104 protein-coding genes (1 of these 104 running past the window's edge) are annotated in these 115343 nt (G+C 33.3%); 58 read left to right on the forward strand and 46 right to left on the reverse strand.

What is annotated here, in order from left to right; all coding sequences use genetic code 11:
* The 9 genes from BD847_RS02755 to BD847_RS02795 form a co-directional block, all read left to right on the forward strand.
* Nucleotides 1–175, forward strand: partial view of a helix-turn-helix and ligand-binding sensor domain-containing protein gene (locus tag BD847_RS02755; protein ID WP_115887329.1) — the 3' portion only. Its footprint begins 2570 nt before the window's first position; only the last 175 of its 2745 coding nucleotides appear in the window; the start codon falls outside the window, past its left edge; it ends in the stop codon at nucleotides 173–175.
* A gap of 244 nt (nucleotides 176–419) precedes the next feature.
* Entirely contained in the window at nucleotides 420–3428 is a 3009-nt protein-coding gene (locus BD847_RS02760) for a SusC/RagA family TonB-linked outer membrane protein (RefSeq protein ID WP_115886728.1), read from the forward strand.
* Between the two features lie 4 nt (nucleotides 3429–3432).
* Nucleotides 3433–4896, forward strand: a complete 1464-nt coding sequence (locus BD847_RS02765; RefSeq protein WP_115886729.1) for a RagB/SusD family nutrient uptake outer membrane protein — start codon at nucleotides 3433–3435, stop codon at nucleotides 4894–4896.
* Nucleotides 4897–4968: 72 nt separating this feature from the next.
* Nucleotides 4969–6345 (forward strand): glucoamylase family protein, encoded by a 1377-nt coding sequence (locus BD847_RS02770; protein WP_115886730.1) that lies wholly within the window; start codon nucleotides 4969–4971, stop codon nucleotides 6343–6345.
* 8 nt (nucleotides 6346–6353) lie between these two features.
* Nucleotides 6354–7067 (forward strand): carboxylesterase family protein, encoded by a 714-nt coding sequence (locus BD847_RS02775; RefSeq protein ID WP_115886731.1) that lies wholly within the window; start codon nucleotides 6354–6356, stop codon nucleotides 7065–7067.
* A gap of 10 nt (nucleotides 7068–7077) precedes the next feature.
* A complete protein-coding gene (bglX, locus tag BD847_RS02780) occupies nucleotides 7078–9378 on the forward strand; it encodes a beta-glucosidase BglX (RefSeq protein ID WP_115886732.1) in 2301 nt (766 codons plus the stop codon).
* Between the two features lie 90 nt (nucleotides 9379–9468).
* Nucleotides 9469–10245, forward strand: coding sequence for a glycerophosphodiester phosphodiesterase family protein (locus BD847_RS02785; RefSeq protein WP_115886733.1), 777 nt, complete (start codon nucleotides 9469–9471; stop codon nucleotides 10243–10245).
* Nucleotides 10246–10273: 28 nt separating this feature from the next.
* Nucleotides 10274–12193: a discoidin domain-containing protein gene (locus tag BD847_RS02790; protein ID WP_115886734.1), complete on the forward strand. Its 1920-nt coding sequence runs from the start codon at nucleotides 10274–10276 to the stop codon at nucleotides 12191–12193.
* A 167-nt stretch (nucleotides 12194–12360) separates the two neighbouring features.
* Nucleotides 12361–13752, forward strand: a complete 1392-nt coding sequence (locus BD847_RS02795; RefSeq protein WP_115886735.1) for a M20/M25/M40 family metallo-hydrolase — start codon at nucleotides 12361–12363, stop codon at nucleotides 13750–13752.
* An 80-nt stretch (nucleotides 13753–13832) separates the two neighbouring features.
* On the opposite strand, the gene BD847_RS02800 is transcribed toward BD847_RS02795, so the two are convergent.
* The 20 genes from BD847_RS02800 to BD847_RS02895 all read right to left on the reverse strand — a co-directional run bounded on the left by BD847_RS02800 (nucleotide 13833) and on the right by BD847_RS02895 (nucleotide 28333).
* Complete coding sequence (locus BD847_RS02800; RefSeq protein ID WP_115886736.1) at nucleotides 13833–14135, reverse strand: hypothetical protein; 303 nt, start codon at nucleotides 14133–14135, stop codon at nucleotides 13833–13835.
* A gap of 4 nt (nucleotides 14136–14139) precedes the next feature.
* Entirely contained in the window at nucleotides 14140–14592 is a 453-nt protein-coding gene (locus BD847_RS02805; protein WP_115886737.1) for a hypothetical protein, read from the reverse strand.
* 88 nt (nucleotides 14593–14680) lie between these two features.
* Nucleotides 14681–15355: a YiiX family permuted papain-like enzyme gene (locus tag BD847_RS02810; protein WP_115886738.1), complete on the reverse strand. Its 675-nt coding sequence runs from the start codon at nucleotides 15353–15355 to the stop codon at nucleotides 14681–14683.
* A 98-nt stretch (nucleotides 15356–15453) separates the two neighbouring features.
* Nucleotides 15454–16359, reverse strand: coding sequence for a hypothetical protein (locus BD847_RS02815; protein ID WP_115886739.1), 906 nt, complete (start codon nucleotides 16357–16359; stop codon nucleotides 15454–15456).
* Between the two features lie 19 nt (nucleotides 16360–16378).
* The gene (gene kdsA / locus BD847_RS02820; protein ID WP_115886740.1) at nucleotides 16379–17197 is read right to left on the reverse strand and encodes a 3-deoxy-8-phosphooctulonate synthase; all 819 of its coding nucleotides are present in this window, start codon (nucleotides 17195–17197) and stop codon (nucleotides 16379–16381) included.
* A 278-nt stretch (nucleotides 17198–17475) separates the two neighbouring features.
* Complete coding sequence (locus BD847_RS02825; RefSeq protein ID WP_115886741.1) at nucleotides 17476–18267, reverse strand: arylamine N-acetyltransferase family protein; 792 nt, start codon at nucleotides 18265–18267, stop codon at nucleotides 17476–17478.
* 603 nt (nucleotides 18268–18870) lie between these two features.
* On the reverse strand, nucleotides 18871–19185 hold the full coding sequence (locus tag BD847_RS02835; RefSeq protein WP_115886743.1) for a hypothetical protein: 315 nt from the start codon (nucleotides 19183–19185) through the stop codon (nucleotides 18871–18873).
* 3 nt (nucleotides 19186–19188) lie between these two features.
* Nucleotides 19189–19569 (reverse strand): hypothetical protein, encoded by a 381-nt coding sequence (locus BD847_RS02840; protein WP_115886744.1) that lies wholly within the window; start codon nucleotides 19567–19569, stop codon nucleotides 19189–19191.
* Nucleotides 19570–19580: 11 nt separating this feature from the next.
* On the reverse strand, nucleotides 19581–20033 hold the full coding sequence (locus BD847_RS02845) for a 2-dehydro-3-deoxyphosphooctonate aldolase (RefSeq protein ID WP_115886745.1): 453 nt from the start codon (nucleotides 20031–20033) through the stop codon (nucleotides 19581–19583).
* 111 nt (nucleotides 20034–20144) lie between these two features.
* The gene (locus BD847_RS02850) at nucleotides 20145–20822 is read right to left on the reverse strand and encodes a lysoplasmalogenase (RefSeq protein ID WP_115886746.1); all 678 of its coding nucleotides are present in this window, start codon (nucleotides 20820–20822) and stop codon (nucleotides 20145–20147) included.
* Between the two features lie 7 nt (nucleotides 20823–20829).
* Nucleotides 20830–22101, reverse strand: coding sequence for a sterol desaturase family protein (locus BD847_RS02855; protein WP_115886747.1), 1272 nt, complete (start codon nucleotides 22099–22101; stop codon nucleotides 20830–20832).
* Nucleotides 22102–22165: 64 nt separating this feature from the next.
* Nucleotides 22166–22441: an ATP-dependent Clp protease adaptor ClpS gene (locus BD847_RS02860; RefSeq protein WP_115886748.1), complete on the reverse strand. Its 276-nt coding sequence runs from the start codon at nucleotides 22439–22441 to the stop codon at nucleotides 22166–22168.
* 35 nt (nucleotides 22442–22476) lie between these two features.
* Nucleotides 22477–23310: a 50S ribosomal protein L11 methyltransferase gene (gene prmA / locus BD847_RS02865; protein WP_111424285.1), complete on the reverse strand. Its 834-nt coding sequence runs from the start codon at nucleotides 23308–23310 to the stop codon at nucleotides 22477–22479.
* 211 nt (nucleotides 23311–23521) lie between these two features.
* Nucleotides 23522–24274, reverse strand: coding sequence for a triose-phosphate isomerase (tpiA, locus tag BD847_RS02870; RefSeq protein ID WP_115886749.1), 753 nt, complete (start codon nucleotides 24272–24274; stop codon nucleotides 23522–23524).
* 52 nt (nucleotides 24275–24326) lie between these two features.
* Nucleotides 24327–24824: a TlpA family protein disulfide reductase gene (locus BD847_RS02875; RefSeq protein ID WP_115886750.1), complete on the reverse strand. Its 498-nt coding sequence runs from the start codon at nucleotides 24822–24824 to the stop codon at nucleotides 24327–24329.
* A 391-nt stretch (nucleotides 24825–25215) separates the two neighbouring features.
* Nucleotides 25216–25809, reverse strand: coding sequence for an alpha/beta hydrolase (locus BD847_RS02880; protein WP_244201550.1), 594 nt, complete (start codon nucleotides 25807–25809; stop codon nucleotides 25216–25218).
* Between the two features lie 70 nt (nucleotides 25810–25879).
* Nucleotides 25880–26032 (reverse strand): hypothetical protein, encoded by a 153-nt coding sequence (locus BD847_RS20775; protein WP_167443812.1) that lies wholly within the window; start codon nucleotides 26030–26032, stop codon nucleotides 25880–25882.
* The gene (locus BD847_RS02885; RefSeq protein WP_115886751.1) at nucleotides 26029–26502 is read right to left on the reverse strand and encodes a DUF6934 family protein; all 474 of its coding nucleotides are present in this window, start codon (nucleotides 26500–26502) and stop codon (nucleotides 26029–26031) included. Before BD847_RS02885 ends, BD847_RS20775 begins: the two co-directional genes overlap by 4 nt.
* A gap of 95 nt (nucleotides 26503–26597) precedes the next feature.
* Entirely contained in the window at nucleotides 26598–27698 is a 1101-nt protein-coding gene (locus BD847_RS02890; RefSeq protein WP_115886752.1) for a BT_3928 family protein, read from the reverse strand.
* 95 nt (nucleotides 27699–27793) lie between these two features.
* Complete coding sequence (locus tag BD847_RS02895) at nucleotides 27794–28333, reverse strand: DUF1599 domain-containing protein (protein WP_115886753.1); 540 nt, start codon at nucleotides 28331–28333, stop codon at nucleotides 27794–27796.
* Between the two features lie 150 nt (nucleotides 28334–28483).
* Between BD847_RS02895 and folP the strand changes: the two genes are divergently transcribed.
* Both folP and BD847_RS02905 read left to right on the forward strand, forming a co-directional pair.
* Nucleotides 28484–29308: a dihydropteroate synthase gene (gene folP / locus BD847_RS02900; RefSeq protein WP_115886754.1), complete on the forward strand. Its 825-nt coding sequence runs from the start codon at nucleotides 28484–28486 to the stop codon at nucleotides 29306–29308.
* A gap of 147 nt (nucleotides 29309–29455) precedes the next feature.
* The gene (locus BD847_RS02905) at nucleotides 29456–30088 is read left to right on the forward strand and encodes a hypothetical protein (protein ID WP_115886755.1); all 633 of its coding nucleotides are present in this window, start codon (nucleotides 29456–29458) and stop codon (nucleotides 30086–30088) included.
* A 40-nt stretch (nucleotides 30089–30128) separates the two neighbouring features.
* On the opposite strand, the gene rlmH is transcribed toward BD847_RS02905, so the two are convergent.
* The 7 genes from rlmH to BD847_RS02940 all read right to left on the reverse strand — a co-directional run bounded on the left by rlmH (nucleotide 30129) and on the right by BD847_RS02940 (nucleotide 35769).
* Nucleotides 30129–30602 carry a 23S rRNA (pseudouridine(1915)-N(3))-methyltransferase RlmH gene (gene rlmH, locus BD847_RS02910; protein WP_115886756.1) on the reverse strand — a complete coding sequence of 158 codons (474 nt, stop codon included), beginning with the start codon at nucleotides 30600–30602 and terminating at the stop codon, nucleotides 30129–30131.
* 203 nt (nucleotides 30603–30805) lie between these two features.
* Complete coding sequence (locus BD847_RS02915) at nucleotides 30806–31111, reverse strand: antibiotic biosynthesis monooxygenase family protein (RefSeq protein WP_115886757.1); 306 nt, start codon at nucleotides 31109–31111, stop codon at nucleotides 30806–30808.
* Nucleotides 31112–31202: 91 nt separating this feature from the next.
* Nucleotides 31203–32618: an amidohydrolase family protein gene (locus tag BD847_RS02920; protein ID WP_115886758.1), complete on the reverse strand. Its 1416-nt coding sequence runs from the start codon at nucleotides 32616–32618 to the stop codon at nucleotides 31203–31205.
* A gap of 211 nt (nucleotides 32619–32829) precedes the next feature.
* Nucleotides 32830–33114, reverse strand: coding sequence for a GNAT family N-acetyltransferase (locus tag BD847_RS02925; protein WP_115886759.1), 285 nt, complete (start codon nucleotides 33112–33114; stop codon nucleotides 32830–32832).
* Nucleotides 33115–33119: 5 nt separating this feature from the next.
* Complete coding sequence (locus BD847_RS02930; protein WP_115886760.1) at nucleotides 33120–33515, reverse strand: OsmC family protein; 396 nt, start codon at nucleotides 33513–33515, stop codon at nucleotides 33120–33122.
* Between the two features lie 2 nt (nucleotides 33516–33517).
* The gene (locus BD847_RS02935; protein ID WP_115886761.1) at nucleotides 33518–34399 is read right to left on the reverse strand and encodes a pirin family protein; all 882 of its coding nucleotides are present in this window, start codon (nucleotides 34397–34399) and stop codon (nucleotides 33518–33520) included.
* A 269-nt stretch (nucleotides 34400–34668) separates the two neighbouring features.
* On the reverse strand, nucleotides 34669–35769 hold the full coding sequence (locus tag BD847_RS02940) for a DNA alkylation repair protein (RefSeq protein ID WP_115886762.1): 1101 nt from the start codon (nucleotides 35767–35769) through the stop codon (nucleotides 34669–34671).
* A 203-nt stretch (nucleotides 35770–35972) separates the two neighbouring features.
* Between BD847_RS02940 and nadC the strand changes: the two genes are divergently transcribed.
* The 7 genes from nadC (at nucleotide 35973) to priA (ending at nucleotide 42756) form a co-directional block, all read left to right on the forward strand.
* Nucleotides 35973–36830, forward strand: a complete 858-nt coding sequence (gene nadC, locus BD847_RS02945) for a carboxylating nicotinate-nucleotide diphosphorylase (protein WP_115886763.1) — start codon at nucleotides 35973–35975, stop codon at nucleotides 36828–36830.
* 39 nt (nucleotides 36831–36869) lie between these two features.
* Nucleotides 36870–37649, forward strand: a complete 780-nt coding sequence (locus BD847_RS02950) for a hypothetical protein (RefSeq protein ID WP_115886764.1) — start codon at nucleotides 36870–36872, stop codon at nucleotides 37647–37649.
* A 99-nt stretch (nucleotides 37650–37748) separates the two neighbouring features.
* A complete protein-coding gene (locus BD847_RS02955) occupies nucleotides 37749–38672 on the forward strand; it encodes a YihY/virulence factor BrkB family protein (RefSeq protein WP_115886765.1) in 924 nt (307 codons plus the stop codon).
* 2 nt (nucleotides 38673–38674) lie between these two features.
* A complete protein-coding gene (locus BD847_RS02960) occupies nucleotides 38675–39100 on the forward strand; it encodes a DUF2147 domain-containing protein (RefSeq protein WP_115886766.1) in 426 nt (141 codons plus the stop codon).
* A 14-nt stretch (nucleotides 39101–39114) separates the two neighbouring features.
* Nucleotides 39115–39861 (forward strand): subclass B1 metallo-beta-lactamase, encoded by a 747-nt coding sequence (gene bla-B1-FLAV / locus BD847_RS02965; protein ID WP_115886767.1) that lies wholly within the window; start codon nucleotides 39115–39117, stop codon nucleotides 39859–39861.
* 18 nt (nucleotides 39862–39879) lie between these two features.
* Nucleotides 39880–40269: a hypothetical protein gene (locus BD847_RS02970; RefSeq protein ID WP_115886768.1), complete on the forward strand. Its 390-nt coding sequence runs from the start codon at nucleotides 39880–39882 to the stop codon at nucleotides 40267–40269.
* 36 nt (nucleotides 40270–40305) lie between these two features.
* Nucleotides 40306–42756 (forward strand): replication restart helicase PriA, encoded by a 2451-nt coding sequence (priA, locus tag BD847_RS02975; protein WP_115886769.1) that lies wholly within the window; start codon nucleotides 40306–40308, stop codon nucleotides 42754–42756.
* Here priA and BD847_RS02980 read toward each other — a convergent pair.
* Nucleotides 42753–43451 carry a LytR/AlgR family response regulator transcription factor gene (locus BD847_RS02980; RefSeq protein WP_026729423.1) on the reverse strand — a complete coding sequence of 233 codons (699 nt, stop codon included), beginning with the start codon at nucleotides 43449–43451 and terminating at the stop codon, nucleotides 42753–42755. The two genes, priA and BD847_RS02980, sit on opposite strands and share 4 nt — an antisense overlap.
* A 177-nt stretch (nucleotides 43452–43628) precedes the next feature.
* On the opposite strand from BD847_RS02980, the gene rpsF reads away from it, so the two are divergent.
* The 10 genes from rpsF (at nucleotide 43629) to BD847_RS03030 (ending at nucleotide 66352) form a co-directional block, all read left to right on the forward strand.
* Nucleotides 43629–43970, forward strand: coding sequence for a 30S ribosomal protein S6 (gene rpsF / locus BD847_RS02985; RefSeq protein WP_007810575.1), 342 nt, complete (start codon nucleotides 43629–43631; stop codon nucleotides 43968–43970).
* 5 nt (nucleotides 43971–43975) lie between these two features.
* Nucleotides 43976–44272 carry a 30S ribosomal protein S18 gene (rpsR, locus tag BD847_RS02990; RefSeq protein WP_002987043.1) on the forward strand — a complete coding sequence of 99 codons (297 nt, stop codon included), beginning with the start codon at nucleotides 43976–43978 and terminating at the stop codon, nucleotides 44270–44272.
* Nucleotides 44273–44341: 69 nt separating this feature from the next.
* Nucleotides 44342–44782 carry a 50S ribosomal protein L9 gene (gene rplI, locus BD847_RS02995; RefSeq protein ID WP_115886770.1) on the forward strand — a complete coding sequence of 147 codons (441 nt, stop codon included), beginning with the start codon at nucleotides 44342–44344 and terminating at the stop codon, nucleotides 44780–44782.
* 100 nt (nucleotides 44783–44882) lie between these two features.
* Nucleotides 44883–48053: a TonB-dependent receptor gene (locus tag BD847_RS03000; RefSeq protein WP_115886771.1), complete on the forward strand. Its 3171-nt coding sequence runs from the start codon at nucleotides 44883–44885 to the stop codon at nucleotides 48051–48053.
* A 94-nt stretch (nucleotides 48054–48147) separates the two neighbouring features.
* Nucleotides 48148–48621: a DUF6495 family protein gene (locus tag BD847_RS03005; RefSeq protein WP_115887330.1), complete on the forward strand. Its 474-nt coding sequence runs from the start codon at nucleotides 48148–48150 to the stop codon at nucleotides 48619–48621.
* Nucleotides 48622–49846: 1225 nt separating this feature from the next.
* Complete coding sequence (locus BD847_RS03010; protein WP_115886772.1) at nucleotides 49847–60490, forward strand: Ig-like domain-containing protein; 10644 nt, start codon at nucleotides 49847–49849, stop codon at nucleotides 60488–60490.
* Nucleotides 60491–60536: 46 nt separating this feature from the next.
* Nucleotides 60537–61469: a PorP/SprF family type IX secretion system membrane protein gene (locus tag BD847_RS03015; protein ID WP_115886773.1), complete on the forward strand. Its 933-nt coding sequence runs from the start codon at nucleotides 60537–60539 to the stop codon at nucleotides 61467–61469.
* Nucleotides 61470–61480: 11 nt separating this feature from the next.
* Entirely contained in the window at nucleotides 61481–63418 is a 1938-nt protein-coding gene (locus BD847_RS03020) for an OmpA family protein (protein WP_115886774.1), read from the forward strand.
* Nucleotides 63419–63663: 245 nt separating this feature from the next.
* The gene (ligA, locus tag BD847_RS03025; protein ID WP_115886775.1) at nucleotides 63664–65670 is read left to right on the forward strand and encodes an NAD-dependent DNA ligase LigA; all 2007 of its coding nucleotides are present in this window, start codon (nucleotides 63664–63666) and stop codon (nucleotides 65668–65670) included.
* On the forward strand, nucleotides 65657–66352 hold the full coding sequence (locus BD847_RS03030; protein WP_115886776.1) for a lysoplasmalogenase family protein: 696 nt from the start codon (nucleotides 65657–65659) through the stop codon (nucleotides 66350–66352). Before ligA ends, BD847_RS03030 begins: the two co-directional genes overlap by 14 nt.
* Here BD847_RS03030 and BD847_RS03035 read toward each other — a convergent pair.
* Complete coding sequence (locus BD847_RS03035; protein ID WP_115886777.1) at nucleotides 66338–67249, reverse strand: bifunctional metallophosphatase/5'-nucleotidase; 912 nt, start codon at nucleotides 67247–67249, stop codon at nucleotides 66338–66340. The two genes, BD847_RS03030 and BD847_RS03035, sit on opposite strands and share 15 nt — an antisense overlap.
* A 51-nt stretch (nucleotides 67250–67300) precedes the next feature.
* Nucleotides 67301–68080, reverse strand: a complete 780-nt coding sequence (locus BD847_RS03040) for a 5'-nucleotidase C-terminal domain-containing protein (protein ID WP_115886778.1) — start codon at nucleotides 68078–68080, stop codon at nucleotides 67301–67303.
* Nucleotides 68081–68127: 47 nt separating this feature from the next.
* Between BD847_RS03040 and BD847_RS03045 the strand changes: the two genes are divergently transcribed.
* The 12 genes from BD847_RS03045 to BD847_RS03100 all read left to right on the forward strand — a co-directional run bounded on the left by BD847_RS03045 (nucleotide 68128) and on the right by BD847_RS03100 (nucleotide 80046).
* A complete protein-coding gene (locus tag BD847_RS03045) occupies nucleotides 68128–68640 on the forward strand; it encodes a DUF6913 domain-containing protein (RefSeq protein WP_115886779.1) in 513 nt (170 codons plus the stop codon).
* 13 nt (nucleotides 68641–68653) lie between these two features.
* The gene (gene dapA, locus BD847_RS03050) at nucleotides 68654–69535 is read left to right on the forward strand and encodes a 4-hydroxy-tetrahydrodipicolinate synthase (RefSeq protein WP_115886780.1); all 882 of its coding nucleotides are present in this window, start codon (nucleotides 68654–68656) and stop codon (nucleotides 69533–69535) included.
* A gap of 136 nt (nucleotides 69536–69671) precedes the next feature.
* Nucleotides 69672–70466: an outer membrane protein assembly factor BamD gene (locus tag BD847_RS03055; protein WP_115886781.1), complete on the forward strand. Its 795-nt coding sequence runs from the start codon at nucleotides 69672–69674 to the stop codon at nucleotides 70464–70466.
* 9 nt (nucleotides 70467–70475) lie between these two features.
* Nucleotides 70476–70793, forward strand: a complete 318-nt coding sequence (locus BD847_RS03060; RefSeq protein WP_012025451.1) for a DNA-directed RNA polymerase subunit omega — start codon at nucleotides 70476–70478, stop codon at nucleotides 70791–70793.
* A gap of 9 nt (nucleotides 70794–70802) precedes the next feature.
* Entirely contained in the window at nucleotides 70803–72014 is a 1212-nt protein-coding gene (gene coaBC, locus BD847_RS03065; RefSeq protein WP_115886782.1) for a bifunctional phosphopantothenoylcysteine decarboxylase/phosphopantothenate--cysteine ligase CoaBC, read from the forward strand.
* 65 nt (nucleotides 72015–72079) lie between these two features.
* Entirely contained in the window at nucleotides 72080–72964 is an 885-nt protein-coding gene (gene porD / locus BD847_RS03070; protein ID WP_115886783.1) for a type IX secretion system protein PorD, read from the forward strand.
* Nucleotides 72965–73008: 44 nt separating this feature from the next.
* Nucleotides 73009–74661 (forward strand): DNA repair protein RecN, encoded by a 1653-nt coding sequence (recN, locus tag BD847_RS03075; RefSeq protein WP_115886784.1) that lies wholly within the window; start codon nucleotides 73009–73011, stop codon nucleotides 74659–74661.
* A gap of 105 nt (nucleotides 74662–74766) precedes the next feature.
* Entirely contained in the window at nucleotides 74767–75957 is a 1191-nt protein-coding gene (gene fabV / locus BD847_RS03080; protein ID WP_115886785.1) for an enoyl-ACP reductase FabV, read from the forward strand.
* 126 nt (nucleotides 75958–76083) lie between these two features.
* Nucleotides 76084–77082: a glycosyltransferase gene (locus tag BD847_RS03085; protein WP_115886786.1), complete on the forward strand. Its 999-nt coding sequence runs from the start codon at nucleotides 76084–76086 to the stop codon at nucleotides 77080–77082.
* Nucleotide 77083: 1 nt separating this feature from the next.
* Entirely contained in the window at nucleotides 77084–77680 is a 597-nt protein-coding gene (gene coaE, locus BD847_RS03090; protein ID WP_115886787.1) for a dephospho-CoA kinase, read from the forward strand.
* A 59-nt stretch (nucleotides 77681–77739) separates the two neighbouring features.
* A complete protein-coding gene (locus BD847_RS03095; RefSeq protein ID WP_115886788.1) occupies nucleotides 77740–79326 on the forward strand; it encodes a sensor histidine kinase in 1587 nt (528 codons plus the stop codon).
* A 3-nt stretch (nucleotides 79327–79329) separates the two neighbouring features.
* Nucleotides 79330–80046 carry a response regulator transcription factor gene (locus tag BD847_RS03100; protein WP_057118447.1) on the forward strand — a complete coding sequence of 239 codons (717 nt, stop codon included), beginning with the start codon at nucleotides 79330–79332 and terminating at the stop codon, nucleotides 80044–80046.
* A gap of 104 nt (nucleotides 80047–80150) precedes the next feature.
* Here BD847_RS03100 and BD847_RS03105 read toward each other — a convergent pair whose 3' ends face one another.
* The 8 genes from BD847_RS03105 to BD847_RS03140 all read right to left on the reverse strand — a co-directional run bounded on the left by BD847_RS03105 (nucleotide 80151) and on the right by BD847_RS03140 (nucleotide 87834).
* Entirely contained in the window at nucleotides 80151–80897 is a 747-nt protein-coding gene (locus tag BD847_RS03105) for an acyl-[acyl-carrier-protein] thioesterase (protein WP_115886789.1), read from the reverse strand.
* Between the two features lie 78 nt (nucleotides 80898–80975).
* On the reverse strand, nucleotides 80976–81896 hold the full coding sequence (gene miaA, locus BD847_RS03110) for a tRNA (adenosine(37)-N6)-dimethylallyltransferase MiaA (protein ID WP_115886790.1): 921 nt from the start codon (nucleotides 81894–81896) through the stop codon (nucleotides 80976–80978).
* Between the two features lie 163 nt (nucleotides 81897–82059).
* Nucleotides 82060–82899 (reverse strand): ion transporter, encoded by an 840-nt coding sequence (locus BD847_RS03115; protein ID WP_115886791.1) that lies wholly within the window; start codon nucleotides 82897–82899, stop codon nucleotides 82060–82062.
* A gap of 30 nt (nucleotides 82900–82929) precedes the next feature.
* Nucleotides 82930–84291, reverse strand: a complete 1362-nt coding sequence (locus BD847_RS03120) for an exonuclease domain-containing protein (RefSeq protein WP_115886792.1) — start codon at nucleotides 84289–84291, stop codon at nucleotides 82930–82932.
* Nucleotides 84292–84380: 89 nt separating this feature from the next.
* Nucleotides 84381–85040 carry a YggS family pyridoxal phosphate-dependent enzyme gene (locus tag BD847_RS03125; RefSeq protein WP_115886793.1) on the reverse strand — a complete coding sequence of 220 codons (660 nt, stop codon included), beginning with the start codon at nucleotides 85038–85040 and terminating at the stop codon, nucleotides 84381–84383.
* A 7-nt stretch (nucleotides 85041–85047) separates the two neighbouring features.
* Entirely contained in the window at nucleotides 85048–85860 is an 813-nt protein-coding gene (locus tag BD847_RS03130; RefSeq protein WP_115886794.1) for a hypothetical protein, read from the reverse strand.
* Between the two features lie 23 nt (nucleotides 85861–85883).
* Nucleotides 85884–86774 (reverse strand): 3-hydroxyacyl-CoA dehydrogenase family protein, encoded by an 891-nt coding sequence (locus BD847_RS03135; RefSeq protein ID WP_115887331.1) that lies wholly within the window; start codon nucleotides 86772–86774, stop codon nucleotides 85884–85886.
* Between the two features lie 94 nt (nucleotides 86775–86868).
* Nucleotides 86869–87834: a Gfo/Idh/MocA family protein gene (locus tag BD847_RS03140; protein ID WP_115886795.1), complete on the reverse strand. Its 966-nt coding sequence runs from the start codon at nucleotides 87832–87834 to the stop codon at nucleotides 86869–86871.
* A 303-nt stretch (nucleotides 87835–88137) separates the two neighbouring features.
* Between BD847_RS03140 and BD847_RS03145 the strand changes: the two genes are divergently transcribed.
* Nucleotides 88138–88779, forward strand: coding sequence for a protein-L-isoaspartate(D-aspartate) O-methyltransferase (locus BD847_RS03145; RefSeq protein ID WP_115886796.1), 642 nt, complete (start codon nucleotides 88138–88140; stop codon nucleotides 88777–88779).
* A 28-nt stretch (nucleotides 88780–88807) separates the two neighbouring features.
* Here the strand turns inward: BD847_RS03145 and BD847_RS03150 are convergent, their stop codons facing one another.
* The 3 genes from BD847_RS03150 to smpB form a co-directional block, all read right to left on the reverse strand.
* Nucleotides 88808–89857: a Fic family protein gene (locus BD847_RS03150; protein ID WP_115886797.1), complete on the reverse strand. Its 1050-nt coding sequence runs from the start codon at nucleotides 89855–89857 to the stop codon at nucleotides 88808–88810.
* A gap of 84 nt (nucleotides 89858–89941) precedes the next feature.
* Nucleotides 89942–90580, reverse strand: a complete 639-nt coding sequence (locus tag BD847_RS03155) for a putative periplasmic lipoprotein (protein ID WP_115886798.1) — start codon at nucleotides 90578–90580, stop codon at nucleotides 89942–89944.
* Between the two features lie 80 nt (nucleotides 90581–90660).
* Nucleotides 90661–91116: an SsrA-binding protein SmpB gene (gene smpB, locus BD847_RS03160; protein WP_026729458.1), complete on the reverse strand. Its 456-nt coding sequence runs from the start codon at nucleotides 91114–91116 to the stop codon at nucleotides 90661–90663.
* A gap of 141 nt (nucleotides 91117–91257) precedes the next feature.
* Here smpB and BD847_RS03165 point away from each other — a divergent pair, with 141 nt between their 5' ends.
* Both BD847_RS03165 and BD847_RS03170 read left to right on the forward strand, forming a co-directional pair.
* Nucleotides 91258–91902 (forward strand): outer membrane beta-barrel protein, encoded by a 645-nt coding sequence (locus BD847_RS03165; RefSeq protein WP_115886799.1) that lies wholly within the window; start codon nucleotides 91258–91260, stop codon nucleotides 91900–91902.
* Between the two features lie 92 nt (nucleotides 91903–91994).
* Nucleotides 91995–92222, forward strand: a complete 228-nt coding sequence (locus BD847_RS03170) for a VF530 family protein (RefSeq protein ID WP_115886800.1) — start codon at nucleotides 91995–91997, stop codon at nucleotides 92220–92222.
* Here the strand turns inward: BD847_RS03170 and BD847_RS03175 are convergent.
* From BD847_RS03175 to BD847_RS03185, 3 genes are all read right to left on the reverse strand, one after another.
* Nucleotides 92219–92776 carry a DUF3575 domain-containing protein gene (locus tag BD847_RS03175; protein WP_115886801.1) on the reverse strand — a complete coding sequence of 186 codons (558 nt, stop codon included), beginning with the start codon at nucleotides 92774–92776 and terminating at the stop codon, nucleotides 92219–92221. The genes BD847_RS03170 and BD847_RS03175 overlap by 4 nt on opposite strands.
* 119 nt (nucleotides 92777–92895) lie before the next feature.
* A complete protein-coding gene (locus BD847_RS03180; RefSeq protein WP_115886802.1) occupies nucleotides 92896–93444 on the reverse strand; it encodes a GNAT family N-acetyltransferase in 549 nt (182 codons plus the stop codon).
* 5 nt (nucleotides 93445–93449) lie between these two features.
* Nucleotides 93450–94298 (reverse strand): aldose 1-epimerase family protein, encoded by an 849-nt coding sequence (locus tag BD847_RS03185; protein ID WP_115886803.1) that lies wholly within the window; start codon nucleotides 94296–94298, stop codon nucleotides 93450–93452.
* Between the two features lie 187 nt (nucleotides 94299–94485).
* Between BD847_RS03185 and BD847_RS03190 the strand changes: the two genes are divergently transcribed.
* A complete protein-coding gene (locus BD847_RS03190; protein ID WP_115886804.1) occupies nucleotides 94486–96756 on the forward strand; it encodes a M1 family metallopeptidase in 2271 nt (756 codons plus the stop codon).
* 101 nt (nucleotides 96757–96857) lie between these two features.
* Here the strand turns inward: BD847_RS03190 and BD847_RS20780 are convergent, their stop codons facing one another.
* Nucleotides 96858–97025, reverse strand: a complete 168-nt coding sequence (locus tag BD847_RS20780) for a hypothetical protein (protein WP_159436632.1) — start codon at nucleotides 97023–97025, stop codon at nucleotides 96858–96860.
* 201 nt (nucleotides 97026–97226) lie between these two features.
* Between BD847_RS20780 and BD847_RS03200 the strand changes: the two genes are divergently transcribed.
* The 12 genes from BD847_RS03200 (at nucleotide 97227) to BD847_RS03255 (ending at nucleotide 110591) form a co-directional block, all read left to right on the forward strand.
* Nucleotides 97227–97874: a GNAT family N-acetyltransferase gene (locus BD847_RS03200; protein WP_115886806.1), complete on the forward strand. Its 648-nt coding sequence runs from the start codon at nucleotides 97227–97229 to the stop codon at nucleotides 97872–97874.
* Nucleotides 97875–97928: 54 nt separating this feature from the next.
* A complete protein-coding gene (locus tag BD847_RS03205; protein WP_115886807.1) occupies nucleotides 97929–99122 on the forward strand; it encodes an argininosuccinate synthase in 1194 nt (397 codons plus the stop codon).
* Entirely contained in the window at nucleotides 99115–100092 is a 978-nt protein-coding gene (argC, locus tag BD847_RS03210; protein WP_115886808.1) for an N-acetyl-gamma-glutamyl-phosphate reductase, read from the forward strand. The genes BD847_RS03205 and argC overlap by 8 nt, the downstream gene beginning before the upstream one ends.
* 81 nt (nucleotides 100093–100173) lie before the next feature.
* Entirely contained in the window at nucleotides 100174–101307 is a 1134-nt protein-coding gene (locus BD847_RS03215) for an aspartate aminotransferase family protein (RefSeq protein WP_115886809.1), read from the forward strand.
* An 89-nt stretch (nucleotides 101308–101396) separates the two neighbouring features.
* Entirely contained in the window at nucleotides 101397–102590 is a 1194-nt protein-coding gene (locus BD847_RS03220; protein WP_115886810.1) for a glutamate-5-semialdehyde dehydrogenase, read from the forward strand.
* A 99-nt stretch (nucleotides 102591–102689) separates the two neighbouring features.
* Complete coding sequence (gene proB / locus BD847_RS03225; RefSeq protein WP_115886811.1) at nucleotides 102690–103451, forward strand: glutamate 5-kinase; 762 nt, start codon at nucleotides 102690–102692, stop codon at nucleotides 103449–103451.
* Nucleotides 103452–103591: 140 nt separating this feature from the next.
* Nucleotides 103592–104539 carry an N-acetylornithine carbamoyltransferase gene (locus BD847_RS03230; protein ID WP_115886812.1) on the forward strand — a complete coding sequence of 316 codons (948 nt, stop codon included), beginning with the start codon at nucleotides 103592–103594 and terminating at the stop codon, nucleotides 104537–104539.
* Between the two features lie 103 nt (nucleotides 104540–104642).
* Nucleotides 104643–105416 carry an acetylglutamate kinase gene (gene argB / locus BD847_RS03235; protein WP_115886813.1) on the forward strand — a complete coding sequence of 258 codons (774 nt, stop codon included), beginning with the start codon at nucleotides 104643–104645 and terminating at the stop codon, nucleotides 105414–105416.
* Between the two features lie 290 nt (nucleotides 105417–105706).
* Entirely contained in the window at nucleotides 105707–106777 is a 1071-nt protein-coding gene (locus tag BD847_RS03240) for a M20 family metallo-hydrolase (protein ID WP_115886814.1), read from the forward strand.
* 228 nt (nucleotides 106778–107005) lie between these two features.
* The gene (gene argH / locus BD847_RS03245; RefSeq protein ID WP_115886815.1) at nucleotides 107006–108286 is read left to right on the forward strand and encodes an argininosuccinate lyase; all 1281 of its coding nucleotides are present in this window, start codon (nucleotides 107006–107008) and stop codon (nucleotides 108284–108286) included.
* A 143-nt stretch (nucleotides 108287–108429) separates the two neighbouring features.
* The gene (locus BD847_RS03250) at nucleotides 108430–109431 is read left to right on the forward strand and encodes a DUF2157 domain-containing protein (RefSeq protein ID WP_115886816.1); all 1002 of its coding nucleotides are present in this window, start codon (nucleotides 108430–108432) and stop codon (nucleotides 109429–109431) included.
* On the forward strand, nucleotides 109428–110591 hold the full coding sequence (locus tag BD847_RS03255) for a hypothetical protein (RefSeq protein ID WP_115886817.1): 1164 nt from the start codon (nucleotides 109428–109430) through the stop codon (nucleotides 110589–110591). Before BD847_RS03250 ends, BD847_RS03255 begins: the two co-directional genes overlap by 4 nt.
* 167 nt (nucleotides 110592–110758) lie before the next feature.
* On the opposite strand, the gene ytxJ is transcribed toward BD847_RS03255, so the two are convergent.
* On the reverse strand, nucleotides 110759–111148 hold the full coding sequence (ytxJ, locus tag BD847_RS03260; RefSeq protein WP_115886818.1) for a bacillithiol system redox-active protein YtxJ: 390 nt from the start codon (nucleotides 111146–111148) through the stop codon (nucleotides 110759–110761).
* A 206-nt stretch (nucleotides 111149–111354) separates the two neighbouring features.
* On the opposite strand from ytxJ, the gene clpB reads away from it, so the two are divergent.
* Together clpB and BD847_RS03270 are read left to right on the forward strand one after the other, a co-directional pair.
* Nucleotides 111355–113964, forward strand: coding sequence for an ATP-dependent chaperone ClpB (gene clpB, locus BD847_RS03265; RefSeq protein ID WP_115886819.1), 2610 nt, complete (start codon nucleotides 111355–111357; stop codon nucleotides 113962–113964).
* 357 nt (nucleotides 113965–114321) lie between these two features.
* Complete coding sequence (locus tag BD847_RS03270) at nucleotides 114322–115197, forward strand: DUF808 domain-containing protein (protein ID WP_115886820.1); 876 nt, start codon at nucleotides 114322–114324, stop codon at nucleotides 115195–115197.
* Nucleotides 115198–115343: the final 146 nt, after the last annotated feature.

Consider the following 115343-nt stretch of genomic DNA (forward strand, 5'->3'; position numbering starts at 1 on the left):
TACTCCAAAGGATATAAAACTGTGTGTTTATCTTAAAATGAACCTTTCTTCAAAGGAAATTGCGCCTATGATGAACATCTCTTTCAGAGGTGTAGAATTACACAGATATCGATTAAGAAAGAAGCTAAACCTTTCGCAAGAAGAAAACCTATCAAAATTTTTATTAACTGTGTAAGATTTGCTTTTGAATTTTATACATATTCTATTTTTTTACTTCTTTTTTTATATAATTCTAATACATCATTACTACATCATAAGGTAATGTTAACGAAAATAAATTAACAAATAGGGTATTGATTTTTAGTACTATACGAATGTTTTTTAACACAATGATGTAGCTATGTAGTAGTGCAAACTGATGTACTACAACGTTGTAATTGTTTAATTTGGCTCTACTAACTTAAACGATTACGTACTGTATGAAAAATTTTATTTTTAGCTTTTTAGCACTCTTGTTGCTGCCTACCTACATGATGGGGCAAGCACAAGCAATTAAAGGAAAAGTAGTGGACAGCAGCGGAATGGGTATTCCTGGAGCAATAATTGCTTCATCTGATGCGAGGGCGACTGCTGACGCAGATTTCGACGGAAACTTCACAATTAATGCAAAACCTGGAGACATCTTAAAAGTTTCTATGTTAGGTTTTGATGCAGTTTCTGTACCGGCAACTGCCGCACCAATGACAATTACTTTAAAGGAGGCAGGTGATACTGCTTTAAAAGAAGTACTGGTAATTGGTTACGGTACAAGAAAGAAAATTGATAATACTTCGGCTGTAAGCTCAATTAAGTCAGAAGAAATTACCAAAATGAAGGTTTTAAACGCTTCGCAAGCTATACAAGGTAAAGCTGCCGGAGTTCAGGTTTCTACTTCAGATGCACCAGGAAGCACGCCTTCAGTTGTAATTAGGGGAGCAGGTACTGCATTAGGAGGAAGAAATCCTTTATATGTTGTAGATGGTATGCCTACTGAAAATATCAATAATATTAATACTAATGATATTACGTCTTATGAAATTTTAAAAGACGCTTCGTCATTAGCTATTTATGGTACAAGAGGTGCAAATGGTGTAATTATGATTACAACCAAAGCTGGTAAAGGAAAACTTACTGTAGATGTAGAAAGCTTTGCAGGGGTTAGAAGTCCTTTAAAAACTGTAAAAATGGCAAATGCTGATGAGTATGTTCGTTACAGCAACGCCGCTTACATCAACGATTTTCCTCAAGGAAGATTTTCTGCAAATCAGCCATACAATACTGATTGGCTAGATGCAATCACAAGAACAGGATCTTATACTCAGAATAATATTGCGATTTCAGGATCTTCAGAAAATGTAAAATATTTTTTTAGTGTTGGAAATTATGAAGAAAAAGGAATTTTAAACGGATCTGATTACGGTCGTACAACGATTAGAAATAATAATGAGTTTAAACTTTCTGATAAGGTAAAAATAACTCAAAATTTAAGCGTAAGTAGTATAAAAAATACACCAATGCCTTTAAGTGCATTTACTAATGCTTACAGACAATCTCCTCTAGTTCCTGTTCGTTATGCTGATGGTAAATACGGTGTGCCATTTGTTTCTAATGGAATTGTTGCTGAAAGTGGTACATCTTTTAACAATGTTGGAAATCCTGTAGCTCAATTAGATTATACAAATGAACAGCAGCAAACTGTTATGTTGCAAGGTGGATTGAAATTAGATTATGATATTATTAAATCTTTAAAATTTACTTCACAATTTAACGGAGAATATTATAACTACAAGCAATATAATTATGTAGATAATCAGGCTCTTTGGTTGTCAGCAGATCCTACTCGTGTAGTATCAAAGTATCCTGGCGATTTGAACATAAACACTTTGACAAGAGGTAGAGACGAATATTTTAATTGGAATTTATCTAACTATCTTACATACAATAAACTTTTTGCAGAAATTCACGACGTTGAAGTTACAGCAGGTATTGAAGCAAATGTTCAAGGAACCAGAGAGAAGTTAACTATTGACAGAAAGAATGTAAATGCGAACTCAAATTACTGGTCTTTAAAAGATGTTAATGTTGCAGGTACTGTTACAGGTTTTAAAGACGAGGCTCTTAATCAAAGAAGATTAGCATCTTATTTTGCACGTTTTCAATATAAATTGCTAGACAGATATTTGGTAACAGGTACTGTAAGACGTGATGGTTCATCTCAATTTGCTGAAGACAAACGTTGGGGAACATTTCCATCTGTTGGTTTAGGATGGATAGTTTCAAAAGAAAGTTTTTTGAGTAATGTAGAGCCAATTAATCTATTAAAAATTAGAGGTTCTTGGGGTAGATTAGGAAATCAAAATGTACCTCTTAATACTCAGCTATTAACTTCAGGACTTGATTATTCTGGATTAGGTTCTGGTACTACAATTAATTCGCAAGTAGATCCTAATTTATCTTGGGAAATTGTTGAAGAACTTTCAGGAGGTTTTGATTTTGAAGTGCTGGATAGCAGATTAAAAGGATCATTTGATGTGTATGATAAAAATACAACAAATACAATTTTGAATGTTAAACCATATTCAACTTCTGGAATTACGGTAGCTACACCAGCACATGTTGGAGAAGTATCTAATAAAGGTTATGAAATTGCTTTACGTTGGGATGATAAAATAACTGACAATTTAAGTTACTGGGTGGGAGGAAATTTTTCTCACAATAAAAATGAACTTACAAGTCTTAAAAACGTTCAGTTAAATCCAATTATTGGAGGAAGTTTAGGAAATGGTCAAAACACTAAAATTCTTGATAATACTTCTGTAGGACAACCGTTAGGTAGTTTTTTCATGTATGAATATGCAGGAGTTGATCCAACAAATGGTCAAATGTTATACTACAAAGCAGATGGGTCTAAGGTTGCTCAATCAGGATTAGACGAACTTAAAGATAAAAAATACGTAGGTTCTCTTTTACCAACGTCTAATTATGGAGTTACTTTAGGATTAACTTACAAAAACATTGATTTCTCTGTTGATGGTTATGGAACAGGAGGAGCAAAAGTTTATAATGGAAAAAAAGCACAAAGATTTGGAGGAGAAAATGTAGAAGCTTCTATGGCTAATGGTTTTTGGACACCAACGAATACTACATCTTCAATTCCAGCACCTTCTAATTTAGTTCCTTATGCTTCAACATATTATTTAGAATCTGCGGACTTCTTTAGAATCAATAACATCACTTTAGGATATAAACTTCCATTAAGAGAAAACAACTTTATTAGCTATTGTAGATTATATGTAAATGCAATTAACCCATTTATTACACAAAAATTCTCTGGATTCTCACCAGATGTAGTTTCTGATGGTAAGTTAGTTGAAGGTACTCAGGGTGTTGAGCTAGATGCTTACCCTTCATTGAGATCATTTGTTGTAGGTGCAAATTTAAAATTTTAATATCATGAAAAGAATATATATATCAATGTTTGTACTTTCTGGATTATTCTTATCTGGATGTTCAAATGATTTTTTAGATGTAGAACCAACAGAAGCTATTCCAGCTGATCCAAATTTGGTAAATAGTGATGATGGAGCTAAAGGCTTTGTTACTGCAATTTACAATCAATTTTTAGGATGGGAAATGTCTTCTTTTGGATGGAATGCAGTCTCAAGTATAATCTCAGATGATGCTGATAAAGGATCAGATCCAGGAGATACAGGGGGAGATAAAGATATTGTTGATGCATTGACATATAATGCTTCAACAGCATCATTTGAATCTACTTGGAATGCAAATTATGCAGGAATTAACAGATGTAATCAAGCATTAGCAATGTTCCCTAAATTAGATAAAGCATCACCTGATTTAAAAGCAAGATTAGTTGGAGAAACAAAATTCATGAGAGCTTTCATGTATTTTACTTTAGTAAAAGGGTATGGCGGAGTTCCAATCATAGATCATTTGGCTACCGTTCCAATTTCTGAAGAAGATAGAAAAATGCAATTGACACGTAAGTCAGTGGCTGAAGTTTATGCCTTTATAGAACAAGATTTAAATGATGCTATTGCGGCTCTACCTGTAAAATCAGCATATACTGGAGCAGATGTTGTAAGAGCTTCTAAAGGAGCTGCATATGCTTTATTAGCAAAAGTAAATCTATACCAAAAAAACTGGCAAAAAGTAATTGACAATTGTGATAAAGTAACAGGTTATTCTTTAGTTTCTGATTATGCTTTACAGTATAAAAAAGAAGGAGAATTTGGTCCAGAATCTATTTTCGAAATAAACGGAGTAGGTTCAACTTCTAGCCCTGGATTCGGAATTGGAAATTATACTGTTTCTCAAGCACCTCGTGGAGCTGGAGGTTGGGGTTGGGGATTCAATACACCAACTAAAGGTTTAGCAGATGCATATGAGGCAGGAGATGTTAGAAGAGCTGCTACAATTATTTTCAGAGGTTCAACATTGTATGATGGTAGAGAAGTAGCATCAACTGTAGCAAACCCAAGATATAATTATAAAGCATATTCATCATCTTTTTATAATCAAGAATTTACAGATACAAATCTTAGATATTTAAGATATGCCGAAGTTATCTTAATGAAAGCTGAAGCCTTAAATGAATTAGGAGACACATCAGCAGCGATTCCTTTAGTAAATCAGATTCGTAAAAGAGCAGGTTTAGGAAATACTCCTTTCACTTCGCAAAGTGATATTAGAAAAGCAATCTATAAAGAAAGAAGATTAGAATTTGCTTTTGAGCATGACAGATGGTTTGATATTGTTAGAACAGGACAAGCTGAAGCAGCAATGGCAGCAGATGGCAAAACTTTTATTGTTGGAAAACATGAGTTATGGCCTATACCAACTTCATTCTTAAGAGAAGCGAATGGACTTTCTGACCAAAATCCAGGTGGATATTAATCAAAATCTTAAAAATCACTTCCTTCAGGAAACTGAAGGAAGTGATTATTTTCAAAATCTTAAATTTTTATAATGGTTAGAATTTCAGTTTTATTTTTAGCTTTTACTTTCTTTAGTTGTGGATCTAGTGCTGATAAGTTAAAAGGAAATACGGTAGAAAATAGTTCTGGCGTTGCTACATTAACTGATGAACAGCTTTTAGATGCTGTTCAAAAACAAACGTTTAAATATTTCTGGGATTACGCAGAACCTAATTCTGGATTGGCGAGGGAACGTTATCATCCAGACGGAAATTATCCAGAAAATGATTCCAATATTGTAACTACAGGTGGTTCAGGTTTTGGATTAATGGCTCTTGTTTCAGGAATGTCTCAAGGATATATTACTAAAGAACAAGGAGTAGATAGACTTAACAAAATTGCATATTTTTTAGGTAAAGCAGATCGTTTTCACGGTGCATGGTCACATTGGATTGATGGAAATACAGGAAAAGTAAAGCCTTTTGGAACCAAAGATAATGGTGGAGATTTAGTTGAAACTTCATTTTTGGTTGCAGGAATGATTACCGTTCGTGAATATCTAAAAGACGGTTCTGAAAAAGAAAAAGCAGTAGCTCAAAAATATGATGCACTATGGCAAGGTGTGGACTGGCAATGGTACACTAACAATAAAAACGTTTTGTATTGGCACTGGTCACCAACTTATGATTGGCAAATGAACTTTGCTTTACAGGGATATAATGAATGTTTGATTACTTATGTAATGGCAGCATCTTCGCCAACGCATACAATTGACGCTAAAGTATATCATGAGGGCTGGGCTAGAAATGGTGGAATTGTTTCTTCAAAAACAAAATATAATATTCCACTTATTTTAAAGCATAATGGAGCAGAAGAATTTGGTGGGCCTTTATTTTGGGCGCATTATTCTTATGTCGGTTTAGATCCAAATCAATTGAGTGATAAATACGCTAATTATTGGGATTTGAATGTAAATCAAACCAAAATCAATTATGATTATTGTGTAGAAAATCCAAATAAAAATGCAGGATATGGTCCTGAATATTGGGGTTTAACAGCATCATATTCAAGAAATCCTGATGGTTCAATTGGTTATAACGCACACATGCCAAGCAATGATCAAGGTGTAGTTTCTCCAACCGCTGCAATCAGTTCAATTGTCTATACTCCAAAAGAATCGATGGCTTTTATCCGCAATTTATATGAAAATCATAACGAAGAAACTTGGGGAGATGCAGGTTTTTATGATGCATTAAGTTTAGGAAATAAATGGGTAGCAAAACGATATTTAGCAATAGATCAAGGTCCTGAAGTTGTAATGATCGAAAATTATAGAACAGGATTATTGTGGAAATTGTTTATGAATGCACCAGAAGTAAAACAAGGTCTAACAAAACTTGGATTTAAATCTGGAAAATACGGGATCTAAAAAATAACATGAAATATAAATTAGCTTTTTTATCTCTTTTAGTTTCCTTTTTAGGCTTTAGCCAAAGTGAAACAACCGGAAAAATTAATACCGTTATAATGTCGAAGTATGAACTTGGTTATGTACTGCATAAACCGGCAAATACAAAAGAGAAAAAACCTTTAATAGTTTTTCTTTCTGGAGATGGTGAAAAAGGAACTGATATTGAAAAAGTAAAAATTCATGGTCCCTTACAGTATTTAAAAACACATCAATTAGATGCTTACGTTCTGGCTCCACAGTGTAAAGAGAATGAAAATTGGGATATTGAATCGATTTATCAGCTCATTGTAAAAATTCAGAAAGAAAACAAAATCGATTCAGAAAGAATATATGTTACTGGTTTGAGCTCAGGAGGTTGGGCTTCTTGGAATTTGGCTTTTGCACATCCGGATCTATTTGCAGCTAACGTACCTGTCGCTGGTTTTGTAGATTTAATTCAGTTAGAGCACGCTTGTGAAATAGCCAATATTCCAACCAGAATTTACCACGGGTTATTAGATGATATAGTAAACGTGAACTATGCGATCACGATTTACAAAGAATTAAAAAAATGCAATGCAAAAGATGTAAAGCTGACCATTTTTGACGATGCAAACCACAACAGCTGGACAAGAGTTTATGATAATCAGGAAATCTATGACTGGATGTTTCAGCAGAAAAAAACGAATACAAACAAATAAATAAATTAGAATGAAAAACAAATTAGTCTTGCTTTTTTTAGGATGTGCTGTTTTGGGTTACGCTCAAAAGAAGCCTGCTAAAAATACAGTAAAAATTAAACCAAAGTCTGAATTTGTAGCAGAGTTAATGTCAAAAATGACTTTAGACGAGAAATTGGGTCAGTTAAACTTGCCGACATCTGGTGATATTACCACAGGGCAGGCAAACAGCTCAAATGTGGCAAAAAATATTGCTGAAGGTAAAGTGGGCGGTTTGTTCAACATTAAATCAGTTCAAAAAATTAAAGAAGTACAGAAAATTGCTGTTGAAAAAAGCCGTTTAAAGATTCCGTTGCTTTTTGGTATGGACGTTATTCATGGTTACGAAACAACATTCCCAATTCCATTAGGATTATCTTGTACTTGGGATATGGCTTTAATTGAAAGAAGTGCTCAAATTGCTGCTAAAGAAGCAAGTGCAGATGGAATCAACTGGACATTTTCTCCAATGGTTGATATTTCTCGTGATCCTCGTTGGGGAAGAGTTTCTGAAGGTTCAGGAGAAGATCCGTACTTAGGAAGCCAAATTGCAAAAGCAATGGTAAACGGTTACCAGCAGCATGATCTTTCAAAAAACAACTCAATTTTAGCTTGCGTAAAACACTTCGCATTATATGGAGCTCCAGAAGGCGGACGTGATTACAACACCGTAGATATGAGCCACATTAGAATGTTTAATGACTATTTTCCTCCATACAAAGCGGCAGTTGACGCTGGCGTAGGTTCGGTTATGGCATCTTTTAACGAAGTTGACGGAATTCCAGCAACGGGAAACAAATGGTTAATGACAGATGTTTTAAGAAAACAATGGGGTTTCAAAGGATTTGTAGTAACCGATTTTACTGGAATTCCTGAAATGATTCCGCACGGAATGGGAGATTTACAACAAGTTTCTGCTTTAGCATTAAATGCAGGAGTTGAAATGGATATGGTTGGAGAAGGTTTCTTAGGAACTTTGAAAAAATCTTTAGACGAAGGAAAAGTAAAAATCGAAACAATCGATAATGCTGTAAAACTTATTTTAGAAGCAAAATACGATTTAGGATTATTCCAGGATCCATACAAATATTGTGATGAGAAAAGAGCTAAAACTGAAATCTTCACAACAGACAGCAGAAAAGAAGCACGTCAAATCGCATCACAATCATTGGTATTGTTGAAAAACCAAAACCAATTATTACCACTTAAAAAATCAGGTACAATTGGTTTAATCGGACCATTGGCAGATGCTAAAGAAAACATGCCAGGAACTTGGAGTGTGGCTACAAAAATGGAAAATGCTGTTTCATTATTAAGAGGAATTAAAGAAGTTGCTGGAGCTGGAACGAAAGTTTTATATGCAAAAGGAAGCAATTTAGATTACGATGAAACTTTTGAAACTAATGCTACAATGTTCGGTAAAACGTTACACCGTGATGCTCGTACAAAAGAAGAATTATTAGCAGAAGCTTTGAAAGTGGCTGAGCAGTCAGATGTAATTGTGGCGGCTTTAGGAGAATCTGCAGAAATGAGTGGTGAATCAAGCAGCCGTACAAACTTGGAAATTCCACAAGCTCAAAAAGATTTATTGAATGCTTTATTGAAAACAGGAAAACCAGTTGTTTTGGTTTTATTTGACGGACGTCCATTAGTAATTACTGATGAAGAAAAAACAGTGCCTGCCATTTTAAATGCTTGGTTTGCGGGTACAGAAGCGGGTTATGCTATTGCTGATGTACTATTTGGAGATGTAAACCCTTCTGGAAAATTGACTTCAACTTTCCCAAGAAGTGTTGGTCAATTGCCAATTTACTACGCACACAAAAATACAGGAAGACCACTTTCTAATACAGAAGGAAAATTCGAAAAATTCAGATCAAACTATATTGACGAAAGAAACGAGCCTTTATTTCCATTCGGATTTGGTTTAAGCTATACAACTTTCGATTATTCAAATATTAAAATTTCTTCGGATAAAATGAACGCGACTGGAAAAGTAAAAGTAACAGTTGATGTAGCGAACACAGGAAATTTTGACGGAAAAGAAACGGTTCAATTATATATTAGAGATTTAGTTGGTTCTGTAACAAGACCAGTTAGAGAATTGAAAGGTTTTCATAAAATAACACTTAAAAAAGGTGAAAAACAAACAGTAAGTTTTGACATTACTGTTGAAGATTTAAAATTTTATAATTCTGACTTACAATTTGTAGCAGAACCTGGACAGTTTGAAGTTTTCGTTGGAGGAAATTCAGCTGCCGACAAGAAAGTTAGTTTTGAGTTAACTAATTAAGTTGGTTTATTGATTAGTAATTAGCCCTTCGTGTTTGGTTAGCGAAGGGCTTTTTTTCTAAAATAAAAATCAATTTTAAAATTAAACGAAATGAAAAATTTTAGAGTATGGAGTTCAGCTGTACTACTGGTTGTTTTTTCTTCCTGCACTGCACAGAAAAATGCAATTGTAGCACATCGTGGCGCATGGAAAAAGAATAATCTTCCTGAAAACTCTCTCGCGTCGTTAAGACATGCAATCGATTTAAAATTACCGGGTTCAGAATTTGATGTTTGGAGAACGGCAGACGATTCACTTGTCATCAATCATGATGCACATTATAATAAACTACTTATTGAAGAAACTAAATATGCTGATTTAATAGCTTTTAAACTTTCTAACGGAGAAAAACTTCCAACGTTGCACGAATATATTTCGGAAGGAAAAAGAAACAATAAACACACGCTTTTGGTGTGCGAAATAAAACCTTCAGAAATCAGTAAAGAAAGAGGGCAAAAAACCGCTTTAATGTCGGTTGAAGTCATTAAAAAACTAAAGGCAGACAAAAACACTTGTTACATCAGTTTTGATTACGAGATTCTAAAAGCAATAAGAAAAGCAGATCCTAAAACTTCTTTGCAATATTTGGAAGGAAATAAATCTCCTAAAGAAGTTAAAGCAGATAAAATTAACGGAGTTGATTATCATTATTCAGTCTTTAAAAAACATCCGGAATGGATTCAGGAAGCAAAGGATAATAAAATTATTCTAAACGCTTGGACGGTAAATGAAGCTTCAGATATGGATTGGATTATAGAGCATAAATTCAATTACATCACCACAAACGAACCAGAACTTTTAAGTGAGCGATTAAAAATCAAAAAATAATCCTGAGCTTACTAACATCAATCAAACAATGAAAAAAAGATATAAACTGTTTGCGTTGCCAATTTTATTTGTGATCCTTTTTAATCACAATCTTTTGGCCCAAAAAGTAGGTAAAACCGAATGGTTTGATCCTAATAAACCTGCCACTACTTATTGTAACCCAATTAATATTGGTTACAATTATACAACTTACAATCATAACGGAATTCCATATTCCCGTCGTTCTAGCGCAGATCCCGTTATTATAACTTATAAAGGCGAATATTATTTGTTTGCGACGAATCAGGCTGGTTTCTTTTGGAGTAAAGACATGTCAGATTGGAATTTCGTTTACGGAAGTTTTCAAAGACAGCCAGGTGATGATGACCAATGTGCGCCGGCTGCTTGGGTTGTAAATGACACTTTGTTTTATGTAGGTTCAACATGGAAAAGAGATCATCCAATATGGAAAACGGCTGATCCAAAATCAGGAAGATGGACACGTCACGTAGATAAAGCAATGCTTCCAACCTGGGATCCTGCTATTTTTCAGGACGATGACAAAAAAGTGTACATGTATTACGGTTCAAGTGGAAAATTACCGCTTGTTGGTGTAGAAGTAGATTATAATACCTGGCTTCCAAAAGGAAATCAGGCTGATTACGCAGAATTGTATAAAGCGACTGAAGTTGAGGATATTCAGAAAGTGTACGGAAAAGTGAAAGAAGTGGCAATTTTAGATCCGTCAGCTCACGGTTGGGAACGTTTTGGACCCAATAATGATATGGAACCAGCACCTTGGGGCAATTTTATAGAAGGAGCTTGGATGACGAAACACAACGGAAAATATTACATGCAATATGGAGCTCCCGCTACTGAATTTAAAGGTTATGCAAATGGTGTTCATGTTGGTGATAATCCGTTAGGGCCATTTGTGTATCAAAAACATAATCCAATGTCTTATAAACCAGGCGGATTTGTAATTGGAGCAGGACATGGAAATACTTTCGCAGATAACTATGGAAATTATTGGAACACAGGAACGTGCAAAATATCTATAAAAGATCGTTTTGAACGTCGTATCGATATGTTTCCTGCCGGATTCGATAAAGATGATGTAATGTATTCTATTACTTCGTATGGAGATTTTCCAATCGTATTGCCAACAGGTAACCGAGATCAGACAAAAGGTGCTTCATCAGGTTGGATGTTACTTTCGTATAAAAAACCTGTAACAGTTTCTTCTTCTGAAGAATGTATGGAAGTTGAAACGCACAGAATGGATAATGGCGGTAAAAAAGTGTATGAGAAATTCTGTTATGGTCCTGAGAATTTGACCGATGAAAATATTCAGACTTATTGGTCTGCCAAAACAAGTAACCCGGGTGAATGGCTTCAAATGGATTTAGGAAGACAAATGGAAATTAATGCATTGCAGATTAATTATGCAGATCATAAAGCAACGCAGTATAATAAAGCAATGGATATTTATTATCAGTATAAAATATTCATGTCTGATGATGCTGTAAATTGGACTTTGGTTGTCGATAAATCTAAAAATGATAAAGATGTGCCACACGATTATGTTGAATTGAGTAAATCTATAAAAGCGCGTTACATCAAAATGGAGAATATTCATAATGCTTCTGGATTATTTGCTATTTCAGATTTCAGAGTTTTTGGAAAAGGATTGGCAGTAGAACCAAAAACAGTTTCTTCTTTTAAAGTAGACAGAAATAAAAAAGATTCCCGAAATGCTATGATTTCCTGGAAAAAACAAAGTGACGCAATTGGCTATACGATTTACTACGGAATTAGTCCGGAAAAATTGTATAATAACATAATGGTTTACGACCAGAATTCATACGATTTTAGAGGTTTGGATAAAGGGACAAATTATTATTTTACAATTGAAGCTTTTAATGAAAATGGTATTGGTCAAAAAAGTAAAATTTTGGAAGTGAAGTAATTTTAGGTATAAGATTTTTTTTAAAGCTCAGATTGTAAAGAATGAATTTGCAATCTGAGCTTTTTTTGTTAAAAGACTAAAGAAAAGCTTCTGAAATGTAAAGAATTTTGTTCCTTTGTGAATATGTCACAGGCATACCAAAGAACTCCAAAATTACTATAACAACTATGAAAAAAACGATTCTTTTAACTGCATTAGTTTTAAGCGGATTAACATCTGTTGCTCAGTCAACAGATCAAAACAACATCAAATTATTTTACAAAAAAGCATTAACCGAAGCTAAATGTTATTCTTGGCTAGAATATTTATCGAATGATATCGGAAGCCGTTTGTCTGGTTCTAAAGGTGCGGCAGAGGGTGTAGAATACACTAAAAGACAATTAGAAAGTCTTGGGTTAGACAAAGTGTATCTTCAGGAAGTAATGGTGCCACATTGGGTTAGAGGAGAAAAAGAAACCGCTTACGTTTTAGACGGAAAAGTAAAAACAGTCGTGCCAATTTGCGCATTGGGAGGTTCTGTTGCAACTCCAAAAACAGGAATTACCGCTGAGGTGATTGAAGTACAGGGTATTAAAGAATTAAACGAGTTAGGGACAGATAAAGTAAAAGGTAAAATTGTGTTTTTCAATAGACCAATGAATCCGGAAAACATTGAAACTTTTACATCTTATGGTGCATGCGTTGATCAAAGATACGCAGGTGCTAAAGAAGCAGCAAAACTGGGTGCTGTAGGATCAATTGTTCGTTCTATGAATTTACGTTTAGACGACTTTCCTCATACAGGAGCTCAAAGTTATGGAGATCTTCCAAAGGAGCAATATATTCCTACGGCTGCCATCAGTACAAATGGAGCGGAATTATTAAGTAAATCATTAAAAGTAAATCCAGCTTTGAAATTTTATTTCAAACAATCTTGTGAAACATTACCGGATGTATTATCATACAATGTAATTGGAGAATTAACAGGTACTGTAACTCCTCAAAACATTATGGTTGTTGGAGGACATTTAGATTCTTGGGATTTAGCCGATGGTTCTCATGATGATGGAGCAGGAGTAGTGCAAAGTATGGAAGTATTAAGAATATTGAAAAACTTAAATTACAAACCTAAAAATACGATTCGTGTTGTTTTATTCATGAATGAAGAAAATGGCGGAAAAGGAGGAGCTAAATATGAAGAAGTTTCTAAACAAAAGAAAGAGAATCATATTTTTGCTTTAGAAAGTGATTCAGGCGGATTTTCTCCAAGAGGATTTTCTATTGAAGCTGACGATGCTAATTTGAAAAAAATTCAGGGATATAAAGATCTTTTCGAGCCATATTTAGTACATAGTTTTACAATTGGGCACGCAGGTTCAGATATTGGTCACTTAACTTCACAAGCAATTGTTAAAGCTGGTTTAAAACCGGATTCACAACGTTACTTTGATTATCATCACGCTGCAAATGATAAATTTGATGCTATTAATAAAAGAGAATTAGAACTTGGAGCTGCAACAATGACTTCTTTGATGTATTTGTTAGATCAAAACGGAATCGAATTACCGAAAGCGAACTAAGATTCTAAAAATCGATATATAAAAAAGGCTGTCATTTTTTTTGACAGCCTTTTTTTTTTGTTATAAAATCTAGTTTGTATTTAAAGCCTCATCACAATCAAATAATACAAAAAGGTTATCGGAATATTAGAAAGTAAAATCAGTAGTTTAATCCCAATTTCTTTGCGTTGCTGTGGCAAGTGAACAAGTTTTTCTATTAAATGAAAAAGCATAATCGAGTTGACCACAATACCTGCTAAAGCGAACGGCCACGCCACAACAAAAATTATAGAATTTTCATTTGAAAGAACATAAAGAATAAATAAAAGTGTACTGATTATAAATGTTCCAACGGCTAATTCAATAGATTGTTTTTCTTCAAATGGTTTATCAATTGTTTTCATGACTTTAAATTTTAAAAGTTTGTCGAATAGTTTGAACAGGCAAAAAGAGCATTTTTGAAAAATCTAAATAATGAAACGGAAGCGCATTTTTTCCTTTTTTATATTCCCGAATGAAGTAAGGTATTCGTTTGGGATAAAATATAGTTCCCGATAAAATAACCATATACAAATACAAACTTCTCTTTCCGTTTCCAAGCAGATAATACTGCATTCCGATTTCTTCGTAAACAGAAACTCCCGTGCAAGTTAGAACATGAATAATATCATGATCCTCCAGTTTTTCCTGAATATCAAAATGATTTAAGTAAAGAAAACTTCCTAAACCATAACCTAAACTTTCTTCGGGATAGTCCATTAGTTTGCTTTTTTCAATTTTCCAAGGATCGTTTTTCTTATAGTATTTTTGATACGGCTTTTTAGAACATTCATACAATTTCTCAATTAGATAATCTCTCATAAATATATTTTTAAAAGTTCTTTGAATTTCAAAGTAAAATAGTAAATAAAAAAGCCAGAAATAGTAACTTAACTAGCTTTTTATTATATTAGTAAGTGTCGATAACCGTTTTTAATAACATAGAATCGGCAAGATCAGAAGGAGCAACGACTTTTTCTTCGAGTGGAATTTCGTTTCCATAACGTTCTGCTAGTATTTTTTGAACCCTAGGATCTTTTAAATTAAAATCCTTCAATTCTCTAAGTTTTGATAATTCGATTCCTGCAGCATTTTTGTAAATTTTCCAAACCAATTCCGAACAATAGATTCGGTTGTCTGTCCATTCAAAATAAGCATCATATTCTTTGCCATCAAATTGCTGACTATAGGCTTTCATTTTTTCTAAAAGATGCGAATTTAAAGCACTTTCATTTTTTAATCTTTTAACAACATATTTGTCATCTTTTCCGTGTTGAATCCAGTCTTCCAACGGAGTTAATTTTACAGGCTGAACAGCTTCAAATACAAACCATTTTCCGTTAATGTTGTAAATAATACCACAATGTGAAAACTTTGAATTTGTTGCAATACGAACTGCTTCACACTGTTTAGATTCCGAAGTCTGAAAGATAATATCACCGTCCTTATATTTTTCCGACTTCGTTTTTTCTGATTGATTTCCTGTAAAGGGATTATTAGGAAAAACTTTTATCGCCACAAACAGCGCGCATCCAAAACTTAGAAGAAAAGTGAGTAGGAGAAACAGGTATTTATTCTTTTTCATAAAGCATAATTTAAAGTACTTTGAGTTATAAAGTAAATAATAAAAAAAATAGCTGCCAAATAAAATGACAGCTATTTTTCTAAATATATTTTATGCGATTAGATTCTGAAAATCCCTCCAACAGCAATAATTCTCTGGAAGAAGAAGAAGTCCTGCGAAGCTTTGTCTTCATTGCTAACAGTAGTTCTGATATCCTGCATATTGATGTAGCCTCCTTTTAACTCTCCTTGAACATAGAAATGTTTGAAAAAAGTAATGTTAAGACCTGCTTTTGCAGAAACACCATAACCGGAAACATGAAAATCATCATGACGTTCTTTACCTAAAAGAGTAGTATTTGTTTTTGGATACAAAAGACCAGCTCCTAAACCTTCGGTTAAGTTAATCTGAACTTTATCAATATTTGGTAAACCAAACCATTTAGAAACATCATCAAATCTGGCAACCTCAGTATTAATATAGTTTAAGCCATCTGTATGTTCATACATTAAAAAAGCCGGGCCGTTTACATTTATTTCCCCATTGCCATAACCACCTTCTTTAGCTCCTCCCTGAGACATGTCAACAGGAGTATTATTGTAATTACCATTGTAAATTGATGCGGGATCGTCTGCAGGTAAATTGATATTTCCTGTTACATTCGCGATTTGATTCTGTGTCATTACATATTTCATGTGGTCTACGCCAATTGTTACACTGTAATGATCGCTGAAAAAATAACCTAATCTCAAATTAGTTTGCGGAATAGTCATATTTACAGGATTAACATAATCAACATGCCATCCCTTTGGTTTGTCATGAGCCGCCATATTATCGACAGTAAAGTTGTAATCTTTCCCTCTAAAAGTCACATCAGATTTTGAGTAACTTTCTCTATTTCCTCCCCACATTACAAAGAATTTTCCTTTATTGTGGGCAGCATATTTTTGTACCGGAATTTCGTCCTGAGCAAATGTGCTTAATGAAACACAAGTCAGAAGGAAAAATAAAAATTTTGTTTTCAAAGAACTTAAGTATTATAAATTAAAAGGCATTTACTGTTTTTCTAATGGCAACTAACTTGTTCATTAAACCTTCAAAATAGTCTAAATGAAGCATATTTGCACCATCACTTTTAGCATTAGCAGGATCAAAATGTGTTTCGATAAAAATACCATCTACACCAACTGCGATACCAGCTTTTGCAACAGTTTCGATCATGTCTGGTCTTCCGCCTGTAACTCCTGCCGTTTGGTTTGGCTGTTGTAAAGAGTGTGTTACGTCTAGAACAGTAGATGCATATTGTTGCATAGTAGGGATTCCTCTAAAATCAACAATCATATCCTGATAGCCAAACATAGTACCACGATCAGTAACCATTACATTTTCGTTATTGCAATCTAATACTTTTTGAACTGCGTGTTTCATGCTTTCCGGACTCATAAATTGTCCTTTTTTCAAGTTTACCACTTTTCCTGTATTTGCTGCAGCAACAACAAGATCAGTCTGGCGTACTAAGAAAGCTGGAATTTGTAGAACATCTACATATTGTGCAGCCATATCGGCATCTTCATTGGTATGAATGTCGGTAACAGTTGGAACGTGAAAAGTTTCTGAAACTTTTCTTAAGATTTTTAAAGCTTTTTCGTCACCAATTCCTGAAAAACTATCAATTCTAGAACGGTTTGCTTTTTTAAAAGATCCTTTAAATACATAAGGAATCTGAAGTTTGTCGGTAATACCAACTAATTTTTCAGCAATTCTAAGAGCCATTTCTTCTCCTTCAATAGCGCAAGGTCCTGCTAATAAAAAGAAATTTCCGCTGTCAGTATGCTTAATTTGTGGAATATTGTGTATGTTCATAGTATGAATTTTTTGACAGTGCAAAGGTAGTTATGATTTATGAGTTTGAGATGAAGATTTAAGATTATTTTATGAAGCTATTCCTGCTATTCGCTACAATATTTTTCTCTAAAACTTTTTTTTCCAAAGTCTGTTCAGGAGCTTCCTCCGGTCGCTCTGTCCAGCCAGGAAAAAATAAGTTTTAGAGAAAAATGATTTCCGCTTCTATCAGGGCTAGGAGTTTAGTGGAATTTTGGGTTTTTCGGAGTAAAATTCCCAAACAAAATAAAAAATGAACTTTAAAATTTCAAATTAAAATCAGTTTCAAGAATACTTTTCAAGTCTTCATCTTCAAATGAAGTTATTTCTGTTTTACCATTAAGAACCGATTTTATAGAATTTTTAAAAAGTATTTTTTTGCCCAATGGATTTTGTAAAACAACAATTAAATTCTGCACAAAAAAAGAATCCGGATGTGAGTAATTATAATAATTGGCAGGTTTAAAATCAATCCATCTTTGAGGCGTCAGATCAAAAGAATATAAATTCGACCATTCTTTTCCAATTAAAACTTGCAATAAATATTCATCATTTTCAGTTTTAAGTAAAGTAAAAGTATCAGAATCTTGTTGGATTTCCTTTCCAGTTTTACTTAGTTTTAAAGGCTCCCGAATACTATTTCCGCCAAAACCCAAATCAATTAGATAATCTTCATTTTCGATTGTAGCAATAATGCCAAAATGAGTTTTGGCATTTTCTCCGGGATTTACCATTGGCCGCGCCGCAATATAGTAATGCGGAATCCCGATTTCCTGCAGCATCAAAGAAAATATACCGTTTATTTGATAACAATATCCGCCACGCTTTTTAGTAACGATTTGATCTACAATATCATCTCCATTCAAAGAAATAATTTTTCCGGCCTGAACATCAATATCTTCAAAAGGAACTGTAAATAACTGAGATTGCATAAGTTTTTTGATTCCGGCAAGAGTCAGTTCAATTTCTCCTGAAAATTTTACTCGATCTAAGTATTGTTGTAAATTGAAATTTGAAGCTTCAATTTTATAGTGATTTTTCAATTGTGTCATTGTAACGTAATTTTGTTAGTTTCAAAATGAAACTTAAATTCATAAAATTCAAATTAATTGAACTTATGTAAAGTTACAAATTCTCTTGCAGTAAGAAAATTTTCCTTTTGACAGCAAAATTATTTTGCAATAGATTTTTTATTTTGGATATAAAATTTCCAAAAAAATACTTGTCCAACAAGAAACAAAAAGGAGATAAAAATATTCAGAACAACAATAATCTTAATGTTATTTATAAAGTCATCAAGTTCTAAAGTTTCAGGATTGCTAAATCCTTAAAGACTAAATTTTCCAACAACAATTGCGGGTAGTGTAAGCAAAAGGTGGATTAAAAAGGATTTACTGTCTATTTTAGTTGTTGTTTTTGAAAGTTTCCAATAACAGATTGTGACGATTAAAAGAATTAAAAATTTGATTCCATTCGAAATAATTTGGCCTGGAATAAATGTAGAGTGCCAACCCGGAACTATTGAATACAATAAATCAGAATTGAATAAGAAAAGAATAATGTTATATGGAAAGATGATCAAACACAAAATTGCGAAAGTTAAAAATGATAATTTAGTGCTAATCATAAAATTAAATTTTTACTTTTTTGTGGTTTTATTTTTCGTAAGATCTCTTTATAAAATATTGAACTATAATAACAATGAAAAGGATTAAAGTAAACAAAAAAGAAAAGAAAAATATTCCAATTACTCCCATTCCACATCTAAAAGTATCTCCTTTAAGGCTTTCATTGAAATTATATGAAGCAACAGAATAGGCTAATATTGTTAATACAAATTGTAATATCAAGCTGAATAATGAAATAGTTCCAAATTGAAATGGTATGCTTTCGGCGATAGCTTTTCTTCCAAAAATAAGTTGAAAAAATAGAGGTAAAAGGATTAAAATAAATGGAGATATTCCGTACATAAATTAGTTTTTAGCAACTGTTTCTAACATTTTTTTATTCTTTAAATCTATTATTTTTTGATAACTCAATTCGCTAATTTTTAATTCATCTTTTGTTTTGAAAACCTCATATTTGTTTTCAATTCCATTTATATAAATTAACTCGTATAAATCTAAAGTATCATTTTCTTTTGTGAGCACGTCGGCTCTTTTCCAGGTTTTTGTAATTATACCAAACTTTTGAGTTTGTTTATTTATAATAATATCTCCATTTTTAGCATCAAAATAAACTTCTTGCAAATCGCCGTAATGATCTTCAATTTCAATTAAGTATAATCCCCAAGTTATAAAACAAAAAAATATAAGAGATACGCTCAATACTCTTAGAATAATTTTCTTTTTCATAATCAATTAAATTACTCCTTCTTCAATCCCAATCCCATCGGAACCATTAAAATTCCTTTTTCATAAATATTCAAATATAGCGTAATTGGTTTTTTCTGACCTTCCCATGTCAATTCATAAACATTTAAAAATCCAGCTCCCATGTCGCTTCTTTTTGTTGGGAAAGGACAGCAGGTTTCTAATCGTTTGTACTTGATTTTTTCACCATTCGGGCCAGTAAGCGCATTTAGAAAACGAGTTTCGTTTAAAGCTTCGTCTCTTGTATTTCTGAAAAAAAGATTTACAGGGTAATCAGGGTCATAACCATATTTCTTGTCTTTGCTAAAAAGGGTTATGGCAAACATATCCTCTTTCTTCAAAACTAAATCCGGTGCATTATCATCAACATTTTTCAAAGTCGATTTTGTGCTCACGCACGAAGTGGCCGAAATTAGAACAGCAAAAAAAAGTATTATTTTTTTCATGGTTTAAGAGTATTTATAGGATAAAAGTAAAAAATTCCGTTTGTAAATTAAAAGGACTTTGATGTTATTTCTAAAATTCAATAACAGTTATGTTAATCCAGTTCTACTTACTTATTCCTTTTGCTTTGGATTTAGTTTTAGTATACCTACAACAATCAGATATTGTGCCATAAGATACGTCAGCATGATAAAAAATGAACTTTTCTCAATTGAAAAGTAGAATTTGTTAATAGCCAGAATACTGTCCGAAATAACAAATATAATAGCTCCAGCCACGACATACAGATTACCTGGTTTTTTCCAAACCAAATAGCCATTAAAAGCAAATAAAAGCATGATTGAAATTACAGTAGCATAAACAATTACAGGGATTTTTAAATCCCCTAAACTTGGCAAAAGCAAAGTGAGCATTCCAACCAGATATAAGGCAATTGCGATACTGCCAATCCCAAATAAAGTTACGTTTCTCTTGATTTCTCCTTTAGTTTGTTTGTTAAAAAGTACACAATAAAGAATATGCGAAATTAGAAAGGAGACCAATCCTAATATGAAATAAATCTCACCTAAATCTGCAAAAAGCAATATAACATCTCCAATCCAGGAAAAAAGTAACGTAAACAAAAGTAAATTTTGCGAAGGAAATTTTCTGTAAAAATAAGCGCCTAAACTTAAGAGCGGAATTAAGGCCGGCTTTAGAAAACAATCTAAATTTTCATATCCAAGAAATAAAACAAGGAGATAAAAAATGCTAAAAATAATGTAGACTTTAAAAAATGTTGCGTTTCTCATTTTGGGGTTACAAATTTATTGGTTGGTTTTGGGGTGTTTTAAAGTGGGTGGTTACAAAGAAAATCGTTGTTAAAAGCGAGATACTTAAATAACCCAATATAATATAATTACTAAACGGAATGGTGTTGCTTAATCCAAACCAATCGCCATAGTAAGCTATAATTCCGGCTGCAATTAAAAATCGGAATCCTTCCCATAGTATAGCGTATTTACTCTTGTCCATCAATTCAGTATAACTGTAAATGGTTATAAGAATAAAGAAACCATAGATGAAAATATTGGGCAAGCCAATTTTTGCAATATTATCAAATAAATAAGTAACAAATAAAAGTGTTATCAAAACTTGTGTCACAGACCAGTAAATAAGTTGTGGCGAATTTTGCGTTCCGTATTTGTCGAAATCAAAAACGTTTTCAATTTTGTTAACCGGATATTTTTCTTCAAAATTTTCTGGTCGCCAGCCTGTAGGTTTAAACCAGATTGTAAACTTATCTTGCCATCTTTCTGCTCGCCATGCATCGCTAATTAATAAAGCTAAATGCTGAAAATTTATCCGAATCGGATTCCAAGTATTTGCTGGTCTTGTTATACCAAAAACAGGTGGAACATCATCTAATTCGGCCTGAAAAGTACCGAAAAGTTTGTCCCAGAAAATAAAGATCTGAGAATGATTTTTGTCTAAATATTCAGGATTAATGGCATGATGTACACGATGATGAGAAGGCGTAACCAAAATATGTTCAAGAAATCCCATTTTCTTGATATGTTTGGTGTGATACCAGAACTGTAAAAACAAATGCAATGGTAAAGTAATGGCAATAACGGTTGCTGGAACGCCTAAAAGTGCGGCAGGAATCAATAAAAAAGTAAACAAATTTACCAAACTTGCAATTGGCTGACGAAGTGCACAAGCAAGATTGAATTCTTCACTGCTGTGATGAATGGCGTGTTTGTTCCAGAAAAGATTGATTTGATGTGCCCATCGATGACTCCAATAGCCATAAAAATCAATTACAAAAAAAGCAATACAGTAGGAGAGAACATTAGCTTCTTGATGAAAAATGGCAATTTTAGAAACCATCCATTCATAAGATATAAAAGTCAGGCTCAATCCCAAAACATCTTTTACAGAGTTTGTTATTCCTGAGCTAATGCTGGAAACGCTATCGATTAAAGGTGCAGTGTCGTCCTTTTTATAAATACCGTATATTTTTTCAATTATAATTAAAACTAAAAAAACAGGTGTAGCAATAATTAATATCTTTCCGTATTCTTCCATAAAAAAACATTCTATTTTATTTCAAATATAGAATAAAATAGAATGTTTTTTAAATTATTTGTATTTAAACAATTTCGGCGCTAAGTCCAGCTTCCAAAAGTTGTGTACATTGAGGTTTTAGTTTGTCTATCGGACCCGTTTTTACGGTGCATTTTCCGTTGTAATGTACAATTAAGGAACATTGTTCTGCTTGTTCAGCCGTGTGGTTGCAAACGCGCATCAAAGTATCAATAACGTGGTCAAATGTATTTACATCGTCGTTGTACATAATGATTTCGTTATTAAAACCTGTCGCTTCTTTTTCCCGAACTCTTTCTCTTACTTTTTCTTTAGTACTCATCTTGTCTAGTTTTTGTACTTTGTAATTACTAATAACTAATTTACGTATTTTAATGAAACCCAGTTGTTTCTTTGAAGCTTTTTAACATACGTTAACCCTTTTTCAACGCAAGAAGCATCAATAAAAGGAATGTCTTCTTCATAAAAACCACTGAAAAGAATAATTCCTTTTGGGTTTAAAGCATCAACGTAAGCCTGCATATCGTTCAACAAAATATTTCTGTTGATATTCGCAATAATTAAATCGTATTTTTTTCCTGCCAACAAAGCAGCATCACCTTCGTAAACGCTAATATGCTTGCAATTATTACGCTCAGCATTTTCAATAGAATTCAGATAACACCAGTTGTCAATATCAATGGCATCGATTGGTTCAGCGCCTTTCATTTCGGCTAAAATGGCCAAAATTGCAGTACCGCAACCCATATCTAAAGTTTTAAGACCTTTCACATCCATTTCAAGTAAATGCTGAATCATCATGTGTGTTGTTTCATGATGTCCGGTTCCAAAACTCATTTTTGGTTCAATTAAGATATCAAATTCAGCATCAGTTTTTGGGTGAAAAGGAGCGCGAACATGACATTTTCCATCAACATCAATTGGTTCAAAGTTTTTCTCCCATTCTTCATTCCAGTTTACCTGATCAATTTCTTCAATGGTATATTCAATTTTAAATTCTTCCGATTGTAAAATATAAATATCATCCAGAATATTCTCATCCCATAAATCTTTCTTCACAAAAGCTGAAATTCCGTTTTCTGTTTCAGTAAAACTTTCAAACGCTTTTTCTCCCAATTCTGCAACTAAAATTTCTGAACCAAGTTCTTTCGGTTCAATTGTAAAATGATATCCTAAATATATATTCGACATAAATAATTTTTTTGCAAAGGTAAGAATAGAAAGCAGAAGTAACTTATAAATCTAGAAGAACATTGATAATTTAAGAATTATTTAAAACAAAAAAGTGTTTGCATCAGCAAACACTTTTTTTTATAATGTAAGATTTCAAAATCTAAAATCTAAAATCTAAAATCTAAAATCTAAAATCTAAAATCTAAAATCTAAAATCTAAAATCTAAAATTAGATAGCAGTTACAATTGCTAAGAAATCATCAGCTTTTAAAGCAGCACCTCCAATTAAACCACCATCTACGTCTGGTTTAGAGAAAATTTCTTTTGCATTGTCTGGTTTTACAGAACCACCATACAAAATAGAAACTTCATCAGCGATTTCAGCTCCAAAAGCTTTACGAATAGTTTCTCTGATGAATTCGTGCATTTCCTGCGCTTGTTCTGGTGAAGCTGTTTCTCCGGTTCCGATAGCCCAAACTGGCTCGTAAGCTAAAACAACTTTAGACCAAGATTCTTTTGCAATGTGGAATAATCCGTCACGTAATTGGTTTTCAACAATATTGAAATGATTTCCTGATTGACGGTCTTTTAATTCTTCTCCAAAACAGAAAATAACAGTCATGTCATGTTTCAAAGCAGTGTCAACTTTGTTTGCGATCAATGCATCTGTTTCGTGGAAAATAGCTCTGCGCTCTGAGTGACCTAGAATTACAGTATTAACACCAATGCTTGTCAACATATCAGCAGAAATTTCTCCTGTAAAAGCACCACCTTCAGCTTGGTGAACGTTTTGTGCAGAAACACTGATTGTAGTGTTTTTTACTTTTGCAGCAGCAGCTTGTAAGTTTACAAATGTTGGTGCTACAATTACCTGTGCAGTAGTTTGTGCTGGTATTTTAGTGATTAATTCGCTTAATAATTCTTCAGTCTGTGCTGCGTTTTTATGCATTTTCCAGTTTCCTGCAACAATCTTTTTTCTCATTTTGGTAGTTTTTATTATTCTTTTAATTTTTTGTTTTTGTGGTAATTACAGATTATTTTAAACCTTGTAATGTTGCGTTTATTTTATCGAAATCAGTTTCGATTGCGCGGTACAATACAATTTTTCCGGTTTTGTCAACAATGATATATCTTGGAATCCAATCTAAATCGATCGCTTTTCCAAAAACACCTTTCATTCCGTCATTCATCATATAATGATCACCTTTGTTTAATTCGTGTTTTTCGATTCCGGCTTTCCATTTATCAGCAGTTTTGTCAGCTGAAAGAAATAGGTACGAAACATCAGGATTATTTGCTTGTAATTCTTTTACTTTTGGCATTGCTTTTACGCAGTCGCCACACCATGAAGCCCAAACCTCAATAACTAAAGTTTTTCCTTTGTATTTTTTTAAAATGTTTTTGAAAGAAACCTGACTTCCATCTGAAGCTAATAATTTTTCAGACAATGCCTCTTTTGAAAACTCAGTTTTTTGAGCCTGAGAACATGAAAATGTAATAAACGCAATAACGACTAGGGCTAACTGTTTCATATTTTATTTTAATTATTTTTTATTAAGTACTGAATTCACAAAGTTAATCAAACAAATGGAATGCCAAATGGAGATTAACAAAATTTGAAGAGTCGTTTATTTTATCACAAAACTGCAGTTTTGGGTTAGAAAAAGCGGAATGAAATCGTAATAGTAGACGCAAAATCCATTCGTTTTTTAGAATGTTATTTTGAAAAGGCTATTAAATATTTAAAATTTCTGACTTGATAGAGCTTTTAGATTAAAAAAAACGTCAGCGGTTAATCAAAAAAAGCTTCAATAAATATATTTTACTGAAGCTTTTTAAAGTATTTAATTTCGATGTTTAATTCAAATCATAATTGCCGTTTGCCCATTTTTTGCTTGGAGCAATCCAATTGTCGGCAGCTTTTTATAAAAATCCGTGTTTTAGACCTGTATTCAGTTCAATTTCTTTGAAATGATTGACTTTAAGTTTTGAAGTTTCTTTTCTTTTAATTGCCGAAACGCCATAAATATCTGATTTTTCGTAAATGGTTAAAATGTTTCCACAAAAGTTGATTTCCGGAAATTTTTCTATGTCCGTATCCATAAAACAACCTATAAAAACAAAATTCATATCTGGATTAGCAACAAAAGTCGAAACAAATTGTGCAATATAACCACCTTTTGAAGTTCCAATTACGGTAATATGGTTTGGAGGAACACCTTGCTTAAGAAGTTTTTTAACCTGTTTTGCTATTTTTTCAGCATAGTCGTACGCATCTGTATTGTTCTTTCTAATTTCACTGTAAACAATAAAGTTGTCCTTTCTAAAAGAAGCTAAAATCTCGTTGTATTCAGCTTTTCCATATTCCGGATGAGGTACATTTAAAGGATTTTGTTCTATGTAGGCATTGTGTAGAAAGAAAATGTAACGTTGGTCTTTATTGGTTTGACTAAAAGTAGTAATTGAAAAAAAAGAAATAAGTAAAAATGAGAAATATAATTTTTGAAATTGTCGCATATAGTATATAATTTTTGGCCATAAAAAAAGTCCAGTTGATGTCGGACTTTAATAAGTTACAATTTTGATTTTATAAATTTATATTAAAGGTAAGCTTATTAATCTCTTCTTGTTTACCTGATTCTATAATTTTTAAATTGTCTAATTTTCTATCAATTTTTATTTTAGAATTAGTAGAAGCATTTTTAATTTCAGCTGAAACTTTCTTGACTGTAGTTTTCATAATTCTTTTCTTTTAATGATAAAACCAAAAAAATCTCCATTTACTTGGAAAGGAGCACTAATAACATTTCCAAACTCATTCTTTATTGCTCCAAAGATAATGAAAGTTTCGGATAATTCTTCTAAATTAATTGAGATGGCTCTTCTATATAAACGTGTTCTTCCTAGTGTACTGCCTTTAAAAAAGACAATCTTTTCGGGATATTTTTCTGTGAAAATATAAACCGATTTAGCAACTGTTGCTAAAATCATATTTCTATCCCCATTGTTTGTAATTATCGAATCGTCTATGGCATATTTTTTATTAACTGCATTATAAATTAAATCTCCAAATGCTAAATTGTAGATTTCTTTAGATTGAGTTGGACTAAAAATTATGACTTTCTTTATTTCTCCGTTTGGACCATTACTTTTAAATTCAAAAATAGATGTTTCAGTATTTCTGTAGAGTTCATATTGCGAATGTTTCATTATCTTGATGTGATTCGCGAAAATACGAAATTTAAGTAAAAAAAAAGCTACAAATACATTTATAGCTTTTAGTTTATTATTACGTTATTGTTATCTTACAATTTCAAATCATCAACATCATTATAATGTACTTTCTGAACAATAGTTCCGTTGTGAAGTACTACAATACTTGGATTTGCTCTTTCAACTGTTTTTAAAGCGGTTGCATCACAGAAATAGAAATCGGTATCCAAACCATATTGTTTTTTTGCTTTTGCAATTTCGTCAGCGCCCGAAGCAGTCATTGCAACCACTTTATAGCCTTTTGCTTTAGCATCAGCGGAAACTTTAGCCAGTTTTTTCATTCCGGCTGCTTCAGATAAAGCTAAATCGTATGTAACAAAAATCACTAATTTTGGTTCTTTTAATAATTCTTCTTTATAATCGGAATCATCTTTTGTCATGGTAAAATCATGAATTGGAGGAATATAGCCTTCTGTAATAACTTTGTCCTTACGGTCAACAAAAGTTGCGCCTTCAGGAATATTCATTAAATCTTTCTCGGTAAATTCTTTGTCGACACCGTTTACTTTGTAAATAAAAATCATTTCAACCACCGATTTTGGTGCACCTTCCGGAATTTCCATTCCTTTCTCAATATTTGTTCCAACTTTATAAGGACGGAAATCTTTTATCGGATTATGATTTAATACCCAAACAGCCATTAAAGCACATAAAACAACACTTACATACACCGCAAAGTTTGTTTTTGGAGTGTCGAATAATGGTTTTATTAGTTTTTGATTGAAGAATAAAATCAAAATAAAGAATAATAAAACAACATCTTTTGTGAATGATTGCCAAGGTGTTAAGTGTAATGCATCACCAAAACAACCACAATCTTTTACAACATCAAAATAAGCAGAGTAGAAGGTAAGGAAAGTGAAGAAAACAATTAAAAGTAATAAAGCCCAAATCGTTAGTTTTGATTTGTAGCCAACCAATAACATTACACCTAAAACTACTTCCAGAATTACTAAAAATACTGCTAATCCTAAAGCCAAAGGTTCTAAAAATGGCATATTGAAAACCGGTTCGCTAAAATATTCAGCCAGTTTATAAGAGAAACCAACGGGATCGTTCAGTTTGATTAATCCAGAAATGATAAATAAAACGCCGACAAATAATCGGGAAAATTGAGTAATGATGTTTTTCATGAGAATTTATTTGGGATTTTTTTTGCCACGAATTTTACGAATTGATTTGTGAAATTGCTTCGCCTGTTCGCTATCGCTCGGGTCGTGGCAGACTTTTATTTGATCGGATTTAAGATTAAAGCAAAAACAGCGTAATTAATCATATCCTGATAATTAGCATCGATTCCTTCAGAAACTAAAGTTGCGCCTTTGTTGTCTTCAATTTGCTTAACGCGAAGGAGTTTCTGCAAAATCAAATCGGTTAATGAACTCACTCGCATATCACGCCATGCTTCACCGTAATCGTGATTTTTAGCTTCCATTAAGTCTTTTGTAAGTTTAACTTTAGCATCATACAATTCAGTTGCTTTTTCAACATCAAGATCGGGTTGATCAACAACGCCCAGTTCCAACTGAATTAAAGCCATAATCGAATAATTGATGATTCCGATAAATTCTCCTTTTTCATCTTCATCTACTTTACGGACATCATTTTCCTGTAAACTTCTGATTCGTTGCGCTTTTATGAAAATTTGATCGGTCAATGATGGAAGTCTTAAAATTCTCCACGCACTGCCGTAATCTTTCATTTTATTGATAAACAAGGTTCGGCAAACCGTGATTACATTATCAAATTCAAGGGAAGTATTCTTCATTTATTGCTGTATATTTGCTTAAATTTTTTCAAAAATAGGGATTAAATTAAAGAGTTTCAAGTTTCAGGTTTTCTTTGTTTCAAGTTTTTTCTTAACAAAGTGTTAATGCGGGATAACTTGAAACCTGAAACAAATAAAACTTGAAACAAAATGCTGATTAACTGCAAAGGCGAACTTATAGATTTAGCGATTCCAAAAGTAATGGGAATTCTAAATGTTACGCCAAATTCTTTCTTTGACGGAGGAAAATATAAAAACGAAGACGAGATTATTTCTCAAGTTGATAAAATGCTTTCTGAAGGCGCAACATTTATCGACATTGGTGCATATTCGAGTAAACCGAGTGCCGAATTTGTTTCGGAACAAGAAGAAATCAACCGAATAGTTCCAGCGATTGAATTGATTTTAAAGCATTTTCCAAACGCACTATTATCAATCGACACTTTTAGAGCCGAAGTTGCAAAAGCAAGCATTGAAAGTGGCGCAGCTATTATAAATGATATTGCAGCCGGAGAACTTGACGACAAAATGTTTGAGATTATTGCAAAATATAACGTTCCGTACATTATGATGCACATGCGCGGAAATCCTCAAACAATGCAGAGTTTGACGCAGTACGATGATATTGTAAAAGAAATGCTTTTCTATTTCTCAGAAAAAGTGAAAAAGGCAAGAAGTTTAGGAATAAATGATTTGATTTTAGATCCAGGTTTTGGATTCGCCAAAACAACTGATCAGAATTATGAAGTCATGCAAAAAATGGAACTTTTTAATTTGTTAGAATTACCCGTTTTAGCTGGAATTTCCAGAAAATCGATGATTTATAAAACGCTTGATATTACGCCACAAGAAGCTTTAAACGGTACAACTTTTTTAAATACGATTGCTTTAATGAAAGGTGCGAAAATACTTCGTGTACATGATGTGAAAGAAGCTGTGGAATGTGTGGCTTTATATAATAAATTGAGTTTATAATAGAATTATTCGCTTGGTTTTGTCATTTCGACGAAGGAGAAATCTTCGTTGCTAGATCGGCAAAGATTGGATTCTCGTTGTCGAGCTACTTGCGAAGATTTCTCCTTCGTCGAAATGACATACTTTGTGTAAAATGAATTAAAAAATATGAAATACTTTACTCTAATCATTGTTTTCCTTCTTTTCTCCTGCGGAAAAAAAGAAGACGTTTTACTTCCAAAATCAAATATTACAATTGTAAAAGACGTACAAGATCTTTCACCAATCTACATCTTTTTTAAAGTTGATGGAAAAGATACGATAGCCGATCTAAATAGAAAAAGTGCTATTATTTCAACCAATTGGATTTTTAATATAGATAAACGTCTGCCTTTGAAATTGGTAGTTCCGCAGGTTATCAAAATGCAAGAAAAGAAAAGAGCTGACAGCGCACATAAAAACGAAAATGCCCAAGATTATTATTCCTACGCAGATTCAATCGGAAAGAATTTAGCCTTTTTACCTTTCACGAAAGTATATTATAAAATGGAAAAGCCTGCTAAAGTGAATTTTGTAGTTTATTTTAGAAAAGGGAAAAAGCAGGTTTTTATGGGAAATAAGGAAATAAAAATAGCAGAAATATTAAAGTATTTCTACAGTATAAAATTTGAAAAAGTACCAGATTTAGTTTTCGTATTTGATAAAAACATGAGTTATGAAGAATATATTCAATACAAAATTGAACTTCAAAAACATGTTACTCATAATCTTGATAGACTTCCAGTAGAATTCATTTTTTAGAAACTGCGATTAAACAATTAAACAAATCAAGGATTAACCATTATTGATGATGATAAGGTTCATTTCGTAAAATTGTAAATCCGCGGTACAATTGTTCGATGAAAAATAAACGAACCATTTGATGTGAAAACGTCATCAGCGAAAGTGAAACTTTGCCTTGAGCTTTTTTGTAAACCGTTTCAGAAAATCCGTAAGGTCCGCCAATTACGAAAACTAATGTTTTTACTCCAGAATTCATTTTCTTTTGCAATTCTTCAGAAAAACCTACACTGGAGAAGTTTTTTCCGTTTTCATCCAATAAAATTAATTGATCCGTTGCAGAAAGTTTTGCCAGAATCAATTCGCCTTCTTTTTCTTTTTGCTGACTTTCAGATAAGTTTTTTACGTTTTTGATATCGGGAATAATTTCCAAATCAAATTTGATATAAAACGACAAACGTTTGGTGTAATCGTCAATCAAAGTCTGAAGCGATTTATTATCTGTTTTGCCAATGGCGATGAGTTTGATGTTCATTTGTTAAGTTTTTTTGCCACGAATTCCTCGAATTATCACAAATTTATTTTAAACATATAGAGACATAGTTTCTCTTTGTTTGTAGAAGGCGTTTCACTAATTGCATGCATATAGCTATGTGTTAAAGCTTGCTTTTTCTTTAATCTTAAACAGAAACAATTAAATCTATGTTTCTATGTGTTTAATTGTTTGTGCAAAGCAATTTATTGTTTTTTATTCTCAAAAACGGTTTCAAAATGTTCTACAACAGGAAACGGTTCATAATAATGATGTAAAATCTTTTTCCATTCCAAATACGCTTCAGAAGTTCTAAAACCAATGGTATGATCTTCAAGTGTGTTCCAATCTACCAATAAAAGATATTTATTTTCGACTTCAATGCATTTCTCTAAGCGATGACCTAAATAACCTTCAATTGATGAAATGTATTGACTTGCTTTTGCAAAATCAGCTTCAAATTTTGATGCTAATTCTGGTTTTATGAAAAGATAAACGGCTTCTAAAATCATTTTAAAGGCAATTTTATTTGCTTGATCTGCTAAATCTGCGGGAAAAAATATACTCTCGCAGATTTAGCGGATTTGACAGATTTTTATTTTATTAATTTTTGGAGAACTTAGATTCAAAAGCTTTAAATCTATTATCAAGATCTTTAATCAATTGCTTTTTAACCGATTCATCCTGGATAAAACTATAATTAATACTGTTGTAAACGTATTGTTTTATTGTTGCATACGAAACGTCCTGATATCTTTTGGCTAATAAAACATATTGTTCCGTCATATTACTTCTTAAAATCCCGGCATCATCTGTACTGATAACAATTGGCACATTAAATTCTTTGTAAAGTGTAAACGGATGTCTGTTTTCTTTCACTTTTAAAATGAATTCGTTGCTCGTTAAATTAATCTCAATCGGAATATTTTTTTTTGACATATATTTTAGTAAATCATACGAGTTGGCTTCGTAGGCAATATCAACTCCGTGACCAATTCGGTTTGCTCCGGCAATATAAATGGCATCGTTAATATGCCACGTTAAATCTTCCGGCTGAACCAATCCTAAAGTCAATTCTCCTGCGTGAAGCGTATATTTTACATTCGGAAATTTATCGTGACAGTATTTAAACATTATCATGTGAAGCCAATAATCTTTCATGGAAGTTTGTCCGTGTTCAGGAGAAACGATGTTTACGCCGGCAGTTAATTTGCTTTCGCTTGACGAAATAAAAGCGATAACCAGATTTTTAAACAAATCTACAGGTTCCATAAAGCGAAGCACAAAGTTTTGATAACGCATTGTAAATTTTTCGTCATCTATTTTTAAGTCTTTATGAAGTTTAGCTAAGAAATTGGTATTGAAATCCTCAGCATATTTTTTAGCCTCTTTTTTCTGAAGCGATTTATACAATTCATCTAAAAGTTTTAGAACTGCTTTCTCATCTTTTTGAGTAGAAGCCTGACGTAATTTTGTATTGAAATCAGTTAAATCTGAAACATTCATATCACACGGAATGGTAGATAATTGTGTTTCGATATAACTTACATTTTCGGCAATGGCGCGCTTTTTTAATTCGAGCATTCCTTCCGCAAAATGCCCAGGAATTGTCGGCTCAAATTTCATAAATGAATCAAAAAACTGATCGTCAGACGGCACAGATCCATTATAATCTTTGATCGACCAAGTCTGCATAATTTGCTGTTCGTAATAATCTAATTTCCCTTTTTCTTTAATAGAGGAGAAGTTTTCCCAATTTCCTTTTGCAGGTTTTGTTTTCGAAACTTCCAAAGTTTCTAAATTCAGATAAAAGTCTTCGGATATTGCTCTTTCTAAAAGTGGTTCTGCGTAAATTGATCCTGAAAAATGGTGGTGTAAATCGCCTCCTTTTGGCATTTGTTGAAAAAAAGCTGTTAAGAGAGCTTCATTATTTCTGATTTTTTCTAAATAACTCTCAGCCGATTGAGAAAAGCCGATTTGTGTTATAAAAATACAGAAAAGCGTAATTATCCTTGTCATACTCTAAGTTTAAATTACGCGCAAATATACGAGTTTTCGGAGAAATTTGAAAACAAAGTTTTCAAAGTGACAAAGGTACAGAGGTGCAAAGTGACAAAGTTTTAAAGAAATGTGTATTATAAAAAATAAAAAAGACGCACAAAAGTGCGTCTCAGTATTAAAAAATATTAGGTATAAAGAGAAACCTCTGACCCTTTGTTACTTTGTTCCTTCAAGAAAAAAGCACATCACGAATTTCTTCAACTTTATCAAAAACGCTTTTAGCAAAAGGACAAAGTGGAATAATTTTCAAATTATTAGCTCTTGCATATTCTACTGAAGCCATAACTAACTTTTTACCAACACCTTTTCCGTTAAAATCAGGACTTACTTCAGTGTGATCAATTATAAATTTTGAATCTCCTGCCCAAGTGTAGGTCATTTTTCCAGCTTGTTTTCCGTCTTCTACAGCTTCAAAATAGCCTCTTCTTGTATCGTTTATTTGTTGAATTTCCATTGTAATTATATTAATGTGGTTTTAATTTCGATTGAGTGTGTCAGTGTTTTGTGAATTGGACAGCTGTTTGCAATCGTTTCCAATCTTTGTCTTTGCGTTTCGTCTACTTCGCCAATTACTTCAATTCTTCTGGTAAATGAGGTACAATTTCGTTCTGAATCTCTTTCAAAATCAATTTTGATATTGATTTCTTCGACATTCCATTGCTTGCGATTGATGTACATTCGTAAAGTAATTAATGTGCAAGAAGCCAATGATGAAGCCAAAAGTTCAGTAGGGTTTAATCCTAAATTTTTTCCACCCAATTCCTGTGGTTCGTCTGAAATTAAAATATTTCCGCTTGCAGAAGTAATTTCCGTTCGATACAAACGCGTATCTATTTTTGCTGAAAGTGTATTCATAATTATTTGATTCTTGGTTCAGGTAATGGAACAAATTCGGTTTCGCCCGGAACTTTTGGGAAAGTTTGTTCGGTCCAATCTTTTTTTGCTTTTTCGAGTAATTCTTTATCCGAAGAAACGAAGTTCCAAAAGATAAAATGTTCTTCAGGAAACGGCTGTCCGCCAAAGATATAAACCGTAGAGTTCTCAGAAATTTCAAACTCACAAAGAGAAGCTTCAGTGGTAATTAAAATTTGTTTCGGATCATAAACGTGTTCACCATTTTTGATGCTTCCTTCTAAAATATATAAACCGCTTTCGCCGAATAAATGATGTCCAATATTGATTTTCTTAGCTTCTTTGCTTTTAATTTCAATAAAATAAAGCGGACTGTAAACAGGAACTGGCGATTTTTTTCCGAAAGCTTCACCAGCAATCAATTTGTATGAAACACCATCTTCTTCCCAAGCCGGAATATCTTCTGCTTCAACGTGTGTAAAATTCGGTTCCATTTGTTCCAATTCTTTTGGAAGCGCAACCCAAATCTGTAATCCGTGAAGCATTTTGTCTGAATGTCTTAAGTATTCTGGAGTTCTTTCAGAATGTACTATTCCTTTTCCGGCCGTCATCCAGTTTACTGCGCCGGGTTTTATTTCTAATTCGGTTCCTAAACTATCGCGGTGCATAATGCTTCCTTCAAACAAAAAAGTCAATGTAGAAAGTCCGATATGCGGATGCGGAGGAACATCCATATTTTCATGATCACTTAAATGCGCAGGTCCCATATGATCGATAAATACAAATGGTCCAACGGCACGCTTTTCGCGGAAAGGCAATAAACGCCCGACCATAAAATTGCCAATATTGGCTGAGCGTTCTTCGATAATTAAACTGATATTTGACATGTGGTATTTTGATTTGATTTGATTTGAAAACAAAATTACAGTTGTGATAGAAATCTGTAACTTAATTTAGATTAAGAAAAGTTGTTTTTTTGTATTAACTATAAAAGTAAGGAAAATGTAGAATAATTCAAATTCTTCTTTTTTGTTAATGTGAAGCAAGGTTTGTTTTTTTGTTAGACTGAGCGGAGTCGAAGTCCCGCATGCTGAATCACTTTGCGGCACTTCGACTCCGCTCAGTCTGACAATATTGATGAAGATTTTGTCTCTGTTTAATCAATCAATTCAAATTCCAAAACTTCACTTTCTGTTCCATTAATAATAATCGACAATTGATGCATTCCAGTATGAAAAACTCTCGTCGTAATTAACTTAAAAGACTGATTTCTTTCAACTTTAGTCAATTGATTCGGATGGTAAATTTTCTCACTGATTTTAAAGACTTTTTTAGCCAAATGTCCTTTTGCTTTTTTATAATGAACCGCATATTCTAAACGAATCGTTTTAGCTTCTTCATTTTTATTATTTAAATGAAATTGAAACTGAAGATAATCTCCAATTTTCACAATCGGCGTTTTGATTTCAAAAGAAGAAAGTTCAATATTGGTGCTTTCTAAACCATAATGGTTTAAAATTTCAGGATGACCTTGTTTTAATAAAGTTCTGCATCCGTGTTTTATAATTCCGTCTGTTTCTTTGCTATGACCTTTCCATCTATTCGCAATTTCTAATACAATTTCTGGATTATCTTTTACAATATCATTTAGGTTATTAGCAACGCTTCTGCGAACATATTCTGAAGGATCGTTTTTTAGGTTTTCCAAAATAGGAAGAATAGAAGAAGGGTCTTTTTTAAGAAACGGAATCGCCATTGCCCACGGTAATCTCGGGCGTGAACCTTCGCTGGCTAAACGACGAACATGATGATTTTCGTGCAAAGACCATTTAATCATTTCGTCAATCATTTTTTCTTTATACTTTAAAATAAAAGGACGAACGGCAAACTCACAACTTATAAATTGGGTTATTGATACAAAGGCTTTCGCCGAAGTTTTAAAATCATCTAAACCATATATTTCGATATAATCAGCAAAGAAAATGAAAGCCAAATTACTATCTGCAAAGTTGTTTTTCTTTAGATTTTTAATGATTTTATCGATTAAAGAAACGGCTTCAGGAAAATTTTGAGGTATAAATTGATGAAAGACAACAGTTGTATGTTTCATTCTTTCTTTCCATTCTTTTTGCGCAAAATTGCCTTCGTAAATGGCTTCAATAAATTTTTGTTTGTTGAATGTTGGATGCACTTCGGCGACAGCCTGACCAAATTTTTCGTAAAAAGAAACCGAATAAATATCTTTAATTAATCCCATGATTTTGTTTGAATGAACCTCAAAGATATTTAATTGAACGCTTATTAAGGGAGTAAGTTTTGTTAAGAATTGTAACTTTTTTTTCTGAATATCTTAAAGGTTAAAAAAGAGATATTTAATGTTTTATGTAATTTTTCATGTTGTTGGAACTTTCAAATCGATAAAATATATCCTAATTTAGCATTATTATTAAAAATAGAAAAATGATAAGCGAAGCTCAATTTCAAGCAGAATTACAACTTTTAATCAGTAATGCCATTAGAGAAGATGTGGGACCAGGCGATTACAGTTCGCTGGCGTGCATTCCTGACACTGCTCATGGTCAGGCGAAACTATTGGTAAAAGATCAGGGAATCATTGCCGGAGTTGAACTTGCTAAAATGATATTTGAACATGTAGATCCAAAACTAAAAGTAAAAAAATTTATTGAAGACGGTACGCGTGTAGAATATGGCGAAATTGTTTTTGAAGTTTCCGGAAGTTCTCAATCTATTTTAAAAGCCGAAAGAGTGGTTTTGAATACCATGCAGAGAATGTCGGCGATTGCAACAAAAACAAATCATTTGATGCAACTTTTAGAAGGAACAAACGCTAAAATATTAGATACACGTAAAACAACGCCAAATTTTAGAGTGGCAGAAAAATGGGCTGTAAAAATTGGCGGAGGCGAAAATCATCGTTATGCTTTGTATGATATGATTATGCTGAAAGATAATCATATTGATTTTGCGGGCGGCATTACACGCGCTATTTCTAAAACAAAAGAATATCTAAAAGAGAATAATCTTGATCTGAAAATTATTGTTGAAGCTCGAAATTTAGATGAAATAAGAGAAATTTTATTGAGTGATGGAGTTCATAGAATCCTGATAGACAACTTTAACTATGAAGATACAAAAACGGCAGTAAATTTGATTGGTTCAAAATGTCAGACAGAATCTTCGGGAAATATCAGCGAAAAAACAGTTCGTGAGTATGCTTTATGTGGAGTAAATTATATATCGTCTGGAGCTTTGACGCATTCTGTCTATAATATGGATTTGAGTTTGAAAGCGTTTTAAGTTTTGAGTTATAAGTTTTGAGTTTAAAATGACTGCAAAATGAATTTAAAAATAGTATTCTTAATTTTATTTAATCAATATCTTATCGCACAAAATAAACCTGATGTTTATGTAAATTATACAAAACAAGCTGTCGAAAATATGTCAGATGTTGAATTTATTAGTCAGTCGACTTTTTGCGAAATAGATATATTTTCTAATTCAACTTTTCGTTTTATCAGTCGCCCTTATATTAGTTGTTTGACTTGGAGAGAAATAAAAGGAAATTGGGAGAAGAACAATGACATTTATAAATTTCTAAGTCAATATGAAGTTATAGAAAATGATTTGCGGTTTAAATTTAAAAGTGATACAACACAAAAATATTTATTGAAATTTAAGACTGATAAAAATTCTGGTCTGAGAAATCGAAAAATTAAAATTCAATTTATGTATAATTTTAATGATAAAATTAGTGATATAGATCGGGAATATGTTTTAAATGAAAATAATTCGGTTGAGATTCCATTTTTAGAAATCCCAAACCTAGAAAAACTTGCATCATTTAGAGTTGAATATCAATTAAATGTTAATGAAAAGAGATTCGGGTATATTACTGAAAATAAGATAACTAATTTAAAGGAGAAAGATATTCCAAATATTATCGAAATTGAATTTGTTGAAATTCCTAACAAGGAAATTGTTTACAGAACAACTCTAGGTAGAATAAAAGATAGAAAATTAGAAATCATTTCATCAGATAAAACAAAAACAACATTGCCAGATTATTTTGATGAAATTGCATTTGAAAAATATTATGAAATTCAAGAGGTAAATTGAATAAAGAAAATTGAATTTGTTGAAATTCATATTGAGTCTTAAATAAAAATCCAAAATAAAAAGTCTAATGATCTAAAAGGTCTAAAAATCTAAAAATATATGTCGCAAGAGATAGAAGCTCGGATTGAAAAAATACCGGTGGTACGTTTTTTAGCCCGACTTTTGAAGAGAATTAAATTGCCTTGGCTGGAAGGTTTTTCGCTGTATGATTTGATCGAAATGTACGTTATCGGAATTATTGACGGTGCATTTTCTTATCATGCAAGTGCGGTTTCTTTTAGCTTTTTTATGGCTTTATTTCCATTTGCGTTATTTATTCTAAACTTAATTCCGTTTATCCCGATCGATAATTTTCAGGACGATTTTTTGCAGTTCGTGCAACAGAGCGTTCCGCCAAATACTTTTGATGCGATCAGTAAAATTATCAGCGATATCTTAAATAATAGTCACTCAGGATTATTATCAACCGGTTTTTTTCTGTCAATTTTTTTGATGGCAAATGGTATTAATGGAATCTTAAGTGGTTTTGAATCTTCTAAACATGTTTTTGATAAACGCGGATTTCTACATCAATATTTGGTGGCGCTGGCGATTTCACTTGTAATGACCATAATTTTGTTTGTAACCGTGGCAACTATTGTCGTTTTTGAGGTATTTATTCAAAAAACAATTATACAAGACGTGCTCAGTGATCGAATTCCGTTGATTATTTTGGGTCGATATTTGTTTGTTGTTTTAATGATTTTGATAACATCTTCAATATTATTGCGTTATGGTACTAAACAGTACAATAAAGTGCCTTTTATAAGTATTGGATCTGTTTTTACAACCGTCCTAATTGTTATATCTTCGTTCTTTTTTGGGATTTGGGTTATAAAATTTTCAAAATATAACGAACTTTATGGTTCAATTGGTACATTATTAATTCTAATGTTTTACATTTGGATAAACTGTATGATTCTGCTTTTAGGGTTCGAATTGAATGCTACTATCAGAAAATTAAAACAAAAAAAAAATAAATAAGTATGAAAAATTTGATGCTAACTATCGGAGTGTTCTTCTTTGCCCTGACCATGCAAAGTCAAAGTGTAATTGGAAAATGGAAAACAATTGACGATGAAACCGGAGAAGCAAAATCAATCGTAGAGGTTTACGAAAAATCAGGAAAAGTTTATGGTAAAGTAGTAGAAATACTTCGTGAAAATCATAAAAAAGATGTTTGTTCAAAATGCGATGGAGCAGAGAAAAACAAACCTATTCTTGGAATGATTATCATCAACGGACTTAAAAAAGACGGTTCAGAATATAACGGAGGAACAATTTTAGATCCAACAAACGGAAAAAAATACAAATGTTATATCGAATTAGATTCTGCTGATAAATTAAAAGTTCGCGGTTATGTTGGTGTTTCTATTATGGGAAGAACACAATACTGGACACGAGTGAAATAATTAATTCAAAATAAATGCGAAAATTAGCTTCGATAATTTTATTCTTAGTTTTAACTTCAAATAGTTTTGGACAATCTAAGAATTCGCCATTACAAATAAGTCATCTTACGGGTGACTTTTATGTTTATAAAACGTTTCATGATTATAAAGGAACGCTTATTTCTGCCAATGCCATGTATCTTGTTACAGATAAAGGTGTTGTTCTATTTGATGCTCCGTGGGATAAAACACAGTTTCAACCTTTATTAGATTCTATAAAAGCCAAACATAATAAAGATGTGATAATGCTTTTTGCTACGCACTCACATGAGGATCGCGCAGGTGGATTTGATTTTTACAGAAAAAAAGGAATCAAAACCTATTCTATAAAACTGACTGACGATATTCTTAAAAAGAAAAACGAACCCAGAGCAGAATTCATAACTCCGAATGATAAAATTTTTACGGTTGGACAGTATACTTTTGACGTTTACTACCCGGGAAAAGGCCATGCACCAGACAATATTGTTGTTTGGTTTGATAAAGAAAAAGTGCTTTATGGAGGTTGTTTTGTAAAAAGTGCCGATGCTCAGGATCTTGGATATTTAGGTGATGCCGATGTGAAAGAATGGAAGAAATCAATTGAGAAAGTTCAGACGAAATTCAGGAATCCAAAGTATATTATTCCAGGGCATGACGATTGGAAAAATATTGAATCTCTAAATCATACTTTGAAATTGGTTGATGAGTATTTGGCTCAAAAATCTAACGTGAAAGAATAATTTGTAAATTCCAATAATATGAAGCGTTCATTGTTTTTTGCAATTGCCGGAATTGGATCTTTGGGTTTTGGTGTTGTTATGTACTTATTTCCGGAATTTATTTCTGCTGTTTTTGGAATGCAATCAAGCACTGAAACTTCAAGTTTGTATAAAGGTCTGGCGGGATTAATTATAGGTTCCGGTGTTTTGAATTTTTTAGTAAAAGACGAACATGATTCTGTAGTTTTAAAAAAGGTTTTAATTGCAAATATGATCTCTCATTTTTTGGGGATTACAGCAGATATTTATGGACTTTTTAATGGCGTTTTATCTGTTTCCGGAATTGCTCCTGTTGAGTTGGTACATTTATTTGTTGGTATAGGTTCTTTTATTTATTATAAAAAAATTCAAATTGAAAAGAATAATTAGATTTTGTAATTATTCAAGATATATTAAAAAAATCCAATGCATTTTATCGAAGTTATTTTACCGCTTTCCTTAGCAAAAACGTTTACTTATCGTATTTCTGAGGCTGAATATCATTTCATTAAAAAAGGAATGCGCGTGGCGGTACCTTTTGGTAAAAATAAAATATACACGGCACTTGTTCTGGATATTCATGAAAATGCGCCAACATTATATGAAGCCAAAGAAATTCATCAGATTTTAGACGAAAAACCAATTGCGACCGAAATCCAAATTAAACATTGGCTTTGGATTGCAAATTATTATATGTGCGGAATTGGCGATGTTTATCGCGGTGCTTTTCCGACAGGATTATTATTGGAAAGTGAAACCATTGTTTCGCATAAACCAGAAGTTCTTGTTAATGATTCTGAACTTTCTGATGATGAATTTTTGGTTTACGAAGCTTTACAGCATCAAAGTTCGTTGAAGGTTCAGGAAATCGCTTCGATTTTAAATAAGAAAAATATACTTCCGGTTCTTCAAAAATTGATAAGCAAAGACATTATTGTTTTAGAAGAAGAAATTAAAGAAAGCTACAAGCCAAAATTGGTTCGGTATGTAAAATTGCATTCCAAATATGAATCGGATAATGGTTTGGCCGAGTTGCTTGAAGTACTAAAAAATGCCAATAAACAAAAGGAAATTGTTTTGGCTTATTTTCAACTTAATGCTTCAGAAAAAAAGCCAATTACAGTAAAAAAACTTACTGAAGTTTCGAATGTAACACCGGCGGTTGTAAAAGCTTTAATCGAAAAAGAGATTTTTGAAGAGTATTATTTACAGCATGATAGGGTTTCGTTTAACGGAGAAAAATCAGAAAAAGAACTTCGGTTAAGTGAAGCTCAGGAAAATGCTTTTCTTGCGATAAAAGAGAGTTTTTCTGAGAAAGAAGTTTGTCTGTTGCATGGTGTTACTGCAAGTGGGAAAACAGAAATCTACATTAAATTAATCGAAGAATATCTGCAGACAGGAAAACAAATTTTGTATTTGCTTCCTGAAATTGCATTGACTACTCAATTAGTTTCGCGTTTACGACTTCATTTTGGAGATAAAGTGGCTGTTTTTCATTCCAAATACAGTAATAATGAAAGAGTTGAGGTTTGGAGGCAAACGTTGGAAAATTCACCAAAAGCACAAATTGTAATAGGAGCGAGGTCGGCTTTGTTTTTGCCGTTTAATGATTTAGGATTGTTAATTGTTGATGAAGAGCACGAGCAGACTTTTAAACAGACAGATCCCGCGCCAAGATATCATGCAAGAGATTCTGCAATAGTTTTGGCGAATTTTCACAATGCCAAAGTATTATTAGGATCGGCAACGCCAAGTATTGAGACTTATTTTAATACACAGAATGATAAATACGGTTTAGTAACACTTACAGAACGATACAAAAATGTTCGTATGCCTGAAGTTGTTTTGGTCGATTTGAAAGACAAGCATTTCAGAAAAAGAATGACGGGGCATTTTAGTGATCTTTTAATCGAAGAAATTGCTGAAGCGTTGTCTTTCGGTGAGCAAGTGATTTTATTCCAAAACAGAAGAGGATATTCTCCAATTATAGAATGTTTGACCTGTGGGCACGTTCCACATTGCCAGCAATGCGATGTGAGTTTGACTTATCATAAACATAAAAATCAACTTCGTTGCCATTATTGTGGGTATTCGATCGCAAAGCCAACGAATTGTCATAGTTGTTCGAGTATTGATTTGACTACTAAAGGCTTTGGGACTGAACAGATAGAGCAGGAGTTGATATCTCTTTTCCCTAAAGCTAAAACAGCTCGAATGGATCAGGATACAACGAGAGGGAAATTTGGCTTTGAGAAAATCATTGATACGTTTAAAAATAGAGAAATTGATATTTTAGTCGGAACACAAATGCTGGCTAAAGGTTTGGATTTTGATAATGTAAGTTTGGTCGGGATTATGAATGCTGACAATATGTTGCATCATCCGGATTTCAGAGCTTTTGAGCGCAGTTTTCAAATGATGACTCAAGTTGCCGGAAGAGCGGGAAGATCTGAAAAACAAGGGAAAGTTGTGATTCAGACCTATAATCCAAATCATAATACAATTCAGCAAGTTACAAACCATAATTATATAGGTATGTATAAGGAGCAATTGTACGATCGCCAAATCTATAAATATCCTCCTTATTTCAGGATTATAAAGCTTACAATAAAACATAAAGATTTTGACAAGCTGAAAGAAGGTTCTATGTGGTTGTATCAGGTTTTAAGTCAAAACTTGAATATGCCCGTCTTAGGTCCGGAAGAGCCAGCTATAAGCCGAATCAGAAATGAATATATAAGAACGATATTAATTAAGATTCCGCAAAACCTGCATTTAGGAAACACAAAAAAAACTATTCAGAAAATGCTGAATAGTTTTGAAGCTGTTGCTCAATACAGAGCTATAAAAGTTGTAGTGAATGTCGATTTTTATTAAGACGAAGTAGATAATGCTTTAACTAAATCCTCTTTTTTGTTTCGGCTTAAAGGAATTTTTGTAATTCCGATTTCTGCAAATTTGCTGTTGAAGCGTTCTACTTTATCAATATTAATGATATAGGACTTGTGCACACGAATAAATTTATCTTTTGATAAATCGTTCTCAAAAGATTTCATTGTTGAAAGTACCAAGTTGCTGTCATCTTCAGTAACCACTCTAACATAATCTCCAAAAGCTTCAATCCATTTGATTTTAGCTGTGAAGATTTTAAGTTTTTTCAGGTTACTTTTAATGAAAATATGTTCGCCTTCTTCTTCTTTAACTTCTTTTTTAAGTAGGTGCATATCGATTGCTCTTTTGACAGAAGCATTGAATCGATCAACTGCGATTGGTTTTTGCAGATAATCGGTGGCGTCGTAGTCAAAAGCTTTTAAAGCGTATTCAGCTTTAGAAGTAATAAATATAATCTGCGGTTTTGATTTTAGTCCGTCAAGGAAGTCAAAACCGTTAATAACAGGCATTTCAATATCTAGAAATATTAAATCGATATTATTTAAAGAGATACAGCTTTTTGCTTCTATTGCATTAGAAAAATCCCCGATTAAGTGCAAACCTGGGTGATTATTAACTAATTTTGCAATAATGGTCCTCTGTATAGAACTATCATCTACAACAACACAGTTTAGTTTCATAACATTTAAATTTAGAATAAATTCAGGATAGCATTAGTAAAAGTATTATTTTTTTGTAAAAAAAACTAAACTGAGCATAGATTTTTTGCATTATGACGAATAAAAGCAAAAAAGAGTTGTTTATTTAAATTTAATGCTTACTTTTGCACCCAATTTTAACAAATAAATATTGTATTTATGAATCATTATGAAACTGTTTTCATTTTAAATCCCGTTTTATCTGAGGTTCAGGTGAAGGAAACAGTAACGAAATTTGAAGAATTTCTTACTAGTAGAGGAGCTGAAATGGTATCGAAAGAGGATTGGGGTCTTAAAAAAATGGCTTACGAAATCCAAAACAAAAAAAGTGGTTTTTACCATTTATTCGAATTCAAAGTAGCTGGAGAAGTTCTAATTGCTTTTGAAACTGAATTTAGACGTGACGAAAGAGTTATGCGTTTCTTAACTGTAAGTTTAGACAAACATGCTATTTCATGGGCGGAGAGAAGAAGAGCTAAATTAAAATCTACTAAAGCGTAATTATTATGTCTACAATTGAGCAATCTGCAAAAGGAAAAAAAGACGGAGATATCAGATATTTAACGCCTTTAAACATTGAAACTAACAAAACTAAAAAGTATTGCCGTTTCAAAAAATCTGGAATCAAATACATCGATTATAAAGATGCTGATTTCTTATTGAAATTCGTAAATGAGCAAGGAAAAATTCTTCCTCGTCGTTTAACTGGAACTTCATTAAAATACCAAAGAAAAGTTTCTGTAGCTGTAAAAAGAGCTCGTCACTTAGCTTTAATGCCATACGTGGCCGATTTATTAAAATAGTATAAAGAAAATCTAGTCGCTGGTTTCTGTTTTATCAGAACCTAACTTCTAAAATATAAGGACAACAACATGGAAATTATTTTAAAACAAGACGTACAAAACTTAGGATTTAAAGATGATGTAGTATCTGTAAAACCTGGTTACGGTCGTAACTTTTTAATTCCTCAAGGTTTTGCTACTTTAGCAACTCCTTCTGCTAAAAAAGTTTTAGCTGAAAACCTAAAACAAAGAGCACATAAAGAAGCTAAAGTTGTTGCTGATGCTAAAGCATTAGCTGAAACTTTAAAAGCTCTTGAAATTAAACTTACTGCAAAAGCTGGTGGAGAGAAACTTTTTGGTTCTATCACAAACATCGATATTGCAGAAGCTTTAGAAAAATCAGGTAACGCTATTGATAGAAAATTCATCACTAGTGGTATCGTTAAACGTACTGGAAAATACAATGCTACAGTTCGTTTACACAGAGATGTTATCGTAGAATTAGCGTATGAAATCATCGCTGAAAAATAACATTTTGTTAACTTCTTGTTAATAAAATATCAAAATCACTCTTCGGAGTGATTTTTTTTTGCCTATTTTCGAGTTGAATAACTAACTCAAAATCAGGAAAATGAAAAAAATCTTTGTGTTAATGCTGTTTTTGCTTGGACTCACCGTGGTCACAGGGCAAACTACTACTTCAAGTATTAAAGGAATTGTTAAAAGCTCTTCAAATGAGCTGCTGCCAGGTGCTGGTATTTTAGCAATTCATACACCAACCGGAACAAAATACTCTGCTGTTTCTAACGAAGATGGAAGATTTAGTATTTTGAATATGAGAATTGGAGGACCGTACAAAATTGTGGTAACATTTGTAGGTTTTCAGGATCAGGAATATTCGGATGTGTATCTGGATCTGGGAAAACCATTTAATATGGATGTATTGTTGGCTGATCAAAGTCAAACTCTGGAAGAAGTTAAGGTTACTGCTAAAGATAAAGTCTTTAAAAGTGGAAAAACAGGAGCTGAAACTACGATTGGCAGAAGAGAGTTAACGGCCTTGCCAACAATTTCAAGATCTGCTGAAGATTTTACCCGTTTGGAGCCAACAGCGAGTGGTGGATCTTTCGGTGGAAGAAATGATCAGTATAATAATTATTCTTTAAACGGTGCAGTTTTTAATAACCCTTTTGGTTTAGATGCTGCAACCCCTGGAGGGCAGACTGGTGCGCAGCCAATTTCGTTAGATGCAATTGAGCAAATTCAAGTTGCTACAGCTCCTTACGATGTTACTTTGTCTGGTTTTACTGGAGCTTCAGTAAATGCGGTTACAAAGTCTGGAAGCAATGAGTTTCATGGTACTGCTTATGCTTTTTACAGAAATCAGGATTTGACAGGAAGCAAGGTAAAAGGGGAGAAAATATTTGTGCCTTCTCTGGAGCAAACTCAGGCTGGATTTAGTTTGGGAGCGCCAATAATTAAAGATAAATTATTTATTTTCGGGAATTTTGAAATTGATAAACGAAGTGATTTAGGATCTAACTTTGTTGCAAATAATAATGACGGCGTTACCGGAATTAATGAATCGAGAGTTTTGGAATCTGATTTAATTGCGGTTTCAAATGCTTTGGCAAATTTGGGTTATAATACTGGAGCTTATCAGGGATTTAAACATGAATCTAATTCAAGTAAAGGAATTATAAAATTAGACTGGAACATTAATGATAATCATAAATTGGCAGTGATTTATAATTTTCTAGACGCATCAAAAGATAAACCGGCACACCCAACCGCTCTTGGATTTAGAGGGCCAAGTGCTTCAATTTTACAATTTCAGAATTCGGGCTATGAAATTAATAATAAATTAAGTTCGTTTTTAGTGGAGCTGAATTCAAAATTTAGTGAAACAGTTTCGAATAAGTTACAGGCTGGTTACACACATTTTAATGATTATAGAGATCCGTTTTCTGTTCCGGCACCTGTAATAAATATTCAGGACGGGGCAGGATCAAATTATATAATTGCCGGCCATGAACCTTTCTCGATAAATAATACTTTAGATCAAAAAGTAATTCAGATCACAGATAATTTGACTTATACTGTTGGTAAACATGTATTTACTTTTGGTGGTTCTTTCGAGAAATTTGCCTTCAAAAATTCCTTTAACCTGGCAGGATATGATAATTTCGGGAATCCTAATGGTTACGCGGGAACATTCTTTACTCCGTATTTCACAGTGCAAGATTTCTTAGATGATGCTGCTAAACCTTATGCATCAAGTATTATTGCCCAAAATCTTAAATATGCTCAGGATACTTATAATACAAAAAGTCAGTTTGCGGTAGGAAGTGATGGCGGATGGAAATTAGCTGAGTTAAATGTAGGTCAATTGGCTTTTTATGCACAGGATGATATTAGTGTAAATGATGATTTTAAATTGGCTATTGGTTTAAGAATTGACAAACCTTTGTATTTTAATACTGCAGATTTGATCCAGAAGTATATTGATACTGATAATGGAGGCTCTGGTAGAGATAATAGCATAGATTATTATAATCCACAGACTGGTCAGGAAGTAAAATTAATTTCGACTGATTTGCCTAGTGATAAAATCCTTTGGTCGCCAAGAGTTGGGTTTAACTGGGATGTAAAAGGAGATGCGACTTCTCAACTTAGAGGAGGATCTGGGATTTTTACAGGAAGAATTCCGTTTGTTTGGTTAGGAAATCAGGTAAGTGGTGCTGATGATAGCTTTTTGCAAATTATGGATCCGAGTTTTAAATGGCCACAAGTGTGGAGATCAAGTTTAGGTTATGATCATAGATTTGAAAGCAATTATATCGTATCGCTTGATTTGGCTTATAATAAAGATATCAATGGCGTACATGTTCAGAACTGGGGTTTAAAGCCTCCAACAGGAACTTTGGCGGGTGTTGATAACAGATTGATTTATACGGCAGCAGACCATGGAGCAAACAATGCTTATGTAATGACTAATTCAGATAAAGGAAGTGCCTTTACGGCAACTGTAAAAGTGCAAAAAACTTTTCTGAATGGGTTATATGCAAGTGTGGCTTATAATTATTTAAAATCGCAAGATGTTAACTCAATTGAAGCAGAAATCACTGGAGATGCATTTGCTTTTAATCCGGCTTTAGGAAATGTAAATAACGATGTTTTGTCTAATTCGAAATATGGTGATACACACCGATTTATTGGAGTAGCATCAAAAAAATGGAAATATGGAAAAGACAAATGGGCGACTACAGTTTCTACCTTTTTAGAGTATGCTCAGGGCGGACGCTATAATTATACTTACGGCGGGGATATTAATGGTGACGGCTCTTCTGTTAACGATTTAATTTATATTCCAACAACGGCCGAGATTGGACAAATGAATTTTAGTGCTCCAGGTCAGGCAGCTGCTTTTGATGCGTTTATTTCTCAGGATAAATACATGAAAGATAGAAGAGGGCAATATGCAGACCGTTATGGTGCTATATCTCCATGGAGAGGAAGATGCGATCTTAAAGTAATGCAGGATTACAATTTTAGAGTTTCTTCGGCATCTGAGAAAACAAATACAATTCAGTTTAGTATAGATGTTTTGAACTTTGGGAATTTGATAAATTCTGATTGGGGCGTTGTACAAGTACCTACAAGTGTTCAGCCAATTGGTGTGACTGTCGCAGGAAATGTGCCAACATACACATTTAATAATACGCTTGTAAAAACATACAATTATGATGCGAGTTTGACATCGAGATGGCAAGCACAATTTGGTATCAGATACATTTTTTAGTAAAGTAAAAAAAGTTATAAATTTGCCCTCGCGTTTGCGAGGGCTTTTTTTTGTAAAAAATCAAAAGTCTTTTAAACGTTTAAACTTTACAAAAATGAAATACGCAAGATTAACAAAAGAGCAATTTGATGAATTGCATGCAGAATTTGCCAGTTTTTTAGCAACTCAAGCAATTGATAAAGCAGAGTGGGATTCTCTTAAAACCAACAAGCCTGAAGTTGCTGAACAGGAATTAGATGTTTTTTCAGATTTGATTTGGGAAGGTGTTTTGTCAAGAGCTGAATTTTTGGAACATTTTTCAAAAAACCATATTTTTCTTTTTCAATGTTTTGATACTCATGTACAGTCAATTGTATTAAAAGCATTAGTTCCAGAGACGGATTTTTTAAGTCAGGAAGGTTTGCAATGGCTAAGCGACAATATGTTTACTGAAAATATTGAAATGAAAGTTGGTAAAAAAGTGTTTACTGAAGATCGAAATGCATCTATTTTTCAATTAATTCAACAGGGAGCTTTTTTAAGTGATGGACAATTGTTTAAACAGATCAATAGTATTATCGAGTCTTAAGAGTTTTTTAAATTTTTAAATACAATAAAAGGTTAAACAAATGGAATTTTCATTGTTTAGCCTTTTTGTATTTTTTTAACAGTTGTTTAATTTTTATTGTTTTTTTAAACAGGTACTTTTACGTGTTTTTTTATAAAGAAGCAATAATTTAGGATTTTGATTAAAATAATGTAGGTTTTGTCTGTTGTTTTTTGAATTTGTTAAATTAGAGCTGATAAAAATCCTTTACAATGTAGGATTTTACTTTAAATATTTCAATTTTGTCTAATCTTTTGCTTTTGTAGTTTTAATTCTACAATCCGTTTATTGCCTTGAAATAGCTACTTTTTCCTATAAAAAACGCCGTTTTTGATACTTCTATACTGTTGTATTTACTTCGAAGATCAAAAGTATGCTTGTTTTGTATTTTTCTTTTCCTTAATTTTAGAATAATAAAAGTTAAACAAAATAGTCTGATGTCTTTTTGAAACCATCTTTAAAACTTGTTTTTGTTTAATGTTGTCAATTAAAAAAGTCTGTGTAATAATAAGCCTGTATTAAATAACTTAAATTAGTTTGCATATGGAAATGACAATTACTCTAATTATTAAGTTCGTATTTGCGATTCAAATTCTGTTAGTCTCATTTTTTATCTTTTTTGAATTTACTTCTATAGTAAATTTTATTTCAACTAATATATTTCATAAAAATTATAATAGTTCAAGTTTTTCATTTTCAAATCCCAATCGGCGATTTTGTGAGTGAAAAACTTTTTTGTGTTTATTCGTCTCAAACAGATGGATAAGGATCAAAAAATCGTATCTCAATTATTTTAAATTAAATGACTAATTTAAAATAGCGAAAAGTTCTCAGAGGACTAATCAACTTCTTTGAATATTGAGGTATTCTATATAATAATAAAATTCCCCCCGTTTAGCTCAACTTAAATTTTCTTTTTTGAAAATTAAGCATTTAATAAATCGCTCCTTTTGGAAGACTGATTCAGATCTTTATTTCCTAAAAGTTAAGACATTTTTGTTTTAAAGTGATATAAAAATGCTTTTTGGTTTACTATAAAGTGAACGCGACATTCCATGTATTTTTTTTGGGATATAATTTAAAGTTCTAAGTTTTAGAATTTTAAGTTTTATTCTAAGCAGTTGATTATTAGTGTTTTTTGAATTGCCTAAGCATACGTGCTTATCGCAACAGGTATTTTATTGTCCATTTTCTAATCTTCCAAATTATGAAAAAAAAATTTACTTTTTATGATCTCCTTGTTAAGAAGAGATTGTTTAGTTTGCTTTTTTTATTGCTTTTTTGCAATTTAAGTATTGCGCAAACTTTTTGTAGACCAGACTCACAGACTAATAGTACTGGCGGTCTTTTATGTGTAGGAATGAGTGTAACGAATCCAAATAATGCATTTGATTCGAGTATGTCAACTTATGCATCTATTACGAACGTGCTCGGCTTAGGCTGTTTTGCGCAGGAAACATTGCATTTTAATCAAACTGCGATGGCCGGAGATCAAATAGTAATCTATTTGGGTGAAGGCAACGGTTTATTGGATGTCGGTGTTTTAGCAAATGCTACTATTCAGGCAAAGAACGGTACTACAAATGTTGGTTCGCCAATTGCGTTGAATGATCCAATTTTAAATCTAAATTTATTATCCGGAGGAAATATTGCAGTAATAAAGTATACGCTACCGGGAAATGCAAATCAGGTTCAAATTCAATCGGGTGGACTTTTGTCTGCATTGGTTAATTTAAGGATTTATGATGTGCGATTGCAATTTGCTACACCAACTATTGCAGGAGGAGAAACACAATCTGTTTGTTTTGGCCAATCTATTGCTCTTTCCGCTACACCTGTAACGGGGACAACAATTGCATGGTACGATACACCAACTGCAACTACGCCACTTTCAACTACTTCGACGTATACGCCACCCGCTTTAACAGCTACTACAACTTATTATGTAAGTACTTCAAGAAATGCTGGTTGCGAAAGCGATTCCAGACTTCCTGTAACTATAAATGTTATAGAACCGATACAACCTTCAATAAGTGCGACCGGAACTTCAATTTGCTCTTCGAGCGCGACTCAAGCGACTACACTTTCCGTTATAAATCCTGTTCCGGGAACTACTTATTCATGGTACAATGTTGCCACGGGGGGAACGGCATTAACTACAAACAATACTTATACACCAACTGTTCCGGTAGGTGTTACTGATTTTTATGTAGAAGCTGCGATTGGTTCTTGCAAATCAGCCCGAACTAAAGTAAGTGTTACATCTACTCCTGTTCCAGGATTAGCAACTGTGTTAACACAAAGCGTATCAATATTATCAGGACAGAATGCAACTCTAAGCGCTTCAACATCAGAAGCGGGAGTTGTTTTAGATTGGTATGATGTACCAACGGGAGGAACTAAATTATTAGGTGATTCTAATACTTTTACAACTCCAATTTTAACAGCTACTAAGACTTATTATATTGAGTCACGTAATAGTACTGGAGGATGTGTAAGTGCTTCAAGAGTACCGGTGACGATAACTGTTTTACCAAATCCGTTGGGAACATGTTTGGAAGCAAACAGTCAGCAAACGTCTCAATTCGGAATATGTTTATTATGTTCTACTACAACACCAAATAATTCAGTTGATGGAAATCCTGCAACCTTTGCAAGACTTACTCTTCCGGCAGGTTTATTAAACGGATGGATTCAACAAACATTACAATTTAATAATTCTGGAAAAAAAGATGATATTATAGATGTCGAACTTGCTTTGCCTGGAGGAATTGCTGATGTTTCTTTACTTGGAGCAGTTAGTCTGGCAACTTACAATGGGTCAACTTTTAATAATGACAGAGTTTTTATAAACAACACCTTAGTGTCTTTACAGTTATTATCAGGTGACAGATTTAGAGCAAGTATCGTTGCAGGAGGGACATTTGATCGTGTAGAGATTAGATTGGGAGGTACTTTAACCGTACTTACAAATTTAGATATTTATCAGGCAACATATAGATATAAAGCGCCAACCGTTACTGGTAATAAAACCATCTGTGCAGGACAGACAACAACTTTGACAGCAAATTTGGAAGTTGGTGAGACTGTAAACTGGTATGATGCTATAACTGGAGGAAATTTGTTGACCTCTACAGCAGCATATACCACATCTGTTTTAAATACAACAACTACTTTTTATACTGAAATTACACGTAATGGATGTGTTAATAGCGTAAGAAATCCTGTAATTGTTACAGTAAATAATCCTGTGGCTCCCTCAACAGTAGTTGCAAGTCCTTCTAATTTATGTAGTGGAGCGTCTACAACCATAACAATTCAATCGCCGGTTGCCGGTACAACTTACAATTGGTATGATGCTGCAACTGGAGGGAATTTAGTTTTTACAGGTGAAATTTTCGCAACTCCTAATTTGACTGCAACTACCACTTATCATGTAGAAGCAGTAATTGGTACTTGTGTAAGTACAACACGTACCGCTGTGAGTGTAAATGTAAATGCACGACCAGCAGCACCAGTTCCGGTATCTTCAAATGTGGTTATTCAATCCGGTCAGAATGTAACGCTGGCAGTTACCAATACTCCCGGGTTTACCTATACTTGGTATGATGTTGCAACAGGAGGGGCTTCCTTAGCTACTGGAAGTACTTATTCACCGAGTCCGGCTTTAACTGCAAACAAAACATTTTATGTTGAAGCAAGAGATTTAACAACGGATTGCCCAAGTAGTACGCGAGCTGCTATTACTGTTACGGTTATAAACACGGTTAGTAGTTGTTTACAGCCAAGTACGCAAGCAATAACTGTTGATCCTGGTTTATTATGTGTTGCGTGTAATGGAATTAATGGGCCTAACGCCGTTGATACACTTCCAAATACATTTTCTTCTCTAACTATAACTGCGGGAGTACTTAATTCATACATACAACAGGAACTAACTTTTTTAACACCTGGTCAAACGGGAGATATTATTGATGTCGAATTAGAATTACCTGGTGGTCTTGCTGATATTGCATTATTGGGATCTGTAAGTATAGGAACTTCAAATTTAGGAGTAGAAAATCCTGGTAGACTTGCCGTAAACAATAATCTATTGAATTTACAAGTATTATCAGGAAATAGATTTAAAGTTAGCTATCCAGCAACTGCAGCATTTGACAGAGTTGATATTAGATTGGGAGCTTTAGTTGGTTTGTTGACTACTTTGAATGTTTATGGGGCTTCCTATAGATTTCCAAATGCTACAATAACTGGTGCATCATCGCCTATTTGTTCAGGAGGAACTGCTACTTTAACTGCTACTTCTACAGGATCAGAAACATTTACATGGTATGATGCTCCAACGGGAGGTAATCCGGTTGCTGTTAATCCAACTAGTCCATTAACAGCAAATACGACTTATTATTTAGAGGCGGCACGTGGTACTTGTATTAATAGTGTGCGTCAACCTGTTACGGTTAATGTATTAGCAATTCCAACTGCTAATGATATTACAATTACAAGTCCTTTAACCGCTTCTTGTGCGGGAGGAATTGTATTGACTCCAACATCTGCTTTAGCAGGAGCAACTTTCAAATATTATACAACTCAAAATAAAACGACCGAAATTGTGACTGGAACTGTAGGGAATTTGACCTATTCTAAAGATCCTGTGACGGGTGCACTTACTATTAGCGGTCTTACAAGAGGCAATGCTCCTTATACTTATTATGTATCTGTACTTAATGGAGGAGTTTGTGAAAATCCGGTTGGCTCTTTAAAACCAGTTGTGATTAATTTTCCGGCAGCTTCTGACTTAACAGTTACATCTCCTTTGATTGCATGTGCTAAAGCAAGTTTAAAAGACGCTATCACAAATTTTGATAACTTAGGAAATACAACTTATACTTTCTTTGATTCAGCAGATAATCCAATTACAGAGCAGGCTGCGACAAATATTTTGAGTAGCGGTAATTATTTTATTCAGGCTCAAACAAATGGTGTTGCTTGTCCGTCAGCAAAATTACCTGTTACTGTTACCGTTAATCCTTTGCCAACATTAACAGGAGTAACCAGTTCAATAGCGGTTACAAAAGGAACTTCAGTAGCATTAGCAGCAACATCAAATGGAACAATAACATGGTATGATCCGCAAGGAAATGTTTTGCCTTCAAATAATACAGGTGTTTTAAATACTGTAGGAACATTTACTTATACCGTAATAGCAAGTATTGGAACTTGTACTACAAGTCAAACAGTAACAATAAGTGTTATAGATCCTGCAACTTGTGATTCATTGTTTGAAAGAGTGTATGCTACTACTCAATCGTCAGCATCAATTATTACAGGTGGAGTATCAAACGGACCTTTGGCTGTAGATGGAGATCCTAGTACTTATTCTACAATAACTACAGGATTAGGACTTTTAGGAATAGGAACTACATGGCAGAATCTGCAATGGCCAACCACTATTACTAAAGGAACTCCGGTAACAGTGAAAGTTGGTTTAGAGTATAGTGCATTAGCAGTTGGCCAAAGTCTTACTGTAATAGGTACTAAACGTAATGCATCAAATAATCCTATTGATATTGGAACATTACAGACAGTATCAGGATCATTATTGAATTTATTACCAGGTCAAAACTCATTTGAATTTACTTTTGTTCCTTCTAACAATTCCGGACCTCAGGATTATGATGGTATCCGAGTACAATTAGGATCAATTGCAAGTCTCGCACAGAATGTAAATGTTTATGATGCACACTATGAGAAAAAAGTAGATCAAATTGTATGTGGGCAAGGTGATATTGAAGATATTTTTTATGGAGTTGAAGATCTTGGTCTTGGAGTTTTAACTTCTACAGTTGGTGTTTCTAATGCATGGAATGTTGCTGATGGAGACGTATCTACTTATGCAACAATGTTTAATGCAGTTGGAGTACTTGCTAATGCGCAACTTTCAGCAAAATTTAGAACACCATCAATGGTTGGTGATACACTTAGAATTGTGATTTCGAAACCGGGAACAGTTTTAAGTCTAGGCTTGCTTAACGGATTTACGGTTCAGCTTTATTCAGGAAATATTGCTGTCGGAGGTCCAATCACCAATTCGTCAGGTTTATTGACTTTAAAATTACTTTCTGCCGATACCATGGCAATGACACTTATTGCCCCTCAAACCCAACCTTATGACAAAGTTGTTATTAGTTTAGGAGGAGTTGCTACTGTCTTAGATCAGTTAAGAGTTCATACGATTGATCGTACAACAAATACCGAGGTCATAGGAGGTGACCCTGATAATAAAGTAACGGTTTGTCCCGGTACAGATATTACACTCAAAGTACCGCCTAAATCATGTGCAGATTATGTTTGGTATGATTCTCCAACTGGCGGAAATGTGGTAGCAAGTGGTCAGACCTTTACACTTCCGGCTACAATTGCAGCAGGAACTTATAAATATTATGTTCAGCCAATTCGTTACGGTTGTGCGGCTTTAGAAAGAGGATTAGTGACAGTAGTTGTTACTGCTACTACTCCGGCAGGAGCAATCACTAACATAACAGTAAATGGAGGAAACAGTTCCGTTATTTGTGCTGAAGATGGAAAAGTTACATTGGATGCAGTTTTAAGTGGAACTCCAGTACTTGCGAATCCAGTATATTCATGGTATAGTTTTGATGGTACAACAAGTAATTTAATAGTGGGAGAAACAGCTTCTAAATTAAATCTAACTGGATTAACGCCTGGGACTTATACGTATTATGTTGGTGTTCGTTCTGATGTAAATTGTGAAACTGCTCCGGCAGACAGAACACAAGTTACATTTACAATCTTGCCAAGCTCTTTGATTACAGATATTGTTGCCGATAATGCTACAATCTGTCATGATAGTGACGCCGTTTTAACACCATCTAGTAATTTAGTTAATCCGGTATTCTTTTGGTATTTAGATGAAAATAAAACACAACCTATTTCTAACGGGACAATTAGCAATGTAACGTATAGTATAAGTAGTACAGGAGCTTTAACAGCTTCTGGTTTAACTACTGCTATGAGTCCAATTACATATTATGTAGCAGTAGCAAGTGATAATACTTGTCAGAATAAAAATGGTGAATTAAAAGCGGTTACGGTAATCGTTAACGATCCGCCTACACCAACATCTACTAGTTACAATCAGAATTTCTGTTTGGTAGATGCGCCAACGGTTGCAGATCTTCAGGTTAACGAAGCAGATGTAGTTTGGTATGATGCTGTAAATGGAGGAAATTTAATTGCATCGACAACAGCATTAGCAACAGGAATATATTATGGAGCCATAAGAGATGTTGTTGGTTGCGAAAGCTCTGTTAGATCTATCGTAAATGTTACGGTCGGTGATCCGGGAACACCTGTTATTACAAATACTTCACAGGATTTCTGTTTGGTAGATGCACCAACAGTGGCAAGTATCGACGTAACTCCAGCTACAAATATCGTTTGGTATGACGCTTTAAGCGGAGGAAACTTGCTTGCTTCAACAGCAACATTAGCAACCGGAACATACTATGCAGCAATCAAAGATCCAACAACAAATTGTGAGAGCAATGTTAGATTGGCAATTGCGATCAGTGTAACGGATCCTGGAACGCCAGTAATCACAAATACTACTCAGGATTTCTGTTTAGTGGATGCTCCAACAGTGGCAAACATCGACGTAACTCCAGCGACAAATATCGTTTGGTATGACGCTTTAAGCGGAGGAAACTTACTTGCTTCAACAGCAACATTAACAACAGGAACATATTACGCAGCAATCAAAGATCCAACAACAAATTGTGAAAGCAATGTTAGATTGGCAATTGCAATCAATGTTAACGATCCTGGAACTCCGGTAATCACAAATACTACTCAGGATTTCTGTTTAGTGGATGCGCCGACAGTGGCAAGCATCAACGTAAGCCCGGCTACAAATATCGTTTGGTACGATGCAATGAATGGTGGAAACTTACTTGCTTCAACAGCAACATTAACAACCGGAACATATTACGCAGCAATCAAAGATCCAACAACAAATTGTGAAAGCAATGTTAGATTGGCAATCGCGATCAGTGTAACCGATCCTGGAACACCTGTTATTACAAATACTTCACAGGATTTCTGTTTGGTAGATGCACCAACAGTGGCAAGCATCGACGTAAGTCCGGCTACAAATATTGTTTGGTATGACGCTTTAAGCGGAGGAAACTTGCTTGCTTCAACAGCAACATTAGCAACCGGAACATACTATGCAGCAATCAAAGATCCAACAACAAATTGTGAGAGCAATGTTAGATTGGCAATTGCGATCAGTGTAACGGATCCTGGAACGCCAGTAATCACAAATACTACTCAGGATTTCTGTTTAGTGGATGCTCCAACAGTGGCAAACATCGACGTAACTCCAGCGACAAATATCGTTTGGTATGACGCTTTAAGCGGAGGAAACTTACTTGCTTCAACAGCAACATTAGCAACTGGAACATATTACGCAGCAATCAAAGATCCAACAACAAATTGTGAAAGCAATGTTAGATTGGCAATTGCAATCAATGTTAACGATCCTGGAACACCAGTAATCACAAATACTACTCAGGATTTCTGTTTAATTGATGCACCAACAGTGGCAAGCATCGACGTAACTCCAGCGACAAATATCGTTTGGTATGATGCTTTAAGCGGAGGAAACTTGCTTGCTTCAACAGTGACATTAACAACTGGAACATACTATGCAGCAATCAAAGATCCAACAACTAATTGCGAAAGCAATGTTAGATTGGCAATCGCAATTAGTGTAACTGATCCTGGAACACCAGTAATCACAAATACTACTCAGGATTTCTGTTTAATTGATGCACCAACAGTGGCAAACATCGACGTAACTCCAGCTACAAATATCGTTTGGTATGATGCAATGACTGGCGGAAACTTACTTGCTTCAACAGCAACATTAACAACCGGAACATACTATGCAGCAATTAAAGATCCAACAACAAATTGCGAAAGCAATGTTAGATTAGCAATCGCGATCAGTGTAACGGATCCTGGAACACCAGTAATCACAAAAACTACTCAGGATTTCTGTTTAGTGGATGCGCCAACAGTGGCAAGTATCGACGTAAGTCCGGCTACAAATATTGTTTGGTATGACGCTTTAAGCGGAGGAAACTTGCTTGCTTCAACAGCGACATTAACAACCGGAACATACTATGCAGCAATCAAAGATCCAACAACAAATTGTGAGAGCAATGTTAGATTGGCAATCGCGATAAGTGTAACGGATCCTGGAACACCAGTAATCACAAATACTACTCAGAATTTCTGTTTAATTGATGCACCAACAGTGGCAAGCATCGACGCAAGTCCTGCTACAAATATCGTTTGGTATGACGCTTTAAGCGGAGGAAATTTGCTTGCTTCAACAGCAACATTAGCAACTGGAACATACTATGCAGCAATCAAAGATCCAACAACTAATTGCGAAAGCAATGTTAGATTGGCGATCGCAATTAGTGTAACTGATCCTGGAACACCAACATCAGGTGACTTGACACAAGATTTCTGTTTGGTTGACGCTCCAACTGTTGCCGATATTCAGATTGATTCGCCAACAGGAGGAAGTATAGTTTGGTACAGTTCTGCTACAGGTGGTACACCAATTGCTGCTACAACTGCTTTGACTACAGGTTCTTATTTTGCTTCTATTTTAAATGCAACTACAAATTGCGAAAGTAACGTAAGACTGGAAGTTGCTGTTAGTGTAACAGATCCAGGAACACCGAGCCTTGTAACAGCAGGAACACAGAATTTCTGTTTAATTGATGCGCCTACATTTGCAAGTATTCAGTTGAATGAAAGTAATATTGTTTGGTATACTGCATTAAATGGAGGAACTTTAATTCCGTCAACTAATGCATTGACTAACGGAACATACTTTGCAGCAATCAAAAATCCTACCTCAGGTTGCGAAAGTGCTGTAAGATTATCAGTAACGATCAATGTTAGTGATCTTCCTACGCCTACAACAACTTCAGTTTCTCAGGTATTCTGTTCAGGAAATAATCCAACGGTTGCTGATATTCAGGTAAATGAAACGAATGTAGTTTGGTACAATGCTGCAACAGGAGGTTCATTAATAGCTTCAACAACAGCTTTAGCAAATGGAGATTATTATGCAGCTTTAAAAGATGCTACAACAGGTTGTGAAAGCACAGTAAGACTAAAAGTAACGGTTACGATTGGAAACACTGTTAATCCAACTACGACAAATACAGCTCAAAGTTTTTGCTCAACAAGCGCTCCAACAATTGCTAGTATTCAGGTAAATGAAAGTGGTGTAACTTGGTTCAGCAGTGCAACAGGAGGAACAGCAATTCCGGCTACAACGGCATTGACTTCAGGAATTTACTTTGGAAACATTGTAGATCCGATAACAGCTTGTGAAAGTTCAACCCGTCTTCAGGTAACTGTTACGGTTTCAAATCCAGCTGCAACACCAACTACAACAGACACAACACAGGATTTCTGTTCTATTAATGCACCGACAGTGGCTAATATTCAGGTTAACGAAGCTAATGTTGTTTGGTACAGTTCAGCGACAGGCGGAACAGCAATTCCGGCAACTACCGCTTTAACTAATGGTATTTATTATGGAGCAGTTTCAAGTACAGTGAACTGTGAAAATCCTGTAAGATTGGCGATTACAGTAACTGTTAATACTCCAGGTGTGATTACAACGCCTAGAACAACACAGACTTTCTGTTTATCAAAATTGCCAACAATTGCTAATATATTGGTTAACGAAACAAATGTTGTATGGTATGCTTCGGCTACAGGCGGAACACCTTTAGCAGCCAACACACCTTTAACAGCTACAACTTATTATGCTGCAGCTCTTAATAATAATTCAAATGGCTGTGAGCGTGCGGCAAGATTAGGTGTAACAATTAGCTTCGAAAATGATGCTTTGGTTCCAATTACTACAAGTGACGATACTCCATGTGTTTTCCAAGGTGTAACTTATTCTGTGGCAAACGGAAAATCAAATTACGTATGGTCAATTACTAATGGTACAATCGTTACAGGCGGAGGAACTGCTGATGGAAATGTAACAGTTTCATGGTCAGATGTTGGTCCAGGTACAGTGAAAGTTACTTACATCAATACTTGTGATGAAACTACAACTAAAACATTAGATGTGGTAGTAGCTACTTGTTCAGATTTAACAATTACGAACACAGTTAATAATCCAACTCCAAATATTGGAGAGCAGGTAACATTTACTGTAACTGTAAATAATGTTGGAGAAGGTGATTTCATTAACACTTTGGTAAGTGATTTATTGCCAAGTGGCTATGATTTGGTGAGCAGTAGTACTACTGCAGGCACCTATGATCCGACAACACAAGTTTGGACAATTCCTACTTTAGACGCAGGAGAAAGCGTAACGCTAACGATAGTTGCCGAAGTATTGCCGGCTGGTAATTACCTAAATGTTGCTACTATTGAAATTTCAACTCCTATAGATGTAGATGCAACGAACAATTCGGCTTCAGCTTCTGTAGATCCTATTTGCTTAACAGTTTATAATGAGTTCACTCCTAATAATGATGGAGCAAATGACCTCTTTAGAATTGATTGTATTGAAACCTTCCCGAATAATGAATTGAAGGTTTACAACAGATACGGAGCATTAGTATACAGCAAAAAGCATTATGAAAATGATTGGAATGGAACTGCCAATGTATCAGGAGTAATTAGTAGAGGAGATATGCTGCCAACAGGTACTTATTTTTATGTGATAGATATGGGAGACGGAAGAGTTAAAAAAGGATGGTTATCTATAATGAGATAAGTAAGCCGGATTATCCTCTAATTAATTAAACTAAATAAGTATCGTTATGAAACTATATATAAAATCATTAGAAACATATTTTATTCTCGTATGTTCTTTAATAACATTTTGTGCAAACGCACAACAAGATCCTGAGTATACGCAGTATATGTATAACACTATGGCGGTAAATCCAGCTTATGCTGGGTCTACCGGCACATTAGAAGCCGCACTTTTGTACCGTTCGCAATGGGTTGGAATTTCTGGAGCGCCTGAAACACAATCATTCTCCATACAAGCACCACTAAGTAATGAGAAAATTGGTTTAGGATTGAGTATTGTTAATGACAAAATTGGTCCTTCAGATGAACTTTATCTTGATGGAAACTTCGCTTATTCACTTCCTTTGGGTTACGAAAAAAGATTAGCCTTTGGTTTGAAAGCGGGTATGAGAATGTTAAATATAGATTGGTCAAAAGGGAGATATTACGATCCAAATGATGTTTTGCTGAATCAGAACATCGACAATCAGGCAAAATTAGCGATTGGAGCCGGGATTTATTATTATACTGATAAATGGTACGTAGGAGCTTCTGTTCCTAGTTTTATCCAAAGCAGTTATTATGATGATGTTCAGGAATCGGTTGATTATGATCGTATGCACTATTATTTCATGGGAGGCTACGTTTTTGACTTGAGTCCGAGTCTGAAATTTAAACCTGCTTTTTTAGTAAAAGCAGTTACCGGAGCTCCTCTGACAGCTGATATTTCTGCAAACTTCATGATTGCCGAGAAATTTGTTGCGGGTGCTTCTTACAGAACAGATGATTCTGTGAGTTTACTGGCAGGTTTTCAGATTTCGCAAAGTTTTTATATAGGATATGCTTTCGATTATACAGTAAGCGATCTTAATAAATACAACGACGGAACTCATGAAATTATCCTGCGTTATCAGTTTAATAAAGGCGAACGCAAAATCAAATCTCCTCGATTCTTCTAAATTTAAATCCTATGAAAAAAATATATATCCTAAGTTTAGTCCTGAGCATTACATTTAGTTTTGCTCAGAAGACTAATTTGAAAAAGGCGGATGCACTCTTCAGAAATTTCGCTTACGCAGATGCGTCAAAAGCGTATGAAGAATGTTTACAGAACATCAAAAATCCATCAGCGCAGACTTTAAAGAATGCAGCAGATTCGTATTACTTTATTTCTGATGCCAGAAATGCACTTAAATGGTATAAAAAGTTATACGAAGTTCAGGGAAATAATTTAACTGATATCTACTATTTACGCTACATTCAGTCTATGAAAGGAGTTATGGATTACGAAGAGGCAGATAAAATCACAAAAGAATATCTGACCAAAAAAGGAGACCAGAACGAGGTTAATAGATATGTGGCTCAAAAAAAGCAAATGGATAGCCTTGCGAAAACGAAATCACTTTATGAAGTAAAAAATCTCGATATTAATACCAGTAAATCTGATTTTGGAGCCACATTCTTTCAGGACAGAATTGTTTTTACTTCTGCAAGAGATACAACTAAATTCAGCGAAAAATTGTACACCTGGAACAATCAGCCGTTTTTGAATCTTTATTTAGCAGATAGAAATCCTGCCGACGGAAGTTTGTATAATGAAACGGTATTTCTTCCAAATGTCATGACCAAATATCATGAAGCAACTGCTTCGTTTGATGCTAGCGGAAAGACAATTTATTATTCAACAAACATTGTAAAAAAGAACAAATTGGTGGTTGATGAAACCAAAACCAATAATTTTCAAATTGTTAAAGGAAATATTGTAAACAATAAGCTGGAAAATCCACAGAAGCTTTTCTTTGATAATGATGATTATTCTGTTGGACATCCTTCATTAAGCGAAGACGGACAATGGCTTTTCTTTGCATCTGATATGACAGGTGGTAATGGTCAAACCGATTTGTATTATGTAAAAATAGCCGCAGACGGAACAATGAGTTCTCCGGTAAACCTTGGTCCAAAAATTAATACAATTGGAAACGAAGTTTTTCCTTATTTCCGAAATGGGAAACTTTATTTTTCTTCTGATGGACATTACGGTTACGGTGATTTAGATGTGTATGAAAGCAAGCTTTTGGCCGATGGAACTTTCTCAGATCCGGTAAATTTAGGAATGCCGATAAATAGCAATAAAGACGATTTTACTTTTATAATTGATGGTTCAGATTCTTACGGCTATGTTTCATCAAATAGAGCAGAAGGTAAAGGCGATGACGACATTTACTCATTTGTAAAAGGAAAACCAGTTTGCAACCAAAGTATTTCGGGCATTGCTGTTGATCGTAAAACGAAATTGCCATTGACAGATGTTTCTATCATAGCTTACAATTCGTATAGTGATATTTTAGCCGAAACAAAAACAAATTACGAAGGTAAATATGCTGTTGTAGTTCCTTGCGGGAAAATTGTAAAAATGATTGCTGCAAAACCAAATTACAGCAGCGACGAAAAAACAGTTGAAACTACAATGGAAAACGAGGGAGAAATTAAAGATGTTAATTTTGAACTTAGCAATTATGATGATTTGGTTGTGAAGAAAAAAGGTGTCGAAAAAGTAGATGTAAAACCAATTTACTTCGATTATGATAAATACGATATTACACCTTTGGCAATCGAAGAATTAACAAAGGTAGTTTTCATCATGCAGAAGTTTCCGAACATCAAAATCAAGATTGAATCACATACAGATTCAAGAGGAAAAGATGCTTACAATTTGAAGCTATCTGATAACAGAGCCAAATCCACACGAGATTATATAATTTCACAGAATATTGATCCTGCCCGAATCGAAAGTGCAATTGGCTACGGAGAAAGCCGATTGATTAATAAATGCAAAAACGGTGTAAAATGTACCGAAGAAGAGCATTTATTAAATAGACGTTCAGACTTTATCATTATCCAAAAATAGTTTTATATTCTCGATCTAATTATGTTATAATCAGGTTAAAGTGTAAAACGAAAAAACCATTTGGAAGTTGGTTTTGTTTAATTATTCTTTTAGAATAATGGACAAAAAGAAAATCAAGTTGCATCATTTTGCAGCTTGATTTTTGATTTTTTAAAAGTTTTGTTTTTTAATGTTTTTGAAAAAAAATAATCCTAATTTTGATGTTCAGTTTTTCAAAAATACAATCAGCATCATTTTAATATCTTATGACTATTCAAGAGACAATTCAAGCCTTACGAGACGAACTTAATCAGCACAATTACAATTATTATGTGCTTGATAATGCTACAATTTCAGACTATGACTTTGATATTAAATTAAAAGAACTTCAGGATTTAGAAAATAAACATCCCGAGTTTTTTGATGAACATTCTCCAACACAACGTGTAGGTGGTGCTGTAACCAAAAACTTCAAGACTATAGCGCATCAATACCGTATGTACTCGCTGGATAATTCTTATTCAAAAGAAGATTTATTGGATTGGGAAAACAGAATCCAAAAAGTTTTAGGAAACGTAAAATTAGAATATACATGTGAACTTAAATACGATGGAGCTTCGATTAGTATAACGTACGAAAACGGAAAATTAGTTCAGGCATTAACACGCGGAGACGGTTTTCAGGGAGATGAGGTTACCAATAATATCAAAACCATTAAATCAATTCCGTTGCAATTAAAAGGGAATTATCCGGACAAATTTGATATTCGAGGCGAGATTATTTTGCCACATGCAGGTTTTGAAAAAATGAACCAGGAACTAATCGAAATAGGAGAGACACCGTATTCGAATCCAAGAAATACTGCTTCTGGTAGTTTAAAATTACAGGATAGTGCTGAAGTGGCTAAGCGTCCTTTGGAATGTCTTCTTTATTTTGTTACTGGAAATAATTTGCCTTTTTCTTCACAATTCGAAGGTTTAGAGTGTGCCCGAAAATGGGGATTTAAAGTTCCAAAAGAAGCAAAATTGGTTAGCAACATGCAGGAAGTATTTGAGTTTATCGATTACTGGGATGTTCATCGTCACAATTTGCCTTATGAAACAGATGGTGTTGTAATCAAAGTTAATAGTATTCAGCATCAGGAAGAATTGGGGTATACCGCAAAATCACCTCGTTGGGCTATAGCTTATAAATTCAAATCAGAACAAGTTTCTACGAAACTGAAATCAATATCTTATCAGGTTGGGCGAACAGGAGCTATTACTCCAGTTGCAAATTTAGAACCAGTACAATTGGCAGGAACAATCGTTAAAAGAGCTTCTTTGCACAATGCAGATCAGATCGAAAAACTGGATATTCGAATAAATGACACTGTTTTTGTAGAAAAAGGAGGAGAAATTATCCCAAAAATAATTGCAGTTGATTTAGATAAACGTCCTGAAAATTCAGAGAAAACACATTATATTACACATTGTCCTGAATGTCAAACAGAACTAGTTCGAAATGAGGGAGAAGCAAATCATTATTGCCCTAATTTTTACGGATGTCCTCCACAGATTATTGGCCGCATACAGCATTATATTTCAAGAAAAGCAATGGATATTGAAGGTCTTGGAGGAGAAACGGTTGCGCTTCTTTTTAATAATGGATTGGTACACAATTATGCTGATCTATATGAATTGAAGGTTGAAGATATTTTGCCATTAGAAAGAATGGCTCAAAAATCGGCAGAAAATTTAGTAAAAGGAGTAGAAAAATCTAAAGAAATTCCGTTTGAAAGTGTTTTATTTGCTTTGGGAATACGCTTTGTTGGAGAAACTGTAGCAAAAAAATTAGCGAAGCATTACAAAAATATCGATGCATTAAGTCAGGCATCGCTGATGGATCTTATTCTGGTTGATGAAATTGGAGAAAGAATAGCCAAAAGTGTTATTGAATTTTTTGAGAATGAAGAAAATAAACGTATTATTGAACGTCTGAAAAGTTATGGTGTTCAGTTTGAAATAGTAGAAAAAATTAACCCAAATGCTACCGAGAAATTTATTGGAAAAACATTTGTTGTTTCTGGAGTTTTTGCACAATTTTCGAGAGATGAATTGAAAAAGACGATAGAAGATAACGGTGGTAAAGTTGGAAGTTCAATTTCTGCAAAAACAGATTTTGTAGTGGCAGGAGATAATATGGGACCGGCTAAATTAGAAAAAGCAAGTAAACTAAATATTCCTATATTGTCTGAGGAAGATTTCATAAAAAAATTAAATGAAAGCGAATAAGCCATCGTTAATTTTATTTTTTATAGCGTTATTTTTTACAATTATTTTTGATTGTATGAAATACGATGCTTTGTCTATTTATGCTAAAGCTGTCGTTTTGCCTGCAATATTCTTTTATTTTTATATCAGTAATGAATTTAAAATAAGAAAAACGGAAGCGTTGATTTTTTTCTTTTGTTTTGTAGGTCAGGTTTTTGATCTTATGGCAGTCGAAATTTCTGAAATTGGAGGAGTAATCAGCTTCTTAATCGTTTATTTATTGATTATAAAGCTTTTCGTTGTAGATCACGAACGAATAAAACTTAGAAGAAAAGACATACTCCCAATTTCAATTGTAGTTATTTTTATTGTTTATCTGCTTGTTTCTGTTTTGAGTCTTCAGCTGGATAACATGAAAAAATTCAACCTCTTATACACATTTTACGGAATAGTATTAAGTGTTTTAAGTTATTATGCTTTTGTAAGTTATATTACAAAAGGAACTCATTTAGCGCTTTTAATGTCACTAATGGCAATAAGTTATATTTTCTCTGATATCTTTTACATTTTCAATGAATATTTTTCATATTCAATCGTGCTAGTCCTTATTCGGGATGTTACCCAAATATTTGCCTATTATTTTATGGCGGAGTATTTTCTTGAAAAAGTAAAAACAAATAAAAAAGTATTATACAATAATTGATCTTCCCTGATTAGTATGGGCTTTGTTTTTATCAAAATAAAAATCAATTCTGCCTAAATTTATTCCGTAACAACCCACCTGATTTACCAAAACATTTTCTCCTGCTTTGTTTTTTACAATTGTAGGTTTGTCAAGAAAGGTATGCGTGTGTCCACCAATAATTAAATCGATATCCTGCGTTAATTCGGCTAATTTTAAATCAGATATTTTAGATTCTTCGTCGCGATATTTGTATCCTAAATGTGAAAGGCAAATCACTAAATCGCATTTTTCCTCTTTCTTTAATAATTGCGTCATATCTTGGGCAATTTCAACAGGATCGTTGTAAACAGTTTCCTGATACATTTTTTTGTCTACTAAACCATCAAGTTCAATACCAAGGCCAAAAACACCAACTTTAATTCCGTTTTTGTTGAAGATTTTATAAGGTTTAACAAGACCGTTCATCACGGTATTTTTAAAGTCATAATTAGAATTGATAAATTCAAATTTGGCATGTGGCATTTGAGCATATAAACCATCAAGACCATTATCAAAATCATGATTTCCTATGGTTGAAGCATCATATTTCATCATGCTCATTAATTTAAACTCAAGTTCTCCTCCATAATAATTGAAGTACGGAGTTCCCTGAAAAATATCTCCCGCGTCTAATAATAGCACATTCGGATTTTCCTGACGGATAGTTTCAATAAGTGCCGCACGTCGAGATACGCCGCCTTTGTTTGCATTGCGAGGATCATCAGCCGGAAAAGGATCTATATGACTATGAACATCATTGGTATGCAAAACGGTTAGATGTTTGATATCGTTAGACTCAAAACTGCTTAAAGATAAGCCTAAACTTAATAAGGCAGTACTTGCTGCAGTTTTTTCGATAAATTCTCTTCTTTTCATGGGATATATTTTTTTGCGTGAACGCGGGTAATTTGAGTTTTTCTTGAAATGTTATTCTTCTGTAATTCTGATATCTTTTAGCACAGGAATAGTGTCTACTTCTTTGAAGTAATCAATCAATACGTCACGAAGTTTGTAATTTAGATCATATTTCTCAACGCTTTTACCAAAGAAGTTCATGTTATCACCACGATTAGCAAGGTAATCGTTAGTAGCAACATAATAAATTTTGTTTAGATCAAGAGGTTTTCCCTGGATCATTATATTTTTAGCTGTTTTGTCTTTTGCAATTGTAAATGTCATTCCGGATAATGGTTGTGGTTTTTTCTCCTTAATAATATAAGCAGCAATTTCCTGAATTTGTTCTCCTTTCAAGCCTAGAACAACTAGATTGTTTTCAAAAGGCATAATTTCAAAAGCAGTTCTGGTAGTTACATTTCCTTTTGGAAGAATAGCGCGAATACCACCATGATTTAAAAGGCATAAATCAATAGTTTTGTTTTCACGTTTCTTAAAAACCAAATTTCCTCGTTGTACACAAACATCAGCCATTAAGCAACCAATAGTAGTTTGCCATTTTCCAACGCTTTTGTCTAAAGTTTCAGGACAATAGGCTAAAACACTGTCTAAATCTTTATTAATATGATCACGATATGGTTTTATGAAGCTTTCAATTTCAGGAGTTTGTGGCCCTTTTTCAGTTATCGGAAGTTGTTTTCCTTCAATCTTTGTAAGATTATATTGCTTCGGACTGCAGGAAAAAATAAAAAACAATGTTAAGAATATAACAAAAAGTTTCAAAAATCCGTTATACTTTTTTAGTTTTACCATCTTAAATGCGACTTAAATAATTAATTTTGTAATCTGGTAAAAGTACTATGTTTTTAAATTATATAAAGGAATTTTTTGTAAAAAAATCATTAAAAAAAAACCTGAGTAGCGCCAAAAACGAAGTATTTACAAGGAATGTGCAAACAATTGGTTTGTTGGTAGATGAAAGTAATTTTCGATTCTCGAAAGAGTTGATAAAGGAATTAATCTCCCAGGGAATTGCTTCTGAAAAAATAGAAATTGTTGTATTCCGAAATAAATTTAAGGAGAAAAAAACATATTCCCGACCAACTTTTGGCAAAAAACATATCAATTGGAAGGGCGAAATTTCGGTAGATTTTTTAAGTGAATTTACAGAAAGGGAATTTGATCTTTTGATTAGTTATTATGATCTAGAAAAAACAATTTTGAAACTGATAACAAGTAAATCAAAAGCAAAATTTAAGGTTGGTTTTTCTTCAGTAGATTTAAAATTAAATCGCTGGATGATTGATACCAAAATGGAAAATTATAAACTATTCATTTCAGAATTGTTTACGTATTTAAAAAGAATAAAATAAATTAAAATAAAATATGCAATCATTAATAGGAACTGGTGTTGCGCTTGTAACTCCATTTAAAAAAGACTTTTCAGTTGACATCGAAGCTTTGCAGCGTATTGTTAACTTTTCGATTGATGGAGGAGTGGAATATCTTGTTGTTATGGGAACAACAGCAGAAAACGCTACTTTAACCGACGCTGAAAAAGAGTTGGTTATAAAAACCGTAATCGACGTGAATAAGGGAAGATTGCCTTTAGTTTTAGGAGTAGGCGGAAATAACACCATGCAGGTAGTATCAGAATTGAAAACAAGAGATTTTTCTGCTTTTGATGCTATACTTTCTGTTTCTCCATATTATAATAAACCAACACAGGAAGGAATTTATCAGCATTTTAAAGCAATTGCCGAAGCTTCTCCAATTCCTGTAATTCTATATAATGTTCCAGGAAGAACATCAAGTAATATGTTGCCATCAACAGTGTTGCGTCTTGCAAATGATTTTGATAATGTAGTAGCGATTAAAGAAGCTGCTGGAGATATGGCTCAGGCTATGCAGATTATTAAAAATGCACCAAAAGATTTTCTTGTGATTTCTGGAGATGATATGTTGGCATTACCAATCGTTTTAGCGGGTGGAGCGGGAGTAATTTCGGTAATTGGTCAAGGTTTTCCGAAAGAATTTTCAGAAATGATTCGTTTAGGATTGAATAAAAAAGCAGTAGACGCTTTTAAAACACATTATTTTTTATCAGACAGTATCGACATGATTTTTGAGCAGGGAAATCCAGCCGGAATCAAACAAATCTTCCAAGCCCTTGGAATTGCTGATAATACTGTTCGTCTTCCATTGGTTTCTGTTGATGATTCTTTAGCAGAGCGACTAAATGAGTTTGTAAAAAACAGCATTAAATAATTGTTAAAGTGTTAGTATTTTAAGATACTAAAAAATTATTTTGCAGTCGCTAAATTAATAACTAAATTTGCCACCGAAACTTCGGTGTGATTTTGCTTTGGCGTAGTGCCTAAGAAATCATAATAAAAGTAAGAAAATGAAAAGAATCGTATCTCTGTTAATTGTTGTAGCCCTTTTTTGTTCTTGTAGTGATTACCAAAAGGCATTAAAAAATGAAGATGTTGCAGCTAAGTTCGAAATGGCAACAAAAATGTATGATGCGGGTAAATATTCAAAAGCGATACGTCTTTTTGAACAATTGGCGCCATCTTATAGAGGTAAACCTCAGGCTGAAAAGCTTTTTTATATGTTTTCACAATCTTACTATAAAACACATCAGTATTATTTAGCGGGCTATCAGTTCGAAAGTTTCGTTTCAGGTTATCCACGAAGTGAAAAAGTGCAGGAAGCTGCATTTTTAGGTGCTTATAGTTATTCAAAATTAGCTCCAGTTTATAGTTTGGATCAAACAGATACAGTAAAAGCGCTTGAAAAATTACAGGCATTTATTGATAATTATCCAAATTCGGAATATATTGCTCAGGCTAATGAGGCGGTTCAGATTCTGAATGGTAAATTAGAGAGAAAAGCTTACGAGAACGCAAAAGGTTATAATACAATTTCAGATTACAAATCTGCATTAGTAGCTTTTGATAATTTTATTGCTGATTTTCCTGGTACTTCATACAAAGAAGATGCTTTGTTTTACAAGTACGACTCAGCATATCAGTTGGCTGTAAACAGTATTCCTCAAAAAATGGAAGAGCGTTTAAATGTGGCGAAAGTAGCTTACAATAACTTAGTTAAGTTTAAAAGCGATACGAAATATAAAAAACAGGCAGACGAAATGAATGCCAGAGTTGAAACAGATTTACAAAAATTTACTAAATAAATAAAAGTCATGGATTTAAAAAAGACGAATGCTCCTGTTAATACAATAACTTACAACAAAACAGTTATTGAAGAGCCAACAGGAAATGTGTATGAGGCAATTACCATTATGGCTAAAAGAGCAAATCAGATTAATTCAGAAATTAAAAAAGAATTAACTGAGAAATTAGAAGAGTTTGCTACTTATAATGACAGTCTTGAAGAAGTTTTTGAAAATAAAGAGCAAATCGAGGTTTCTAAATTTTACGAAAAATTACCTAAACCACACGCGTTAGCTGTTCAGGAATGGTTAGACGGTAAAACTTACCACAGAAATTCAAACAAATAATATAGTACAATGTCAGTTTTAAACGGTAAGAAAATTCTACTGGGAGTTTCTGGTGGAATTGCAGCCTATAAAACAGCTTCATTAGTACGACTTTTTATAAAAGCAGGTGCACATGTCCAAGTGATCATGACACCTGCTTCTAAGGATTTTGTAACTCCACTTACGTTATCTACGTTATCAAAAAATCCTGTACATTCAAGTTTCTTTAATCAGGACAATGAAGACGCTGTTTGGAATAACCATGTAGATTTGGCGCTTTGGGCCGACTTTATGATTGTTGCTCCGGCTACAGCCAATACATTGTCTAAAATGGCTAATGGAAACTGTGATAATTTATTAATCGCAACTTATTTATCGGCCAAATGTCCTGTTTATTTTGCTCCGGCAATGGACTTGGATATGTATAAGCATCCTTCGACTATTGCAAGTTTTGCTGCTTTGAAACAATTCGGGAATATTATGATTCCTGCTGAAAACGGTGAGCTGGCAAGTGGTTTGTCTGGTGAAGGTCGTATGGCAGAACCTGAAAATATTGTTGCTTTTCTGGAAGCCGATTTAGAAGGAAAACTGCCGCTTCGTGGAAAAACAATTCTTGTTACGGCAGGGCCAACATACGAAGCTATAGATCCTGTACGTTTTATAGGTAATCATTCTTCGGGAAAAATGGGTTTTGATATCGCTAATGAAGCTGCAAAATTGGGTGCGAAGGTAATTTTGATCGCCGGTCCAACTCATTTTAAAGCCAAAAGCGATGCTGTTGAAGTTATAAACGTAGTTTCTGCACAAGAGATGTATGATGCCTGTCATGCGCATTATAATGATGTTGATGTGGCAATCGCTGCAGCAGCGGTAGCAGATTACAAACCAAAAGTTGTTGCGTTGCAGAAAATTAAAAAAGCAGCTGATGATTTTTCTATCGAACTTGAGAAAACAAAAGATATTCTGGCATCATTGGGAGCAATTAAGAAAAATCAGTTTTTGATTGGATTTGCTTTAGAAACTCAGAACGAAATTGAAAATGCAAAGCTGAAAATCCAGAAAAAAAACTTAGATTTGATTGTTCTTAATTCTTTGCAGGATGAAGGCGCAGGTTTTAAAAAAGAAACCAATAAAGTTACTTTTATTGATAAAAATTTTAAAATCGAACCAATGGAACTAAAATCAAAAGAAGATGTTGCGGCTGATATTTTAAAGAAAGTGATATCGCATTTTGAATCATAATTTCTGCAAAATTTAAGATTAAGCATCAGTATTTATTTTTCGTCAACGCAATTCATATTTTTTAAATGAAGAGAATAGTTATTTTTTTTGTGTTTTTAAGTTTTGGCTTTTCACAGGCACAACAGTTGAATTGTATTGTAACTATAAATACCGAAAGGCTTCCGAATCCAAATCAACAGGTATTTAAAACTTTACAGACATCATTATCAGAGTTTGTAAATAAAACAGATTGGACAGGTGCGGTATTAAAACCAAATGAGCGTATCAATTGTTCAATGTATATAACACTTTCTTCAAATAGTTCAGATCAGTTTTCAGGTACAATTCAGGTTCAGTCTTCACGCTTGGTTTTCAATTCTACCTATTCTTCTCCTGTTTTAAATTATAATGATAAGGATTTAAGTTTTCGATATATAGAATATGAACCATTGTTGTTTAATCCAACAACGTACGAATCAAATTTAGTTTCGATTGTCTCATTTTATAGTTATCTGATTTTAGGAATGGATGCAGACACCTTTCAAATGGGTGCAGGGAATCAATATTTAGAAACTGCTCAGAATATTGCAAACGTTGCTCAGCAAGGTGGTTTTAAAGGATGGAGCCAGGCTGATGGAATTCAGAATCGCTATTATCTTATAACGGATATGATTTCACCAATGTATAGCGATTTACGTCAGGCTACTTTTTTATATCATTCTGGTTTAGATAAAATGAGTGATGATTTGAAAGGAGCAAAAGAGCGAATTAAATCGTCTATTTTGTTAATTGGAAAATTTAATACTGTTAAACCAAACGCATTTTTAACCCGAGTCTTTTTTGATGCAAAATCAGATGAGATTACTTCTATTTTTTCTGGCGGACCAAGTATTACAGTTACAGATTTAACTGATACCTTAAATAAAGTTTCGCCATTAAATAGCACAAAATGGGCGCAAATTAAATTTTAATTTCAGTATCTTTTCTTCATTAATTTTATTTCACTTTTTATTCTATGATAACTTCGCTGTCAATTAAAAACTATGCTCTGATTGAAAAACTTTCTATTGATTTTTCAAAAGGATTTTCTATAATTACAGGTGAAACAGGTGCAGGTAAATCTATTATTTTAGGAGCTTTAGGTTTGGTTTTAGGAAAAAGAGCCGATTTGACTTCATTAAAAAATAAAGAAGAAAAATGCGTTATTGAAGCACAATTTGAAATTTCGAAATACAATTTAAAGGAATTTTTTGAAGCAAATGATCTTGATTATGAAGATGAAACTATTATTAGGCGAGAAATTTTGCCTTCAGGGAAATCACGTGCTTTTATAAATGATAGCCCAGTAAATCTTCAGGAATTGCAGGATTTAAGTTTGTTTTTGATTGATATACATTCGCAGCAGCAAACTCAGGAATTATCAGATGAAAATGTCCAGTTTAAAATCATCGATGCAATTGCGCAGAATGGTGAGACGATATTAGCATATCAGAATTTATTAAAAGGTTATAAATCTGATAAATCTAAATTGAATGCATTGCTAAAAAAACAGAGTGATTCAGGAAAAGAGCAGGAATACAATACTTTTTTATTGAATGAATTAGTTGTTGCTAAATTAAAATCTGGTGAACAGGAAGAACTTGAAGCTGATTTTGAAAAACTGAATAATATTGAAGCAATAAAAGAATCGTTAGATAAATCTTTGACGATTGCCAATGAAGAGCAATTTGGAGTTTTGCACAATTTAAATGAAGTGAAAACGGCTCTTCAAAAAATAGCTGCATTTTCTCCAGAATATCAAGCTTTGTCTGAAAGAATTATTAGTATAGCAATTGAATTTGACGATGTTTCGAAAGAACTTCAAAACGCTTCAGAAAAATTATTGAATGATCCTGCACAATTAGAATTAATTAGTCAAAAATTACAATTAATCTACAATCTTCAGAAAAAGCATCAAGTAAGTACTGTAGATGAATTGATTCAAATTGAAGCAGAATTAAGTAATACAGTTTTAGAATTAGGGAATATAGAAGAAGAAATTGCTTCTCTATCAAAAGTGATTGAAGAAAAACAGCTGGAATTGAATTCTTTTTCAGATAAAATTCATCAAAATAGGGCAGCTGCAATCCCAGTTTTGTCCAATAAATTAATTTCAATTTTAGAAACATTAGGAATGCCGAATGTTCGTTTTAATATTGAATTGTTACCGTCGGAAACTTATTTTTCTAATGGTAAAGACGAACTTCAGTTTTTATTGTCAGCTAATAAAGGAACCGATTTCGGATTGCTTAAGAAAGTGGCATCCGGAGGAGAAATGTCGCGTATTATGTTGGCTGTAAAAGCAATTTTGGCACAATATTCAAAACTTCCAACTTTGATATTTGATGAAATTGATACGGGAGTTTCTGGAGAAATCGCCATTAGAATGGGAGAAATAATGAAAGAAATGAGTACCTCGATGCAGATTTTTGCAATAACGCATTTACCTCAAATTGCGGCAAAAGGAGATTCTCACTTTAAAGTTTTCAAATCAACAGTTGATGATGACACGCAATCAGAATTAAAGCTTCTGTCTCAGGACGAAAGAGTTATCGAAATAGCACAAATGTTATCAGGAGCAGTTGTTTCAGATTCGGCTTTAAATCATGCTAAAGCCTTGTTGAACTAAAGAAATACTTTATATTTGTCATCTAAAAACGAATTAAACAAAGCTAAATAAGTTAATCAATTGTCTTAATTGGTGATTGCTATATTAACGAATAAAAAAGAAAATATGATTATAGAACCTAGAATGAGAGGCTTTATTTGCTTGACAGCCCACCCAGGGGGAGCCGAGCAAAATGTTAAAAATCAAATAGAATATGTAAAATCAAAAGGAACAATTGCTGGTGCTAAAAAAGTATTGGTTATTGGAGCTTCAACAGGTTTCGGATTGGCTTCAAGAATCACAAGTGCTTTTGGATCTGATGCGTCAACAATTGGAGTGTTTTTTGAAAAACCACCAGTTGAAGGAAAAACAGCTTCTCCAGGATGGTATAATTCTGCAGCATTTGAAAAAGAAGCTCATAAAGCGGGTCTATATGCAAAAAGTATCAATGGAGATGCTTTTTCAAACGAAATAAAAAGAGAAACGCTTGATTTGATTAAAGCGGATTTAGGACAAGTAGATCTTGTAATCTACAGTTTAGCTTCTCCAGTGCGCACAAATCCTGTTACAGGAGTTACGCATCGTTCAGTTTTAAAACCAATTGGACAAACTTTCACTAACAAAACAGTTGATTTTCATACAGGAAAAGTTTCTGAGGTTTCAATCGCTCCTGCAAATGAGGAAGATATTGAGAATACAGTTGCTGTAATGGGTGGAGAAGACTGGGCAATGTGGATTGATGCTTTGAAAGCTGAAAATTTATTAGCAGAAGGTGCTACAACAGTTGCTTATTCTTACATTGGGCCGTCATTGACAGAGGCAGTTTACCGTAAAGGAACAATTGGACGTGCAAAAGATCATTTAGAAGCTACTGCATTTACAATTACAGATAATTTGAAATCTATAGGAGGAAAAGCGTATGTTTCTGTAAACAAAGCTTTAGTAACACAAGCAAGTTCTGCAATTCCTGTAATTCCGTTGTATATTTCTCTTTTATATAAAATTATGAAAGAAGAAGGTATTCACGAGGGGTGTATTGAGCAAATCCAACGTTTATTCCAAGATAGATTATACAATGGTTCGGAAGTTCCTGTTGATGAAAAAGGAAGAATCAGAATTGATGACTGGGAAATGCGCGATGACGTTCAGGAAAAAGTGGCTAAACTTTGGTTAGAAGCTACAACTGAAACTTTGCCGGAAATTGGAGATTTAGCTGGATACAGAAATGATTTCCTTAACTTATTCGGATTTGAATTTGCTGGAGTAGATTACCAGGCTGAAGCAAATGAAATAGTTGATATTGAAAGTATCAAATAAGGATACTAAAAAAATATAAAATGAAAACCATCAACCAAAAGTTGGTGGTTTTTTTATGAATATAGCCTATCTTTGTTAAAATTTTGAAATTTAAAAAATTGCCATTTTAATACCGCATATTCCATTATGATTTTTTCTTTAATTATACCCGTGTATAATCGTCCAGATGAAGTTGATGAACTTTTAGAAAGTCTTGCGAAATCTGATTATAATGAACCTTTTGAAATTGTTCTTGTTGAAGACGGCTCTTCGATACCCTGCAAGGATGTTGTGATGAATTATCAGGGTAAATTGAATATTTCATATTATTTTAAGGAAAATTCCGGACCTGGAGATTCAAGAAATTTTGGAATGGAAAAGGCCAGAGGTGATTATTTTATCATTTTTGATTCAGATTGTATTATTCCTCCGAATTATTTAACTGAAGTTCGAAAGGCTTTAGATGTAGAATATGTGGATTGTTTTGGAGGCCCGGACAGGGCATTAGATAGTTTTTCGAACATTCAAAAAGCAATAAATTTTGCGATGACTTCTTTCCTGACGACAGGGGGAATTCGCGGTGGTTCGGAAAAACTAAACAAATTTCAGCCAAGAAGTTTTAATATGGGGATTTCTAAAAGAGCTTTTTTGGCTTCTAAAGGATTTGGAAACATTCACCCTGGAGAGGATCCCGATTTGTCTATCCGTTTATGGAATTTAGGTTTTGAAACCAGATTGTTTTCAGAGGCTTATGTGTACCACAAGCGTAGAATCGACTGGGAGAAATTCTCTGTTCAGGTTCATAAATTTGGAATTGCACGACCTATATTAAATAGTTGGTATCCAGAGCATAACAAGTTGACTTTTTTCTTTCCAAGCTTTTTTATACTTGGATTATTATTAGCTTTTTTACTGTTAATATTCAATATTGATTTGTTGTTACAATTATATTTTGTATATTTCGTTATTATTTTTCTTACAGCCAGTATTCAGAATAAAAGTATTAAAATTGGGTATCTTTCGGTAATTGCAGTTTGGAAACAATTTTATGGCTATGGAACGGGGTTTTTAGAATCATTTATCAAAATTATACTTTTAAAGAAAAAACCACAGGAAGCTTTTCCTCGTATGTTTTTTAAGATATAAGATGACAAAAATTATAGGTTTAACCGGCGGAATAGGAAGTGGCAAAACAACTATAGCAGGGTATTTCAAAGAAATGGGAGTCCCTGTTTATATCGCTGATGATGGTGCCAGAAATGTAATGCAGTCAGACCATGTAATAAAAGAATTGAAGCAAGTTTTTGGAGAAAAACTTTTTGAAAATAACATTTTAAACAGAGCTAAACTGGCAGAAATAGTATTTAACGATTCTGATAAATTAGCAAAACTTAATGCAATAGTTCACCCCGCTGTTAAACAAGATTTTGAGTTTTGGTTAAAACAGCACAATAAAAGCCCGTATGTAATATACGAAGCTGCAATTTTATTTGAAAGTGGTCGCTATAATGACTGCGATTACATAATTACCGTTACCGCCCCAGAAGAAGTCAGAATTGAAAGGGTATTAAAGCGTGATAATACCACAAGAGAACAAGTTTTAAGTAGAATGCAAATGCAATGGAAAGATGAAGATCGTATTTCCAGAAGTAATTTTGTTATTAATAACGTTAATCTTAAAATTGCTAAAGAAGAAGTTGTTAAAATTCTTAAAATTTTAAATATAAAACAAAATCAGTCTTAAATGTTAATATTTGGTTAATGTATTATTTAGTATATTGTTAAAATATTAATTTTGTTTCGATGAATAAATTATTTTTTAGAATACTTGTTTTACTTATGAGTTTGTCCTTAATTGGGATAATTCTTGTTCAGGTATTTTGGTTCAACTCTTCGTTCAAAAATAATGATGAACAATTTAAATACCACGTTACTCAGGTAATCGGGAATGTTGCTGATAAACTCGAACAACAGGAAGAATATAGTTTTTACGATAAATACAATCGTTTAAAAGATAGTACGGGTAAAATTCCAAAAAAAGAAGACTTATTAGAAGTTTTGTTTGTACAGCGAAATACAAAAACGAATAAAACGATTGTATATTCAAATACTTTAACTTCTGAAGATTATAATGTAAGCGGTTCGCTGTTTAATAAAAAATTCAGTAGTGACAGGTTTAAGAGTTTTAGTTCAAAACGTGTAACGGAGGTTTACAACAACAATAACGGGATTGATAATAATTCTTTAAATCAAAACATTATACCCGATTTAAAAATTGAAAAATCCGGTAGTTTAGATGTTTTGAATAAAGTTCAAATGGAAATCTCGATAAAAGATGCGCTTGATGCACTTCCTATTGAAGAAAGAATATCAAAAGAGAAATTACAGGGACTTCTTAAAAAAGAACTTCAGGAATATGGTGTAAAAACGAAGTTTGAATTTGGAGTATATAAAGATGTAGTGCCTACTAAAATTAAGTCTGATGGCTTTCATTATGATAAAGAAGCTAGCTATCATGTTCCTATTTATACTGATAATGAAGGGAATAGTAAGTATGAATTGTATATTACTTTTCCGCACAAAAAGAAATTTTTATTGTCTGAATTATTGAGTATCACTATATTATCAATAGTTTTTACATTAATCATTATTGTTGCATATACGAGTGCATTAAACCAATTGTTGCGTCAAAAACATATTTCTGAAATTAAAACAGATTTCATCAATAATATGACGCATGAGTTTAAAACACCAATTGCTACGATAAATTTAGCACTTGATGCAATAAAGAGTCCAAAGGTTATTGAAGATAAAGAAAAAGTATATCGATATCTCCAAATGATCCGGGACGAAAATAAAAGAATGCATGCTCAGGTTGAAAATGTACTTCGTATTTCAAAACTGGAAAAGCGAGAATTGGATATTACAAAAGAACCTACAGCTATTCATGATATAATTGATGATGCTATTGAGCACGTTAATTTAATTTTAGAAGACAGACAAGGAACCGTTGTAAAACATTTTAATGCAGTGCGAACTACTTGTCTAATTAATGAAGTTCATTTTACAAACGTTTTGGTTAATATTTTAGAAAATGCAATAAAATATTCTCCAGATATCCCTGAAATTGAAATCTTTACAGAGAATGTTAAAGACATGATTCTGATTAAAGTAAAAGATAATGGACTGGGTATGAGTAAAATTGCTCAGAAAAGAGTATTTGAGAAGTTTTACAGAGAACATACAGGAGACTTACATAATGTAAAAGGACATGGTTTGGGACTTGCTTATGTAAAAAGAATAGTAGAAGACCATAATGGTCAAGTATATGTTGAAAGCGAAAAAGGAAAAGGTAGCACCTTTATAATAAAAATACCATTAATAAATTAAAATATGGAAAATACTAACAAAAGAATACTTTTAGTAGAAGATGACCTAAATTTTGGGGCGGTTCTTAAAGATTATCTAATGTTAAATGACTTTGAAGTTACTTTAGCTAAAAACGGTATGGAAGGTTTCGAAAAATTCAAAAAGGATGTATATGATTTATGCATTTTGGATGTAATGATGCCTTATAAAGATGGTTACACTTTAGCCAAAGAAATTAGAGAAAAAAACAGTGAAGTGCCTATTATCTTCTTAACAGCTAAATCAATGAAAGAAGATGTACTGAAAGGATATAAAGCCGGAGCTGACGACTATTTGAATAAACCTTTTGATTCAGAGGTTTTATTAATGAAAATTAAAGCGATCATTCAAAGAAAATCTGCTGATACAAAAGCGGAGCAAGTTCAATTTGAATTTAATATTGGTAAATTCCATTTAAATTCTAAATTAAGATTCTTGACTTTCCAGGATGAAGAGCCAATTAAATTGTCTCCAAAAGAAAACGAATTGCTTAAAATGTTAATTCTTCATGAAAATGATTTAATGCCTAGAGAATTAGCTTTGACGAAAATTTGGAGAGATGATAATTACTTTACTTCAAGAAGTATGGACGTTTACATCGCTAAGCTTAGAAAATACCTAAAAGCTGATGAAGATGTTGAAATTTTAAACATACACGGAGAAGGTTTCAGATTAGTTGTAAAAAGCAAAGTAACTGAATAATCAATTCACTGAAAAACAATATAAAAGCTCTGAGTAATCAGAGCTTTTTTTATGTAAAAATGTGTTGTGTAAAGAGGTTGGATTTTTAAAATCTTCTGGTCTTTTTACTTCCAATGCAACTCCAAAGCAAAGCAAGTTTTTTCGCCCTTTGTAATACTGAAGGTTGCTGTGGTGTGGTCATCGTCTTCGCTTTCGTGAATTACAACTTTGTCTTTTAGCGAAAGCTCTTTCATAAAGTTCATTTCAAAGCTTTTTACTTCTTGTTTCATGATTCTTTTTGAATCAACGTGATCAAGGCACCATTCCAGATATTTTACGTTATTTACGTGATTAACAATATCTAAATCAGATAAATAAACTGTTTTTTCGAATATAGCTTCTTTTTCGTGGTTGATATTTATTTTAGAAAAACCTTCTTCTGTAGCTCTATTTTCAGGGAATAATTCGAAATGTTCATAAGGTAAGGCTAAAGCTTCCGGACGACGCGCCTGCGTATTGAAAACGGCCCAATACGTTTCGCAACCCACTATTTTTTTTCCGTTTACATACATTTCCAATGCACGAACAGAACGGGAATTTTCTAAGCTGTTAATCCATGTTTTTACTGTTACAACATCTTGCCATTTTGGTAAAGCATGAACTTCAACTCGCATTCTGCTTAGGACCCAGGCTTGATGAAACTCCTGCATATCATAAAAACTAATTCCACCAATTTCTGAATGTGCGGCTGCGGTTAATTGTAAAATATTACACAAGTCGGTATATTTTAAGAAACCTGTTGGTGTGCATTGTGTGAAATTGATTTCCCAGTCTTTACTTAAAACTGATGTGAAATTAGGAGAAATTGGCATTTTATTATTTTAAATTTTAGATTGTTGATTTTAGATTTTTCCTTCGTAAAGGAGAAGAAAGATTTAAGAAAAAGATTTTTACTTTAGAAGATTTTCGATGTAATTTATAATTTCTTTTCTCTCTATAGCGTAATCAAACCATTTTGTGTTTTCGTTTCGCTTAAACCACGTTAACTGTCTTTTAGAAAATCTTCTTGTGTTCTTTTTGATTTCTTCTACAGCAAAAGACAAACTGAATTCCCCGTCAAAATAACTAAATAATTCTCGATAACCGACGGTTTGAAGCGCATTTAACGCTTTATTAGGATATAATACTTTTGCTTCTTCAAGTAATCCTTCGTTCATCATAATGTCAACACGTTGATTGATTCTGCTGTAAATTATTTCTCTGTCAGCATCTAAACCAATTAGAATAGGAGTGAAGTCTCTGTTGTTTTTCTTTTGATTTAGAAATGAAGAATACGGTTTTTGCGCTCCAATACAAACTTCTACAAAGCGCATCATTCGTTGCGGGTTTTGTAAAGTTTGTGGGTTTTCTAAAGTTATTTTTTGATAATATTCAGAATCTAAATTTTTCAGTTGTTCCTGAAGATATTCAATTCCGAGTTTTTCGTAATTTGAATTTACTTCTGAACGAACTTTTGGATCGATTTCAGGAAATTCGTCAAAACCTTTTAAAATTGCATCAACATACAAGCCTGAACCGCCGATAAGAATCACAAAATCTTTCGTTTGAAATAGTTCTTCTATTTTGGCTAAAGCTTCTTTTTCGTAATCGCCGACGGTGTAGTTTTCAAAAATAGATTTATTTTGAATGAAATGATGTTTGGCCGAATTTAATTCTTCTTGATTGGGAACTGCCGTTCCAATAGTCATTTCCTTAAAAAACTGACGGCTGTCGCAAGAAACAATCTCGCATTTAAAATGTTGTGCCAAAGCAATACTCAAGGCTGTTTTGCCTATAGCTGTTGGTCCGACAATGGTAATTAGGTGTTTCATATTTTTTAGCCCAGATGGGAATGGAAACCCCGGACTTATATTTGTTGAATTTTTTTGGTGTAAAAGAGCGACTCCCGACGCTTCGGGAGAAGCTCCTTTTATGCCTTAAAAAATTACAAATATAAGGAGGAGTTGCAATGTACAGCTGGATTAGCTTCTAAAATTAATTATTAGGCAATTCAGTTCCGCATTCATAACAATATTTGGCGTTGTCAAAATGAACTTGTGACTGGCATTTTTTACATGTTTTTTTACCGCTTACTGTGCTGTTTCTTAAACTGCTTTTGGCAAATTCTGCTGTTACAATTCCGGTTGGAACGGCAATGATTCCATAACCTAAAATCATTACGAGTGCCGCTATAAACTGTCCAAGAGGTGTTTGTGGCGAGATATCTCCATAACCAACGGTTGTTAGAGTTACGATTGTCCAGTAAATTCCCATCGGAATGCTTGTAAATCCTGATTCTTTGCCTTCAACCAGATACATTATGGTGCCTATTATTACAGTACTGATTAAGACAAAGTAAATAAAAACCATAATTTTTTCTTTACTGGCATGTATTGCTTCTTTTAATTGTAAAGATTGGTGTGAAATCTGCGGAATGTGCAGGATTTTGAATAAACGGAGAAAACGTAATGCTCTTACTATTGACAGAATACTTGCAGCGGGGAAAAATATAGACAAATACATGGGAAGAACAGCTAGTAAATCGATGATTCCGTAAAAACTGAAAATGTATTTAACTGGTTTTTGAATGGATATTATACGAAGTATGTATTCGATCGTGAAAAAGACCGTGATAATCCATTCACAGATAATTAGTTGATTATGATATTTTGAACTAATTCCTTCTACAGTATCGAGCATTATTAGTAAAACACTCAACAAAATTAGGCCTAGTAATACTAAATCGAACATTCTTCCTAAAATGGTATTAGTACCATAAAGGATAATTTTGATTCTTTCCCTGAATATTTCGTATTCCGATTTTTGTTTTTTCATATCAATAAAGATAATGAAAGTTTAGATGTCTTAAAAATGAAGAATTTTTAGCGATTTACTTTTACGAATGTAATTTTGAATGATGTTCTTGACGTCGCGATTATGTTGCATTGGTGTCAGTATATTTTTTAGGATTTCAATGTTAGTGATTTGATAATTTAGATCATAAAACGCATATCCTTTGTAAATTCCGTTTTCTATTAAAACAGCACTTCGTTCATTAATATTTCGACCTCTGTCAAGCAGTATCATACTTTTGTTTTCGAAACTGTTTTCAGAAATAAATTGCTGTACCCTTAAATTGTAAACTTCAGGAGTGACTTCGCCAATACAGGCGCCGTCGCATTCTTTTATTTTATATTGAAAACACTCTTTTTTAGTTTGGTATAATCCTGTGAGTTTTTGGCATAAATGATACTTTGCTGTATACCTGAAAAGTGCATTTTTTCCTTCTTGTAATGAAGCAAATGAGGTTATTTCTTTTTTTCGGCCGTCAGTTTTTTCGAGTTTTAAGTTTAAATATCCTTGAGCATCTTTTTCAGCATATAAAGCATATTGAAAAATGGTTTTTCGCTGCGCTCGATTGTATCTTGGTCTGTTTATTTTAATTTCTTCACTTTCTTTTAAAAGCGCAATTAATTCGCTTCCGGTTTCATCATAAGTTATAGTAAAAACTTCGGCCTGAATTTTTTTGCTCTTGGTTGTGATTCCTGTAAAATGTTGGTTGATTCTTTTTTTTATATTTTGGCTTTTGCCAATGTATATTAAAGTACCACCTTCGTTATAAATATAATAAACTCCTGTTTTCGTAGGCATTTGACTAATGAGATCAAGAAATTTTGGTGCAATTCCTTTTTCGACTTCGAGTTTTATAAAATCTTTTACGATCGTTTTTTCGACGTCTTTCTCCAAAAGCATTTTAAAAAGTTTTGTAGTTGCCATTGCGTCTCCACTGGCACGATGTCTGTCGGCCATTGGAATTCCGAGTGCACGGACTAATTTTCCTAAACTGTATGAAGGTTGTTCCGGAATTAGTTTTTTTGCTAATTCTACTGTACAAAGCGTTTTGGCTTCAAAATCATAACCTAAACGTCTGAACTCAGTGCGGAGAATTCTGTAGTCAAAAGAGGCATTGTGAGCGACAATAACGCAGTCTGAAGTAATTTCGATGATACGTTTGGCGACTTCAAAAAACTTTGGAGCCGATTGCAACATAGCATTATTGATTCCGGTAAGCTTTACTACAAAAGGCTGAATCGGAATTTCAGGATTGACAAGGCTGATGAACTGGTCGACTACTTCATGTCCATCAAATTTATAGATGGCGATTTCAGTAATTCCTTCTTCATTAAATTGTCCTCCAGTGGTTTCTATGTCTAATATCGCGTACAAATTCAGTAATCAGTGTTCGGTTTTTAGTATTCAGTTTTTCTGTAGAGACGCATTTTAATGCGTCTTACGATAGATGTGATTTTTGAAAATTATCTTCCTCCAAAAATACTACTTCCAATGCGAACCATGGTGCTGCCACATTCTATGGCTAATTGGTAATCTCCGGACATTCCCATTGATATAGTGCTCAGGTTGCAGTTTTCAGTTTTTCGATCTTTTATCGAATCAAAAATCGATTTTAAATGTGTAAATTCTTTTTTAATTTGATTTTGATCTTCGGTGAAAGTTGCCATTCCCATTAAACCTAAGATACGAATATTTTTCAACTCTTTGAACTCAACAGAAGTTAAAAGTTCGTTTAATTCGTTTTCGTCCAAACCAAATTTAGATTCTTCTTCTGCAATATATATTTGAAGAAGGCAATCTATTGTTCTATTGTTTTTTACAGCTTGTTTGTTGATTTCTTGTAATAATTTCAAACTATCAACTCCATGAATCAAACTCACAAACGGAGCCATAAATTTGACTTTATTCGACTGAACGTGACCAATCATGTGCCATTGAATGTCTTTTGGCATTTGTTCCCATTTTTCCGTCATTTCTTGGATCTTGTTTTCTCCAAAAATGCGTTGACCAGCTTCATAGGCTTGTAATAAGTCTGAAACAGGTTTTGTTTTAGAAACGGCAACGAGAGTTACGTGTTCAGGTAAACTTGCTTTAATTGTATTTAAATTCGAAGCTATTGACATTAGCAAATTATTTTTTTTGTTTAGATCTCAATTGAATCATATTTTCCGTCATATCTTTTTCTAATAGTAGCATTTCTTTTAAAAAGTTGTCTAATCCATCTTTTGTTAATACCTTAATTAAACAGCTTGTAGGTTCTTCATCATGATGAAAATTGTAAATTATTGTTGTTTCCTCTGTTTTAAAAATTTTAGGAAGATTGTCTAGAATTTTCAACTCATACAAATCTCCAGATATTAAAAGTATGGGAATATAGAGAAAATGTCTTAAATAATTATTTTCATCATTTTCAAAATGACCTATTTTCTCCTGACAATATTGGGTTATTTTTTGAATTCCACTATGTATATTATCTGGATGTAATGCCATCAATTCGTTTGAACCTTTTTTTTCTTGAAATGAGCAATACTGAGTATAAATATTACTATTATAGATTAATTTTTCCGAAATGTTATAATTGAAATATTCTAAATTACTTGGGATTGTTTTAAATTCTTTTAAAGATTCCCAAATTTGATCATTTATGGAATTTTGATATTCTGTTAGAACCAAAACAGGAGAGCTTGTGTTTTTTATTTCAAAAGCAAATTTTATTTTGGAGTAGCATTTCTTAGAATAATCTTGCTCAAATATATTGTCTTCATATTCAGCTATCAAATCAATTTCTCTGCTCTTTCCAGTGAATTTATCAATCACAACTTGATTTGATTCAACAAAATAACCTAATGTACTTAGTTTTTTTGATATTTCAGATTCAAATAAATAGCCTGAACGATTTAATGCATCTAAAATTCTATTTTCATCAAATTCAATTTTATCCATTGATCAAACTTTAATTTTATAAATTAAATTTTAAACTGCTTCGAAATTTTCTCTGCTTTTTTGCTTTCGCTATAATCGTAAAAACCTTCTCCAGATTTTACTCCCAATTTTCCTGCTCTAACCATATTTACTAATAATGGGCAAGGAGCATATTTTGGATTTTTGAAACCTTCGTACATTACGTTTAGGATTGCAAGACAAACATCAAGACCAATAAAATCGGCTAATTGTAGCGGTCCCATTGGATGTCCCATTCCTAATTTCATAACTGTATCAATTTCGTAAACTCCAGCCACTTTATTGTATAATGTTTCGATTGCTTCGTTTAGCATTGGCATTAAAATTCGGTTCGCCACAAAACCAGGATAATCGTTTACTTCTACAGGAACTTTACCTAATTTTTCAGATAAATCCATAGTGATTTTAGTTACTTCATCGCTTGTATTGTATCCGCGAATAATTTCAACCAATTTCATAATCGGCACCGGATTCATAAAATGCATTCCGATAACACGTTCAGGATGTGCAACAACAGATCCTATTTGTGTAATAGAAATTGAAGAAGTATTAGTTGCTAAAATAGTATTATGAGAACAAGCTTCGTTTAATTGTTTGAAGATATTTAGTTTTAATTCTACGTTTTCAGTTGCAGCTTCTACAACTAAATCAGCTCCAACAACGCCATCTTTAATATCAGTATAAGTAATAATATTGGTAATTGTTTTGGCGACATCTTCCTGAGTAATTGTTCCTTTAGCCAACATACGCTCTAAATTGGCTGCAATAGTTGCCATTCCTTTGTCTAACGATTTTTCTGAAACATCAATTAGTTTTACAACAAAACCACTTTGTGCAAATGTGTGAGCAATTCCGTTGCCCATTGTTCCTGCACCAATTACTGCTATTGTTTTCATTTTTTGTGATATTATATTTATGATTTTAGCCACGAATTCACTATTATTTGATGTGAATTGCGTGGCTAATTTATGTTTAAAATTTCGTTTTAAATTATTTATTAAAACAATCAATAATTTGATATGCCACTCGCAATGCATCTGTCGCTTGTTCGAGTGTTACAACTGGAGTTGTATCCGTATTGATTGCATTTGCAAAAGACTCTAATTCATCCAGAATAGCGTTGTTTTGCTCAACATCAGGATTGGTGAAATAGATTTGTTTTTTTACGCCTTCGGCATTTTGAAGAATCATATCAAAATCGCCAGGAACTTCAGGAGCATCTTTCATACGAACTACTTCGCATTTTTTCTCTAAGAAGTCGACTGAAATATAAGCGTCTTTTTGAAAGAAACGTGATTTACGCATGTTTTTCAATGAAATTCTGCTTGCAGTTAAGTTGGCAACACAGCCATTTTCGAATTCGATTCTGGCATTGGCAATATCAGGAGTATCACTAATTACAGAGACACCACTGGCGTGAATATCTTTAACTTTAGATTTTACAACGCTTAAAATAGCATCAATATCATGAATCATTAAATCCAAAACTACAGGAACATCAGTACCGCGCGGATTAAATTCGGCCAAACGATGCGTTTCAATAAACATAGGATTTTCGATCATTTCCTTAGTGGCAATGAAAGCGGGATTAAAACGCTCCACATGTCCAACTTGTCCTTTTACATTATATTCGTTTGCTAAAGCAATAATTTCTTCAGCTTCTTCAACGGTATTAGAAATGGGTTTTTCAATAAAAATATGTTTCCCTGATTTGATCGCAACTTTGGCACATTTGTAGTGCGAAAGCGTTGGAGTAACAATATCAATCACGTCGACAGCGTGAATAAGTTTTGCAATTGTACTGAAGTTTTTATAGCCAAATTCTTTTGAAATTCTTTCGGCATTTTCTTGATTTTCGTCGTAAAATCCAACTAATTCGTATTTGTCAGATTGTTGTAATAAGCGTAAATGTATTTTACCAAGATGACCAGCACCTAAAACTCCTACTTTTAACATGAGAATGTATTTTAAACAAAAATAGAATTTATTTGTTGAAAGTAAAAATGAATTTAACTAATTGTGAATTGTGAGTTCTGAATTATAAATTGAGAATTATTGCTTTTGGCTTGTTACCCTGATCGAAGTCGAAGGGCGTAAAGTCAAGGCACGAAGAGCTTCGATTGCGCTTAACTGGATAAATTATGACTTTCAAATTTCAATTTTCGATTTCGAATTTTGACTTACATTTTTATTATTTAAAAATCAATATTTGAAATCCTGTTTTCTTTCTTATTTTTGCGAAAACAAAACCTACCCATTTTGAAAGACACTGCCAAACATCAAGGACTTCGTAATCAATTAGTAACAACTTTAGAGCAAAAAGGAATTACTGACAGAGCGGTTCTGGATGCGATTAAAAAAATCCCGAGACACCTTTTTTTGAATTCAAGTTTTGAAGATTTTGCTTATCAGGACAAAGCTTTTCCTATTGGAGCAGGGCAGACCATTTCACAACCTTATACAGTTGCGTTTCAGTCGCAATTGCTTGAAGTTAAGAAAGATCATAAAGTGTTGGAAATTGGTACTGGTTCTGGCTATCAGACTGCTGTATTATTTATGCTTGGAGCAAAAGTGTATACTGTAGAAAGGCAAAATGAATTGTTTAAAACAACTTCAAATTTATTTCCGAAATTAAATATTCGCCCAAAACACGTTACTTTTGGAGACGGATATAAAGGATTACCAAATTTTGCGCCGTTTGATAGTATTATAGTTACTGCTGGTGCGCCATTTATTCCTCAGCCTTTAATGGCACAATTAAAAATAGGAGGAAGATTGGTTATTCCTTTGGGAGAAGATGTTCAGATTATGACTTTATTGATTAGAAAGAATGAGACTCAATTTGAAAAACATGAGTTTGGAGAGTTTCGATTTGTTCCTTTATTAGAAGATAAAAATTAATGAGTAACCCAGTTAACGCTGGGCTTTTTTATTGCGTAAGGATTGTGATATACCTTTCTAAACTTTCCTTTTGTGTTTGAGCAATAAACAATAAAAAATCTTCTTTGTCTTTTTTTGTCTGAGCAACTTCGAGAGATTGGTAATAACGCATCCGGTTTTCGTAATCACCTTTTATATTCGCAATTAAATAGCCTTTTTGCATCAAAATTAAATTCATAATTAGTCTCGAAGTTCTCCCGTTTCCATCAATAAAAGGATGAATTTTTACCAATCGTTCGTGCATTTCGGCCGCCAGGATAACGGGATGAAGCTTGTTTTTGTTAATTTCATACCAAGTAAAATATTCTTCCATTTCCTGTTGAACTAACAAAGGCTGTGGAGGCATATGAGTACTTCCTTGAATCATAACCTGAACTTTTCGATAACGTCCTGCATCTTCGGGAATTATTCCTCTAAGGATTAAATTATGAATGGATAAAAGATCACGTTCGTTTAATGAATTGTTTTTACTCATTAAATCTTTTATAAAACCAATTGCTTCCTGATGATTTATCGCTTCGAGATGTTCGCGCATACTTTTTCCAGAAATTGTTAAACCTTCATTTATTACCATATCAGTTTCACGAAGCGTCATTGTGTTTCCTTCAATTCTATTGCTTTCAAAAGTATATTCAAGTTCTAAAGCTTGTTTGATTTTAAAACTGTCAAATTGCCTGTAAGAGTCTAGTTTTTCTTTTAAAAGGTCAATTTCCTTAAGGATTTTTTCTAAAGAAGTGGATAGTTTAAGGTTTGATGCTGTTTTATTATATTTGATTTCATCTTCAGCTACTTTTAGAGCTTTTAATGCCAAATCATCATCACCAATTTCATAAAGAATCTTTTCTTTTAGCCAAGCAATCATTAAAGTTTCATAATCAATTTCTAGAAGTTGAGCCAATTTAGTAATTTGATCTTTAGTTGGTTTTCGAGTTCCTGATTCAAATTTGCTGATTAATGCCTGATCGATTCCCAGAAGCTGTGCAACCTCGCGAGTTTTTAAACCTTTTTGTTCTCTAGCATTTTTTAAAAGTGATTTCATTTATGAAATTATTAGTCTTGACAAATTTAGTCAATTTTCTGATTGTAAAAAAAGCAACATCATAGATGTTGCTTTTTCTAACTTTTATTTTGGAGGCAGCGAACCATCTTTTCTCATTTCTTTAACAACAGCTTGCATGATTGCATCTACTGTTTGCCCTAAATCTGTAACGTATTGTGATTCTGTAGTTCCTGTCCAGATTAGTTTGTTTTGTTTTAGCGAAAAAATATTCGTTTCGACCATATAAGAGGTTGTTTCCTGATAATAACCCGGATCATAAAACGCGGGAGAATACATACCGTACCAATTTCCGAACCCGTAACCATACATTCCGGTGTACATTCCATCAAAACCACCATAATACATTCCGGTATAAGTTCCCGGTACATAAGTAGTTTCTTTTTCTTTGCTTACCAAACGCATACTGATAACTCCGTCGAAGTTTTCATCTTGCAGTATTTTTAGTTTTTGTTCTTTGCTTAATTGATCCGTTGCTGTTAAATATTGGTAGGAAGTTTTGAATATAGGACTGCTGGCAGCAATTCTGTTTTCAGTAATTCTTCTTGAGGCTTCATCTTTGACCAAAGCAACAACCAAAACTTTTTTAAACTGTTCTTGTGTAACAGTTACATCAGGATCTCTCCAGCTATTAACAATTGAAGTGTTACTGCCACAACCATAAAGCAACAGTACGGCGATTAACAGAATGTAGTACTTTTTCATATTTTATCGTTAAATTGTTTGTATAAAAATAACGATAAAATATTTATAAACTAATCATTTTGAGAAAATTAAAAAGGCTATTAATTATAGGCTTTTTTTATTCTGTCCAAATCTCTTTTTGTGTCTTGCTCTTTTAAGGATTCACGTTTGTCATAATTCTTTTTTCCTTTGCAAAGGCCAATTTGTAATTTTGCAAGACCTTTTTCATTGGTGAATAATTTTAACGGAACTATAGTAAGTCCTTTAGCCTGAACGCTTTTATGAAGTGTTTTTAATTCTTTTTTATTTAAAAGCAATTTTCGTTCGCTTCTTGATTTATGGTTAAATTGATTTCCAAACGAATACTCTTCAATATAGGTATTGATTGCAAAAAGCTCCATACCGCTAAATTCGCAAAAACTCTCCGTAATATTTGCTTTTCCTAAGCGTATTGATTTGATTTCGGTACCAGCCAAAACAATTCCGGCGGTATAGGTATCGATTATTTCATAATCAAATCGGGCTCTTTTATTTAGTATATTAACTGATTTTATCATAAGTGCAAATGTAAAACAAAATTGAAAAATTTTAATGTGATCTAAGATAATTAAAGATTTTTTTTAAACAATGATTTTAATCAGTTTTGAAGAAAAAACTTACACATAAGTTTGTTAAATAATTCTAAACAAACTTAAATCATGAAAAAAATTTTAACATTCGTCGGTATTGCCTTAATTGGATTATCTGTAAAAGCTCAAGATTCTAGCCAAGGTTTAAAAGGAGCGTGGTTTGCAACTTCGCAATTTGGTTACCAACAGACAAAAACTGGAAAAGAAAAAGGTACTAACATATCTGTACTGCCAATAGTAGGAGCATTTGTTACACCATCTGTGGCAGTAGGTGCGGGAATTGGTTACATTAATATTAAATCAGATGGCTATGATCTTACCGGTACCGATGTAAAAACAATTGCGAATACAGATTTAATTGTTATTCAACCATTGGTTAGAAAATACTGGAATGTAGCAGGATCTTTATATTTCTTCGGACAAGCGGCTCTACCGGTTATTACAGGAAAAGAAAAAGAAAATGATAAAAAAATAAATCAGGTTGGTTTATCAGTGTCCGGAGGTTTTGACTATTTTGTTACTAAGAGTTTCTCAGTAGAATTTTCATATGATTTAGCAAATTTTACTTCAACAACTATAAAGCCTGAGAACGGAGAAAAAACAACTGTTACCAATTTTGGATTAGCTCATGTGGCTAATGTAGATTCAGCTTATTTAGCAGGAAGTCCTACTTTAACGACTCCGCTTTCTGTAGGTTTTAAATTTATATTTTAGTTAATGTGAATTGATTTGATCAATTTGCTAATTTTGTAGAAAAGAAAAGACCGTACTTTTTAAAGCACGGTCTTTCGTTATATATATTCAAAATGCAAAATCAAAAAGATCCTTTACACGGAATTACACTTCAGAAAATACTAGAAAAACTAGTAGAATATTATGGGTTTGATACTTTAGGAGAATTAATTCCGATAAAGTGCTTTATTTCAAACCCAAGCATAAAATCTAGCCTTACTTTTTTACGAAAAACAGATTGGGCCCGTAAAAAAGTGGAGGATTTATATGTAAAATCACTTTCTAAATTCCCTCAGAATTAATTAAGTTTATAAGAAATCATCACGCCACCACGATACGGAAGCCATTCACCGCTTTTATTCCAATGTTGTGCTTTTTCATATCTTCCGGGAGTTCCGTCGTTGTAGTAACCATGGTAAAATCCTTGATGCCATCCGGCGCCAGCAAAAATGTCCAATAAAAATTTATCACTTAATTTAAGATTATAACCAACTGTTACTCCTAAACGGTAACCAAAACCATGCTCGTATTTGGCGGTGTCCCAGTAATTCCATTTTTGGATTTCATAAATATCAGGACCCACATGACCTCCAACATAAAAACCATCATATTTCTCCTTGAAATGATAACGTACTTCAGGTGTTAAAGTAATAAATTTCATAGGATTGTGTCCATTGAAAGATTCCCAAAAAGAAGCCATTACATCTACACTAAAAGTAACTTTTTCTCCTATACTCGTTTCTACACCAACATTTGGAATCGCAAATAACGCTGTAGCTCCATTAAATTTTATGAAAGTTTGACTGTGGGATTGTATAGAAAGGATAAGAACGAGTAGAACAAAGAGTTTTTTCATGGCATTTTGCGACTTTACAGAAAATTATTTCGGGCACAAATATAACGTAACAGAATGTTTTCTATTGCGAAATATCTTTTTTTAACAAGAAATAATAGTGTAAAAAGTAAAACTAATATTTAATTGTTTAATAACGAATAGATTACCTTGTCCAGGAATTTTCCTTCCCAAAACTCAGCTTCTCTTAAATGTGCTTCCTTAACAAAACCACATTTTTCTAATACTTTTTCAGAAGCAAAATTTTCCGGGTCAATTACAGCTTCAATGGAGTGTAGTTTTAAATCATCAAAACCATATCTTATTAATCTGTTTACCGCTTCCGGAATAATTCCTTTTCCATGAAAATCTGGCGATAACATATAACCAATTTCGGCGCGGTAGTTTTCAGGCTGCATACGGTAAAAACCAATAATACCTAGAAGTTTTGGATTGTCTTTTAGTGTAATTCCCCAGTTTACGCCAACATTGGTTTCAATTTTATCATCAATCATGGCAATATGTGCTAGCGCATCTTCATTGTCTTTAACTAATGGGCGCGGAATAAATTTCATCGTTTCAGGATTCGAACGCAATTCGAAAACTTCGTTGACATCGTCATTTGTTATTCTTCTTAAAAGCAAACGCTCAGTTTCGATTACGGGAAATGGGTGGAAGTTAAATTCTAACATTTTAATTATAAGATTTTAATACTAAATTTTGAATGAAATGACTGGTCGATGTCAAGGATTAAAATTCCTTCTTTTTTAAATAGATCGCCTGAGTTTTCGGCAGTGTCTGAATAACCAAACCACGGTTCGATGCAAACAAATGGTGCCTGATCTTTTGTCCAGATTCCTAAGCTTGGAAAGTCCTCAAAATCAACTTGCACATAAGGTTTTGAGTTTTCTAGTATTGTCAAACTAGTCGATTCTAAAGTTTTAAAAACAAGAGCATCATTTTCAAAAAGTTTATAACTTAAAGGAATAACATTATTTACAGTCTTTAAAGTTTCCGTTTTATTTGAAATTAAGTCGTTTTCAAGAAGATTGTATTTTAAAGATTCGTGCTTCTCAAACTTAAACGCATAGTTTTCAAAGTTTTCAGGAAGTGCAATTGCAGGATGTGCACCAATAGAAAATGGCATTTTTTTCTCACTTCTATTAATTACAATGTACTCGATGTTTAAGGAAGTGTTTTCGATTGTATAAACTAATTGCAATTCAAACTCAAAAGGATATTTTTTTAAAGTTTCTTCATTTGATTCTAAAGAAAAAACAGCACTGTTTCCTGTTTTTTCAATCAGTTGAAATTCCATATCTCTTGCAAAACCATGTCTCGTCAATTGATATTCCTTTTCATGAACTTTATAAGTATTGTTTTTTAAAGTACCAACAATTGGAAAAAGTACGGGCGAATGTTTTCCCCAAAATTCAGGATTTCCTTCCCAGATATATTCTTTTTGGTTGTCTTTTAATGAAATTAATTCTGCTCCGGCATGATTAATAGAAGCCTTTAGTGTTGAATTAGATATAGTTGTGATCAAAATACGGTAATTGAAGATAGTTAATATATAAGCCTATGTAAAGATATTTTAATATTTTTTATTTTTTTAAGAAAATCGCTTAATTTATTTAATTGATAAAATTTTGCTAAAATTGAATTTAAGGTTAAATATATCTCTTTAAATAGCTTTTTTTTTCATTAATTTGCTACATAAACAGCTAAAAAATATGAAAAAACAATCTGCAAAAGCCATTTTAACCGCGGCTTTATTTTTTGGGATTTCCTCTGTATGGGCGCAACAAACTCCGTCAGCGCCGGCAGCAAATCCAGTAAATAATTATAATTATCATGATGCTTTCGGGCCGCATTTTTATACAAAAAATGGAACATCAACACGTGCAGCAAGTGGTCAGCCGGGAATTGAATACTGGCAAAATAGAGCCGATTACCAAATCACGGCAAAATTAAATAATGCAACAAATGAAATTGTTGGAACAGATGAAATCACTTATACCAACAATAGCCCCGATAAATTAGGATTTCTTTGGTTGAATCTCGATCAGAATTTGTTTAAAAGTGATTCAAGAGGAAATGCGCTTATACCTTTGACAGGAAGCCGTAACGGAGCTCAAGGTCAGGTTTTTGATGGTGGAAATAAAATTAAATCGGTTAAAGTTATTTCTGGCGGGAAAACTAAAACAGAAGTTGAAGCGAAATATATCATTACAGATACAAGAATGCAAATTTTTCTTCCGCAAGAATTGGCTGCAAAAGGAGGTTCTGTAAAAATTAAAATAGAATTCTCTTTCACTGCGCCATTTGAAGGCTCTGACAGAATGGGGGTTTTAGAAACTAAAAACGGAAAAATCTTTACAATTGCACAATGGTATCCACGTATGTGTGTTTATGATGATGTAAGAGGTTGGAATACCGCACCATATTTAGGAGCTTCTGAGTTTTATTTGGAATATGGTGATTTTGATGTAAAACTTACAGTTCCAGCAAATCATTTTGTAGTCGCTTCGGGAGAATTATTAAATGGCCAGGAAGTATTTTCTGCAGATCAATTTAAAAAGTATAAAGATGCTTCTAACAGTGATAAAACAGTAACAATTCGTTCTGCGGAAGAAGTAACTTCAACTGCAAACACAAATGCCGGAGCTGAAAAAACATGGCATTATAAAATCAAAAACGCACGTGATTTTTCTTGGGCATCTTCTCCAGCTTTTATTTTAGATGGAGCAAAAATTAACCTTCCAAGTGGTAAGAAATCGTTGGCATTATCTGCCTATCCAGTTGAAAGTGCTGGTCAGGGGGCTTACGGGCGTTCTACTGAATATGTAAAAGCTTCAATTGAACACTATTCAAAACAATGGTTTGAATATCCTTATCCAGCAGCAACAAACGTTGCAGGAAATGAGGGAGGAATGGAATATCCTGGAATTGTTTTCTGTGGATGGAAATCTAAAGGACAAGATTTATGGGGAGTTACAGATCATGAATTTGGTCATATCTGGTTCCCGATGATAGTGGGGTCAAACGAAAGATTATTTGGCTGGATGGACGAAGGTTTCAATACGTTTATAAATTCATTAAGTACGGCGGCATTTAATAATGGCGAATACAAAGAAGAAAAAACGGATTTACACGAACAAGCAGAGCCATTTACAAGACCTGATTTGGAAACAATCATGAGCTCTCCTGATAATATGAAAGAAGGCAATATTGGTATGTTGTGCTACTTTAAACCAAGTGCAGGTTTAGTGATTTTAAGAGAACAGATTTTAGGTAAAGAACGTTTTGACACTGCTTTCAGAACTTATATTCAGCGTTGGGCTTACAAACATCCTCAACCAGATGATTTCTTTAGATCTATGGAAAATGTTGCAGGAGAGGATTTAAGCTGGTTCTGGAGAAGTTGGTATGTAAACAACTGGAGATTCGATCAAGGAATCAACTCAATTAAATATGTAAAAAATGATCCTTCAAAAGGAGTAGTTATTACGGTTGAAAATTTTGATAAAATGCCAATGCCTATCGTTTTAGATGTTAAAACTAAAAGCGGAAAAGTATCTAGAGTTAATATTCCTGTAGAGATTTGGCAAAGAAATAAATCATGGTCTTTCAAACACGATTCTACAGAGGAAATTGAAAGTATTACTTTAGATCCGGATCATGTATTTCCTGATAATAACGAGTCAAATAATGTTTGGACTGCAGGGAAAGGTATAGTAGAAAAAGCTATTATTATCGATGGTTATTTAGGAAATTATACAACTACAAAATCTCCTTTGACAATTAATTTAGTTGACAAAAACAGTGTATTAACTGCTGAGCTTCCAAATTATCCAAGCTTTTCATTAGATCCTGTTGCAAATGAAAAAGATACATTCGAATCAGCAAGAGCAGGATTGAAATTTAAATTTAATGAAGCGAAAACTGGTTTTGATCTAACGTTTTCAGGTAATGGACAGGTAATGCAGTTCACTAAAAAATAATTTTTTTAGACTGTAAAGTCTTCAAAGCCCGATAATTAATTAAATTATCGGGCTTTTTGTTTTTGCCTATATTCACAAAACGTCAAAAAAATGTTAGATTTTTAATTTTTTGTTTTGTAAATAAAAAAAAGATGTACTTTTGCACCGATGAATAAAATAAGTTTACATATAACTTCTTTGTCACGGACAAACTCACCGATTACTTCTCCCGAAGTACGGACGCTATCTCTATAGTGTTCACTGAGTTTTATAGCCGTATATTTATTCATATCCCTTTTTCGTTTTGAAATCACATAATTTGTCCATTGGACAAACATATCCTAAAAGTATTTATTATTTTGTAAATTTTTGTTATCAATCTTCTGATTTCGAGAATGTTACTTCTATTTTGCTTAATTTTATTGGATTCAATTCTGGATTTCAAGCTAAACAATATGCTTTAATTTTTAACTCTAACTTCAATTATTGAAATGAAGATCTCTATTGTTGTTACCCAGGAAGAACATTTCAAATTCGCACAAGAAATATGCGATACGATAGAATCATCTGCCTTGTTAAGAGGTACGGGGATTGCTAAAAGAACTCCTGAGTATATTCAGAAAAAAATGTCGAATGGTGATGCGATGATTGCTCTGGCAGACGGGAAATTTGCAGGTTTTTGTTATATCGAAAGCTGGCAACACGGAAAATTCGTGGCACATTCGGGGTTAATTGTACATCCAGACTATAGAAGTTTAGGTTTGGCCAAAAAGATAAAATCTAAAGTTTTTGACTATTCTTTGCAAAGATACCCAGACGCTAAAATTTTCGGAATTACAACTGGTTTGGCTGTAATGAAAATCAATTCGGATTTAGGATACAAACCTGTTCCTTTTTCAGAATTAACAACCGATCCAAGTTTTTGGGCAGGCTGTAAAACCTGTACGAACTTCCCAATTTTGCAAAGCAAAGAAAACAAAATGTGTCTTTGTACCGGAATGTTATACGATCCAAAAGAAAAACAAAAAACACCGCCAAGACATCCTTTTAACGAGGCTGTTTTAAGCAGACTTAAAAAAATCAAACAGGCTTTATTCTTAAACAAAATATTGTCATTTATTTTTTTATTCAAAATTTAATAAAAAGAAATCTCAAACTGCTACATACGAAAGTATTAGCCAAAATTATAAAAAATGAAAAAAGTAGTATTAGCTTATAGCGGAGGATTAGATACCTCGTATTGTTTGAAATATTTAAAAAATGAAAAAGGATACGAAGTTCACACTGTACTTGTTGACACAGGAGGATTTTCTGCTGAAGAATTAACAGCTATTGAAAAAAGAGCTTATGAGTTAGGAAGTGCACAACACGCCAACTTAACTATTTTAGATAAATATTACGATAAAGCTATAAAATACCTGATTTTCGGAAATGTATTAAAAAACAATACTTATCCGTTATCAGTAAGTGCAGAGCGTGTTTTTCAAGCAATTGAAGCTATAAAATATGCAAAAAAAGTAGGGGCAACTGCAATTGCACACGGAAGTACAGGTGCTGGAAACGATCAAATTCGTTTTGATTTAATTTTTCAAACTATTGCTCCAGAAATCGAAATTATTACTCCAATTAGAGATTTAAAATTATCAAGACAAGAAGAAGTTGATTATTTAGCTCAAAACGGAGTTCACTATTCTTGGGAAAAAGCACAATATTCTATCAATAAAGGACTTTGGGGAACAAGTGTTGGAGGAAAAGAAACTTTAACTTCTAGTCAGCCATTGCCAAGTGAAGCTTATCCTTCACAATTACAAAAAGAAGGTGAAGAAAAAGTAACACTTCATTTTGAACAAGGAGAATTAGTTGGTTTAAACGGAAAAACAGATAAACCATCAAACAATATTGTAGCTCTTGAAAAATTGGCAAGTGCTTACGCAATTGGTAGAGATATTCACGTTGGAGATACTATTATTGGAATTAAGGGAAGAGTTGGTTTTGAAGCTGCAGCTCCGTTAATTATCATAAAAGCACACCATTTATTAGAGAAACACACTCTTGGAAAATGGCAACAATATTGGAAAGAGCAATTAGGTAACTGGTATGGAATGTTATTTCACGAAGGTCAGTTCTTAGATCCAGTAATGAGAAATATTGAAACTTTCTTGCAAGACACTCAAAAAACAGTAAACGGAACCGTAACAGTTTCATTAAAACCATATCATTTCTCACTTGACGGAATCGAATCTGAAAATGATTTAATGAACACAGGCTTCGGTCAATACGGAGAAATGAACAATGCTTGGACATCTGAAGATGCGAAAGGATTTATTAAGATTTTAGGAAATGCTCAAAACATCTTTTCATCTGTAAATCAATTAGATCATGATTAATGTCGGAATTATTGGTGGTTCGGGTTACACGGCCGGAGAACTCATCAGAATTTTAATGTTTCACCCAAAAGTAAACATCGATTTTGTTTACAGTACCACAAATGCAGGGAAACCACTATCTGTGGCACATCAAGATTTGATGGGTGATATAGAAATGAATTTTACTGATGAAATTAATCCTGACGTAAATGTTGTTTTCTTATGTTTAGGACACGGAAAATCGATTTCATTTTTGAAAGAAAATCAGTTTGCAAGTCATACCAAAATCATCGATTTAGGAAATGATTTCAGACTGAATAAAGACGCTCATTTCGAAGGAAAAGATTTTATTTACGGATTGCCTGAAATCAATAAAGCCGAAATCAAAAAAGCAAATTATATCGCAAATCCAGGTTGTTTCGCAACTGCTATTCAGTTGGCTTTATTGCCTTTAGCAAAACATAATTTGTTGAATAATGATGTTCATATTAATGCAACAACCGGAAGTACAGGAGCAGGAGTAAGTCTTTCAGAAACTTCTCATTTCAGCTGGAGAAACAACAATATGTCGCATTATAAAGCTTTTGAACACCAACATTTAGGAGAAATTGGAGAAAGTTTAGTTCAGTTGCAAGACGATTTTGACAGCGAACTGCTTTTTATTCCGAATAGAGGAGATTTCCCAAGAGGAATTTTTGCAACGCTATATACATTGTGCGATGACAGTTTGGAGCAATTGGTTGCTAAATACGAAGATTTCTATAAAGATCAACCTTTCGTAACCATAACCACAACAAACATCAACATGAAACAAGTAGTGCAAACGAATAAATGTATTATTAGTTTATTGAAAAAAGGAAACCGGGTTCTCATTACATCAATTATCGATAACTTAACCAAAGGTGCTTCAGGACAAGCAATTCAAAATATGAATTTAATGTTCGGTTTAGAAGAAACCACAGGTTTACATTTGAAACCAAGCGGATTTTAGATTGTTGGTTAACCGTTTAATCGTTAATTTCGGTTAATCGATTAAACAAATCAACGATTAAACAATTAAACAAAACAAAAAATGAATTTATTCAACGTTTACCCATTATACGACATAACTCCAGTAAAAGCAGTAGATTGTACAATCATTGACGACAAAGGAGTAGAATACTTAGATTTATACAGCGGACATGGTGTGATTTCTATTGGACACACGCAGCCGGATTATGTAGCAAAACTTAAAAATCAAATAGATCATTTAGGTTTTTATTCAAATGCAATTCAGAATCCTTTGCAGGTTGAATTGGCTCAAAAATTAGGAAAACTTTCTGGTCTTGAAGATTATGAATTGTTTTTATGCAGTTCTGGTGCTGAGGCGAATGAAAATGCTTTAAAATTAGCTTCTTTCCATAACGGAAAATCAAGAGTTGTGGCTTTTGATAATTCTTTCCATGGAAGAACTTCTGCAGCTGTTGCTGTCACAGATAATAAAAAAATAGTTGCGCCAATTAATGCACAGCAAGTTGTTACTTTTTTACCTTTAAATCAAATCGAGTTAGTTGAAGCTGAATTGGCTAAAGGTGATGTTACAGCAGTGATTATCGAAGGAATTCAGGGAGTTGGAGGTTTAGATCAAGGAACAACTGAGTTTTTCCAGGCTTTAGAAAAAGCATGTAAAAAACACGATGCGGTTTTGATTTTAGACGAAGTACAATCAGGATACGGAAGAAGCGGAAAATTCTTTGCTTTCCAACATCACGAAATCAATGCTGATATTATTTCCGTTGCAAAAGGAATGGGGAATGGATTCCCTGTTGGAGCGATTTTGATTTCTCCAAAATTCGAAGCAAGTTTCGGATTATTAGGAACTACTTTCGGTGGAAGCCATTTATCTTGTGCAGCAGGAATTGCGGTTTTAGATGTAATCGAAAAATTAGATTTACAGAAAAATGTAAACGAAGTTTATGAATATTTCTTAGAAAAAATCAAAGAAGTTGAAGGAATCAAACAAGTAAAAGGAAAAGGATTAATGCTTGGAGTTGAGTTTGATTTTGATGTAGCGGCTTTAAGAAAGAAATTAATCATCGAAAAACACATTTTTACAGGAAGCGCGAACAATAAAAATCTATTAAGAATTTTACCGCCATTAACTGTGAAAAAAGCAGATATCGATACGTTTGTAAAAGCTTTAAAAGAAAGTTTAGAAGAACTATAATGTTAATTTGTTTAATCGTTTAATTGACTAAACGAATTACCGATTAACCAGTTAAACGATTAAACCAACTAACCAATTAAACCAAAAAAATGAAACCATTATCAATTGAAATACGCAATGCAGTTTTGCGGTCTATGGCAAAGCTGGTCGAGCAGGAGCGGAATGAGATAATCCTAACCAATCAGGAAGATCTTGCTGATTACGACGGCTCTGATTTAGCTATGGAAGAACGCTTAAAAGTAGATGATAAAAAAGTCGACGAAATGATTTTATCATTAAACCAATTGGCTTCTCAGGAAGATCCCGTTGGCGTTGAGCGTTTTCATTTTACACATGATAATGGAATAAAAGTTATAAATAAAACAGCCGCTTTTGGAACGATTTTGATTATTTACGAGTCTCGTCCAGACGTTACAATTGAAGCAGGTGGAATCGCTTTTAAATCCGGAAATAAGATTTTATTAAAAGGAGGAAAAGAATCTTTAAAATCAAACTTAAAAATCGTAAGTCTTTGGCACAAAGCTTTGGAAGAAAACGGAGTTTCAAAAGACTGGGTTGAATATCTGAATTACAACAGAACAGAAACTCAGGCTTTTTTAGAAAAACCAACTCAAAAAGTTGATTTAATAGTTCCAAGAGGCGGAGAAAAATTAATTGAATTTGTAAAAGCGCACGCAACCTGTCCAGTTATAGTAAGCGGGCGAGGAAATAATTTTGTTTACGTTCATGAAGATGCGGATACAGATTTAGCTTTAAAAGTAATTTTAAATGCTAAAACAGCTAAAATTTCGGCTTGTAATGCCTTAGATAAAGTTTTAATTGATTCGAAATTGCCAAATTTTGAAGGTTTTACTGCCATGCTGATTGAAGCCTTAATTGAAGCAAAAGTTGAAGTTATTGTAGATCAATCTTTAGCAAATTTTGAAAATACCAAAACGTTACAAAACGAAGATATTTGGTACGAAGAGTTTTTAGATTATAAAATTGTAATTGGAACAATTGATTCTCAGGAACATGCCATTGATATGATTAATAAATACTGCGGAGGACATTCTGCAGCAATTATTACCAGAGATAATGAAGTAGCACAGCAATTTATGGAATCGATCGATGCTGCAGCGGTGTACCAAAATGCATCAACTCGTTTCACAGACGGTGGACAATTTGGGCTCGGAGGAGAATTAGCGATAAGCACCGATAAATTGCATCAACGTGGTCCAATTGGTCTTCAGCATTTGGTAACGAACAAATGGTACGTTTACGGAGAAGGACAAGTTAGGTAATTGAGAGAATGTGAAAATTGAGGCAATTAGATAATTAGAAAATTCTAAGAGAAAAACTTAGAATCTCAGCATCTTAGAACCTTAGCACCTTTAAAAAAAATGGCAAAAAAACGGATTTTATTAAAAATAGGAAGTAATACTTTAACCAAAGAAACCAATCATATTTCGCGGGGAAAGATTGAAGACCTCGGAATACAGATTGCAGCTTTAAACGACGAATATGAATTTATCATAGTGAGTTCAGGAGCAATTGCAGCAGCAAAACAATTTGTAAAGCTTGACAATCAAGATAAAGATGTTTTTGTGAAGCAGGCTTTGGCTTCTATTGGACAACCTCATTTAATGCGGATTTACAATGAAAATTTTAAGGATTTAGGATTGAATACTTCGCAGTGTTTACTTTCTTATTCTGATTTTGAAAAAGAGCAAACCAAGAAGAACATTGTAAATACGATTAATGTATTAGTTAAAAACAATTACATTCCAATTATCAATGAAAATGATACCGTTGCCACAGATGAGATTCGGTTTGGAGATAATGATAAATTAGCAGCTTTAACGGCTGTTCTTTTAAATGTTGATATTCTGATAATTGCGACGAATACAAACGGAATTTATACGAAAAATTCTATTCATGATGAAGTTCCGGAAACAATCAAATTGGTAAATGATTTGAAGTCGCTTGAAAAAGAAATCGGCGAATCAAAATCATCACACGGAACAGGAGGAATGCAGTCTAAAATAGAAGCAGCAGCAATTTCAAAAGCAGCAAATATCGAAACCTGGATTGTAAATGGACTGAATGATAATTTTATTCTAAAGGCATTAAAGGACGAAATTCCGTTTACGAAAATCGTGTAAAAAGGTTTAATTGTTTAATCGTTAATTCGGTTAATCGATTAAAAAAAGAACATAAAAAACAAAAATGGATAGAAGTTAGATTTGTTTAAGTATCAAAACGATTAAACAAATCAACGATTAACCGATTAAACAAAAAGACAATGAACTATATCTCAATAAAAGACATCAACTCATTATCAAAATGGGTAAAACAAGCGATAAAAATCAAAAAGAATCCGCTTAAAAATCAAAGTTTAGGAAAGAATAAAACTCTTGGAATGTTATTCTTCAATCCAAGTTTAAGAACGCGTTTGAGTACTCAAAAAGCAGCTTTGAATTTGGGAATGAACGTTATGGTAATGAACTTTACCAACGAAGGATGGACATTAGAGTTTGAAGACGGAGCAGTGATGAATTCTGGTGCATCGGAACATATTAAAGAAGCTGCAGAAGTAGTTTCACAATACTGTGATATTATCGCAATTCGTGCTTTCGCAGGTTTGGTTGATAAAGAAAAAGATTATCAGGAAACAGTAATTTCAGGATTCTTGAAATACGCAACAGTGCCAATCGTAAACATGGAAAGTGCTGTTCGTCACCCATTACAATCACTTGCAGATGCGATTACGATGGAAGAATTCAAAACAAAACACAAGCCAAAAGTAGTGCTTTCTTGGGCGCCGCATCCAAAAGCTTTACCGCAGGCTGTAGCTAATTCTTTCGTTGAAATGATGCAGTTGCAAAAAGATATGGATTTTGTAATCACGCATCCAGAAGGTTATGAACTGAGTCCAGAAATCACACAAGACTGTAAAATCGAATACGATCAAAACAAAGCGTTTGAAAATGCCGATTTCGTTTACGTTAAAAACTGGAGCAACTTCAACGATTACGGAAAAGTAACCAACAGCGATCCAAATTGGACCGTTACAGCCGAAAAAATGGCTTTAACCAACAACGGAAAATTCATGCACTGTCTTCCAGTTCGTCGTAACGTAATTGTAAGCGACGAAGTTCTAGACGGAGAAAATTCAATCGTAATCGAGCAAGCGAATAATAGAACGTATTCAGCACAATTAGTTTTACAAAAGATTCTTAAGAAGATATAAATTTAAGGTGCAAAGTTGCAAAGGTTCAAAGGGAAAGAGGTTTAAAAACCTTGTGAACAACCTTTGCACCTTTGTACCTCTGAGCCTCTGAACCTTAAAAATAATGGACGTATCAGTAATAAAAATAGGTGGAAACATCATCGACAATCCAGCAGAATTAGAACAATTCTTAACCGATTTCTCTAAAATTGAAGGCTATAAAGTTTTAGTTCACGGCGGTGGAAAATCGGCTACAAAGATGGCGCAAAGTATTGGTTTAGTTCCGCAAATGATTGACGGACGCCGAATTACAGATGCTCCAATGTTGGATGTTGTGGTAATGATTTACGCCGGACAAATCAATAAACATATTGTGGCACAATTGCAGGCAAAAGATAATAATGCTATTGGTTTTTCTGGTGCTGACGGAAATTTAATTCAGTCAACAAAAAGAAATCATCCAACAATCGATTACGGATTTGTAGGCGATGTAAAGCAAGTCAACACCAAATTACTGGCAACTTTATTAGAAGCTGGAGTTGTTCCTGTTTTCTGTGCGATTACACACGATAAAAACGGGCAATTGTTAAACACAAACGCCGATACGATTGCAAGCGAATTATCAATTGCATTGTCTGAAGTTTTTGATGTTACGCTAACGTATTGTTTTGAAAAACAAGGCGTTTTGCAGGATTCAGAAGACGATTCATCTGTAATTACTGAAATCAATGAAGCTTTATATAATAAGCTAAAAGAAGAAAAAGTAATCCATTCCGGAATGATTCCAAAATTGGATAACTGTTTCAATAGTTTATCAAGAGGTGTGCAGAAAATCAAAATTGGACATCATAAAATGCTTCAAAATTCAGATATTCCGCATACAACGATTACATTATAGAAAATGTTGCAACGAATTGACTCTAATTTTACTGTTAAAAGAGAAAATAATTTTAGACATACAGTAAAAAGTTTATTTTGATTTTAAATCTGTGACAAAAAGATAATTTGTGAAAATTCGTGCAATTAGTGGCAAAAAAACAGCACTGCGCAGTGCTTTTAAATATTAATTTAAGAAATTTGCGCCAATTAAAAATGTCGCGTAAAAATGTCGCGTATTATTTAGTTAAGAAAGTAAAAGCTTAAAAAAAACTTAGCGACTTAGCGCCTTTGCGGCAAGAGCACAACAAAATGAAAAACATAGATACGCTTACCCAGGAAGCAATTAGTTTATTAAAAAGTTTAATCGAAACCCCTTCATTTTCAAGTGAAGAAGATCAAACGGCTCTTTTAATCGAAAATTGGTTCAATCAAAACGAGATTCCTTTCAAAAGAGAAAACAACAATGTGTGGGCTTTCAACAAATATTTTGACGAAAACAAACCAACACTTTTATTAAACTCACATCACGATACAGTACGACCAAATCAGGCGTACACCAACGATCCGTTTAAAGCAATCGAAAAAGACGGAAAATTATTTGGTTTAGGAAGTAATGATGCAGGAGGATGTTTAGTTTCATTATTAGCAACTTTTGTTCACTTTTACGAAAATCAAAACCTATCTCATAATATTGTAATTGTGGCTTCCGCAGAAGAAGAAAGCAGCGGGAAAAATGGTTTAAACAGCGTTTTGAAAAGCTTACCAGAATTAGATTGCGCCATTGTTGGAGAACCAACTTTAATGCAATTAGCAGTTGCCGAAAAAGGATTATTAGTTTTGGACGTAAAAGTAAAAGGAACCGCAAGCCACGCCGCACATCAAAACGACGATAATGCATTATACAAATCAATTCCGGTAATGGAATGGTTTAAAAACTATAAATTCGACAAAATCTCAGACGTTTTAGGTCCCGTAAAAATGACCGTGACGCAGATCAATGCAGGAAAACAGCACAATGTTGTGCCATCAGAATGTGATTTGGTGGTTGATATTCGTGTAACAGACCGTTACACAAATGCTGAAATTTTGGAAGTTGTAAAAGCAAATGTAAACGCTGAAGTAACGCCAAGATCAATGCATTTAAACGCATCGTCTATTCCAGTTGCGCACGGTTTGGTTCAAGCCGGAATTGCTTTAGGAAGAACAACGTATGGTTCGCCAACGCTTTCAGATCAATCGGTTTTAAGCTGTCAGTCTTTAAAACTAGGACCAGGAGAAACATTGCGTTCGCATTCAGCAGACGAATTTATTTTTATAAATGAAATTGAAGAAGGAGTCGATTTGTATATCAAAATACTAACCGATTTCTTTAAATTATAATATTTTTTAGGAGCTAATCCCGCTATCCGTTCCAATCTTTTTCTGACTAAAGAAGCCAGAAAAAGGATTTCCACTACTATCGGGGCTAGAAACACCATCAGTATAAACGACAACATTACTATAAATTAGAAAAATAAACCGCAAAGAAAGAAATCTAGAATCTAAGAAGTCTAAAAATCTAAGCAGTCTAACAATCTAAATTATCTAAGAAGTCTAAAAATCTAAGTTATGAAACTTTGGGAAAAAGGAATACCAACAGATAAACAAATCGAACAATTCACAGTAGGAAACGATCGTGAACTGGATTTAGTTTTAGCAAAATACGATGCTTTAGGTTCAATCGCTCACGCCAAAATGCTTGGGCAAATTGGTTTATTAACTGAGGAAGAAACAACTTCTTTGGTTGATGCATTAAACGAAATCATCGCTGATATCGTAGTTGGAAATTTCGAAATCGAAGACAGTTTCGAAGACGTACATTCTAAAATAGAATATCTTTTAACGGTAAAACTTGGCGATGCTGGAAAGAAAATCCACACTGCACGTTCTCGTAACGATCAGGTTTTAGTAGACGTTCATTTGTATTTAAAAGACGAATTAAAAGCAATAAAAGAACAAGTAAAAACTTTGTTTGACTTGTTGATGGAATCAGCAGAGAAACATCAAAATGTTTTATTGCCAGGTTATACGCATTTACAAATCGCTATGCCATCATCATTTGGAATGTGGTTTTCTGCTTATGCTGAAAGTTTGATTGATGATATTACAATGCTAAACGCGGCGTCTAAAATTGTAGATCAGAATCCGTTAGGTTCTGCTGCAGGTTACGGAAGTTCATTCCCAATCAACAGAACATTTACAACGCGAGAACTAGGTTTTGAAACCTTAAAATACAATGCTGTTGCAGCGCAAATGAGCCGTGGAAAAGCAGAGAAGACTGTTGCTTTTGCGATGACAAGTGTTGCAGGAACGTTATCAAAATTTGCAATGGACGTTTGTTTGTATATGAGCCAGAACTTTGATTTTATTGGCCTTCCAGCACATCTTACAACAGGTTCGAGCATTATGCCTCATAAGAAAAACCCAGACGTTTTTGAATTAATCAGAGGAAAATGCAATAAGATTCAGGCACTTCCATACGAAATCACTTTAATTACCAATAATCTTCCAAGCGGTTATCACAGAGATTTACAGCTTCTAAAAGAAGGTTTATTTCCAGCAATTCAAACTTTAAAATCTTGTTTAGATATAGCAATCTTTTCAATAAAAGACATCACAGTTAAAGATCATATTTTAGAAGATAAAAAATACGATTATTTGTTTACAGTTGATACTTTAAACGAAATGGTAGTAGACGGAATGCCATTTAGAGATGCGTATAAAGCCGTTGCTGAACAATTAGAAGCAGGAACATACAAATCTCCAAAAGAAACCAAACACACACACGAAGGCAGTATTAATAATTTATGTCTTGATGCTATTAAAGATAAAATGAAAGCGGCTTTATAATAGTCACTTTTAAGAATAAAAAAACCGATTTGCATTTAGTTGTAAATCGGTTTTTTTATTCTTAATAATATTGTTTTGTGAATTTAAGAAAATTCGACCTAATTTCTATAAATTTGAGAATTCATTATTTTTAAATTCTAGATATGAAGCAATTTGATGAGCAAGCGACACAGCGTCTTTTTGAGAAAAATCTAATTACTGAAAATCAGTTTCAGGAAATAGAGACATATCGGGCTCTAGGTATTTTTTCATTGAATGCAGAGTTAAAACTATTTCTTTATTTATCAGTTTTGTTATTTACTTCGGGAATAGGAATCTTGATTTATGAAAATATTGATACCATTGGCCACATTGCGATACTTTCGATTTTGTTACTTGTAATTGTGATTTGTTTCTATTACTGTTTTAAAAATTCAAAAGGATTTCAAAAATCAGAGACAACTTTCGAGCATCCTGTTTTAGAATATTTAGTTTTAGCGGCAAATATTCTAACGTGTATTTTTATAGGATATCTTCAGTTTCAATACAAACCATTTGGAGAACATTACGGACTGGCAACTTTAGTTCCAACAATAGTCAGTTTCTTTTGTGTGTATTATTTCGACAATAAAAGTGTTTTGACGATTGCAATTACAGGTTTGGCTGCTTATATAGGTCTTTCGGTAACGCCGCAAGATATTTTTAATGACAGCAATAATTTGTATGCAAGTCAAAATTTAAGTTACTCGGCCGTGATGCTTGGTGTTTTATTGATTTTATGGACGATTTACAGCAATAGAGTTTCTTTAAAAACACACTTTGGTTTAATTTTTCTGACTTTTGCATTGCATATTATAAGCATAGCCTCAATTAGTAATTTAGCCAGTTACGATATGCTTAATTGGATGTTATTTGCTTGTGTCTTAGTAGCTTCTACTTTTTATTTTTATAAAGCGAGTTATGAGAATAAAGCAATGTCTTTGTATGTTTTTATGATTATTTACGGGTATATTGGTGCGAACATAATTTTGTTCAGAATATTTGAGAATATTGATTTCTCTGATATTTGGGAATTGTTCGTTTTTCTATTACCTGTTTATTTTATTGGTTCAATTGTAATGTTCATTAAATTAATTAAAAACTTTCATAAAGAAATTGCAGAATGATTGTATACGATAAAAAAATATTAGACAATGAAATTTTAGTTGATGAAGCTGATACTTTATATAAAGGTGGTTTTATAAGTAAAGAACAGAAGCAATTTATAAAAAAGGAATTATCTGTTTTTAGAAGTCAGAATAATATCCTTGTTAGAATTGGATTCTTTTTATTAGGTAGTTTTTTGTACGGCTCAATTTGTGGTGCAATTTCTATTATTGGGATGAATGCAGAGAATGCTTACTTCAAAATCTGCTGTTATATTTTTGCTGCGGTTGGCTTTGCGGGCTCAGAATTACTGGCAAAACAAAATTATCATAATCATGGATTGGATGATGCGTTTATCTTGGGAACCATTTTAAACATTGGATTTGCTATAGGAATTACCACAGACGGTTATGAGTCTGTGATAGCTTTTTTTATGGCAATCGCTTCTCTTTATATGTTTTTAAGATACCTGCATCTGCTTTCAATGCTGGTTTTTTGTTTTTCAATTACCGCATTTTTGTTTTTTCAAATGTTTGAATTTGGCGAAATAGGAAAAGCTATTTTACCATTCACAGCGATGACTTTTGCAGCTATTTGTTATTTTCTAACCAAGAAATTAATCAATAATCTAATCAAAAGTTATTATTATAAAGGACTTTTGCTTGCGAATACTTTCTGTTTGGTTCTGTTTTACCTTTCTTGTAATTATTTGGTTGTTAGAGAGCTTTCGGCAGAACTTTTAGGAACAGAAGTTCAACCTGGAACCGATATTCCGTTTGCGTTTTTCTTTTACGGGTTTACTTTTGTTGTTCCAATTGTCTATTTAGTTCAGGCTTTAAGAACAAAAGACAGATTTATGCTTTGGATCAGCTTTTTAGCGATTGGATTTTCAATCTATACAATTCGATTTTATTATGCTGTTTTGCCTATAGAAGTTGCGCTGACGCTTGGTGGACTTGTTTTATTTGCAATAGCATATTTTTCGATTAAAAAATTAAAAGAAAAAGAAAGTGGTTTAACATTTAAGCCAGACAGAATTAATCATTCAGATAACTTTTTAAACGCGGAAGCTTTAGTTGTAGCTTCAACTTTTGGAATAAAACCAGAAGTTAAAGTAGATTCTCCAATGGAATTTGGTGGAGGAGGTTTTAGCGGCGGCGGATCAGAAGGAAATTTTTAAATTGTTTTGCTACAGATTAAAGGATTTGCACAGATTACAGTCTAAATTAAATTGCCACGAATTACATGAATTTACACAAATCAATTCGTGAAAATTCGTTTAATTCGTGGCAACTTGACAAAGATTAGAAAATCATTTTAATCTTATAATCTGAGGCGAAAAAAAAACTATACTTTACTTTTCAGCGCCTCTGCATCAATATCGCTATGCGAAACATCATATACTGCTTTTCCGTTTTTAATTAAGATCAATTGTGGTGATTCATGATAAACACCAAATCGGCTTGCGATTTCATTTGAAATATCACGATGTGCAATTAAATCCAGGAAATAAGCATCAACAACTTCTTCAAGATCAAATTCTCTTTCAAATTGTTTTAGAGCCATTCGGCTAATGCTGCATCTTGTGCTGTGCTTAAAAATTACGACTGGTTTTTCGTTAGAGATTGTTTCAATTTCGGTTAATTGAAGTATATCCGTTAATTCTGTCCAGTTTACTTTACTTTTTGGAGCTTCTGAGTTCTCTGAACTTCCGAAGATTGAATTTAAAAAACTCATATTTGACTTGTTTTATGACTTTTTGACAGCTTAATCTGATAAAAATCATGATTTATAGGTCATTTTGTCTTTATTTTTACTATGGAATATAATTTGTCTATTCGAATACAAAGTTAAATGATTTGAGTTAAAAATCTATCTCAATAAGTTGTAACTTTAAACGTGTTGAAAATCAAATAAATAGATCAATCATAAATCGAAAAAATATGAATATTAACAAATTTACTATTAAATCGCAGGAAGCCATTCAGTTGTCTCAGCAATTAGCACAACGAAATGGTCAGCAGCAAATTGAAAATGAACACATTTTCAAAGCAATATTTGAAGTTGATGAAAACGTAGCGCCATTTATTCTGAAAAAATTAAATGTAAATGTGCCTTTGTTTTTACAAATTTTAGACAGTACAATTCAGAGTTTTCCAAAAGTTTCAGGAGGTGATATTTTGCTTTCCAGAGATGCAAACAAAGCTTTGAATGAAGCTGAGATTATCGCACAAAAAATGAACGATGAATACGTTTCGATCGAGCATTTAATGCTAGCTATTTTTGACTCAAAAAGTAAAGTTTCTCAAATCTTAAAAGATCAGGGAGTTACTGGTAAAGGTCTTAAAGCGGCAATTGAAGAATTGCGTAAAGGAGAAAGAGTAACATCGGCATCAGCTGAAGAAACTTATAATTCTTTAAATAAATATGCTAAAAATCTAAACGAATTAGCAAGAACAGGAAAATTAGATCCAGTAATCGGTCGTGACGAAGAAATCCGTCGTGTATTGCAGATTTTGACGCGTAGAACCAAAAACAATCCAATGTTAATTGGTGAACCTGGAGTTGGTAAAACTGCTATTGCAGAAGGTTTAGCACATCGAATTGTAGATGGTGACGTTCCGGAAAACCTGAAGGATAAAATCGTTTTCTCATTAGATATGGGAGCTTTGATTGCCGGTGCAAAATTCAAAGGAGAATTTGAAGAGCGTCTAAAAGCGGTTGTAAAAGAAGTTACATCTGCAGAAGGAGATATCGTTTTATTTATAGACGAAATCCACACACTTGTTGGTGCAGGTGGAGGAGAAGGTGCCATGGACGCAGCAAACATTCTAAAACCAGCATTGGCCCGTGGTGAATTGAGAGCAATTGGTGCAACAACTTTAGATGAGTATCAAAAATACTTCGAAAAAGATAAAGCGCTTGAAAGACGTTTCCAAAAAGTTTTAATTGATGAACCGGATACCGAAAGTGCGATTTCAATTTTACGTGGAATCAAAGAGAAATACGAAACACACCATAAAGTTCAGATTAAAGACGAAGCTATTATTGCGGCAGTTGAACTTTCACAAAGATATATTACAAACCGTTTCTTACCGGATAAAGCAATTGACTTAATGGATGAAGCGGCTTCTAAACTGCGTATGGAAATCAATTCAAAACCTGAGGAATTAGATGTTTTGGATCGCAAAATTATGCAGTTGGAAATCGAGATTGAAGCCATTAAACGCGAAAAAGAAGAAAGTAAATTGAAAATCCTGCATATGGATTTGGCGAACTTAAAAGAAGAACGAAATGAAATCTACGCAAGATGGAAATCTGAAAAAGATATCGTTGACGGAATTCAGGCTGTAAAACTTGAAATTGAAGACTTTAAGTACGAAGCTGAACGTGCAGAACGTGATGGCGATTATGGAAAAGTTGCCGAAATTCGTTACGGAAAAATAAAAGAAGCGCAGGAACGTCAGGATGCATTGCAAAAGCAATTATTGGAATTTCAATCGGGTAATTCTTTAATTAAAGAAGAAGTAACTCGTGAAGATATTGCCGAAGTTGTAGCAAAATGGACCGGAATTCCAGTAATGAAAATGCTTCAAACAGAAAGAGAAAAGTTATTGCATCTTGAAGATGAGTTGCACAAACGTGTAGTTGGTCAAGAAGAAGCGATCGAGGCTGTCAGCGATGCTGTTCGTAGAAGCCGCGCCGGTTTGCAGGATATGAAAAAACCTGTCGGTTCATTCTTATTCTTAGGAACAACGGGAGTTGGTAAAACAGAGCTGGCAAAAGCTTTGGCCGAATATCTTTTTGACGATGAAAATGCCATGACGCGTATCGATATGAGTGAGTATCAAGAACGCCACAGTGTAAGCCGATTAGTTGGTGCACCTCCTGGATATGTTGGTTATGATGAAGGTGGTCAATTGACTGAGGCAGTTCGTAGAAAACCATATTCTGTAGTTTTGTTGGACGAAATCGAAAAAGCGCATCCGGATACGTTCAATATCTTATTGCAGGTTTTAGATGAAGGTCGTTTAACAGATAATAAAGGTCGTTTGGCTGATTTCAGAAATACGATTATTATCATGACTTCTAACATGGGAAGTACTATTATTCAGGAGAAATTTGAAAACCTTAAAGGAAGCGTTGAAGCGGCAACTGAAGCTGCAAAAGAGGAAGTTCTTGGATTGTTAAAACAAACAGTTCGTCCTGAATTTATAAATCGTATCGATGAAATAGTGATGTTTACGCCGCTTACTATGGAAAATATTTCCAGAATTGTAAGCTTACAATTAAAAAGTGTAACAAAAATGCTTGCATTACAAGGTATTACGATGGATGCGACTCCAGAAGCGATTGCATATTTGTCTGACAAAGGCTACGATCCGCATTTTGGTGCAAGACCTGTAAAACGTGTGGTACAGCGAGAAGTTCTGAATCAGTTGTCAAAAGAAATTTTGGCGGGAAATATTACAACAGACAGTATCATTTTATTAGATGCGTTTGATGGAAATTTGGTTTTCAGAAATCAGACACAAAACCACGTAGCAGAATAATTTCTAAATATTTTAATGTTCAAAAAACACCAGTCAGAAATGATTTGGTGTTTTTTTTTGTTTTAAACCATAAATATTGAAACTTTTTCTAAAATTATTATAAATAAAATAGTAAGTATAATTCTCAAATTTACAGTAACTTAAAATCAAAAAGCTATGAACAATATATTTAGAGGATTAATCGCGGGATACGGCGCAAAAAAGTTAGGTGGAGGTTGTTTTGGGACAATCTTGGTGTTTATAATTATCTGGGTTTTATTAGGGCAGTGTAGTTAGAATTAAATCCAATATTCTGTTAAGAAATTAGGAGAAAAAGTAGTAGATTCGCACCACTTAAAATTAAAAAAGCAGAACAAAATGGCGTCAGGTTTCTTTGTATTATTAGATGATATCGCTGCAATTATGGATGATGTTGCAGTAATGAGTAAAGTGGCAGCAAAAAAAACAGCTGGAATTTTGGGAGATGATTTGGCCGTAAATGCCGAAAAAGCTTCAGGGTTTGCATCATCTCGTGAGCTTCCTGTTTTGTGGGCAATTAGTAAGGGTTCATTATTGAATAAAATCATAATTCTTCCAATTGCATTTTTACTAAGTGCTTTTTTACCTATTGCAATTATAATAATTCTTGTTCTGGGCGGACTTTTTCTGGCTTATGAAGGAGCCGAAAAAATCTATGAATTTATTTTTCCTCATAAACACGAAGAATCAGAAGGTATAACTGATGAAGTACTTACTGAAGAACAAATTCTGGAAATGGAAAAAGGAAAGATAAAATCAGCAATCGTAACTGATTTTATATTATCTGTAGAAATCGTCATTATAGCATTAGGAACCGTTATTGGAGAACCATTAACACAGCAAATAATAGTCACTTCAATAATTGCATTGGTTGCGACAGTAGGCGTTTACGGAATTGTAGCCCTTATCGTTAGAATGGATGAAGCTGGTTATAAGCTTATAAAATTCAGTAAAAGTGAAAAAAGCATTTCAAGATTTATTGGAAACCTATTGGTAAAAGCGCTGCCGTTGGTTATTAAAGCTTTAACCGTAATAGGCACTATCGCCTTACTTTTAGTGGCAGGAGGTATATTTGTGCATTACATACCATTTTTTCATCATTATGTTCCTCAGATCAAGCTTCCCGCAATTATCAAAGAATTTGTAATTGGTTTGGCTTTGGGATTAGTGGTTTTGGTAATCGTAAATCTCTTAAAAAAAATCTTTAAAAAATAAAATGGCAAAATTATTGCTATCTGTACTTAAAATGTATAAAAAGAAATACTATTAATGTGTTGGTTTTCAGTGTTTACGTCTTAGTTTTAAAATTTAACACTTTTTTGACGCAACCAAAACGACTTATTAGTATCTATGTAAAATGA

The sequence above is a fragment of the Flavobacterium cutihirudinis genome, from assembly GCF_003385895.1.
Taxonomy (GTDB): Bacteria; Bacteroidota; Bacteroidia; order Flavobacteriales; family Flavobacteriaceae; genus Flavobacterium; species Flavobacterium cutihirudinis.

Excerpts from the sequence above, each read along its gene's own strand:
- rpsR (WP_002987043.1), top strand. The coding sequence starts at position 43,976 with ATGTCTACAATTGAGCAATCTGCAAAAGGAAAAAAAGACGGAGATATC.
- priA (WP_115886769.1), top strand. The coding sequence starts at position 40,306 with ATGCATTTTATCGAAGTTATTTTACCGCTTTCCTTAGCAAAAACGTTT.
- kdsA (WP_115886740.1), bottom strand. The coding sequence starts at position 17,197 with ATGAACATACACAATATTCCACAAATTAAGCATACTGACAGCGGAAAT.
- BD847_RS02860 (WP_115886748.1), bottom strand. The coding sequence starts at position 22,441 with ATGAGTACTAAAGAAAAAGTAAGAGAAAGAGTTCGGGAAAAAGAAGCG.
- BD847_RS02795 (WP_115886735.1), top strand. The coding sequence starts at position 12,361 with ATGAAAAAAACGATTCTTTTAACTGCATTAGTTTTAAGCGGATTAACA.
- dapA (WP_115886780.1), top strand. The coding sequence starts at position 68,654 with ATGCAATCATTAATAGGAACTGGTGTTGCGCTTGTAACTCCATTTAAA.
- BD847_RS03230 (WP_115886812.1), top strand. The coding sequence starts at position 103,592 with ATGAACTATATCTCAATAAAAGACATCAACTCATTATCAAAATGGGTA.
- BD847_RS02960 (WP_115886766.1), top strand. The coding sequence starts at position 38,675 with ATGAAAAATTTGATGCTAACTATCGGAGTGTTCTTCTTTGCCCTGACC.
- BD847_RS02825 (WP_115886741.1), bottom strand. The coding sequence starts at position 18,267 with ATGACACAATTGAAAAATCACTATAAAATTGAAGCTTCAAATTTCAAT.
- BD847_RS02770 (WP_115886730.1), top strand. The coding sequence starts at position 4,969 with ATGGTTAGAATTTCAGTTTTATTTTTAGCTTTTACTTTCTTTAGTTGT.
- BD847_RS03030 (WP_115886776.1), top strand. The coding sequence starts at position 65,657 with ATGAAAGCGAATAAGCCATCGTTAATTTTATTTTTTATAGCGTTATTT.
- BD847_RS02810 (WP_115886738.1), bottom strand. The coding sequence starts at position 15,355 with ATGAAAAAGAATAAATACCTGTTTCTCCTACTCACTTTTCTTCTAAGT.
- BD847_RS03015 (WP_115886773.1), top strand. The coding sequence starts at position 60,537 with ATGAAACTATATATAAAATCATTAGAAACATATTTTATTCTCGTATGT.
- BD847_RS03040 (WP_115886778.1), bottom strand. The coding sequence starts at position 68,080 with ATGGTAAAACTAAAAAAGTATAACGGATTTTTGAAACTTTTTGTTATA.
- BD847_RS02885 (WP_115886751.1), bottom strand. The coding sequence starts at position 26,502 with ATGAAACATTCGCAATATGAACTCTACAGAAATACTGAAACATCTATT.
- BD847_RS03240 (WP_115886814.1), top strand. The coding sequence starts at position 105,707 with ATGAAAAACATAGATACGCTTACCCAGGAAGCAATTAGTTTATTAAAA.
- BD847_RS02940 (WP_115886762.1), bottom strand. The coding sequence starts at position 35,769 with ATGGGATTAATTAAAGATATTTATTCGGTTTCTTTTTACGAAAAATTT.
- BD847_RS02950 (WP_115886764.1), top strand. The coding sequence starts at position 36,870 with ATGAATTTAAAAATAGTATTCTTAATTTTATTTAATCAATATCTTATC.
- BD847_RS03170 (WP_115886800.1), top strand. The coding sequence starts at position 91,995 with ATGCAAAATCAAAAAGATCCTTTACACGGAATTACACTTCAGAAAATA.
- BD847_RS02935 (WP_115886761.1), bottom strand. The coding sequence starts at position 34,399 with ATGTCAAATATCAGTTTAATTATCGAAGAACGCTCAGCCAATATTGGC.
- BD847_RS03005 (WP_115887330.1), top strand. The coding sequence starts at position 48,148 with ATGAAATACGCAAGATTAACAAAAGAGCAATTTGATGAATTGCATGCA.
- ligA (WP_115886775.1), top strand. The coding sequence starts at position 63,664 with ATGACTATTCAAGAGACAATTCAAGCCTTACGAGACGAACTTAATCAG.
- BD847_RS03020 (WP_115886774.1), top strand. The coding sequence starts at position 61,481 with ATGAAAAAAATATATATCCTAAGTTTAGTCCTGAGCATTACATTTAGT.
- BD847_RS03055 (WP_115886781.1), top strand. The coding sequence starts at position 69,672 with ATGAAAAGAATCGTATCTCTGTTAATTGTTGTAGCCCTTTTTTGTTCT.
- rlmH (WP_115886756.1), bottom strand. The coding sequence starts at position 30,602 with ATGAACATCAAACTCATCGCCATTGGCAAAACAGATAATAAATCGCTT.
- BD847_RS02980 (WP_026729423.1), bottom strand. The coding sequence starts at position 43,451 with ATGAAACTAAACTGTGTTGTTGTAGATGATAGTTCTATACAGAGGACC.
- BD847_RS03085 (WP_115886786.1), top strand. The coding sequence starts at position 76,084 with ATGATTTTTTCTTTAATTATACCCGTGTATAATCGTCCAGATGAAGTT.
- BD847_RS03155 (WP_115886798.1), bottom strand. The coding sequence starts at position 90,580 with ATGAAAAAGTACTACATTCTGTTAATCGCCGTACTGTTGCTTTATGGT.
- BD847_RS02925 (WP_115886759.1), bottom strand. The coding sequence starts at position 33,114 with ATGGAAATTCAACAAATAAACGATACAAGAAGAGGCTATTTTGAAGCT.
- BD847_RS03100 (WP_057118447.1), top strand. The coding sequence starts at position 79,330 with ATGGAAAATACTAACAAAAGAATACTTTTAGTAGAAGATGACCTAAAT.
- BD847_RS02915 (WP_115886757.1), bottom strand. The coding sequence starts at position 31,111 with ATGATTTTAGAAGCCGTTTATCTTTTCATAAAACCAGAATTAGCATCA.
- rpsF (WP_007810575.1), top strand. The coding sequence starts at position 43,629 with ATGAATCATTATGAAACTGTTTTCATTTTAAATCCCGTTTTATCTGAG.
- BD847_RS03010 (WP_115886772.1), top strand. The coding sequence starts at position 49,847 with ATGAAAAAAAAATTTACTTTTTATGATCTCCTTGTTAAGAAGAGATTG.
- coaBC (WP_115886782.1), top strand. The coding sequence starts at position 70,803 with ATGTCAGTTTTAAACGGTAAGAAAATTCTACTGGGAGTTTCTGGTGGA.
- BD847_RS03135 (WP_115887331.1), bottom strand. The coding sequence starts at position 86,774 with ATGAAAACAATAGCAGTAATTGGTGCAGGAACAATGGGCAACGGAATT.
- BD847_RS02850 (WP_115886746.1), bottom strand. The coding sequence starts at position 20,822 with ATGAGAAACGCAACATTTTTTAAAGTCTACATTATTTTTAGCATTTTT.
- BD847_RS03000 (WP_115886771.1), top strand. The coding sequence starts at position 44,883 with ATGAAAAAAATCTTTGTGTTAATGCTGTTTTTGCTTGGACTCACCGTG.
- BD847_RS02840 (WP_115886744.1), bottom strand. The coding sequence starts at position 19,569 with ATGAAAAAGAAAATTATTCTAAGAGTATTGAGCGTATCTCTTATATTT.
- ytxJ (WP_115886818.1), bottom strand. The coding sequence starts at position 111,148 with ATGAGTTTTTTAAATTCAATCTTCGGAAGTTCAGAGAACTCAGAAGCT.
- BD847_RS02970 (WP_115886768.1), top strand. The coding sequence starts at position 39,880 with ATGAAGCGTTCATTGTTTTTTGCAATTGCCGGAATTGGATCTTTGGGT.
- BD847_RS03095 (WP_115886788.1), top strand. The coding sequence starts at position 77,740 with ATGAATAAATTATTTTTTAGAATACTTGTTTTACTTATGAGTTTGTCC.
- BD847_RS02955 (WP_115886765.1), top strand. The coding sequence starts at position 37,749 with ATGTCGCAAGAGATAGAAGCTCGGATTGAAAAAATACCGGTGGTACGT.
- bglX (WP_115886732.1), top strand. The coding sequence starts at position 7,078 with ATGAAAAACAAATTAGTCTTGCTTTTTTTAGGATGTGCTGTTTTGGGT.
- BD847_RS03250 (WP_115886816.1), top strand. The coding sequence starts at position 108,430 with ATGAAGCAATTTGATGAGCAAGCGACACAGCGTCTTTTTGAGAAAAAT.
- BD847_RS03045 (WP_115886779.1), top strand. The coding sequence starts at position 68,128 with ATGTTTTTAAATTATATAAAGGAATTTTTTGTAAAAAAATCATTAAAA.
- argC (WP_115886808.1), top strand. The coding sequence starts at position 99,115 with ATGATTAATGTCGGAATTATTGGTGGTTCGGGTTACACGGCCGGAGAA.
- BD847_RS02775 (WP_115886731.1), top strand. The coding sequence starts at position 6,354 with ATGAAATATAAATTAGCTTTTTTATCTCTTTTAGTTTCCTTTTTAGGC.
- BD847_RS03175 (WP_115886801.1), bottom strand. The coding sequence starts at position 92,776 with ATGAAAAAACTCTTTGTTCTACTCGTTCTTATCCTTTCTATACAATCC.
- nadC (WP_115886763.1), top strand. The coding sequence starts at position 35,973 with ATGATAAGCGAAGCTCAATTTCAAGCAGAATTACAACTTTTAATCAGT.
- BD847_RS03180 (WP_115886802.1), bottom strand. The coding sequence starts at position 93,444 with ATGTTAGAATTTAACTTCCACCCATTTCCCGTAATCGAAACTGAGCGT.
- proB (WP_115886811.1), top strand. The coding sequence starts at position 102,690 with ATGGCAAAAAAACGGATTTTATTAAAAATAGGAAGTAATACTTTAACC.
- bla-B1-FLAV (WP_115886767.1), top strand. The coding sequence starts at position 39,115 with ATGCGAAAATTAGCTTCGATAATTTTATTCTTAGTTTTAACTTCAAAT.
- miaA (WP_115886790.1), bottom strand. The coding sequence starts at position 81,896 with ATGAAACACCTAATTACCATTGTCGGACCAACAGCTATAGGCAAAACA.
- BD847_RS03215 (WP_115886809.1), top strand. The coding sequence starts at position 100,174 with ATGAATTTATTCAACGTTTACCCATTATACGACATAACTCCAGTAAAA.
- BD847_RS02790 (WP_115886734.1), top strand. The coding sequence starts at position 10,274 with ATGAAAAAAAGATATAAACTGTTTGCGTTGCCAATTTTATTTGTGATC.
- recN (WP_115886784.1), top strand. The coding sequence starts at position 73,009 with ATGATAACTTCGCTGTCAATTAAAAACTATGCTCTGATTGAAAAACTT.
- prmA (WP_111424285.1), bottom strand. The coding sequence starts at position 23,310 with ATGTCGAATATATATTTAGGATATCATTTTACAATTGAACCGAAAGAA.
- tpiA (WP_115886749.1), bottom strand. The coding sequence starts at position 24,274 with ATGAGAAAAAAGATTGTTGCAGGAAACTGGAAAATGCATAAAAACGCA.
- BD847_RS02875 (WP_115886750.1), bottom strand. The coding sequence starts at position 24,824 with ATGAAACAGTTAGCCCTAGTCGTTATTGCGTTTATTACATTTTCATGT.
- BD847_RS03060 (WP_012025451.1), top strand. The coding sequence starts at position 70,476 with ATGGATTTAAAAAAGACGAATGCTCCTGTTAATACAATAACTTACAAC.
- BD847_RS03140 (WP_115886795.1), bottom strand. The coding sequence starts at position 87,834 with ATGTTAAAAGTAGGAGTTTTAGGTGCTGGTCATCTTGGTAAAATACAT.
- BD847_RS03035 (WP_115886777.1), bottom strand. The coding sequence starts at position 67,249 with ATGAAAAGAAGAGAATTTATCGAAAAAACTGCAGCAAGTACTGCCTTA.
- BD847_RS02930 (WP_115886760.1), bottom strand. The coding sequence starts at position 33,515 with ATGAATACACTTTCAGCAAAAATAGATACGCGTTTGTATCGAACGGAA.
- BD847_RS20775 (WP_167443812.1), bottom strand. The coding sequence starts at position 26,032 with ATGAAAACTACAGTCAAGAAAGTTTCAGCTGAAATTAAAAATGCTTCT.
- BD847_RS02845 (WP_115886745.1), bottom strand. The coding sequence starts at position 20,033 with ATGAAAAAAATAATACTTTTTTTTGCTGTTCTAATTTCGGCCACTTCG.
- smpB (WP_026729458.1), bottom strand. The coding sequence starts at position 91,116 with ATGATAAAATCAGTTAATATACTAAATAAAAGAGCCCGATTTGATTAT.
- BD847_RS03150 (WP_115886797.1), bottom strand. The coding sequence starts at position 89,857 with ATGAAATCACTTTTAAAAAATGCTAGAGAACAAAAAGGTTTAAAAACT.
- BD847_RS03130 (WP_115886794.1), bottom strand. The coding sequence starts at position 85,860 with ATGGATAAAATTGAATTTGATGAAAATAGAATTTTAGATGCATTAAAT.
- argB (WP_115886813.1), top strand. The coding sequence starts at position 104,643 with ATGGACGTATCAGTAATAAAAATAGGTGGAAACATCATCGACAATCCA.
- BD847_RS02855 (WP_115886747.1), bottom strand. The coding sequence starts at position 22,101 with ATGGAAGAATACGGAAAGATATTAATTATTGCTACACCTGTTTTTTTA.
- BD847_RS02880 (WP_244201550.1), bottom strand. The coding sequence starts at position 25,809 with ATGCGACAATTTCAAAAATTATATTTCTCATTTTTACTTATTTCTTTT.
- BD847_RS02785 (WP_115886733.1), top strand. The coding sequence starts at position 9,469 with ATGAAAAATTTTAGAGTATGGAGTTCAGCTGTACTACTGGTTGTTTTT.
- BD847_RS03165 (WP_115886799.1), top strand. The coding sequence starts at position 91,258 with ATGAAAAAAATTTTAACATTCGTCGGTATTGCCTTAATTGGATTATCT.
- BD847_RS02905 (WP_115886755.1), top strand. The coding sequence starts at position 29,456 with ATGAAATACTTTACTCTAATCATTGTTTTCCTTCTTTTCTCCTGCGGA.
- BD847_RS02800 (WP_115886736.1), bottom strand. The coding sequence starts at position 14,135 with ATGAAAACAATTGATAAACCATTTGAAGAAAAACAATCTATTGAATTA.
- BD847_RS20780 (WP_159436632.1), bottom strand. The coding sequence starts at position 97,025 with ATGAATAAATATACGGCTATAAAACTCAGTGAACACTATAGAGATAGC.
- BD847_RS03255 (WP_115886817.1), top strand. The coding sequence starts at position 109,428 with ATGATTGTATACGATAAAAAAATATTAGACAATGAAATTTTAGTTGAT.
- BD847_RS02765 (WP_115886729.1), top strand. The coding sequence starts at position 3,433 with ATGAAAAGAATATATATATCAATGTTTGTACTTTCTGGATTATTCTTA.
- BD847_RS03125 (WP_115886793.1), bottom strand. The coding sequence starts at position 85,040 with ATGTCAATAGCTTCGAATTTAAATACAATTAAAGCAAGTTTACCTGAA.
- BD847_RS03190 (WP_115886804.1), top strand. The coding sequence starts at position 94,486 with ATGAAAAAACAATCTGCAAAAGCCATTTTAACCGCGGCTTTATTTTTT.
- BD847_RS02890 (WP_115886752.1), bottom strand. The coding sequence starts at position 27,698 with ATGAAAAACATCATTACTCAATTTTCCCGATTATTTGTCGGCGTTTTA.
- folP (WP_115886754.1), top strand. The coding sequence starts at position 28,484 with ATGCTGATTAACTGCAAAGGCGAACTTATAGATTTAGCGATTCCAAAA.
- argH (WP_115886815.1), top strand. The coding sequence starts at position 107,006 with ATGAAACTTTGGGAAAAAGGAATACCAACAGATAAACAAATCGAACAA.
- BD847_RS02805 (WP_115886737.1), bottom strand. The coding sequence starts at position 14,592 with ATGAGAGATTATCTAATTGAGAAATTGTATGAATGTTCTAAAAAGCCG.
- BD847_RS03105 (WP_115886789.1), bottom strand. The coding sequence starts at position 80,897 with ATGCCAATTTCTCCTAATTTCACATCAGTTTTAAGTAAAGACTGGGAA.
- fabV (WP_115886785.1), top strand. The coding sequence starts at position 74,767 with ATGATTATAGAACCTAGAATGAGAGGCTTTATTTGCTTGACAGCCCAC.
- BD847_RS03200 (WP_115886806.1), top strand. The coding sequence starts at position 97,227 with ATGAAGATCTCTATTGTTGTTACCCAGGAAGAACATTTCAAATTCGCA.
- BD847_RS02920 (WP_115886758.1), bottom strand. The coding sequence starts at position 32,618 with ATGACAAGGATAATTACGCTTTTCTGTATTTTTATAACACAAATCGGC.
- BD847_RS03205 (WP_115886807.1), top strand. The coding sequence starts at position 97,929 with ATGAAAAAAGTAGTATTAGCTTATAGCGGAGGATTAGATACCTCGTAT.
- clpB (WP_115886819.1), top strand. The coding sequence starts at position 111,355 with ATGAATATTAACAAATTTACTATTAAATCGCAGGAAGCCATTCAGTTG.
- BD847_RS03220 (WP_115886810.1), top strand. The coding sequence starts at position 101,397 with ATGAAACCATTATCAATTGAAATACGCAATGCAGTTTTGCGGTCTATG.
- BD847_RS03115 (WP_115886791.1), bottom strand. The coding sequence starts at position 82,899 with ATGAAAAAACAAAAATCGGAATACGAAATATTCAGGGAAAGAATCAAA.
- rplI (WP_115886770.1), top strand. The coding sequence starts at position 44,342 with ATGGAAATTATTTTAAAACAAGACGTACAAAACTTAGGATTTAAAGAT.
- BD847_RS03270 (WP_115886820.1), top strand. The coding sequence starts at position 114,322 with ATGGCGTCAGGTTTCTTTGTATTATTAGATGATATCGCTGCAATTATG.
- coaE (WP_115886787.1), top strand. The coding sequence starts at position 77,084 with ATGACAAAAATTATAGGTTTAACCGGCGGAATAGGAAGTGGCAAAACA.
- BD847_RS02760 (WP_115886728.1), top strand. The coding sequence starts at position 420 with ATGAAAAATTTTATTTTTAGCTTTTTAGCACTCTTGTTGCTGCCTACC.
- BD847_RS02835 (WP_115886743.1), bottom strand. The coding sequence starts at position 19,185 with ATGTACGGAATATCTCCATTTATTTTAATCCTTTTACCTCTATTTTTT.
- BD847_RS02895 (WP_115886753.1), bottom strand. The coding sequence starts at position 28,333 with ATGAAGAATACTTCCCTTGAATTTGATAATGTAATCACGGTTTGCCGA.
- porD (WP_115886783.1), top strand. The coding sequence starts at position 72,080 with ATGAAGAGAATAGTTATTTTTTTTGTGTTTTTAAGTTTTGGCTTTTCA.